Annotated in this window: 110 protein-coding genes, 2 pseudogenes and 1 riboswitch (1 of these 113 cut by a window edge); of the genes and pseudogenes, 69 read left to right on the forward strand and 43 right to left on the reverse strand. The window is 65.8% G+C overall.

Going from position 1 to position 114,253, the window contains the following annotated elements; genetic code table 11:
- The first annotated feature begins 56 nt into the window (after window positions 1-56).
- A complete protein-coding gene (locus MWU77_RS01315) occupies window positions 57-1,106 on the forward strand; it encodes a YeiH family protein (RefSeq protein WP_281499131.1) in 1,050 nt (349 codons plus the stop codon).
- A gap of 62 nt (window positions 1,107-1,168) precedes the next feature.
- A complete protein-coding gene (locus tag MWU77_RS01320) occupies window positions 1,169-2,059 on the forward strand; it encodes an oxidoreductase (protein WP_247272758.1) in 891 nt (296 codons plus the stop codon).
- A gap of 14 nt (window positions 2,060-2,073) precedes the next feature.
- Here the strand turns inward: MWU77_RS01320 and MWU77_RS01325 are convergent, their stop codons facing one another.
- A complete protein-coding gene (locus MWU77_RS01325) occupies window positions 2,074-4,374 on the reverse strand; it encodes an RNA helicase (RefSeq protein ID WP_247272759.1) in 2,301 nt (766 codons plus the stop codon).
- Window positions 4,375-4,504: 130 nt separating this feature from the next.
- Here MWU77_RS01325 and MWU77_RS01330 point away from each other — a divergent pair, with 130 nt between their 5' ends.
- From MWU77_RS01330 to MWU77_RS01355, 6 genes and pseudogenes are all read left to right on the forward strand, one after another.
- Window positions 4,505-6,931, forward strand: coding sequence for an ATP-dependent Clp protease ATP-binding subunit (locus MWU77_RS01330; protein ID WP_247273042.1), 2,427 nt, complete (start codon window positions 4,505-4,507; stop codon window positions 6,929-6,931).
- Window positions 6,932-7,024: 93 nt separating this feature from the next.
- Window positions 7,025-7,906, forward strand: a complete 882-nt coding sequence (locus tag MWU77_RS01335; protein WP_169688360.1) for a glycosyltransferase family 2 protein — start codon at window positions 7,025-7,027, stop codon at window positions 7,904-7,906.
- A gap of 268 nt (window positions 7,907-8,174) precedes the next feature.
- Window positions 8,175-9,357: pseudogene (locus MWU77_RS01340) on the forward strand (acyl-CoA dehydrogenase family protein).
- 396 nt (window positions 9,358-9,753) lie between these two features.
- On the forward strand, window positions 9,754-10,839 hold the full coding sequence (locus MWU77_RS01345; protein WP_169688361.1) for a 3-deoxy-7-phosphoheptulonate synthase: 1,086 nt from the start codon (window positions 9,754-9,756) through the stop codon (window positions 10,837-10,839).
- Window positions 10,840-10,891: 52 nt separating this feature from the next.
- Complete coding sequence (locus MWU77_RS01350) at window positions 10,892-11,707, forward strand: MerR family transcriptional regulator (protein ID WP_247272760.1); 816 nt, start codon at window positions 10,892-10,894, stop codon at window positions 11,705-11,707.
- A complete protein-coding gene (locus MWU77_RS01355) occupies window positions 11,704-12,564 on the forward strand; it encodes a hypothetical protein (RefSeq protein WP_247272761.1) in 861 nt (286 codons plus the stop codon). Before MWU77_RS01350 ends, MWU77_RS01355 begins: the two co-directional genes overlap by 4 nt.
- Here MWU77_RS01355 and thpD read toward each other — a convergent pair.
- On the reverse strand, window positions 12,548-13,435 hold the full coding sequence (gene thpD / locus MWU77_RS01360) for an ectoine hydroxylase (protein ID WP_169688364.1): 888 nt from the start codon (window positions 13,433-13,435) through the stop codon (window positions 12,548-12,550). The genes MWU77_RS01355 and thpD overlap by 17 nt on opposite strands.
- Before the next feature lie 167 nt (window positions 13,436-13,602).
- Between thpD and MWU77_RS01365 the strand changes: the two genes are divergently transcribed.
- Window positions 13,603-14,028: a VOC family protein gene (locus MWU77_RS01365; protein WP_169688365.1), complete on the forward strand. Its 426-nt coding sequence runs from the start codon at window positions 13,603-13,605 to the stop codon at window positions 14,026-14,028.
- A gap of 10 nt (window positions 14,029-14,038) precedes the next feature.
- On the opposite strand, the gene MWU77_RS01370 is transcribed toward MWU77_RS01365, so the two are convergent.
- Entirely contained in the window at window positions 14,039-15,043 is a 1,005-nt protein-coding gene (locus MWU77_RS01370) for an AraC family transcriptional regulator (protein ID WP_169688366.1), read from the reverse strand.
- 2 nt (window positions 15,044-15,045) lie between these two features.
- A complete protein-coding gene (locus MWU77_RS01375) occupies window positions 15,046-16,257 on the reverse strand; it encodes a pyridoxal phosphate-dependent aminotransferase (protein ID WP_169688367.1) in 1,212 nt (403 codons plus the stop codon).
- Window positions 16,258-16,365: 108 nt separating this feature from the next.
- Between MWU77_RS01375 and MWU77_RS01380 the strand changes: the two genes are divergently transcribed.
- A complete protein-coding gene (locus tag MWU77_RS01380) occupies window positions 16,366-16,947 on the forward strand; it encodes a carboxymuconolactone decarboxylase family protein (protein WP_169688368.1) in 582 nt (193 codons plus the stop codon).
- 12 nt (window positions 16,948-16,959) lie between these two features.
- Here the strand turns inward: MWU77_RS01380 and MWU77_RS01385 are convergent, their stop codons facing one another.
- Window positions 16,960-17,883, reverse strand: a complete 924-nt coding sequence (locus MWU77_RS01385) for a sigma-70 family RNA polymerase sigma factor (RefSeq protein ID WP_247272762.1) — start codon at window positions 17,881-17,883, stop codon at window positions 16,960-16,962.
- Between the two features lie 61 nt (window positions 17,884-17,944).
- Here MWU77_RS01385 and MWU77_RS01390 point away from each other — a divergent pair, with 61 nt between their 5' ends.
- The 7 genes from MWU77_RS01390 to MWU77_RS01420 all read left to right on the forward strand — a co-directional run bounded on the left by MWU77_RS01390 (window position 17,945) and on the right by MWU77_RS01420 (window position 24,498).
- Window positions 17,945-18,562: a GyrI-like domain-containing protein gene (locus tag MWU77_RS01390; RefSeq protein ID WP_247272763.1), complete on the forward strand. Its 618-nt coding sequence runs from the start codon at window positions 17,945-17,947 to the stop codon at window positions 18,560-18,562.
- On the forward strand, window positions 18,559-19,050 hold the full coding sequence (locus MWU77_RS01395; protein WP_169688371.1) for an NUDIX domain-containing protein: 492 nt from the start codon (window positions 18,559-18,561) through the stop codon (window positions 19,048-19,050). The genes MWU77_RS01390 and MWU77_RS01395 overlap by 4 nt, the downstream gene beginning before the upstream one ends.
- Before the next feature lie 226 nt (window positions 19,051-19,276).
- The gene (locus MWU77_RS01400) at window positions 19,277-20,368 is read left to right on the forward strand and encodes an ABC transporter substrate-binding protein (RefSeq protein ID WP_247272764.1); all 1,092 of its coding nucleotides are present in this window, start codon (window positions 19,277-19,279) and stop codon (window positions 20,366-20,368) included.
- Entirely contained in the window at window positions 20,365-21,219 is an 855-nt protein-coding gene (locus MWU77_RS01405) for an ABC transporter ATP-binding protein (RefSeq protein ID WP_247272765.1), read from the forward strand. Before MWU77_RS01400 ends, MWU77_RS01405 begins: the two co-directional genes overlap by 4 nt.
- Entirely contained in the window at window positions 21,206-22,078 is an 873-nt protein-coding gene (locus tag MWU77_RS01410; RefSeq protein WP_247272766.1) for an ABC transporter permease, read from the forward strand. Before MWU77_RS01405 ends, MWU77_RS01410 begins: the two co-directional genes overlap by 14 nt.
- A gap of 46 nt (window positions 22,079-22,124) precedes the next feature.
- Window positions 22,125-23,471, forward strand: a complete 1,347-nt coding sequence (locus MWU77_RS01415; RefSeq protein ID WP_247272767.1) for an LLM class flavin-dependent oxidoreductase — start codon at window positions 22,125-22,127, stop codon at window positions 23,469-23,471.
- 40 nt (window positions 23,472-23,511) lie between these two features.
- A complete protein-coding gene (locus tag MWU77_RS01420) occupies window positions 23,512-24,498 on the forward strand; it encodes an LLM class F420-dependent oxidoreductase (RefSeq protein ID WP_247272768.1) in 987 nt (328 codons plus the stop codon).
- A 22-nt stretch (window positions 24,499-24,520) separates the two neighbouring features.
- Here the strand turns inward: MWU77_RS01420 and MWU77_RS01425 are convergent, their stop codons facing one another.
- The 4 genes from MWU77_RS01425 to MWU77_RS01440 form a co-directional block, all read right to left on the reverse strand.
- Window positions 24,521-25,051, reverse strand: a complete 531-nt coding sequence (locus tag MWU77_RS01425) for a GNAT family N-acetyltransferase (protein WP_247272769.1) — start codon at window positions 25,049-25,051, stop codon at window positions 24,521-24,523.
- An 18-nt stretch (window positions 25,052-25,069) separates the two neighbouring features.
- Complete coding sequence (locus tag MWU77_RS01430) at window positions 25,070-25,738, reverse strand: DUF3239 domain-containing protein (protein ID WP_169688377.1); 669 nt, start codon at window positions 25,736-25,738, stop codon at window positions 25,070-25,072.
- A 191-nt stretch (window positions 25,739-25,929) separates the two neighbouring features.
- Entirely contained in the window at window positions 25,930-27,588 is a 1,659-nt protein-coding gene (locus MWU77_RS01435; protein WP_169688378.1) for a DNA repair helicase XPB, read from the reverse strand.
- A 769-nt stretch (window positions 27,589-28,357) separates the two neighbouring features.
- Complete coding sequence (locus tag MWU77_RS01440) at window positions 28,358-30,634, reverse strand: helicase-associated domain-containing protein (RefSeq protein WP_247272770.1); 2,277 nt, start codon at window positions 30,632-30,634, stop codon at window positions 28,358-28,360.
- A 60-nt stretch (window positions 30,635-30,694) separates the two neighbouring features.
- Here MWU77_RS01440 and MWU77_RS01445 point away from each other — a divergent pair, with 60 nt between their 5' ends.
- Window positions 30,695-30,883 (forward strand): hypothetical protein, encoded by a 189-nt coding sequence (locus MWU77_RS01445; RefSeq protein ID WP_132472358.1) that lies wholly within the window; start codon window positions 30,695-30,697, stop codon window positions 30,881-30,883.
- Between the two features lie 101 nt (window positions 30,884-30,984).
- On the opposite strand, the gene MWU77_RS01450 is transcribed toward MWU77_RS01445, so the two are convergent.
- From MWU77_RS01450 to MWU77_RS01460, 3 genes are all read right to left on the reverse strand, one after another.
- Window positions 30,985-31,572, reverse strand: a complete 588-nt coding sequence (locus tag MWU77_RS01450) for a transglycosylase family protein (protein WP_169688381.1) — start codon at window positions 31,570-31,572, stop codon at window positions 30,985-30,987.
- A 9-nt stretch (window positions 31,573-31,581) separates the two neighbouring features.
- Window positions 31,582-31,825: riboswitch (cyclic di-AMP (ydaO/yuaA leader) on the reverse strand.
- Between the two features lie 218 nt (window positions 31,826-32,043).
- Window positions 32,044-32,436 (reverse strand): YccF domain-containing protein, encoded by a 393-nt coding sequence (locus MWU77_RS01455; RefSeq protein ID WP_169688382.1) that lies wholly within the window; start codon window positions 32,434-32,436, stop codon window positions 32,044-32,046.
- Window positions 32,433-32,675 carry a hypothetical protein gene (locus MWU77_RS01460; protein ID WP_169688383.1) on the reverse strand — a complete coding sequence of 81 codons (243 nt, stop codon included), beginning with the start codon at window positions 32,673-32,675 and terminating at the stop codon, window positions 32,433-32,435. The genes MWU77_RS01455 and MWU77_RS01460 overlap by 4 nt, the downstream gene beginning before the upstream one ends.
- Before the next feature lie 152 nt (window positions 32,676-32,827).
- Between MWU77_RS01460 and MWU77_RS24590 the strand changes: the two genes are divergently transcribed.
- Window positions 32,828-33,238 carry a cold-shock protein gene (locus MWU77_RS24590; RefSeq protein WP_308198756.1) on the forward strand — a complete coding sequence of 137 codons (411 nt, stop codon included), beginning with the start codon at window positions 32,828-32,830 and terminating at the stop codon, window positions 33,236-33,238.
- Between the two features lie 99 nt (window positions 33,239-33,337).
- Here MWU77_RS24590 and MWU77_RS01470 read toward each other — a convergent pair whose 3' ends face one another.
- The 3 genes from MWU77_RS01470 to MWU77_RS01480 form a co-directional block, all read right to left on the reverse strand.
- A complete protein-coding gene (locus tag MWU77_RS01470) occupies window positions 33,338-33,832 on the reverse strand; it encodes a DUF2771 domain-containing protein (protein ID WP_240959138.1) in 495 nt (164 codons plus the stop codon).
- Complete coding sequence (locus tag MWU77_RS01475; RefSeq protein ID WP_169688384.1) at window positions 33,829-35,544, reverse strand: MFS transporter; 1,716 nt, start codon at window positions 35,542-35,544, stop codon at window positions 33,829-33,831. Before MWU77_RS01475 ends, MWU77_RS01470 begins: the two co-directional genes overlap by 4 nt.
- 94 nt (window positions 35,545-35,638) lie before the next feature.
- A complete protein-coding gene (locus MWU77_RS01480) occupies window positions 35,639-36,430 on the reverse strand; it encodes a glutaminyl-peptide cyclotransferase (RefSeq protein ID WP_169688385.1) in 792 nt (263 codons plus the stop codon).
- 94 nt (window positions 36,431-36,524) lie between these two features.
- On the opposite strand from MWU77_RS01480, the gene MWU77_RS01485 reads away from it, so the two are divergent.
- The 3 genes from MWU77_RS01485 to MWU77_RS01495 are packed head-to-tail and all read left to right on the forward strand — an operon-like array spanning window position 36,525 to window position 40,702.
- On the forward strand, window positions 36,525-37,376 hold the full coding sequence (locus MWU77_RS01485; protein WP_169688386.1) for a DUF3027 domain-containing protein: 852 nt from the start codon (window positions 36,525-36,527) through the stop codon (window positions 37,374-37,376).
- A gap of 1 nt (window position 37,377) precedes the next feature.
- Entirely contained in the window at window positions 37,378-40,140 is a 2,763-nt protein-coding gene (locus tag MWU77_RS01490; protein ID WP_169688387.1) for an ATP-binding protein, read from the forward strand.
- Window positions 40,141-40,153: 13 nt separating this feature from the next.
- On the forward strand, window positions 40,154-40,702 hold the full coding sequence (locus tag MWU77_RS01495; RefSeq protein WP_169688388.1) for a phosphatase PAP2 family protein: 549 nt from the start codon (window positions 40,154-40,156) through the stop codon (window positions 40,700-40,702).
- 26 nt (window positions 40,703-40,728) lie between these two features.
- On the opposite strand, the gene MWU77_RS01500 is transcribed toward MWU77_RS01495, so the two are convergent.
- Window positions 40,729-40,977, reverse strand: a complete 249-nt coding sequence (locus MWU77_RS01500) for a DUF2530 domain-containing protein (protein WP_169688389.1) — start codon at window positions 40,975-40,977, stop codon at window positions 40,729-40,731.
- An 81-nt stretch (window positions 40,978-41,058) separates the two neighbouring features.
- Here MWU77_RS01500 and MWU77_RS01505 point away from each other — a divergent pair, with 81 nt between their 5' ends.
- The 15 genes from MWU77_RS01505 to MWU77_RS01575 all read left to right on the forward strand — a co-directional run bounded on the left by MWU77_RS01505 (window position 41,059) and on the right by MWU77_RS01575 (window position 55,414).
- Entirely contained in the window at window positions 41,059-42,528 is a 1,470-nt protein-coding gene (locus MWU77_RS01505; RefSeq protein ID WP_169688390.1) for an NCS2 family permease, read from the forward strand.
- A gap of 46 nt (window positions 42,529-42,574) precedes the next feature.
- The gene (locus MWU77_RS01510; RefSeq protein WP_169688391.1) at window positions 42,575-43,006 is read left to right on the forward strand and encodes a MarR family winged helix-turn-helix transcriptional regulator; all 432 of its coding nucleotides are present in this window, start codon (window positions 42,575-42,577) and stop codon (window positions 43,004-43,006) included.
- Between the two features lie 451 nt (window positions 43,007-43,457).
- The gene (locus MWU77_RS01515) at window positions 43,458-44,003 is read left to right on the forward strand and encodes an aromatic-ring-hydroxylating dioxygenase subunit beta (protein ID WP_240959140.1); all 546 of its coding nucleotides are present in this window, start codon (window positions 43,458-43,460) and stop codon (window positions 44,001-44,003) included.
- A gap of 96 nt (window positions 44,004-44,099) precedes the next feature.
- Window positions 44,100-45,485 (forward strand): Rieske 2Fe-2S domain-containing protein, encoded by a 1,386-nt coding sequence (locus MWU77_RS01520; RefSeq protein ID WP_169688393.1) that lies wholly within the window; start codon window positions 44,100-44,102, stop codon window positions 45,483-45,485.
- Window positions 45,482-46,162 (forward strand): isochorismatase family protein, encoded by a 681-nt coding sequence (locus MWU77_RS01525; protein WP_247272771.1) that lies wholly within the window; start codon window positions 45,482-45,484, stop codon window positions 46,160-46,162. The genes MWU77_RS01520 and MWU77_RS01525 overlap by 4 nt, the downstream gene beginning before the upstream one ends.
- Window positions 46,159-47,421, forward strand: coding sequence for an NADH-ubiquinone oxidoreductase-F iron-sulfur binding region domain-containing protein (locus MWU77_RS01530; protein ID WP_247272772.1), 1,263 nt, complete (start codon window positions 46,159-46,161; stop codon window positions 47,419-47,421). The genes MWU77_RS01525 and MWU77_RS01530 overlap by 4 nt, the downstream gene beginning before the upstream one ends.
- A 2-nt stretch (window positions 47,422-47,423) precedes the next feature.
- Complete coding sequence (locus MWU77_RS01535) at window positions 47,424-47,618, forward strand: ferredoxin (protein WP_169688396.1); 195 nt, start codon at window positions 47,424-47,426, stop codon at window positions 47,616-47,618.
- 34 nt (window positions 47,619-47,652) lie between these two features.
- Window positions 47,653-48,426 (forward strand): SDR family oxidoreductase, encoded by a 774-nt coding sequence (locus MWU77_RS01540; RefSeq protein ID WP_247272773.1) that lies wholly within the window; start codon window positions 47,653-47,655, stop codon window positions 48,424-48,426.
- A 75-nt stretch (window positions 48,427-48,501) separates the two neighbouring features.
- Window positions 48,502-49,515 (forward strand): hypothetical protein, encoded by a 1,014-nt coding sequence (locus tag MWU77_RS01545; protein WP_247272774.1) that lies wholly within the window; start codon window positions 48,502-48,504, stop codon window positions 49,513-49,515.
- Between the two features lie 3 nt (window positions 49,516-49,518).
- Window positions 49,519-50,655, forward strand: a complete 1,137-nt coding sequence (locus MWU77_RS01550) for a protocatechuate 3,4-dioxygenase (RefSeq protein WP_247272775.1) — start codon at window positions 49,519-49,521, stop codon at window positions 50,653-50,655.
- Window positions 50,652-51,533, forward strand: coding sequence for a nitrilase-related carbon-nitrogen hydrolase (locus MWU77_RS01555; RefSeq protein WP_247272776.1), 882 nt, complete (start codon window positions 50,652-50,654; stop codon window positions 51,531-51,533). Before MWU77_RS01550 ends, MWU77_RS01555 begins: the two co-directional genes overlap by 4 nt.
- On the forward strand, window positions 51,530-51,781 hold the full coding sequence (locus MWU77_RS01560) for a hypothetical protein (RefSeq protein WP_169688401.1): 252 nt from the start codon (window positions 51,530-51,532) through the stop codon (window positions 51,779-51,781). The genes MWU77_RS01555 and MWU77_RS01560 overlap by 4 nt, the downstream gene beginning before the upstream one ends.
- Before the next feature lie 35 nt (window positions 51,782-51,816).
- A complete protein-coding gene (locus MWU77_RS01565) occupies window positions 51,817-52,629 on the forward strand; it encodes a GntR family transcriptional regulator (protein ID WP_247272777.1) in 813 nt (270 codons plus the stop codon).
- Window positions 52,630-52,657: 28 nt separating this feature from the next.
- Window positions 52,658-53,407 carry an aspartate/glutamate racemase family protein gene (locus MWU77_RS01570; RefSeq protein WP_169688402.1) on the forward strand — a complete coding sequence of 250 codons (750 nt, stop codon included), beginning with the start codon at window positions 52,658-52,660 and terminating at the stop codon, window positions 53,405-53,407.
- A 72-nt stretch (window positions 53,408-53,479) separates the two neighbouring features.
- Window positions 53,480-55,414: an FAD-dependent oxidoreductase gene (locus MWU77_RS01575; protein ID WP_247272778.1), complete on the forward strand. Its 1,935-nt coding sequence runs from the start codon at window positions 53,480-53,482 to the stop codon at window positions 55,412-55,414.
- A 39-nt stretch (window positions 55,415-55,453) separates the two neighbouring features.
- Here MWU77_RS01575 and MWU77_RS01580 read toward each other — a convergent pair whose 3' ends face one another.
- On the reverse strand, window positions 55,454-56,272 hold the full coding sequence (locus tag MWU77_RS01580; RefSeq protein ID WP_169688404.1) for a GntR family transcriptional regulator: 819 nt from the start codon (window positions 56,270-56,272) through the stop codon (window positions 55,454-55,456).
- 217 nt (window positions 56,273-56,489) lie between these two features.
- On the opposite strand from MWU77_RS01580, the gene MWU77_RS01585 reads away from it, so the two are divergent.
- From MWU77_RS01585 to MWU77_RS01600, 4 genes are all read left to right on the forward strand, one after another.
- On the forward strand, window positions 56,490-57,902 hold the full coding sequence (locus tag MWU77_RS01585; protein WP_206039918.1) for a cytosine permease: 1,413 nt from the start codon (window positions 56,490-56,492) through the stop codon (window positions 57,900-57,902).
- 49 nt (window positions 57,903-57,951) lie between these two features.
- Window positions 57,952-58,749, forward strand: coding sequence for an SDR family NAD(P)-dependent oxidoreductase (locus MWU77_RS01590; RefSeq protein ID WP_169688405.1), 798 nt, complete (start codon window positions 57,952-57,954; stop codon window positions 58,747-58,749).
- A gap of 73 nt (window positions 58,750-58,822) precedes the next feature.
- Complete coding sequence (locus tag MWU77_RS01595; protein ID WP_169688406.1) at window positions 58,823-59,629, forward strand: RNA methyltransferase; 807 nt, start codon at window positions 58,823-58,825, stop codon at window positions 59,627-59,629.
- Window positions 59,626-59,898 carry a DUF2537 domain-containing protein gene (locus tag MWU77_RS01600; RefSeq protein WP_169688407.1) on the forward strand — a complete coding sequence of 91 codons (273 nt, stop codon included), beginning with the start codon at window positions 59,626-59,628 and terminating at the stop codon, window positions 59,896-59,898. Before MWU77_RS01595 ends, MWU77_RS01600 begins: the two co-directional genes overlap by 4 nt.
- 12 nt (window positions 59,899-59,910) lie before the next feature.
- On the opposite strand, the gene MWU77_RS01605 is transcribed toward MWU77_RS01600, so the two are convergent.
- From MWU77_RS01605 to MWU77_RS01620, 4 genes are all read right to left on the reverse strand, one after another.
- Window positions 59,911-60,627 (reverse strand): hypothetical protein, encoded by a 717-nt coding sequence (locus MWU77_RS01605; protein WP_169688408.1) that lies wholly within the window; start codon window positions 60,625-60,627, stop codon window positions 59,911-59,913.
- Window positions 60,628-60,651: 24 nt separating this feature from the next.
- Entirely contained in the window at window positions 60,652-61,554 is a 903-nt protein-coding gene (gene sepH, locus MWU77_RS01610) for a septation protein SepH (protein ID WP_247272779.1), read from the reverse strand.
- A 246-nt stretch (window positions 61,555-61,800) separates the two neighbouring features.
- Window positions 61,801-62,922: a phosphoserine transaminase gene (gene serC, locus MWU77_RS01615; protein WP_247272780.1), complete on the reverse strand. Its 1,122-nt coding sequence runs from the start codon at window positions 62,920-62,922 to the stop codon at window positions 61,801-61,803.
- Between the two features lie 66 nt (window positions 62,923-62,988).
- Window positions 62,989-64,116, reverse strand: a complete 1,128-nt coding sequence (locus tag MWU77_RS01620) for a citrate synthase 2 (RefSeq protein WP_169688475.1) — start codon at window positions 64,114-64,116, stop codon at window positions 62,989-62,991.
- Window positions 64,117-64,440: 324 nt separating this feature from the next.
- Here MWU77_RS01620 and pdxH point away from each other — a divergent pair, with 324 nt between their 5' ends.
- Window positions 64,441-65,091 (forward strand): pyridoxamine 5'-phosphate oxidase, encoded by a 651-nt coding sequence (gene pdxH, locus MWU77_RS01625; protein ID WP_169688476.1) that lies wholly within the window; start codon window positions 64,441-64,443, stop codon window positions 65,089-65,091.
- 40 nt (window positions 65,092-65,131) lie between these two features.
- Here pdxH and MWU77_RS01630 read toward each other — a convergent pair whose 3' ends face one another.
- On the reverse strand, window positions 65,132-66,049 hold the full coding sequence (locus tag MWU77_RS01630) for a serine hydrolase (RefSeq protein WP_247272781.1): 918 nt from the start codon (window positions 66,047-66,049) through the stop codon (window positions 65,132-65,134).
- Window positions 66,046-66,921: a LysR family transcriptional regulator gene (locus MWU77_RS01635; RefSeq protein ID WP_247272782.1), complete on the reverse strand. Its 876-nt coding sequence runs from the start codon at window positions 66,919-66,921 to the stop codon at window positions 66,046-66,048. The genes MWU77_RS01630 and MWU77_RS01635 overlap by 4 nt, the downstream gene beginning before the upstream one ends.
- A 164-nt stretch (window positions 66,922-67,085) precedes the next feature.
- Between MWU77_RS01635 and bla the strand changes: the two genes are divergently transcribed.
- The 5 genes and pseudogenes from bla (at window position 67,086) to MWU77_RS01660 (ending at window position 71,382) form a co-directional block, all read left to right on the forward strand.
- A complete protein-coding gene (gene bla / locus MWU77_RS01640; protein ID WP_247272783.1) occupies window positions 67,086-68,048 on the forward strand; it encodes a class A beta-lactamase in 963 nt (320 codons plus the stop codon).
- Window positions 68,049-68,131: 83 nt separating this feature from the next.
- Window positions 68,132-69,085: an aldose 1-epimerase family protein gene (locus MWU77_RS01645; RefSeq protein ID WP_247272784.1), complete on the forward strand. Its 954-nt coding sequence runs from the start codon at window positions 68,132-68,134 to the stop codon at window positions 69,083-69,085.
- A 221-nt stretch (window positions 69,086-69,306) separates the two neighbouring features.
- Entirely contained in the window at window positions 69,307-70,605 is a 1,299-nt protein-coding gene (locus MWU77_RS01650) for a citrate synthase (protein WP_169688412.1), read from the forward strand.
- A 54-nt stretch (window positions 70,606-70,659) separates the two neighbouring features.
- Window positions 70,660-71,007 (forward strand): annotated as a pseudogene (locus MWU77_RS01655) (FKBP-type peptidyl-prolyl cis-trans isomerase); the annotation flags it as partial.
- A 9-nt stretch (window positions 71,008-71,016) separates the two neighbouring features.
- Window positions 71,017-71,382, forward strand: coding sequence for an FKBP-type peptidyl-prolyl cis-trans isomerase (locus tag MWU77_RS01660; RefSeq protein WP_247273043.1), 366 nt, complete (start codon window positions 71,017-71,019; stop codon window positions 71,380-71,382).
- An 86-nt stretch (window positions 71,383-71,468) separates the two neighbouring features.
- Here MWU77_RS01660 and MWU77_RS01665 read toward each other — a convergent pair whose 3' ends face one another.
- On the reverse strand, window positions 71,469-71,774 hold the full coding sequence (locus MWU77_RS01665) for a hypothetical protein (RefSeq protein ID WP_240959144.1): 306 nt from the start codon (window positions 71,772-71,774) through the stop codon (window positions 71,469-71,471).
- Between the two features lie 124 nt (window positions 71,775-71,898).
- Between MWU77_RS01665 and MWU77_RS01670 the strand changes: the two genes are divergently transcribed.
- On the forward strand, window positions 71,899-72,537 hold the full coding sequence (locus tag MWU77_RS01670) for a class I SAM-dependent methyltransferase (RefSeq protein ID WP_247272785.1): 639 nt from the start codon (window positions 71,899-71,901) through the stop codon (window positions 72,535-72,537).
- Between the two features lie 83 nt (window positions 72,538-72,620).
- Here the strand turns inward: MWU77_RS01670 and MWU77_RS01675 are convergent, their stop codons facing one another.
- A complete protein-coding gene (locus MWU77_RS01675; RefSeq protein ID WP_247273044.1) occupies window positions 72,621-73,112 on the reverse strand; it encodes a hypothetical protein in 492 nt (163 codons plus the stop codon).
- A gap of 123 nt (window positions 73,113-73,235) precedes the next feature.
- Here MWU77_RS01675 and MWU77_RS01680 point away from each other — a divergent pair, with 123 nt between their 5' ends.
- Window positions 73,236-75,035, forward strand: coding sequence for an acyl-CoA dehydrogenase (locus MWU77_RS01680; protein WP_247272786.1), 1,800 nt, complete (start codon window positions 73,236-73,238; stop codon window positions 75,033-75,035).
- A gap of 7 nt (window positions 75,036-75,042) precedes the next feature.
- Here MWU77_RS01680 and MWU77_RS01685 read toward each other — a convergent pair whose 3' ends face one another.
- The 6 genes from MWU77_RS01685 to MWU77_RS01710 form a co-directional block, all read right to left on the reverse strand.
- Window positions 75,043-75,531: a hypothetical protein gene (locus MWU77_RS01685; RefSeq protein WP_169688416.1), complete on the reverse strand. Its 489-nt coding sequence runs from the start codon at window positions 75,529-75,531 to the stop codon at window positions 75,043-75,045.
- Between the two features lie 81 nt (window positions 75,532-75,612).
- Window positions 75,613-76,143: a CinA family protein gene (locus MWU77_RS01690; RefSeq protein ID WP_247272787.1), complete on the reverse strand. Its 531-nt coding sequence runs from the start codon at window positions 76,141-76,143 to the stop codon at window positions 75,613-75,615.
- The gene (locus MWU77_RS01695) at window positions 76,140-76,712 is read right to left on the reverse strand and encodes a dihydrofolate reductase family protein (protein WP_169688417.1); all 573 of its coding nucleotides are present in this window, start codon (window positions 76,710-76,712) and stop codon (window positions 76,140-76,142) included. Before MWU77_RS01695 ends, MWU77_RS01690 begins: the two co-directional genes overlap by 4 nt.
- Before the next feature lie 115 nt (window positions 76,713-76,827).
- Window positions 76,828-77,589 (reverse strand): pyrimidine reductase family protein, encoded by a 762-nt coding sequence (locus tag MWU77_RS01700; protein ID WP_247272788.1) that lies wholly within the window; start codon window positions 77,587-77,589, stop codon window positions 76,828-76,830.
- A gap of 38 nt (window positions 77,590-77,627) precedes the next feature.
- The gene (locus MWU77_RS01705) at window positions 77,628-78,134 is read right to left on the reverse strand and encodes a flavin reductase family protein (protein WP_169688419.1); all 507 of its coding nucleotides are present in this window, start codon (window positions 78,132-78,134) and stop codon (window positions 77,628-77,630) included.
- Window positions 78,135-78,234: 100 nt separating this feature from the next.
- On the reverse strand, window positions 78,235-80,127 hold the full coding sequence (locus MWU77_RS01710) for a propionyl-CoA synthetase (protein ID WP_247272789.1): 1,893 nt from the start codon (window positions 80,125-80,127) through the stop codon (window positions 78,235-78,237).
- A gap of 133 nt (window positions 80,128-80,260) precedes the next feature.
- On the opposite strand from MWU77_RS01710, the gene MWU77_RS01715 reads away from it, so the two are divergent.
- The gene (locus tag MWU77_RS01715) at window positions 80,261-80,929 is read left to right on the forward strand and encodes a GPP34 family phosphoprotein (RefSeq protein WP_169688421.1); all 669 of its coding nucleotides are present in this window, start codon (window positions 80,261-80,263) and stop codon (window positions 80,927-80,929) included.
- A gap of 10 nt (window positions 80,930-80,939) precedes the next feature.
- Here MWU77_RS01715 and MWU77_RS01720 read toward each other — a convergent pair whose 3' ends face one another.
- From MWU77_RS01720 to MWU77_RS01750, 7 genes are all read right to left on the reverse strand, one after another.
- Window positions 80,940-82,457, reverse strand: a complete 1,518-nt coding sequence (locus MWU77_RS01720; protein ID WP_247272790.1) for an acetyl-CoA carboxylase carboxyltransferase subunit alpha/beta — start codon at window positions 82,455-82,457, stop codon at window positions 80,940-80,942.
- Window positions 82,458-82,562: 105 nt separating this feature from the next.
- The gene (locus MWU77_RS01725; RefSeq protein ID WP_247272791.1) at window positions 82,563-83,756 is read right to left on the reverse strand and encodes an ABC transporter permease; all 1,194 of its coding nucleotides are present in this window, start codon (window positions 83,754-83,756) and stop codon (window positions 82,563-82,565) included.
- Complete coding sequence (locus MWU77_RS01730; RefSeq protein ID WP_247272792.1) at window positions 83,753-84,643, reverse strand: ABC transporter ATP-binding protein; 891 nt, start codon at window positions 84,641-84,643, stop codon at window positions 83,753-83,755. Before MWU77_RS01730 ends, MWU77_RS01725 begins: the two co-directional genes overlap by 4 nt.
- 4 nt (window positions 84,644-84,647) lie before the next feature.
- Window positions 84,648-85,178: a hypothetical protein gene (locus MWU77_RS01735; protein WP_169688425.1), complete on the reverse strand. Its 531-nt coding sequence runs from the start codon at window positions 85,176-85,178 to the stop codon at window positions 84,648-84,650.
- Window positions 85,179-85,181: 3 nt separating this feature from the next.
- The gene (locus MWU77_RS01740; RefSeq protein ID WP_054806144.1) at window positions 85,182-85,454 is read right to left on the reverse strand and encodes a helix-turn-helix transcriptional regulator; all 273 of its coding nucleotides are present in this window, start codon (window positions 85,452-85,454) and stop codon (window positions 85,182-85,184) included.
- A 136-nt stretch (window positions 85,455-85,590) separates the two neighbouring features.
- Window positions 85,591-85,965 carry an RNA-binding S4 domain-containing protein gene (locus MWU77_RS01745; RefSeq protein WP_169688426.1) on the reverse strand — a complete coding sequence of 125 codons (375 nt, stop codon included), beginning with the start codon at window positions 85,963-85,965 and terminating at the stop codon, window positions 85,591-85,593.
- Complete coding sequence (locus tag MWU77_RS01750; protein WP_247272793.1) at window positions 85,966-87,603, reverse strand: ABC-F family ATP-binding cassette domain-containing protein; 1,638 nt, start codon at window positions 87,601-87,603, stop codon at window positions 85,966-85,968.
- Between the two features lie 55 nt (window positions 87,604-87,658).
- Here MWU77_RS01750 and MWU77_RS01755 point away from each other — a divergent pair, with 55 nt between their 5' ends.
- On the forward strand, window positions 87,659-88,168 hold the full coding sequence (locus MWU77_RS01755; RefSeq protein ID WP_169688428.1) for a pyridoxamine 5'-phosphate oxidase family protein: 510 nt from the start codon (window positions 87,659-87,661) through the stop codon (window positions 88,166-88,168).
- Between the two features lie 4 nt (window positions 88,169-88,172).
- Here the strand turns inward: MWU77_RS01755 and MWU77_RS01760 are convergent, their stop codons facing one another.
- From MWU77_RS01760 to MWU77_RS01775, 4 genes are all read right to left on the reverse strand, one after another.
- On the reverse strand, window positions 88,173-88,817 hold the full coding sequence (locus tag MWU77_RS01760; protein WP_247272794.1) for an FMN-dependent NADH-azoreductase: 645 nt from the start codon (window positions 88,815-88,817) through the stop codon (window positions 88,173-88,175).
- A gap of 37 nt (window positions 88,818-88,854) precedes the next feature.
- On the reverse strand, window positions 88,855-90,189 hold the full coding sequence (locus MWU77_RS01765; RefSeq protein ID WP_247272795.1) for an MFS transporter: 1,335 nt from the start codon (window positions 90,187-90,189) through the stop codon (window positions 88,855-88,857).
- 134 nt (window positions 90,190-90,323) lie between these two features.
- Window positions 90,324-91,418, reverse strand: a complete 1,095-nt coding sequence (locus MWU77_RS01770) for a S1C family serine protease (protein ID WP_169687935.1) — start codon at window positions 91,416-91,418, stop codon at window positions 90,324-90,326.
- Window positions 91,415-92,524, reverse strand: coding sequence for an NAD(P)-binding domain-containing protein (locus tag MWU77_RS01775; protein ID WP_247272796.1), 1,110 nt, complete (start codon window positions 92,522-92,524; stop codon window positions 91,415-91,417). The genes MWU77_RS01770 and MWU77_RS01775 overlap by 4 nt, the downstream gene beginning before the upstream one ends.
- A 170-nt stretch (window positions 92,525-92,694) precedes the next feature.
- On the opposite strand from MWU77_RS01775, the gene MWU77_RS01780 reads away from it, so the two are divergent.
- The 4 genes from MWU77_RS01780 (at window position 92,695) to MWU77_RS01795 (ending at window position 97,574) form a co-directional block, all read left to right on the forward strand.
- Window positions 92,695-93,582, forward strand: a complete 888-nt coding sequence (locus tag MWU77_RS01780; protein WP_169687933.1) for an SPFH domain-containing protein — start codon at window positions 92,695-92,697, stop codon at window positions 93,580-93,582.
- A gap of 11 nt (window positions 93,583-93,593) precedes the next feature.
- Window positions 93,594-93,797 (forward strand): hypothetical protein, encoded by a 204-nt coding sequence (locus tag MWU77_RS01785; RefSeq protein WP_169687932.1) that lies wholly within the window; start codon window positions 93,594-93,596, stop codon window positions 93,795-93,797.
- 91 nt (window positions 93,798-93,888) lie between these two features.
- The gene (locus MWU77_RS01790; RefSeq protein WP_247272797.1) at window positions 93,889-95,622 is read left to right on the forward strand and encodes an ABC transporter ATP-binding protein; all 1,734 of its coding nucleotides are present in this window, start codon (window positions 93,889-93,891) and stop codon (window positions 95,620-95,622) included.
- Window positions 95,619-97,574 (forward strand): ABC transporter ATP-binding protein, encoded by a 1,956-nt coding sequence (locus MWU77_RS01795; RefSeq protein ID WP_374229794.1) that lies wholly within the window; start codon window positions 95,619-95,621, stop codon window positions 97,572-97,574. Before MWU77_RS01790 ends, MWU77_RS01795 begins: the two co-directional genes overlap by 4 nt.
- 47 nt (window positions 97,575-97,621) lie before the next feature.
- Here MWU77_RS01795 and MWU77_RS01800 read toward each other — a convergent pair whose 3' ends face one another.
- Window positions 97,622-98,608, reverse strand: coding sequence for a hypothetical protein (locus tag MWU77_RS01800; protein WP_169687930.1), 987 nt, complete (start codon window positions 98,606-98,608; stop codon window positions 97,622-97,624).
- A gap of 151 nt (window positions 98,609-98,759) precedes the next feature.
- On the opposite strand from MWU77_RS01800, the gene MWU77_RS01805 reads away from it, so the two are divergent.
- The 14 genes from MWU77_RS01805 to MWU77_RS01870 form a co-directional block, all read left to right on the forward strand.
- Window positions 98,760-99,491: an enoyl-CoA hydratase gene (locus tag MWU77_RS01805; protein WP_169688015.1), complete on the forward strand. Its 732-nt coding sequence runs from the start codon at window positions 98,760-98,762 to the stop codon at window positions 99,489-99,491.
- Window positions 99,488-100,606 carry an MBL fold metallo-hydrolase gene (locus MWU77_RS01810; RefSeq protein ID WP_169687929.1) on the forward strand — a complete coding sequence of 373 codons (1,119 nt, stop codon included), beginning with the start codon at window positions 99,488-99,490 and terminating at the stop codon, window positions 100,604-100,606. Before MWU77_RS01805 ends, MWU77_RS01810 begins: the two co-directional genes overlap by 4 nt.
- Window positions 100,607-100,661: 55 nt before the next feature.
- Complete coding sequence (locus MWU77_RS01815; RefSeq protein ID WP_169687928.1) at window positions 100,662-103,139, forward strand: HAD-IC family P-type ATPase; 2,478 nt, start codon at window positions 100,662-100,664, stop codon at window positions 103,137-103,139.
- 94 nt (window positions 103,140-103,233) lie between these two features.
- Window positions 103,234-103,518 (forward strand): antitoxin, encoded by a 285-nt coding sequence (locus MWU77_RS01820; protein ID WP_169687927.1) that lies wholly within the window; start codon window positions 103,234-103,236, stop codon window positions 103,516-103,518.
- Between the two features lie 88 nt (window positions 103,519-103,606).
- Window positions 103,607-103,786 (forward strand): antitoxin, encoded by a 180-nt coding sequence (locus MWU77_RS01825; protein WP_206039891.1) that lies wholly within the window; start codon window positions 103,607-103,609, stop codon window positions 103,784-103,786.
- Between the two features lie 109 nt (window positions 103,787-103,895).
- Window positions 103,896-105,533 carry a Na+/H+ antiporter gene (locus MWU77_RS01830; protein WP_247272798.1) on the forward strand — a complete coding sequence of 546 codons (1,638 nt, stop codon included), beginning with the start codon at window positions 103,896-103,898 and terminating at the stop codon, window positions 105,531-105,533.
- A gap of 48 nt (window positions 105,534-105,581) precedes the next feature.
- Complete coding sequence (locus tag MWU77_RS01835) at window positions 105,582-106,805, forward strand: sensor histidine kinase (RefSeq protein WP_247272799.1); 1,224 nt, start codon at window positions 105,582-105,584, stop codon at window positions 106,803-106,805.
- Between the two features lie 31 nt (window positions 106,806-106,836).
- Window positions 106,837-107,619, forward strand: coding sequence for a LytTR family DNA-binding domain-containing protein (locus MWU77_RS01840; RefSeq protein WP_247272800.1), 783 nt, complete (start codon window positions 106,837-106,839; stop codon window positions 107,617-107,619).
- Window positions 107,620-107,693: 74 nt separating this feature from the next.
- Window positions 107,694-107,999, forward strand: a complete 306-nt coding sequence (locus tag MWU77_RS01845) for a hypothetical protein (protein ID WP_247273046.1) — start codon at window positions 107,694-107,696, stop codon at window positions 107,997-107,999.
- Between the two features lie 11 nt (window positions 108,000-108,010).
- A complete protein-coding gene (locus MWU77_RS01850; protein ID WP_247272801.1) occupies window positions 108,011-109,822 on the forward strand; it encodes a cation acetate symporter in 1,812 nt (603 codons plus the stop codon).
- 125 nt (window positions 109,823-109,947) lie between these two features.
- Window positions 109,948-110,310 carry a DUF485 domain-containing protein gene (locus MWU77_RS01855; RefSeq protein WP_169687920.1) on the forward strand — a complete coding sequence of 121 codons (363 nt, stop codon included), beginning with the start codon at window positions 109,948-109,950 and terminating at the stop codon, window positions 110,308-110,310.
- Window positions 110,307-111,941 carry a cation acetate symporter gene (locus MWU77_RS01860; RefSeq protein ID WP_169687919.1) on the forward strand — a complete coding sequence of 545 codons (1,635 nt, stop codon included), beginning with the start codon at window positions 110,307-110,309 and terminating at the stop codon, window positions 111,939-111,941. The genes MWU77_RS01855 and MWU77_RS01860 overlap by 4 nt, the downstream gene beginning before the upstream one ends.
- A 90-nt stretch (window positions 111,942-112,031) precedes the next feature.
- Window positions 112,032-112,463: an SRPBCC family protein gene (locus tag MWU77_RS01865; protein ID WP_247272802.1), complete on the forward strand. Its 432-nt coding sequence runs from the start codon at window positions 112,032-112,034 to the stop codon at window positions 112,461-112,463.
- A 52-nt stretch (window positions 112,464-112,515) separates the two neighbouring features.
- A protein-coding gene (locus MWU77_RS01870) for an ATP-dependent DNA ligase (protein WP_247272803.1) crosses the window boundary here: on the forward strand, window positions 112,516-114,253 show its 5' portion. The gene runs 548 nt beyond the window's last position; 1,738 of the gene's 2,286 nt are visible here — the first part of the coding sequence; it begins with the start codon at window positions 112,516-112,518; its stop codon lies beyond the right edge, outside the window.

A 114,253-nucleotide genomic window follows, 5' to 3' on the forward strand; every position in this document is an offset into this window, starting at 1 on the left:
TGCCCATGCTCGAGTGGCGTCTATCGGAATGTGCCGATACAGCGCAGAGTCGACCTATGCACACATCCACCGTCAGCGCGCCCCGATCAGAGGCTCCGACCCGAGGCCCGAGCCGGCTGTCGGCGGTGACCGACCTCGTGCCCGGGCTTGCGCTGTGCGCGGCAGCAACGGCGGCAGCGATGGGTATCAACGTGTTTCTCCCGACCGTCAGCCCGCTGCTGATCGCGATCGTTCTCGGCGCGGTCGTTGCGAACGTGGTCGACCTTCCCCAGCGCGTGCGCCCGGGTTTGACGTTCTCGGCCAAGCGCCTGCTGCGTGTGGGCATCGCACTGCTCGGTCTGCAACTACTCCTCGCGGACGTGCTCGGGCTCGGCTGGAAGGTCATCGTCGTGGTGATCGCCGTGGTCGCCCTCGGAATCTCGGGAACGATGTTCGTCGGCGGACTGCTCGGGCTCACGTGGACCCAGCGCATCCTCATCGCGTGTGGCTTCTCGATCTGCGGTGCGGCAGCCGTCGCCGCTGTGGACGGTGTCGTCGACGCGAAAGAGGAAGAGGTGCTCACCGCTGTTGCCCTCGTGGTGATCTTCGGAACGTTGATGATCCCCGCGGTACCGCTCCTGGCGCAGGCTCTCGGCCTGTCCGACGAGGCTGCCGGTGTGTGGGCGGGCGGATCGATCCACGAGGTTGCTCAGGTTGTTGCGGCAGGCGGGGTCATCGGTGGTGCGGCGCTCGGGGTGGCCGCGGTGACGAAGCTGGCTCGGGTACTGATGCTTGCGCCGGTGATTGCGATTCTCGGTGTGCGTCGTCGACTCACCGACTCCGGAGCCGACGCGCACCGTCCTCCGCTCGTGCCGCTGTTCGTTGCAGCGTTTCTCGTGTGCGTTGCGGTGCGAGCAACCGGGCTGGTTCCGGACGTTGCACTGGACGTGGCGTCCTTCGTACAGACCGCGCTGCTCACCGCGGCGATGTTCGCCCTCGGTGCCGGTGTGCATGTGGCGACCATCAAGAAGGTGGGTGCGCGACCCTTCGTCCTTGCCGCGGTCTCGACCGTGTGGGTCGCGTCGATCGCGCTGGCCGGGGTGTTCCTCGCGGGTCTCGGGTCCTGACCGCGGCTCCGGCAGCCCCGATATCTTCTTCCGCACGCTCCGTCACCCGTAGTCTGACCGTCATGGTGGCATGGACTGCGCAGGACATCCCCGATCAGACCGGTCGCACGTTCGTCGTGACGGGCGCGAACAGCGGGCTCGGCGCCGAAACGACACGGGCCTTGGCTGCCGCAGGTGCGCGTGTGGTGCTCGCGTGCCGCGATGTGGAAAAGGGTGAGAAGGTCGCGGGCGAACTCGGTGACCGCGTTCAGGTACGCCGGTTGGACCTCGCGGATCTGGGTTCGGTGCGCGGGTTCGTCGACGCTCTCGTGGAGTCGCACGAGGTGATCGACGTCCTGATCAACAACGCGGGTGTGATGGCAGTTCCGCTGCGACGCACTGCAAATGGCTTCGAAATGCAGATCGGTACCAACCATCTCGGGCATTTCGCGCTCACTGCGTTGCTCCTCGGGCGCGTCACCGACCGGGTGGTGACGGTCAGTAGCGCGATGCACAGGATCGGGCGAATCGATCTCGATGACCTCAACTGGGAGCGCAAGCGATACGACCGCTGGCTCGCGTACGGGCAGTCGAAGCTGGCCAATCTGTTGTTCGCTTACGAACTGCAGCGGCGCCTGACCGATCGCGAGTCACCGGTGCGCTCGTTGGTTGTCCATCCCGGCTACTCGTCGACGAATCTGCAGTTCCGCAGCGAGACCCTCCACGGCAAGCTCATGGAGCTTGCGACGCCGCTCATCGGTCAGTCACCTGCGATGGGCGCGTTGCCGTCGCTGTATGCGGCGACAGTCCCCGACGTCGAACCGGGCGGGTTCTACGGTCCCGGCTCGTTCTTCGAGATGCGCGGGTATCCGAAGCGGGTGCAGTCGAGCGCGCGTTCCAAGGACGAATCCGTTGCGTCGAGGCTGTGGTCGCTCTCGGAGGAACTGTGCGAGGTGGAGTTGCTGTCGGACTGAAGGTGGCAGGCCGTTCACAGCAGCGTCGCAGGAACGGGTGGTAGCGCGCCCCGCGGACACAGCCGGGTCTGGTCGACGAGATCGAGCGTCCGCAGATAGTGGCGGACCAGATCTCCTCCCGAGCGCGCCGAATCGGAGGCCACCTGCAGTGCTGCAGCGAGCCCGTCGCCTCGCGCCCACCGGTGGATCGCCGCCACCGGGGCCGGATCGGGCTCAGGGCTCACCGCAAGGCCGTGTCGTTCCTCGGCTTCGGCGAGTTCGCCCCACAACCGGACCGTCGCGCGCAGTGCTTCGTCGATCGCCGGTGTCGTACGTCCCGCGGATGTCGCCGAGCGTCGGCGGTTCTCGCCGAGCACACTCGACGCAACCGCGGCCAGCTCGGCCGGCTCGAGCCCGGCCCATGCCCCGGTGCGTAGGCATTCGGATACGAGAAGATCGCTTCCGCAATAGATCCGACTGAGCCGCACCCCGTCGTCGGTGACATGGGCATGCCCGCTGATCGGGTCGTATATGACGTGGCCGCGTTCGTCGAGCAGTGCCAGCGTGCGGTCGAATGTGTCGATCAGTCGGCCCGAGACCGCATGAACCTGCGCGAGTAGCAGTTCGGTGTCCGTGTTCAGGGCGCTGCGATGGGCGGCCAGCGTCAAGAGGCGGTCACGGTCGCCACGACGATGACCGGGGTGAGATCGGACCGCACGCGCCAGGACTGTGACGGTGTCGGCCGGAGCGGTCGTGCGGGCAATGGCGAGCCGGTCGCACAGGCTGCGGTACTCGTCGAACCCCTCCGCCTCGGCGAGCTCTGCGTCGAGTGCGGCGAGAGTCGCAGAGTTGACACGGGCGGCCTCGGCGAGCGCGGCGACCGAGTTCTGCGCCTGGAACTGGGCGAACGAGCGACCCAGTAATGCGCGAGCGCCGTCCACACCGAGATCGTCGATGAGATTGACCGCTGTGTTGTATCCGATTCGCAGCGAACTGTGCAGCGGGTAGGTGCGAGTGGAGGCGAGTCCGGCAACCGTTGCGGGGGCGATATCGGGACTCCACAGCACTACGGCGTGCCCCTTGTCGTCGATGCCACGGCGACCGGCGCGTCCGGTCAATTGGGTGTACTCACCGGCCGTCAACCGCACCGGTCCATCGGCCGTCGGTTTGACGAGACGTTCGAGTACGACTGTCCGGGCAGGCATGTTGACGCCCACCGCGAGTGTCTCTGTCGCGAAGACCACCTTCACGAGGTTGCGAGCGAACAGTTCTTCGACGGTGTGCCGGAACGCGGGAACGAGGCCGGCGTGGTGTGCAGCGAAACCACGCTCGAGCCCGTCGATCCAATCGGCGTAACCCAGTGCATCGAGATCGCCCGGGGGCAGCGAGGCAGTGTGCTTCTCCGCGATGGCCCGGATCTCGGACAGGTCGGATCCGTCGGTGAGCCGCACCGACGCGTCGAGGCATTCGGTGACCGCGGCGTCGCACCCGGCGCGGCTGAACCGGAACCAGATGGCAGGCAGGAGCTGTTCGGCTTCCAGGCGTGCGACGATCTCGGGTCGGTCGGCACCTGCGGGTTCGGCCCGGTGACCCCGCCTGCGGCGGCGTCTCCCTCCGGGGGCCGGTGGCGGCGCGGCCTCGACGAGCCGTCGATGCGCGATGTACCGCTCGAGATTGTCATCGACACCGCCGTCGACCGGCGACAGCAGGTCGAACAGGCGACCTCCCGCGAGCATGTGCTGGGTCAGCGGCACCGGTCTGGTCTCCTCGACGACCACGGTTGTGTCGCCGCGGACGCGGGCAATCCAGTCGCCGAACTCCTCGGCATTGCTCACCGTCGCGGACAGGCTTGCGAGACGTACCGTCGCGGGGAGGTGAAGTATCGATTCCTCCCATACTGCGCCGCGCTCGCTGTCGGCGAGATAGTGCACTTCGTCCATGACGACGTGGGTCAGCCCGGTCAGCAGAGGGGAGTGCCCGTGCAGCATGCTCCGCAAGACTTCGGTGGTCATGACCACCACCGGCGCATCGGGATTGTGCGTGATGTCGCCGGTGAGCAGACCGACTCGATGGTCACCGAATCTATGGGTGAAGTCGTGGAACTTCTGATTGCTCAGAGCCTTGATCGGTGTGGTGTAGAAGCACGTTCCGTTCGAGACGAGGGCGAGGTGAGCTGCGAATTCCCCGACGACGGTCTTTCCGGAGCCGGTGGGCGCACAGACCAGCACGTCGCGGTGGTTCTCGAGAGCCTCGCAAGCGCGGATCTGAAATTCGTCGAGGACGAAGTCGAGCTCGGCCGCGAACAGCGTGAGCTGCGGCCCGTACTGCCTATGCACGTGTCCACGCTACGCGGACGCTTCGGGCAACGCGAAGGTGTGGCGCGGATCACTCCACCGTGGGAATTGATCGCGAGGTATGCACGTTAGTTGAGTACGTATGACTCAAGTTCAAGAGAAAGGCTTCGGAATGCCGTCATTCTTCGGGCCTGGTGGCCCCGGCCGCATCGATATTTCGCGCTTCATGAGCCGCGGAACACAGGAGCTCATGGCTGCCGCGGCGCGTTTCGCAGCGGAACGCGGCGACGTGGATCTCGATGTACTGCACGTTCTGCGTGCCATGGCTGAGCAGGACCCGGCCCGGACGGTCATGACCCGCTCCGGTGCTGATCCCGCCGACGTGGTCAAGGCCGTGGAGCAGCGACTCCCGCAAGGCGATCCCGCAAGCGGCGCGATTTCGCCCGCACTCAGTGGCGCGGTGAAGACCGCCCTGCTCGAGGCGCACCAGCTCTCCCGCGCACTCGGATCCACGTACATCGATCCGGAACACCTGTTCTTCACGCTCGCTGCAGACCAGACTCGCGCGGCGGGGCGTCTGCTTGCGTCGCTCGGTGTCACCCCGCAGGCGCTGCAGACCGCGCTCCAGCCGGTGCCTGCTGCGCCTGCCGAGGCGGAGTCGTCGACGCCCACCCTCGACAAATACGGCGTCGACCTCACCGACCGTGCCCGGAACGGCGGTGTGGACCCCGTCATCGGCCGTGCCGACGAGATCGAGCAGACCATCGAGATCCTGTCGCGTCGCACCAAGAACAACCCGGTGCTCGTGGGTGAGGCCGGTGTCGGCAAGACCGCGATCGTCGAGGGGCTGGCCCAGCGCATCGTGGACGGTGACGTTCCGGACACTCTGCGCGACAAGCGCATCGTTCAGCTCGATCTGACTTCGATGGTGGCCGGGACCCGCTATCGTGGCGACTTCGAAGAGCGACTCACTTCGGTCCTCGACGAGATCACCGCGCAGGACGGCGCGCTGATCGTCTTCATCGACGAGCTGCACACCGTCGTCGGAGCCGGCGGTGGCGGCAGTGAGGGCTCCATGGATGCGAGCAACATCCTCAAGCCCAAGCTCGCACGCGGTGAACTGCATGTGGTCGGTGCGACCACGCTCGACGAATACCGCAAGCACATCGAGAAGGATCCGGCGCTCGAACGGCGATTCCAGCCCGTCACCGTGGGCGAGCCGTCGCACGACGATGCCGTCACCATCCTGCACGGACTCCGCGACCGGTACGCAGAATTCCACCGCGTCAGGTACTCGGACGAGGCGATCGAGGCGGCGGTGGAGTTGTCGGTGCGGTATCTGCCCGACCGGCATCTTCCGGACAAGGCCATCGACCTGATCGACCAAGCGGGCGCGCGGCTGACGCTGCGTACGCCGAGGGTCGACACCGAGGCGCTCCGCGAGCAGGTGAGTTCTCTCGAAGCGGAGAAGGATGCCGCCGTTGCAGCCGAACGCTACGAGGAGGCATCGCGGATCCGCGACGAGATCGTGAAGGCGCAGGCCCGGATCGAGTCGGGGTCTGGCGCGAGCGATGACGCCGGGGTTCCCGAGGTGGATGCGGAGCTGATTGCCGAAATCGTCTCCCGTGCAACAGGTATTCCCGTCACTCGGATGACGAGTGGGGAGAAGGACCGGCTGCGGAATCTCGAGAACGAGCTGCACGAGCGCGTCGTCGGCCAGGACGAAGCGGTCCGTGCGGTGGCGCGCGCGGTGCGTCGAAGCCGTTCGGGGATGAGTGACCCGGGCCGGCCGGTGGGTAGCTTCCTCTTCCTCGGGCCGACCGGCGTCGGTAAGACCGAGCTGGCGAAAGCCTTGGCGGAGGTACTGTTCGGAGACGAGCGGTCGATGCTGCGCATCGACATGAGCGAGTTCGGTGAGCGACACACGGTCAGTCGCCTGGTCGGTGCACCACCCGGATACGTCGGGTACGGCGAGGCCGGTCAGCTGACCGAAAAGGTGCGCCGCAACCCGTATTCGGTCGTGCTGCTCGACGAGATCGAGAAGGCGCACCCGGATGTGTTCAATACGCTCCTCCAGGTCCTCGACGACGGTCGCCTGACCGACGGTGAAGGTCGCACGGTCGACTTCAGCAACACCGTGGTGATCATGACCAGCAACCTCGGGTCGGACATCATCTCGAGCCGTGGTGGCGCGCTCGGCTTCACCACCGGTGACGCCGAGGCTGCCGAGAAGCCGTTGCGCGACAGGGTGATGGCTCGATTGCGCGAAGCCATGCGACCGGAATTCCTCAACCGGATCGACGAGATCGTGTTGTTCCGCAAGCTCGACGACGAGCAACTGCGGCGCATCACCGACCTCTTGCTCGAGGACACTCGGAAGAAGCTGGCCGACAAGGGAATCGCACTCGACATCGATGGTGTGGCCGTAGACTGGCTCGCCGACCGTGGGCGTCAACCCGAGTTCGGCGCGCGACCTTTGCGCCGTGCGATCCAGCGTGAGGTCGACGATCGCATCGCCGACCTGCTGCTCGATGACGAACTCGACGAGGGTGGCGCGGTGTCCGTCGCGGTCGAGGACGGCGAATTGGTCGTCAGGTGACCGGAAACAGTTGGTAAAGAACCGCTTCGGCCCGCCTCGGGTGACAACACCTGAGGCGGGCCGAATGCTCTGTGGACGGTAGGATCGAGCGTCATGGTCACCCGATCCGGATTGTCGGTCATCATTCCCGTTCACAATGAAGAGGTGTATATCGGGCCGTGTCTCGACGCTTTGATCGAGCAGCAGGACGACTTTGTCGAAATCATCGTGGTGGACAACAACTGCACGGATTCCACCGTCGATGTGGTGTGGCGTGCGCAGGCGAGATGCCCGAAGATCAAGCTGGTGAGTGAGACGAGGCCTGGTGTTGCATACGCGAGGAATGCCGGATTCGAAGCTGCGCGCGGCGACATCCTCGGGCGGGTCGATGCCGATACGCGTGTCCGTTCGGACTGGGCTCGGGTGGTGTGCGATTATTTCGACAGAGGTGACACCGACGAGGTCGGAGCTGTCAGCGGGCTGAACAACTCGTACGATTCACCGTATCGGCGACTCAAAGGTTGGTACGTCGAGAAGCAGGTCCAGCGCGGAATTTTCGGTGGCGAGCGTCCTTACCGCAATTTGCACGGCGCCAACATGGCAATCCGTCGGTCGGCGTGGGAGCAGGTCTGTGAGGGCGTGAGTGTGGCTCCGGATATCCACGAGGACCTCGACCTGGCACTGTGTCTCGGTGCAGCGGAGATTCCGATCGTCCAGCTCAGCGGCATGCGCGTCGATATCTCTCCCAGGCGGGCGTTGACCCCACCGCGGGAGTTCGGCTCCTACATCGAGTCGGGTGTGAAGACCTTCGAACTGCACGGACGGATGACCTCCGAGATCCGTCGAGCGCTGGCACTGCACGAGAAGTTCCACGTCCTCGTCTATGCCGCCTACCGACCCTACGATCCGGAGCTCGGCCGGTTCTCACTGCGCGCGCTGTTCGGGAAGCCTCGGGCTCGGACGATGCCGGTGAGCGCGGGTGTCGACGCGAAGTAGCGCGTGGAGTCGATGCTCTGTGTCAAGGTGGGTGAATGCGAACCGGCGGGCCCCGCGCTCGAAAGCGACGGGACCCGCCGTAGGCGGGGACCGGGATTCGCTGCAGCCCTCAGCTCTCCGCTCGGTCCTCAACTGGCCCACCGATGAATATAGGTTAGGCAAACCTTATGTGCAAGGGTTCGGTTTTCGACACTCTCGGGCGGGGGCGCCGGGTCGTAGCGGATCGAAATGCATGTGAGCGCACGTGTGTGCCGATAGATTGTCGACCATGACAGCGAACCGGCCGGAGGGGCGGGTGGCGGAGCTGTGCACCCGCATGCGCTCCTTCATCGACGACGAGGTCGTTCCCCTCGAGCCTGTCCTCTCGCGGCATGACGACGAGGCGGTAGCCGCACTCACCCGACTGAAATCCAGCGCGAAAGGTCTCGAGTTGTGGGCGCTCGGGCATCCCGAGGAGATCGGTGGTGCAGGGGTGCCATTCCTCGACTTCGTCTATCTCAACGAGATCATCGGCCGCTCCGAATTCGGTCAACTCGCTGTCGGGTCGGTGTCCATGCAGGACGCGTTGATGCTGCACCGGCACGGCACCGACGAGCAACGCCATCGCTGGATACCCGGCCTGGTCTCGGGAGAGATCCTGCCGTCCGTAGGAATGACCGAACCGGAGGTTGCCGGATCCGATCCCATTCTGGTCCGGACCACCGCCATTCTCGACGGGAACCACTGGATCATCAACGGACACAAGTGGTTCACCACCGGTGCGCGGGAGGCCGGGTATTGCACGGTGTTCGCCCGCACCGAACCCGAGGCGACAGCCTTGCACCGCAGCATCAGCGCGATCATCGTCCCCACCGATACCCCCGGCTTCGAGATAGTCCGGTCCATTCCCACAATGGGACACGACCCCAGCGACCACTACGAGGTTCGCTACACCGACGTGCGGGTGCCTGCCACGAACCTGCTGGGAGCGCGCGGCAACGGGTTCGTCGTCGCGCAGGACAGGCTCGGTCCGGGCCGCATCTTCCATGCCATGCGTTGGCTCGGGCAGGCGCAACGCGCGTTCGAGATGATGTGTGCGCGCCGACGAACGCTTCGCCCACGGTTCACTGCTGTCCGAAAAGGGCGAGATCCAAAGGTATGTGGCCGAATCGGCCGCAGAGATCCAGGCGTCGAGGTTGATGACGCTCGATGCTGCCCGGGTCATGGATTCCGGCGAGGATGCCCGAGTGCAGATCGGGCTCGTCAAGTTCTGGGGAGCCCGAATGCTCCACAACGTCGTCGATCGAGCCATCCAGGTTCACGGCGCCCTCGGGCTGACCGCCGACACGCCGCTCGAAAGGATGTACCGGCAGGCCCGCTACGCGCGGATCTACGACGGACCCGACGAGGTGCATCGGATGTCGACTGCTCGTCGAATCCTTCGCGACGGGGAGAGAGCTCCGTGGAAGTAGCGGGGGGCATCGCCGACGTCCTTTCGACACCCTGGGGAGAGTTCAAGATCCAGGCCTACTGGACGTAGCGACCGTCGGCGGGGTTGAGTGTGCAGTTTTCGTGAAACCGCCCGGCGTGTCGCGACCACAACTGCACACTCGAATCTCCAGACCACACGAACGGAACGGTCGGACCCTGGTGAGGGTGAGGCGACCGTCACACCCCCACGTCAGAACCGTCTGTTACGCTCGTCGGCATGCAGCGCGCATATTTCTGGTTTAGCAGGCCGGCCCTGGGTGGGCCGGTCGGCGTTACCGCGCGCTGACTTCTTCCACCTACGAGCCGGATTACAGACCGGCTCGCTGGAGATTGCAGCTTCCTCGAGGGTCGGCCTGAGAACAGGAACCGAGAACCCGATGAGCACCAAGACCAACAGCATCTCCACCGCGAATCTCGATGATCAGCGCACCGTGCGGATCAGCCCGCTCGCAGCACCGTCCGTCGTGCGTGCCGAGCATGCACCCGACGAGGTTGCTGCCGCGACCGTGCGTTCGGGCCGCGCTGCCACCGTCGACATCCTCAGCGGCACGGATGACCGTCTCGTCGTCATCGTGGGCCCGTGCTCGGTGCACGACCCCGCCGCCGCGATGGACTACGCCCGCAAGCTCGCTGCGAAGGCCGACGAACTGCGCGATGACCTGCACATCGTGATGCGCGTGTACTTCGAGAAGCCCCGCACCACGCTCGGCTGGAAGGGCCTGCTCAACGACCCGCACCTCGACGGCACATACGACATCAACACGGGCCTGCGCATCGGCCGCAAGCTGCTTCTCGATGTTTCGAGCCTCGGTCTGCCCGTCGGCTGCGAGTTCCTCGACCCGATCCTCCCGCAGTACTACGCGGACCTGGTCACCTACGGTGCGATCGGTGCCCGCACCGCCGCCAGCCAGGTGCACCGCCAGCTGTGCAGCGCACTGTCGATGCCGGTCGGAATCAAGAATTCCACCGAAGGTGATGTACAGGTCGCGGTCGATGGCACGCGTGCCGCCGCCGCAAGCCACGTGTTCCCGGGCACTGACCTCGATGGCCAGGCCGCGCTGATCGAAACCGTCGGTAACCCCGACTGCCACGTGATCCTGCGTGGCGGCAGTGCAGGACCGAATTACGATGCCGAGACCGTCGCCGACACGATGGCCCGGTTGCGCAAGTCGGGGCTGCCCGAGCGGGTCGTCATCGATGCGAGCCACGGCAACAGCAGCAAGAACCACGAGAAGCAGGTCGACGTCGTCAACGACATCGCCGACCGCATCGTTGCAGGCGAGAAGGGAATCGTCGGCCTGATGCTGGAGAGCTTCATCGAAGCGGGCCGACAGGACCTGACGCTCGGTCAGGCGGACGAACTCGAATACGGCAAGTCGATCACCGACGCGTGCATCGACTGGGGGACCACCGTCGATCAGCTCGATCGCCTCGCCGAGGCCGTGCGCGCTCGTCGGTCCTAGCAGCTCGCATCGAACTTGACCCCGACGTAACGTCAGGGTTGATGCTGGGGTCATGAGAATCGGCGAACTGGCCTCGGCTGCAGACACGACCGTACGCACGATCCGGCACTACCACCGGCTCGGGTTGCTGCCGGAACCACCGAGGTCCTCCAACGGGTACCGCGTGTACTCGATGGAGGACCTCGTGCGTCTGATGCGGATTCGCTGGCTCGCCGGTGCCGGAGTTCCGCTCGGCACGGTCCCGACGGTGATCGGCACAGCCCGCGACAGCGAGGCCAGCGACGATCTCACTGCGGACCTCGAAGCGCTGATCGCAGACCTCGACGCGCAAGTGCACGCACTCGACGGCAAGAGACGTGCGTTGTCCGCGATGCTCGATGGGCATCGACGCGGCGAAACCCTGTCGCCGCTTCCCGAGCCACTCGTGAAAACCTTCGCCGAGCTCATCGACGGTGAAACCGACCCCCGGACCCGCGAGGTCTTCGAACATGAGCGGGACAGCTTCGAGCTCGTCGCGCTATCCGGGCAAGCCCCACCGGAGTTCCTCGAAGCTGTATCGATGGCCTTGTCCGACCCCGCTCAACGTGAGTCGGTGGTAGCGCTGTACCGCAGGTTCGGCGCGCTCGCCGGGCATCCGCCTTCCGGTGTCGCAGCCGAAATCGACGCGGTTGCCGAGGCGATGGCAGAGTTCCTCACGGCGTTCGGCCAGGATGGCGAGGGTGGCCTCTTCGTGGAATGGGTGGCGGCCGCGGCGACCTACGTGAGGGACGGCGAGTCGATGATGGCCGAAGTACTCCCCGACCCCGCACAGCGGGCGGTGGCGCTCCGGGTCATCGCCCGCGTCGCAGAGGGCGCAGTGCAGTCATGACCGGCCAGTGGTTGAGCAGGCTTCACCGGGCAGCGTTGGTGGTCACGGTGATGGTGGCGGGCATCGACGTGGCCCTCGTTGCACTCGGGATTCTGAGCCCAGGCGCTGCGTTCGTGTTGTGGCTGACGGTCGAGATTCCGCTCGGTCTCGCGGTCGGTGTCCTCACGGCGCTGCGCATCCGATCCCTGCGCCGCGAGAAACTCGGATGGAACGCGATCCTCGACGAGATCACCGGGAAGGTCGCAGCCGACCTCATTCGGTTCGAGGCGCGCGGCTACCGCGCAATATGGCTCTTCCTTCGTCGACGCTACGACAGCGCCGGCCCGGACGTCGTGCCCGTCGGATACACGAAGGGCACGCTGGGCATCCCGATGGCATTTCTCGTCGCCGCTGTCATCGAAACCGTGGTCGTCCACGTACTGGTGCCGTGGCCGCTGATCCGCAACGTCCTGCTCGTGCTCTCGATCTGGGGACTGATCCAGATTCTCGGAATCCTCGCAGGCCGGATCACACACCCGCATCTGCTGACCGATGCGCGGCTGACGATCCGGGCGGGACACCAGGTGATCGCGCAACTGGACCGAGGTGCCGTCGAACGCGTGTTCGAGCGGAGGCGGTGGGAGCACACATCGCCGATCGTCGACGATGACGCGCTCTACCTCCCGGGGCCGGACGGCACCTGCCTCGATCTGGTGCTGAGGCAAGCCGCCGAAGTCACGCTTCCGGCCTTCTTCGAACACAAGCGCACCACCGCCTCGGTATCGCGCTTGTCATTGCAGGTGGACGATCCCGAGGCGGTGGTGGCGCACTTCGGTGCCGTGGGACTCAGGCCGAAGGACTTCAGCGCAGAGGCGTGAAATCCCGGCTGCCGAGATACGACGGACGCGGCTTGCTCGCAGCGAACGGTTCGACCGGTGTGTTCTCGACGCTGTTGAACACCACGAACAGGTTGGAGCGGGGGAGTGGGGTGATGTTCCCGTTGGATCCATGCATGCAGTTCGAGTCGAAAACTGTTGCAGAACCCGCAGATCCGCGGAACGTGGTGATCCCGAACTCGGCGCTCATCCGGGTCAGGGTGTCTTCATCGGGTGATCCCGTCGGCGGGACGTGGGTCACGAGCGACTCTCGATAATAGTCGTCGGGAGTCTCGCCGGCACACGAGACGAACGTCTTGTGTGAGCCCGGCATGATCATCAACCCGCCGTTGTACCCATAATTTTCGGTCAACGCGATCGAGATGCTCAACGCGCGAGGGGTCGGCATGCCGTCCTCCGCGTGCCAGGTCTCGAAGTCCGAGTGCCAATAGAACGGCCCACCACGGAACCCCGGCTTGACATTGAGCCGGGACTGGTGGATGTAGACGTCGGAACCGAGTAATTGTCTTGCGATACCGGCAATTTCAGGACGGCGGATGATCGAATCGACCAGGCCGCTCAGGCGGTGTACATCGAAGATCGAACGTACATCGCCGCCGGCGTGCTCACGGACCACGCGTTCGTCGTTGCCGAGTTCGCGTCCGAGGCGGGAGGTTTCTTCCAAAAGGTTTCCGACATCATTTGCTGCGAGAAGCGCTTCCGCAGTGTGGAATCCGCGTGCTTCGTACGCCTTGACCGTGGTGGAATCCAGCGGGCCGGGATGAGAACCCCAGACGACAGGATCCGTTCGCGCGATTGATTCCGAAATAGTGCGGTTGCGAGTCGGATAGGCATCCTTCACGACCGTGCGCATATTCTCCGAATCACCCTCTCGAGGATAGACGATGGTTCTACCCGACCGTCTCAGAACCGGGTCGGATATGCAACCCGACAAACCGGGCCTGCGCCGGAAAACGCCCTGCTCGTCGCCTCGGGACTCGAACGTCGGACCCTGTCGGACATGCGCAGTAGGGTCGCGACATGGGATACGAATTTCAGGTCACGATCGACTGCAGCAATCCGCATACTCAGGCGCGATGGTGGGCCGAAGCGCTCGAATGGCGTGTCGAACCCAGCGACGAGGATTTCATTCGTGGCCTCGTTGCGGCCGGGCACGCGCAAGAAGAGGACACCGAGATCTTCGACGGCGCACTCGTGTGGCGGGCCGGATCTGCGATCACCGACCCCGACAACCCGCACCGCCCCAGAATGTTGTTCCAGAGGGTCCCGGAGGGAAAGACCGTCAAGAACCGAGCGCATCTGGACATCCGAGCGGGAGACAACCGCGAGGAGATGGCCGAGCGCCTGGTCGCGGCCGGTGCCACGCTGCTGCATCGCGGCAGTCAGGGTCCTTACGTGTGGATCACGATGGCGGACCCGGAAGGCAACGAGTTCTGCCTGTGCTGATGGCTTCTTCTCAGGCGTGCGCGCGATAGGCGCGCGGCGTGTTCCCCGTCCATCGTTTGAACGCGCGGCGGAAGGCGCTCGGCTCGGAGAATCCGAGACGCGCCGACAGGTCGTCCACCGGTTCGCCCCGCCGTAGTCCGGCGATTGCCAGGTCGCACAGTACTTCCTCCCGGAGACGGCCGAGGGACGTACCCTCGTGGCGCAGCAGTCGCCGCAGATGTGGCGGACTCACTGCAAGCATGTCGGCGATCTCGTCGGTGGTTGCGGTGCGGCCCTGGATACCGGACTCGAAGATCCTGCGCACCTGGCTCGAGACGCTCGATTCGTAGTCGCGTTCGGACAACATCAGGTTCGGAGAATCCCGGAGATATGCTTCGAGCGCCTCTTCGGTCCTGACAATCGGCGACCGCATGGCCGAGTTGTCCATTTCGAGCGCCGCGCGTCCCGCATCGAAGGTGACGGGGATGCCGAAGATCGCGTCGTAGCTACGCGCAAGGATCGGATCGGGCTCGGCGTAGGGCAGCGACACCGACACCAGCGGTATCCGGCCCCCGACGAGCCAGGCCGCGAAGCGGTGCAAGAGCATCAGTAGGAAATCGACTGCCACACGGGTCTTTTCCGTCACATGATCGGGAAGGGCAACATCAAGGTAGGTGCTCGTCTCACCGATGGTCAGACTCAATCGAGGGAGTCCCTGCAGGACCCGGTTGACCTCGATCATTCGTGTGAGTGCGTGCACGAGATCAGGACAATGGATCAGTGTCAGTGTCATGATCCGGAACGATCCGCGCGGCACCGATCCTGAGCCGAGTCCGAACAACTCGTCGTCGGTGATCTGCCAGACCGAGCGCGTGAACAGGCTGACCTGCTCGGGAGTGAGTCGCGCGTGCGGCTGCGCGAGCACTGCTCGACTTATCCTGGCTGCGGCGAGCGCCGGAGTGAGGTCGATGCCGTCGGCTGCCGCGACACTCACCGCTCGACCAACGAAGTCGGAGGGAATCGTTGGGGCTGACACTCTTACAGAGCCTTCCCTTCGCGGTGAATGTGCCGGACGCCGTGCAGTCGCTGGGCCGCCTCGGCGAGAACGTCGTCGCGTTTGCAGAAGGCGAAGCGCACCAGATGATTCCATGATGCAGAGTCGTCGGCGAATACGCTCACCGGCACGGCGGCGACGCCGATCTCTCCTGGCAGTGCACGACAGAGCTGCACGCCGTCGCGGAAGCCGAGCGGCGTGATGTCTGCACAGACGAAGTACGTTCCCGCAGAGTCGAGAACATCGAATCCGGCTTCGCTGAGCGAATGCGAGAGAAAGGTTCGCTTACGTTGCAGAGCGTCGCGCATCGATCCGACCCACGATTGTTCGTGCGTCAGCGCGTGCGTGACCGCGGGCTGGAACGGTGCACCGCCGACGAAGGTCATGAATTGTTTGGCGGCGCGGACTCCGTCGATCAGTGCGCGGGGGCCGATTGCCCAGCCGATCTTCCATCCGGTGACGTTGAAGGTCTTCGCGGCGCTCGACACGGTGATCGTGCGCTCGGCCATTCCGGGTAGTGAAGCGAGGGGAGTGTGGCGACGACCGTCGAAGACGAGGTGCTCGTAGACCTCGTCGGACAACACCAGCAGATCACGTTCGCAGGCGAACTCGGCAATCGCTGCCAGGGCGCCGTCGTCGTAGACGGTGCCGGTCGGGTTGTGCGGGGTGTTGACGACCAGCATGCGGGTGCGGTCGGTGACCGCAGCCCTGAGAGCCTCGACGTCGAGGACGAATTCGTTGTCCCAGCGGGTCAACGGCACGGTCCGCCGGGTTGCGCCTGCCAAGGCCACTGCGGCTGCATAAGAGTCGTAGTAGGGCTCGGTGAGCAGCACTTCGTCGCCGGGTTCGACGAGTCCGAGCAGCGCGGCACTGATGGCCTCGGTGGCGCCGACGGTGACCAGCACCTCGGTGTCCGGGTCGTGTTCCAGCCCGTACCGCGCCAACCGGTCGGCAGCGATCGCCGCCCTCAGTTCCGGGATCCCGGAACCGGGCGGGTACTGATTGACGCCTTCCGCGATTGCTCGTCGGGCAACCTCGAGCATCTCCGGCGGCCCGTCGGTGTCGGGGAATCCCTGCCCGAGGTTGATCGCACCGTGCTCGACGGCGAGTGAGGTCATCTCGGCGAAGATCGTGGAGGCGAACGGTCGTAGCCGGGCGACGGTGCGGGCCCGTCCCGAGTTCGACGATTCTGGCATTTCTGCAGGGTAGCCGGTGCATGTATGCCGTGTTTGCCTACCATGTCACATCTCGGTGCGCTGTCTCGTCCAACAAGAGGAGGATGAAAACGACCGAGGAGGCAGATCATGACACGGATACCACCGCTCAACCCCGACCAGGCGGGATTGACGACGAAGGCGATGTACAAGGTCGCAGGCCGCATGTTCGACGAGGTTCCCGAGCCGTTCACCGTGGTGGCCCACCACCCCGGCCTGCTCCGTGCGAGCGGTCTGCACGAAATGCTCGCCGATCGGGCATCGAAGGTGTTGCCGAAGAACGTGCGGGAAATAGCGGTCTACCGCACGGCATGGACTGTGGGCTGCTCGTGGTGCGTCGATTTCGGCACGATGCTGCAGCGGCTCGACGGTCTCGACATCGATCGGCTCGAGCATATCGCCGAGTACGCCACCTCGGACCTGTACAGCGACGACGAGAAGGCTGCGATCGCGTATGCGGACGCGATGACCGGCGATGTGGCGAACGACGTGACCGACGAACAGGTCGCCGACCTCGAGAGGCGGTTCGGTCGTGCGGGCGTTGTGGAATTGACCTACCAGATCGGGCTGGAGAACATGCGCGCCCGCATGAACTCGGCACTGGGCATCCACGACCAGGGCTTCAGCACCGATGCGTGCCGCGTGCCATGGGCCGAGGAGACGACTCGCTGACCGGCTCGGTGCTCACTCCGGCGGGTCGGACGGAAGTCTGACACCGCCGAGTTTTGCCGGGTTCGCCATGTCGTATGCGGCCCAGACGCGTCCGTCGCGCACGGTGATGCCCAGGACACGTCCGGGAAAGCCCTGATGGGTGTCGTCGCCGGCGGACCCGTGGTTGAGAAAGCCGAGTTCGCCGTTGACGAGGGCCGGTTCGAGCGACATGAGCGCCTGCTCGCCGTAGAGGTGGACCAGTCCCAGGAAGAACCGGGCGAACTTGTCGGGGCCGGCGATGACGTTGATCGCGGTGCGGGTGGTGCCGCCCGCGTCGCCGATCATGCGGGCGTCCGGGTGGAGGGCCACGATCACCGTGTCGAGGTTGCCGGTGGCGATGGCTGCAATGAGCTGCTGCACCGCGTGTTCGTGTTCGCGCGCGGATGGGGGCGGCGGGGCGTCGGCGGCGGCACGCCGACCACGCGATGCGAGTTGCCGTGCTGCCGGAACCTCGATGTCGAGAATGCGTGCGACCTCGTCGAACGGGACACCGAACCCGTCGTGCAGCACGAACGCGATCCGTTGTGTGGGTGTGAGGGTATCGAGCACGACAAGTGCGGCCAGGCGGTTGTCCTCATTGCGCACCACCTGCTCGAGCGGGTCGGGTGGCGTCGTGCCCGCGAGGGGCGTGACGATCGGCTCGGGGAGCCACTGCCCCACATACTTCTCGCGGCGCACCGCCGCCGATTTCAGCCTGTCGAGGCAGAGACGACCCACGACGGTCGTCAACCACGCTCGTAGATCGCCGATGCTGTCGGGATCTGTGTTGTCGAGCCGAAACCACGCATCCTGTACGGCGTCCTCGGCGTCCGCCACGCTGCCGGTGAGCCGGTATGCGACCGACAACAGGTGACTGCGGTGTTGCTCGAACGATTCCGCCATCGCAACTGCGCGCATATTCTCGATGCTACGACGGGAGAACGATGCGGGACGAGCGACGGACCTGACGAGGGAACGTATGGACAAGTACGACATGAAACGTGCACACAAGAATCTGTATTCGTCGTCGGCCGGGGACTTTACGGAAGTGGACGTGCCCGAGTTCCGGTATCTTGCGGTCGAGGGGAGTGGCGACCCGAACAGCAGCCGGGCATACGCGGAGGCGGTCGAGGCCTTGTACAGCGTGTCGTACACGATCAAGTTCGCCTCGAAGAAGGAGCTCGGGCGCGATGCCGTTGTGGGGCCGTTGGAGGGGCTGTGGTGGGCCGATGACATGTCGACATTCGTCAGCCGTGACAAGCGGGCATGGAAATGGACGATGCTGATCAACCAGCCGCCGTGGGTCACTGACGAGATGGTCGACTCGGCGAAGGCCGTTGTAGCGAAGAAGAAGGCGCTGGCCTCGTTGCCGCTGCTGCATTCGATGACGTGGACCGAGGGACGATGTGTGCAGATCCTGCACATCGGCGCGTACGACGACGAAGGGCCGACCCTCGAGAGCCTGCATCATCGCGTGCTTCCTGAGAGGGGGCTCACCTACAACGGCAGACATCACGAGATCTACCTGAGTGATCCCCGCCGTACCGCGCCTGGGAGTCTGAAAACCATTCTCAGGCAACCGGTCACCGTCGCATGACTGTCACCAGCACGGGCTTGCTGCTGTATCGCATCGACGAGACCGGTCTCCTCGAGGTGTGGCTTGTGCACCCCGGCGGGCCGTACTGGACCGGTAAGGACGAGGCAGCGTGGTCGGTTCCGAAAGGCGAATACGGAGACGAGGAGGATCCACGCGAGGTCGCTCTGCGTGAATTCGAGGAAGAGTGCGGATTCGCCGCCCCCGACGTTCCGTTGACTCTGCTTGGACGGTACAAGCAGCCCTCCGGGAAAATAGTGAGCGTCTACACCGGGGAGACCGCGACCGAACTGGAGTTCGTGTCCAGCAATATGTTCGACCTCGAGTGGCCGCCCCGGTCGGGAAAGATGCAGCAGTTTCCAGAGGTCGACGATGCGCGGTGGTGGCCGCTGCCCGAGGCCGAGATCAAACTCCACAAAGGCCAGCGCCCGGTTCTCGATGCGCTTCGTGCGCACCTCGACGAACTCGGACGCCGCTATCGCCTCGAATAAATCACGGCAGCGGGAGTTCTGCTGCGCCGCGTTGGAATCACCGTGAGTCGAACCATTGCCGGTGCGGTGCGCGATCGCGATGCTTGCCTGGTTGCCATCGAACAGGAAGGGAATTCGTCGTGCGTAGTTGTCCGTGTTGTCGCTGAAACGTTGTCGCCGAAATCGCAACCGCATTCTCGAAACCGGCGCCCGCACATGCGGGCCGACACAAGGACACTTCGACACGATGTCTCATTCCACGCTGCGCCGACGACTTACCACTGCCGTCGCCGCAGCCGCAGCACTCCTCACTCTGACTTCGCTCACAGCCGCATGCTCCGCCAGCTCCGACGCCTCGGTGACCGCCGACGGCAGGACCGTCCTGCGGTACGAAGGTGCACCCGCTCAGGTCATCTATCCTGAGCTTGCCGAAGCACTCGGCTACTTCGACGACGTCGAGCTCGAATGGATCGGCGACAACGGCAACGGGCCGCAGTCGCTGCAGAATACTGCGACGAACCAGGTCGAATTCGGTGGCGCTTTCAACGGTGCCGTCATCAAGGCACAGGCCGGCGGTTCACCGCTCACCTCCGTCCTCGGCTATTACGGGGCCGACACGCAGAGCTTTCAGGGGTACTACGTGCTCGATGACAGCCCCATCCGGGAGGCGCGCGACCTGATCGGCAAGAAGGTCGGCATGAACACTCTCGGGGCCCACCACGAGTTCCTCGTGCGGGAATGGCTGGCACAGCAAGGATTGACGAACGACGAGATCGCGCAGGTCGAGCTCATCGTGGTGCCTCCGGTCAACACCGAGCAGGCACTGCGTGAAGGGCAGATCGACGTCGGGACGCTCGGGAGTGTGTTCCGCGAGACCGCTGTGGAGCGCGGTGGGCTTCGGCCCCTGTTCACCGACGAAAGCCTTTTCGGTGCATTCACATACGGAACGCTCGCATTCCGTGACGACTTCATCGCGAACAATCGCGACGCCGTCGAGGACTTCGTGCAGGGGACCGCTCGTGCGATCCGCTGGGCGCAGATCACTCCACGCGAGGATGTGGTCGCAAAGTTCGAGGAGATCATCGACACTCGCGGCCGCAACGAGAATACCGATCTCGTGGGGTATTGGAAGAGCACCGGAATCGCGGGGCCGGGCGGTGTGATCACCGATCGCGAAATACAGATCTGGCTGGATTGGCTCACCCGCAACGGCGAGCTCGACGAAGGCGCGCTCGCGGCGTCCGATGTCTATACCAACGAATTCAACCCCTACGCCAACGGCACCTACGACCCGAACAGCGGCCCGAACGGTGAACCCGTCGAGGAGGCAGTGCAGTGACGATTCGGCAGACCGATCCGAAGCTCCGACTGGAGCACGTGACCAAGCAGTTCGCCGTTCGCGGTAGCAGCGACCGGTTCACTGCGATCGACGACATCAGTATCGATCTCGCAGAGGGTGAGTTCCTCGTCCTCGTCGGACCCAGCGGTTGCGGCAAGTCGACGTTGCTCGATCTTCTCGGTGGGCTCAGCGAACCGACCTCCGGTCGCATTCTTCTGGACGGCCGCGAGATCTCCGGCCCCGGACTCGACCGCGGCATCGTCTTCCAGCAATACGCGCTGCTTCCATGGCGAACCGCCCGTTCGAACATCGAATTCGGACTCGAAGCGAAGGGGCTGCAGAAGAAGGAGCGACGAAACCTCGCCGATCGCTATCTCGAACTCGTCGGCCTGCACGGATTCGGCGACCTGTACCCGCACGAACTCTCGGGCGGTATGAAGCAGCGAGTCGCCATAGCTCGCAGTCTCGCATTCGACCCCGAAGTGCTGCTCATGGACGAACCGTTCGCAGCGCTCGACGCACAGACCCGGGAGTCTCTGCAGGACGAACTCCTGAGGATCTGGCGGGAAACCGGTAAGACCATCCTGTTCATCACTCACGGCATCGACGAGGCCGTCTACCTCGGGCAACGCGTCGCGGTTCTGACATCGCGACCGGGGCGGATAAAAACGGTTGTCGACATCGAAATCGACCGTGGCGTAGACGATGTCAGGTCCGGCGACGCGTTCCGCCGCCACCGCCATGACATCTGGAGTGAACTGCACTCCGAGGTGGAGCGCGGTCTGGGCATCGAGACCGCGGCAGTCGTGCCGACCATCACAACGGAGAAGGTGAAGCATGTCCAGCACTAGTGCCACACTGACCAGGCCGGTCGAGTCACCCTCGCCCGCCGTTGAGCTGAAGGCGGACACGCCGAACGTCGCCTCCACCCCGAATGCGCTCGATCGCGTCCGTGCAGTGTCCTGGAGAATCTTCAAGCCGGCCGTCGCCATCGTTGCGTTCTTCGCGCTGTGGGAGATCGCGCCCCGCGTGGGTTTGGTGGACGAGGTGTTCCTTCCTCCGCTCACCACCGTGCTGGAGGCCTTCGGTGAGTTGGTCGTCAACGGTCAACTCGCAGAGCATCTGGGGGCGAGCTTGTCTCGGGCGCTCACCGGATTCGCGATCGCACTCGTGTTCGCGATTCCGCTCGGCGTCGCGATCGGCTGGTACAAACCCGTCGCCGAGACTCTCAATCCCATTCTGGAGATCTTCCGCAACACGGCGGCGCTCGCACTGCTGCCCGTGTTCATCCTGATCCTCGGCATCGGTGAGACCTCCAAGGTCGCGCTGGTGATCTACGCGAGCACCTTCCCGATCCTGCTGAATACGATCTCCGGTGTCCGTACCGTTGATCCTCTCCTGGTGAAAAGTGCTCGTTCGCTGGGTTTTCCACCGCATCGGTTGTTCCAGAAGGTGATCCTTCCCGCCGCGGTACCGACTGTTTTCACCGGTATCCGCATGGCGGCGGCCTCGTCGATCCTGGTCCTCATCGCTGCCGAAATGGTCGGCGCCAAGGCCGGTCTGGGATACCTGATCACCGCTTCTCAGCTCAATTTCCAGATTCCGAACATGTACGCGGGCATCATTGCGATCTCGATCGTCGGACTCGTCTTCAACGGCATCCTGGTCGCCATCGAACGCCGGCTCTCGCGCTGGCGCATCACGCAGTAGGCCCGTTTCTTCCCACCCGTCCTCCCTCGCAATCGGTTAGGTAGTCATGACCCGGTCACCGAAGCACCTCAATCTCAATGCCTTCCTGATGGGCGTAGGCCATCATGAAGCCGCTTGGCGTCACCCGCGCACCGAAGCCCATCGAGTCCTCGATGTGAAGCACTTCCAGGAGCTCGCCCAGATCGCCGAGCGCGGCAAACTCGACTCGGTGTTCTTCGCCGACGGTCTCGCGGTCGGCCCTCGCATCGAGAACAACACGCAGGCGATTTTCGAACCACTCACACTGCTCAGCGCAATGGCTGTGGTGACCGAGAACGTCGGGCTCATCGCCACCGCTTCCACCGGCTACAACGAGCCCTACAACCTCGCTCGGAAGTTTGCGTCGCTCGACCACATCAGCGGTGGTCGAGCCGGCTGGAACATCGTCACCTCGGGTGGTGAGGACGAAGCCCGCAATTTCGGCTACGACGAGACTCCGGACCATGCCGGACGCTACGACCGGGCCTTGGAGTTCGTCGACGTCGCGGTCTCGCTGTGGGACAGCTGGGAGGACGACGCGATCGAACTGGACTCCCGGACAGGTCGTTTCGCAAACGCCGACAAGGTTCATGCGATCGAACACGAGGGTGAACGCTTCCGGGTCCGAGGTCCGCTGAACTCACCGCGCTCGGCGCAGGGCCGTCCTGTCCTGGTACAGGCAGGGTCGTCCGAGAGCGGCAAGAATTTCGCCGCCGAATACGCGGAAGCGGTGTTCACCGCGCAGCGCACACTCGCCGAAGGGCAGGAGTTCTACCGCGATCTGAAGACCCGCGTGATCAAGGCCGGTCGCGACCCGCAGTCCTTGAAGATCCTTCCCGGAATCGTCCCGTTCATCGGAACGACGGAAGACGAGGCGAGAAGACTCGAGCAGGAGTTCACCGACCTCATCTCGCCTGCGTACTCACTGCGCCAGCTCTCACGGATGGTCGGCGTCGATCTCACCGAACACTCGCTGGATGCTCCGCTTCCGCCGCTTCCGCCCATCGACGAAATTCAAGGCAACAAGAGCCGCTACCAGCTGGTCAAGGGCCTTGCCGAGAACGAAGACCTCACCGTGCGACAGCTGATCGCCAAGCTCGGTGGTGGTCGCGGGCACCGCACCTTCGCGGGAACACCCGAGCAGATCGCCGACGAGATCGAGCTCTGGTTCGTCAGCGACGCGGCGGACGGGTTCAACGTGATGCCTCCCTACCTGCCCGGCGGGCTCGAGGACTTCACGACGCTGGTCGTGCCGATCTTGCAGGGGCGAGGCCTGTTCCGCACCGACTACACCGAGACGACGCTGCGCGGGCACTACGGGCTCGACCGCCCGGAAAGTCGGTACGCTGATCGTCGGCACGCAGCGACTGCCTGACCGGGCTGCGCCGCACCGATCATCGGCGGAGGGGACTTTCATGCGCTTCGGATACTTCGTTCCCCAGGGTTGGCGGCTGGACCTCGTGGGTATCGCGCCCGCCGACCAATGGAGGGTCATGCGCGACCTCGCGCAACGAGCCGACAACGGTCCATGGGAATCGATCTGGGTCTACGACCATTTCCACACGGTGCCTGCGCCGTCGGAGGAGGCGACCCATGAGGCCTGGTCGCTGGTGTCGGCGTTCGCGGCGGTGACCGAACGTGTGCGCATCGGACAGATGTGCACGGCAATGGCCTACCGCAACCCGGCGTACCTGGCGAAAGTCGCGGCCACCGCCGACCTCATCTCGGGCGGTCGCATCGAGATGGGGATCGGCGGCGGGTGGTACGAGCACGAGTGGCGCGCCTACGGCTACGGGTTCCCGTCCGCGGGGGAGCGACTCGGTCGCCTCGACGAAGGGGTACAGATCTTCAAGCAGGCGTGGACCGACGGCGTTGCGACGCTCGACGGGAAGTACTACCAGGTCGATGGAGCGATATGTCGCCCTCTTCCGTTGCAGGACGGTGGCATCCCGCTGTGGATCGCAGGGGGAGGCGAGAAGGTCACGTTGAAGATCGCCGCGAAGTACGCGCAATACACCAACTTCGACGGCACACCCGAAGGATTCACGCACAAGTCGGACATCTTGCGTGAGCACTGCGCAGACGTGGGCACCGACTTCGACGCAATCGTGCGTTCGGCGAATTACAACGTCGCGATCGGACGGACCGAGAGCGAGGTCCAGGACCGGCTCGAACAACTTCGGAGCCGACTCGAGCCGATCGTCGGTGTGGACAAGGCCGATGGCGCACTCAACGCATTCCGGGGGATGCCCGCGGTGGGCACTCCCGAGCAGATCGTCGAGAACCTCACAGCGCTGAAGAAGAAGGGTCTCGAGTACGCGATCTTCTACGTCCCCGAGGCCGCATACGACACGTCGGGCCTCGAACTGCTCGAGAAGGAAGTGCTTCCGCACCTGGCGTGATGTCGTTTTCGCGGTATCCGGATCAGATCGGCCAGGTGCCGGCGACCCATACGTCGCGTGGAACACCGCGCTGCACCGTGCCGTGCCGGGCGACTCCTTCGTATTGGAACCCCACCCGCCGCGCGACCGCTGCCGACGGCCGGTTACCGACGAAGGCGCGCCATTCGATCCGCGAGACGCCCATTCCGTCGGTGGCGAAGGCGAAGTCGCACGCGAGCTGCACTGCAGCGGTGGCCAATCCGTGTCGCCGTGTACTGGGGGCGATCCAGTAACCGATTTCCGGCGCCCCCGAACCGCGCTCCAGAAACCCGACCATGCCGCACAACCGACCGTGCAGGCTCGTGCGAATCGCCCAGTCGGGGAAGCCGGCTGCCCATTTCGCGGGCACGATGTCACCGACGAACCGCACCGAATCGGCGCGCGTGTACGGGCTCGGCACGTTCGTCCACGCGGCGATCGCAGAATCCTGGCAGGCTTCCGCGATGGCGTCGATATCTGCCGGACCAGGCGCCGACAGCGTCACGCCGCCATCGGCGAGAACTCGGGTTTCCATATCGGCTCCGGATTACTGTCAGCGCAGCTCCGGCGGGAGGTCCTTGCTCTGAAGCTCCATGCGCCGCTCGTCTGTGGCGTTGACCTCGTCGGCGAGTTTCAGTTTGTTCGCGAGCAAGCGCCATTCGGCGTTGTCGATCGCGCCCGCCGCTGCCGCGAGAACCTTGGGGTCGCGGGTGCCCCATGCGATAGGCATCGGGCTGGCCATCTGCCACACCTGCGATTTGTTGTTCGTCGACCGGTCGGACAGCACGGCGACCGAGGGCACCTGCTCGCCCACACGGACACGGTGCCCGGGAATTGCCTGCACGTCGCGGGTCACCAGCGCGTAGTGGCGAGTGCCTGCTTCCGGCTTGGCAATGTCGATCAGGGCCAGCAACGTCATTCCACGCGCACGTGTCGCGGCCACGACGGCCGGGACCAGCGGGTTGTCATGGTAGAGCTGCTCGATGGTGCCGATCTTGCGGGGTGCCCACAACGCCACCCACAGCGACGTGAGCGCCGCGACCACCAATACTGCGCCCACCACGTACGACCAGGACTCACCGAGATAGAGGAGCCACGCAGCTCCCGCGGCGCACAACAGCGCGACGATGATGCCGGAACGCCGCAGGCTGCGGACCTCGGCGAGCGTCTGGTTCACGCTCTTGGCATGGGGCAGGTCTACGGGGAACTCGAATCGGCGCACCCACCCAGCTTATGGGACGCGGGTGGACCCGAACTCGAGCACGATGCGCACAACGGGACTATCACACTCGAGCGTGACTCAACCCACTCTTGCTCGGGTTGATGTCACAACCGGATGGATCCTCGGTTCCCGAGGCCCGCACCCGCCCCGATCGCGCAGGCCCTGAAAGATTCGCCGCGCAGTCCGCTGACTCAGCCGATCTGCGGCCCCAACAGGTCGTCAGCGTCGGTGATCCGATATGCGTAGCCCTGCTCGGCAAGAAAACGCTGTCGGTGAGCGGCGTACTCGGCATCGAGAGTGTCTCGGGAAACCACCGAGTAGAAGTGCGCCTGCCCTCCGTCCTGCTTCGGGCGCAGCAACCGTCCGAGCCGCTGGGCCTCTTCCTGCCGCGACCCGAACGTGCCCGACACCTGCACCGCGACCGACGCCTCCGGCAGGTCGATCGAGAAGTTCGCGACCTTCGACACGACGAGGACGTCGAGTTCGCCGTTGCGGAAGCGATCGAACAGCGCCTCACGTTCCTTGCTGCGCGTCGAACCCTTGATCACCGGGGCGTCGAGGGCTTCGCCGAGTTCGTCGAGCTGGTCGATGTAGGCGCCGATGACGAGCGCGGGGGAGTTGGGGTGACGGGCGAGGATCGACTTGACCACTGCGTTCTTGGTGCGCGCGGTCGAGCACAGCTTGTAGCGTTCCTCCGGCTCGGCCACCGCGTACGCCATCCGCTCTGCGTCGGTGAGCGTCACGCGCACCTCCACGCAGTCGGCCGGGGCGATCCACCCTTGTGCCTCGATGTCCTTCCACGGCGCGTCGTACCGTTTGGGCCCGATCAGTGAGAACACGTCGCCTTCGCGTCCGTCCTCTCGCACCAGCGTGGCCGTGAGACCGAGACGACGTCGGGACTGCAGGTCGGCGGTCATCCGGAACACCGGTGCCGGAAGAAGATGCACCTCGTCGTAGATCATGAGCCCCCAGTCGCGGGAGTCGAACAACTCGAGGTTGCGGTACTCGCCCTTCGTCTTGCGGGTGATCACCTGGTAGGTAGCGATGGTGACCGGGCGGATCTCCTTCTTCTCGCCCGAATACTCGCCGATCTCTTCCTCGGTGAGCGAGGTGCGGGCGATCAGCTCGCGCTTCCACTGCCGTCCGGCGACGGTGTTCGTCACCAGGATCAATGTGGTGGCACCGGCCTTCGCCATCGCAGCCGCGCCCACCATCGTCTTGCCTGCCCCGCAGGGCAGTACCACGACTCCCGAACCGCCGTCCCAGAACGAGGTCGCGGCCATCTCCTGGTAGTCGCGCAGATGCCACGGATGTGTCTCGAAGTCGAGGTCGATGCTGTGGGCTTCACCGTCGACGTATCCAGCGAGATCTTCGGCAGGCCAGCCGACCTTGAGCAACATCTGCTTGAGGCGGCCACGTTCGCTCGGGTGCACGATCACGGTGTCGTCGTCGATGCGTGCGCCGAGCATGGGAGCGATCTTCTTGTTGCGCATGACCTCGGCGAGCACCGCATTGTCGAAGCTGACGAGTGTCAGTCCGTGGGCGGGATTCTTCACCAGTTGAAGGCGGCCGTATCGGCCCATCGTGTCGACGATGTCGACGAGCAGCGGCTGAGGCACGGCGAAGCGGGAATAGGTGACCAGCGCGTCGACGACCTGCTCGGCATCGTGGCCGGCTGCACGTGCGTTCCACAGGGCCAGCGGGGTGACCCGGTAGGTGTGGACGTGCTCGGGTGCGCGCTCGAGTTCAGCGAAGGGAGCGAGGGCCTGCCGGGCCGCGTTCGCCTGCTCGTGGTCGACCTCGAGCAGCACGGTCTTGTCGGACTGGACGATGAGCGGTCCGTCGGCCACGAAGCCTCCTGGTGAGAGAATGTAGAACTCTTTCATTGTCCAGATGCGGAGGGCGGCGCGCCACCTGCGCGCCGCCCATGCGTCCGGACATCACCAGAGGAACATGATCAGTTCGTCAGCGATCGGCGCACCTCCATCACGCACACGAGCGCCTCCGAAATTCCGGAACGATATCCGGCATCCTTTTCGGAGGAAATCATCACGGAATCCAATTCTCCTTCGAGCCTCTCCTGAATTCTGTCCAGGGCGTGGAGCGTCCGTTTCATTTCGATACCGTCTTCTTATCTCATACCGGTGTTCTGATCACTCCGGCTCGTTCGTCGAGTACGAACACTCGTGCACGGGCCAAAGCGGCCCGATGACCGTTGCTGTGCGCCTCGGTTCCTGCGGATCGTGACGGCAGGTCACGGATCTTTTCGTACAGTGCTTCCAGCACTGCTGTTTCGGTGTTCATGGCGTGCGGTTCTCAATTCCGCTTCCGCTTACGGATGAATTCCCCGTCAGCTGCTGCCTTCTCGCGCTTTTCTGCCCGACGCTCCTTCATGGACTGCGCGGGTTTCTTGAGTGCTTTTCCCTTGTCGGCCATTGTCGCTCCTCATTTCGAGTGGCAATTACTCAACGAGCCACACCATACGTCAAATTCTGGAAAAAGCCAGTTTGCGAAAAACGATTCGATTTCCACGCGTGCATATCCACATCGGGGCGATCTCTCTTGCGGTCGGTGTGACCGTTGCCCGATGTGGCCGGGCGGCTGGGGGAAACGGGAGGTTCAGTCGACCAGCGCTACCGACGAGACGCGATGGAGTACGAAACTGCGCACCGAGCCGGTCGCGGGGTCGAACGCTTCGAGTTGCCCGCCTGCGACGCTGACCGGATCGACGATGCGACGGGTCGCGGTGCCCTGAGCATCGACGTACCCGAGGGTGACACTGCGTTTCGCGTGCACAGCCAGCTGCAACAACGCCATCGTGGCCGCACCTCCGGTGCGGCTTCCGTCTCCGCGCACCGGTTTGCTTGCCGGCGCGGAGGCGGCACGATCGCCCGCACGCAGGGTGCGTACCAGTGTCTCCAGCTGTTCGTCGTTGGGCGGCAGGGGGCCGGCGTATCGGGGACGCGACCGCGGCACGACCAGCCGTGCGCCGCGCGGGCGCAGATCCAGCACCGCACCCGACGCATCCTCGCCCGCCGGTGCGAAGCCGGCCGCTCGCAGCGAGGTGAGTACCTCGGCGAGGGGTGCCTGCGAGATCGCAACGGTCGGGGCGACCGCGCGCAACGCCAACGTCGCCGCGACCGGTGCCGCGAGCACTTCTGCGAGAAGTGCCGGATCGTCGGCGCGCACGAACGACGACGCGATGCCGGCACGCAGACGACCGTGGCGCCGTGCCACGTCGTCGATCAGGTAGGTCAGGGACTGGGGGACGGGTGTGCGCGAATGGGCCGAGAACAGGGCGTGCAGATCACCGGCACCCAGGCCCGCGTCGAGCGCGCGGCGCACACTGCCCTCACTGATCCGGTAGACGGTGGCGGCACCGGCCGATTCGACGTCGGCGACGAGTGCGACCCGCCCGGCCAGTTCTGCGACGAGCGGACCCGGAGCGACGACGGTGAGGTCGGCCTGGACGAGGACGTAGTCGACAGGATCGGGGAGTGCGTTCGCCATCTCCGCCTCGGCGTCGCCGCCGTGGAGCAGCGCCTTGCCCGGTGAGCCGAGGCTGCCGTGAGCGACCAGTGCGAGTGCGGTGGCCTCGCGAATCGTCTCGGACACCGTCTCGTGGCCGAAGTGACCTGCCGACCGCGGCCGCCGCCATGCGGCAATGGCCTGCACCTCGGCGGTGGTCGGCGCGACGTGGTCGGCAAGGACTTCGAGGAGCAGTCTGCGGTCGTAGGCCGCGGTCGGGGAGTTCACCTCCGCGGACAGGGCTGCGATCGGCTTGTCGTTCTGATCCCGGCGCCCGATCAACCAGGGCCGTCGTGGTGCGTCGAGCCACGCGCCGGCGAGCACCGCCCAACGATGCGCGGTGTTCGCGGTGAGCCATCCGTCCGCCGAGGTGGTGGGAGCCCAGTAGTCGTCGATGTCGCCCGATGGGGCGGGGTCGGGATTTCCGCGTGCGATGAGTCCCGCAGCCGCGAGTACCTCGACGAGCAATGCGGTGTGGTCGTCGGTGAGGTCCAGTGCCTTCGCCAGTCGGTGGAGTTCGCGAACCCCGAGGCCACCGGAACGCAGAGCGGGAGCGGGTTGTCGGCCCAGTGCGGTGACCAGGTCCTCGCAGTGACGCAGCAGCTCGAGGGCGGCCCCTGCTGCGGTGCTGTTCGTGTCGGTGGCAGCCTTGGTGCCTGCCTCGACGCTCGGAGCGAGCAGCGATGCCGGATCGAACGGTGCTTCGCCCCGTAGCGCTTGCCCGACCTTGTGAGGAAGTTCGACCGTCTCGTCGTCGATGCGGGTGAGCAACCCGGATGCCAGCAGCCTCTGGACGGGCCGCGTCTCGTCGGAGCCAGGAGCGGCGTCGCGGGTACGCCCGATGGGTGACGTGCGTGCCAGGGTGTCGAGGATTCCGCGCTGCGCGGGGTCGAGTTCGGCGAGGACGACGTCGAGTTCCTCGCGGGTGAACGCGTCCGTCTCGGGGGTGCGCCCGACCCGCCACGGCACCGCTTCCACGGCAGCCGCAACCAGACGCAGACCCTCGGGTGTGTCCCACACCAGCAGGACGGAACGCAGCCGGTCGAGAATCCGATCGACGGCCTTGGCGGTGATCCGTCCCCGCAGATCATCGACGAGAGTTTTCCGGGCCACCGCCTCATCTACGGCCCCGAGACGGGCAAGTGCCTCGATGATTCCGAACTCGGCGGTCGTGAAGTCGTTCGCTGCGCGGAACACCGACGCGCGCTGACGTGCGCGGTTCGCAAGCACGCCCATGGACGCGGGTGGGGGCACCACCAGGTCCGGTCGCGAGCGCAGAAGCTCGACGAGTTCCGTGTCGCGGCGATCGGACAGCCACCGGGCAAGAGAGTCCGATCCGGTGTCGGGGGCGGGCGTGGTGGGTGTCATCCGCTCCAGATTAGGCACCTGGGATGGCCTGAGACGAACTCACCTGCCAAAATGAGCGTCATGGCTGACAAATCGAAGAACCTCTACGTCGATCGCGGATGGCCGGAGTTGGCAGACGGTGACCACGCGGTCACCGAACTGTCGTCGACGCGTTCGGGTCCGCTCTCCCCGTACGGCGAGGACGCCGTGTTCCCGGTCCCGGCGGACGAGCTTCCGTACACGCACCCGCGTACCGTCATCAACCGCTGAGTTCCTCGATATCGAGACTTCCTCGACTGCCGGACTCCCGACAACAAGAACCCCGCACCGATCCGGTGCGGGGTTCTTCAGTTTGTGTCGCTGTGTGCTGCCTACTGGGGCAGAACTGCGCGGACTGCGTCGAGGACGGCCGGGTCGAGCGCGATACCGGCGGCCTGCAGGGCGTCGACACCCTGCTCGAAGCCGTCGATGATGCCCTGGGCCTCGGCGGGCAGCTCCGGAACCTCGGCGAGCTGCGGAACCGCACGGTTCTCGGTGACCGGCGCGGGGGTGGACTGAGCGGGGGCGCTGGGGGCCTCACGCTGAGTCGGAGCGCTGGACAGTCCGAGGCTCGAGGAGCAGGACGGCCATGCGCCCCAGCCCTGGCCCGCGAGGACACGCTCGGCGACGACGATCTGCTGGTCGCGGCTGGCCTGGTTTGCGGTGGGCGCGTATTCCTGGCCGCCGTAGGCGTTCCAGGTGCTCGGCGAGAACTGAAGGCCGCCGTGGTAGCCGTTGCCGGTGGCGATGGCCCAGTTGCCGCCGGACTCGCACTGTGCGAGGCGGTCCCAATCGGAATCGGGTGCTGCCGCGGCGGTGCCGCTGAAGGCGACACCCGTGACGCCGAGGACGGCGCCGGTCAGCGCGAACTTCGCGACGGTCCGGCCGGTGTTGGTGGGCTTGCGATGGCGTCCGCTCATGTCGGTTCCGTTTCCTCTCCGTACGCGCCTACGAGGTCAGCTGTCGGGTTCGGACTGAAGAGGTAGTCCGGCCGTTGCGCTCGTCGAGCGTTCCGGCTTCACCCCAAGGCCTGTCGCGTGAGCGGCGGGCCGGGCCTCCGGGGAAGCGTCCGGCGGGGGCCGGGTGCTTCCGAGGGAGACCGGTTGGGTCCCCCGTTTCCTGTCCCTTTGTGGATCGTTCGTCGGGATAACCGGACTTCCGCGGGACAGGAATTTGGCGCGGCGGGCCCGGGTTGGTCGGACCAGGCGGTTCGACCGAAGACGACGGTAACGGTTCGGGTGGGCGAGTGTCACCAATTGATAACGCGCGACCGGTCGCGCAGTCGAGGCTGTGCTGGGGCGATGCTCGAGAGAACTCGCTGGTAGTCGCGCGAGTAGACCGTCTCTGCCGTTTCGAGCCCGCCTTGTTATCAGCTCGTTATGTGATTAAGGTCACAGGTATGTCGGGCGTGAGTCGACGGAAACGATGTCTTTTCCGAGCGGCATCAGGGAGATCGGGATCATCTTGAGGTTCGCAATCGCGAGCGGAATGCCGATGATCGTGATGGCCATCGCGATCGCCGTCGCGATGTGCCCGAGCGCCAGCCAGATGCCTGCCACCACGATCCAGATCACATTCCCGATCAGGGAACCTGCCCCCGCGGTCGGCTTGTCGACTGTCGTCTTACCGAACGGCCACAGTGCGTACACGCCGATGCGGAAGGCGGCGATACCGAACGGGATGGTGATGATGAGGATGCAGCAGATGATCCCCGCGAGGAAGTACCCGAGCGCCAGCCACAGGCCGCCGAAGATCAGCCAGATGATGTTGAGAACGACCCTCATGAACCGTTACCGCCCTTCGAGCGCCGACCTGACTGCAGCGCGAACGCGATTGCCAACGCGAAGCCCAGCGGCCACGCGAGAGTGAGTAGGAACAGGACGAGACCCGGCTTGCCGTCGGTGACGATCGGTGTCAGGAAGATTGCGACCACTGCCACGATGCCCACCAGGAAGCACGCGATGGCGGCGTTGAGCAGGCCCCGACGGGGTGCACGAGCTGAATCGGAAGAAGAGTTACCCACGTGTCCACGGTAGTCGCCGGCAGTCGGGGGCGGAATGTGCGCCGGGGTACACTGAATGCGTCTGCGCGTCCCGCTCGATGAGTTTGGGGCGCGTTGTTTTGCATGTCCATATCGTGCCCACGGGCACGGCCGTCCAGGAGCAGGTGAGCGCGGTGCCGACCGGCAAGGTGAAATGGTACGACGTCGAGAAGGGCTTCGGCTTCCTGTCTCAGGATGAAGGCGAGGACGTCTATGTTCGCGCGTCGGCGCTCCCCGAGGGTGTCGAGAGCCTCAAAGCGGGCCAGCGCGTCGAATTCGGAATGGCGGTCGGTCGTCGCGGACCGCAGGCGCTCAAGGTCGAATTGCTCGAGAAGCCGTCGCTGCGGCAACAGGCCGGACGGCGCGAGGCACCGGCGCGTGAGCGACGCTCGCCCGACGAACTGCACGGCATGGTCGAGGACATGATCAAGCTTCTCGAAGTCGCGGTCCAGCCCGACCTCCAGCGTGGACGCTACCCGGACCGCAAGGCGGGACAGCGGATCTCCGAGGTCATGCGCGCCATCGCGCGCGAACTCGATCACTGAGCGGACCGCGAGGTCAGAAACGTCGAATGCCGTATCCGATCGAATCGGATACGGCATTCGGTCATCATCGGACCGAGGAGTGACCTCGACCGGGCCGCGTCAGAACGTCTGGACAGCCCACACGGCGTGAGCGATCGGCTCGCCGGCTTCGTCGACCACAGCGGAGGGCAACTGGACTTCCACGCCGAGCAACTGCAGATTCGGATCGCTCGGCACGGTGATCGCGCGCTGCTGTCCCGGCTCGACCATGATGCCGTCGAGGAACGTCTCACCCGTCTGGAGATCGCCGTACACGGCGATCAGACGCCACGGTGCACCCGAGATCTCCGACGGCAGCGACAACTGAAGCGGGAATCCGGCGCGAACGGGGAGTTGCGTGATCGGATTCTCGACGCAGTCCTCGAGATTGATGTTGCAGTGCTGTGTCGGAGGGACCGTGACCGAGTTTCCGTCTCCGAAGGCTGTGATCTCGGGCAGTCGCGGCTCGGCCGAGTCGACGAGTCTCCACACCACCGCGCCGATACCCACGGCGACCACCACCAGGACTACCGCGATCAGCGCGATCGCCTTCTTCGTCCGGGCTTGCAGATTCATCGGCTCCCATTTCGTGTCGGCTGCTCATCCGTGCGCACGCGACGCTCGTCGGCAGGTTCGGTGGAGGCGTGCTCGGGCCTCCTGCCGCCCAGGCCGGGCAGCAACGTCTTTCCACGGTAGGTGAGCAGGGTCTGCGCGAAACCGAGAACCAGCACCACCGTCACGACCGAGAACCCGATCCACAGCTCGGTCGGAAGCAGAACCCCCATGGCGCCCCCCAGCACCCAGCTCAGCTGCAGGACGGTCTCGGACCGGCCGAATCCGGAGGCAATGGACTCCTCGGGCAGATCCTGTTGCAGCGAGGCGTCGAGCGAGACCTTCGCGAGGGCGCTGGCGCAGGCGGCGACCAACGCGGCCAGGGCGGCGGCGAGCACGTTGTCCGTTGCAGCCACGATCGCCGCCACGACGACTGCTGCGGCCGCGCAACGCACAACGATCAGCGCGGGACGCCCCAACGCCATCCGTGCGCCGGTCGCATTCCCAGCGAAATTCCCGATCGCGGCGGCAGCGCCGACGAGGCCGAGCATCGCAGCCTGCATGAGCGGTGATTGTTCGGTGGCGCTCTTCGCCACGAAGGCGATGAACAGGGTGAGGAACCCGGTGAGCACACGGATGGTGCCGTTGCCCCACAACCCGGTGACAACCGTGCGGCCGAGGGGCTGCCTGTTCTTGCCGCCGGGGGAGAGCACCTCGGTCTTGGTGTCGAGCACCTCGGTGCGGGCATCGGACCCGCGGTACGACAATGTCGCGGGTACCTCACCCTCGGTGACCTCGACCCAGGCCGGTATCCGCATGCTCAGGTACGCGCCGAGAACGGTGATCGCGGCACACAGCCACAGTGCGCCCGCCGAATCGAACGCCCACGCTGCTGCACCGGCAATCGCTCCGGCGCCGAGGGTGCCTCCGACCAAGCCGAACACGGTGAGTCGGGAATTGACACGCACCAGGTCTATCTCGGGTGGCAACACGCGCGGGGTGACCGCGGATTTGAGCACCGCGAACGATTTGCTGAGCACCATCATTGCCAGCGCGGCGGGATACAGTGCCCAACTGTCGAAGTTGAAGATCAAGATGACGGCGAGGACGGTCCGCAACCCGAACGACGTCGCCAGCGCCACGCGACGACCGTGCTGAAGCCGATCCAGGAGCGGACCGATCAACGGGGCGATGACGGCGAACGGCGCGATGGTGATGAGCAGATACAACGCGACCTTCGTCTTGTCCTCACCGGTCGCCGCCGAGAAGAACAGCGTGTTCGCCAGCGCCACCGCCATCGCGGCGTCGGCCGCGAAGTTCGCCATGGTCGCGTACATCAGTGCCGTCAGGCCCGACTTGTCGGCGCCGTCGGCGGTTGCGGCCCGACGGAACGTGGCGATTCCCTTGTTGGTGAGCTCGCGGCTTCGGAACGCAGCAACGCGCGTCACGGTGAGTTTGCGGGGCATTCTCGGAGCGCGGGGCCCACTGGTGTCGCCCGCGCGGTCGTCCTTCGCGTCCGCGGAATCCTTCGACTGTCCGGCGCCTCTCCCCACCGCGCGCTTGTCGGTGTCCTCGGGGCGCGAGCGATACGACTCGTCTATCGGATGCAATGGCGGCAACGGTGTGCGGCGCGCAGAGGTGCGGCGCGGCGGCGGATAGTTGCTGTACCCCGGATGCCGAGAGCCCGGGGCACGATCGTCCGCCTTGTCGGCAGGTCGCTCTTCCCGTTCGGTCACTCTTCGATTCTTCACCACCGCGCACGTGTTGTGCAGTCGGGCCGGTTGTCGCGTCGCGCGCAATGCCCGGGCGTGCAGGCCGCGCGTGCCGCACTCACGGGACGAACCGGACTTCGAACAGCGTCGGCCACAACTTGCCTGTCACCAGGAATCGGTCCGTACCGGGGATGTGGGCGATGCCGTTCAAGACATCCACCTCGTCTCGATCGGCTTCGTCGAGTCGGTTGCGCAGGGCAGATGCGTCGATCGCGGCCTCGACCCGCCCGGACTCGGGATCGATCCGCACGATCTCCTCGGTCTTCCACACGTTCGCGTAGACGGCGCCGTCGTCGGTGCATTCGAGTTCGTTCAGGTTCGACACCGCACGGCCGTCGCGATGTACCGTCACCCGTCCCAGTTCGGCAAACGTGTCGCGGTCCCGGAACGTGAGGTCTGCGGAGCCGTCGCTCATCACGAGCCGGACGGGTTGGTCGCACAGACCCCAGCCCTCACCGTCGTAGTCGATCCGTCGCTGCTCCGTCAAAGTGTCGCGGTCGCGGACGAACGCCACACCGTCCTTCCACGTGAGCTGCCACACCGCCGTGTCGGTGACGGTGATGCCTTCCCCGAACATGTCGTCGGGAAGCGGCACCCGGATGCGTTCGGTGGGGGAGTCGAGTGGGCGGGCCGACAGCCATGACGACCCCTCACGCCCGGTGCCCTCGAACAATTCACCGTCGTCCACTTCGAGGCCCTGGGTGAATGCCGCCGGATCGTGTGGATGCTCCGCAACGACCTCGACGCGTAGTCGATCCACGGGTGGCCCGGTTTCGCCGACGACGGTGTCGCTGCATCCCGCGGTCAGGAGGACGAGTGCGAGCACGAAGGGAGCCGGTCGACGTGTCATGGGGTTCATTTTCCCGGTGTTCCCTCCTGCTTCTTCTCAGCAGTCTCATGTCTTCTCGTGGCCGGGCACCATGCCGGGGCAACAGTCCGGCACAATGGTGCCCGTGAGCGTTGCATCTTCTGCCGTTGCCCCCGGAACGGTTCCTTCGGTGGATCCGGCCGTCCGATCGGTGCTCGCGGAGGCCGTCGAGGTCGCTCGGGCTGCCCTGAGCGAGGTCGGAGAGGGCGCGGTCGGCACCTATCTGGGCGTCACCGCCGAGGACGAATGCGCAGCGACCCACCGCTTCGCAGCCGATCTGGTCGGGTATCACGGCTGGCAGTGGGCCGTTGTGGTGGCCGCGGCACCCGAATCCGATCACGTCACCGTCAGTGAACTCGTATTGCTTCCGGGCCCCGAATCGCTGGTTGCGCCCGCATGGGTGCCGTGGAACGAACGCATCCGCCCCGGCGACCTGGGGCCCGGCGACCTGCTGGCCCCTGCGCCGGACGACGAGCGGCTCGTTCCCGGCTACACCGCCTCAGGTGATCCCGACGTCGACGAGACCGCCGGTGAAATCGGGCTCGGCCGCAAACAGGTGATGAGTCGCGAAGGCCGGCTCGCCGCAGCAGAGCGCTGGTTCGACGGTGAATACGGCCCCCGCTCGGAGATGGCGAAGGCCGCACCGTCGACGTGCATGCTGTGTGGGTTCTACCTGCCGCTCGCAGGGTCGCTGCGGGCAGCGTTCGGTGTGTGCGGAAACGAACTCGCCGCCGACGGTCATGTGGTGCACGCCGAATACGGTTGCGGCGCCCACTCCGATACCACCCTGCCCACCGGCGCGGGTTCACCGAAGTTCGACGCGTACGACGACGGAGCGGTGGAGGTCGTCGAACTTCCCGGTGCCGCTGCAGAGCCCACCGACCACCCAGCCGTCACCGAGAACGCACAGTCGGAACAGACCGACTGACGTGCACGCCTCCGACACCGCGGATCCGTTCGGCACCGCGGCGCTGCGCGATGGTCTCGTCACCGCGTGGCAGTCATCGCCGACACGCTTGCGGGAGGACATCGCCACCGAAGCGGATCTCGTCCGCGCCGGATACCGCGACCGGGTTCTGACCGAGCTGGCCCAGAACGCTGCCGACGCTGCAAGTCGTGCCGGTGTCCCGGGCACGCTGCGGGTGTGGCGCGTCGGAACCTGCCTGCATGTCGCCAACACCGGAGCGCCCCTCGACGAGGCCGGTGTCCAGGCACTGACCGCGTTGCGTGCGTCGAGCAAGACCGCTGGTATCGGACGGTTCGGCGTCGGATTCACCGCCGTTCTCGCGATTTCCGACGAGGTGGAGGTGCGGTCGCGCACCGGGGCCATCAGGTTCTCCGCTGCACAGACCCGTGACCTGCTGACCGAACACGGATTGGCCGTGTCCGGCCGCACTGTGCCGACTCTGCGTCTGGTGTGGCCCAGCACGACGGCACCGGTTGAGGGGAGCGACACCGAAGTGGTGCTCGACGTCCGTTCCGGAATCGATGTCGAAACGCTGCTCGGCGACTTCCGCCGCGAGGCGGTCGATCTGTTGCTCGAACTGCCCTCACTGCAGACGATCGTCATCGACGACGCCGAGTTCGTCCGCACCGAACGTGTTCTCGAGTCCGGTCTGCGGGAACTGCGCATCGGCGATCACTGCTGGTGGGAGCATCGTGGCGCTTCGACCCGATGGCTCGTGCCCGTCGTCGACGGTGTGGTCCGGCCGGTCGGCGACGACGTGCTCCGCGCACCCACCCGGTCGGACGAGGAACTGTCGTTGCCCGCCCTTGTCGTCGCCGACATTGCGATGCAGCCCGACCGGCGGCGGGTTCTGCCGGGCGCGCCCGTGGAACAGCTTGCGTCGGGCTACGCAGACTTCGTCGCGGCACTACCCGGTGATCAGCGACTCGCAGTGGTGCCCACACCGGGTTTCGCGCGCAGCGAGGTCGACGGACGCATCCGTGAGGCACTGTTCGACGAGCTGCGTCGCACCCGGTGGTTGCCCGCCGCAGGCGGGGGCGACGATCTCGCGCCCGACCGCGCGACAGCGCTGACCGGACTCGACGACGCTCTTGCCGAGGCACTCGACGAGGTCGTCCCGGGACTGATCTCTCCGGCGTTGTGCTCACCTCGACACGCGGCGGCGCTTGCTGCGCTCGACGTGCACCGCATCGGTCTCGCGCGAGTCGCCGATCTACTTGCCGGGCACTCGCGGGAGCCGGCCTGGTGGAACAGGTTGTACGAGGCGCTGGCGCCCCTGGTCGTCGACGCCGTCGCGGCCGAGGAGCTCGCGGCCCTTCCAGTGCCGCTGTCCGATGGGCGGACCGTGACCGGGCCGCGGACCGTCGTGCTGCACGACCTCGGCTCCGTCGCATTTCCGTGGGTGAGGCTTGTGCACCCCGATGCGGCGCACCCGCTGCTGACCCGGCTCGGCGCGGGTGTCGCGACAGCAGAAGATCTGCTCGGTGATCCGGCGCTCGCCGCAGCCATCGACGAGGTGTACGACGATCCCGACGACCGAGCGGCCGAGGACCTCGCCGCCGTCGTGTTGACACTCGTCGCGAAGGTCCCCGCAGGGGCCGTGCCCCGCGAACTCGGGAGGCTGTTGTTGCCCGGCGCGGATGGTGAACTCGCACCCGCTGACGAACTGCTTCTTCCGGATGCACCTCTCGCGGAAGTTCTCGTCGAGGATTCGCCGTTCGGCACGATCGACGCCGATTACGTCGAGAAATACGGCGCCGCTGCGCTGCGGGCGATCGGCGTCGGATGGGGATTCACCGTGTTGCGCGCCGACCTGCCGACCGGACCCGACCACGACCTGCCCGACGAGGACGTCTGGTGGCAGACGATCGATACCGATCCCGACACGCTGGTAGCGGTGCGCGATCTCGACCTCGTCGACGAGACCCGCTGGGAGCGGGCGCTCTCGCTGCTCGCTGCCGAGCCCGACACCGCGGCGACACTCACCGACCGTGACGGCTACACGGCTTGGTGGCTGCGCACCTACGCCGTCCTGGGCGATCAGCCGCTCGGCCACCTACGGTACGTGGACGACGCGGTCTTCGACGGTCTGCTCGATCCGTGTACGCATCCCGATGCGGGAGCCTTCCGTACCTGCCTGGCCGGAACCCGGGTCGACGATCCTCACCTCGCCGAGATACTCCTCGATCGGCTCGCCGATCCGGGGCGGCGTCCGGACCCCGCCGCTGTCGTGGCTGCGCACACCGCGCTCGCGCAGTCCTACGCCGCGGGCACCGTCGATCTCGACGGCGTGATCCTGCCGGCCGGAGTTCGTAGCCTCGCGGGCTCTGTCGTCGATGCCGCAGATGCTCTCGTGGCCGACCGGCCGTGGTTCGCTTCGGCGATTCCGGCCGATCGGCTGATCGTCGTCGACCACGCTGCCGCGGCCCCGCTCGCCGAGTTTCTCGACATCGCGGCAGCGTCGGCCGTGATGTCCGGCGAACCGACGGGGCCGGGAGAGGCCACGACGTGGCGGCGTGAACCGGATGCGGTGCTCGCCGCGGTGGCGTCGGGCCTTCCGATACCGACGACGCCACTGGTGATACACGAACAGCTCACGGTGCGCTGTACCGGCGCGATCACCGGCGAGCGCGCGGTGCCGTGGTGGGTCGACGTCTCCGGCACCGTCCACTGCACGCGTCTCGGCCTGCCGGCGGCCCTCGCCGGGTTGTCCCGTAAGTCGTGAGCATCGACAGCACGTGAACATCGACGAGGCGACACTCGATTGGGTTGTCGGCATTCGCAGCCCGGAGCTCACAACGGCGCTCACTCTGGTCACCCACGCCGGCGGCGGGATCGCGAACCTGGTGATCGCCACGACTGCGGTGCTGCTGCTCTTACGGACCTCGAGGCCGGCAGACGCGTTACTGGTCGGGGGAGCGGTGGCCACGGCATGGCCTGTTATGACGGCGATCAAGAATCTGGTGGTCCGGGCGCGTCCGGACGAACCCGAACGGCTGCTGCACCTTGCCACGTGGTCGTTTCCATCGGGACACGCGATGATGAGCGCGGTGCTTGCGACGACCCTCGCGGTCGTCGCGATGCGCGTGTGGCCCCGTGGCGATGGCCGGAGAACGGTCGCGATCGTCGGTCTCGGTACCTACACGGTGCTGGTGGGGCTGAGCCGTGTGTACCTCGCGGTGCACTGGTTGACCGACGTCCTCGCCGGGTGGATTCTCGGCTTCGGCTGGGCGTTACTGTGGGTGTGGTTGCTCACGTGGGTGCAGGGCAACCGGCTACGCGGCTAGCTCGTGACGCCGAGGCCTCGGTGGTCTCACTCGAGACCCACCTGCGCACCCCGCCGACCGCGACGCGACGCCGAGCGTTGAACGAGGAACAGTCCAGTTCCCAAGAGCCCCACGATGATTCCGGCGATGCAGACTGGAAGTGCAGCCGACCAGCGCTCGCCGATGATCAGGACCGCGAGCGTGACGACCACCCAGAGCCCCGTTCCGATCGCGAGTGCGGGCCGGGGGTCGGCGATGGCACGGATCCGTCCGGCGATGATTTCTGAATCTCTCACGAATTGCAGATTAGATCCTCATCGCTGCAATAATCTTCACCCGTTGCGACGCACCGTACTCGACGAGCGGAAAAAGTGGACATGGCCGTAGGCACCGATTCCAAGAGATCATCATTCCTGGACACGTACTTCAAGATCACCGAACGAGGTTCGACGGTCTCGCGGGAGGTACGTGGTGGACTCGTCACGTTCTTCGCGATGTCGTACATCGTGGTGCTCAACCCCTTGATTCTCGGCAGCTTCTCCGCTGACGACGCGACCGCGAAGGTCGACGTCCTCGGCAACATCCTGCCGGTCAACCAGGTTGCCGCGGTCACCGCTCTCGTCGCCGGTCTGATGAGCATCGTCTTCGGTGTTGTCGCCAACTATCCGTTCGCGATCGCCGCAGGCCTGGGTATCAACAGCCTGCTCGCCGTGACGATCGCCCCTCAGGTGACATGGCCCGAAGCGATGGGTCTGGTCGTCATCGACGGCATCATCATCGTGGCGCTCGCCCTCACCGGTTTCCGCACAGCGGTGTTCAACGCGATCCCGAAGGAACTCAAGGCGGCGATCGCCGCAGGTATCGGCGCCTTCATCGCCTTCATCGGGATGGTCGACGCCGGTTTCGTGAGGCGCATCCCCGACGCGGCAGGGACCACGGTCCCCGTCGGACTGGGAATCGACGGTTCCATCGCGTCGTGGCCGACCTTCGTTTTCATCGTGGGTGTGCTGCTCATGGGTGTCCTCGTGGTGCGGAAGGTGCGGGGCGGCCTGCTCATCGGCATCGTCGCCACCACGATCCTCGCAATGATCGTCGAGGCCATCGCGGAGGTCGGACCGTCGCAGGGCACCAACCCGAAGGGCTGGAACCTCGGCCTTCCCGCAGCGCCCGATTCCTTCATCGGCCTCCCCGACCTGTCCTTGGTCGGTGACGTCAATCTGTTCGGCGCGTTCACCCGTATCGGCGTGATCGCCGCGTCGTTGCTGGTGTTCACCCTCGTGCTCGCCAACTTCTTCGACGCGATGGGCACCATGACGGGCCTGGGTAAGGAAGGCAACCTCACCGACAAGGACGGCAATCTGCCGGGCATCGGCAAAGCCCTCGTCGTCGAAGGCGCCGGAGCCATCGTCGGTGGCGGAGCCTCCGCATCGTCGAACACCGTGTTCGTCGAGTCCGCGTCGGGCATTGCCGAAGGGGCCCGTACCGGCCTCGCCAACGTCGTAACCGGCCTGATGTTCCTGCTCGCGATGTTCCTGACACCCCTCTACGAGGTTGTGCCGATCGAGGCCGCTGCGCCCGCACTCGTCGTCGTCGGTGCGCTCATGATCGGCCAGGTCCGCGAAATCGACTTCACGAAGTTTGCTGTCGCGCTCCCCGCCTTCCTGACGATCATGGCGATGCCGTTCACCTACTCGATCGCCAACGGCATCGGCGTCGGCTTCATCACCTGGGTCGTCCTCCATGCGGTGAGCGGCAAGGCACGCACTATTCATCCGTTGCTGTGGATCGTGGCGATACTGTTCGGGCTGTACTTCGCCGTGGACCCGCTCACGGAATTGCTCACCTGACACAGCGGCGGGTCGAAGGCCCGATCTGTCCCGTATTGTGCTCGCCATGATCTCGGACACACGGGCACTCGCAGGCGACCTCGCGCTTGCTGTGGTGCGTTTGACGCGGCATCTGCGGGGACAGCGTAGCCATTCCCGAGTCACTCTGACGCAATTGTCGGCCATGCAGACGTTGCGGACGGAAGGTGCGATGACGCCTGGAGTGCTCGCGTCCCGCGAACGGGTTCAGCCGCCGTCGATGACCCGTGTGATCGCCTCGCTGAACGAACTCGGCCTCGTAGATCGCACTCCGCATCCCACCGACGGCAGGCAGATCATCGTCAAGTTGTCTTCTACGGGAGACAGCTTGCTCGCCGATGAGCACCAGGCGCGTGAAGTGTGGCTGACCGAACGTCTCACGAAGCTCGACGACGACGCCATCGCGACCTTGCGCGAGGCGGTCGTCATTCTGACCGAGTTGGTGGCCGAGGACGGCTAGTGTTCTGAGCCCCCGCCGCGACGTCGAGCGCGGCAAACCTCATCACGGTCGCTGCATGCGGTGATCGTGTCATCGCGCCCGATCCGGTCACTACGCAGCATTGTAACGCTGCGTCGCGCAATTGCCGCACAACATCGAAACCCCTGCAGCTCAGAGGGATTCGGATCGATCATCCTGGGGGCTGGTAGAGGGGCCGACGCGGCTCTGCCGCATGGGCTCGCGCGCCTGACCGTCCTCGAGACGCGGTTGCGGCTGCCCTGCACGGAGCGGCGGACCGCGTCGGTGGCGTAGCTCCCCGAGAGGGAATGTTGCGGGGAGGTTCCATTACGGAACCTCCCCGCTTCGTTTGTTTCCGCGTCGTAACGATCGAAATTGGGTCTTGCCAAACTGCGATCCGTGCCACAAACTCAACTGCATCCAAAAATGTATGCAGTTGGAGGGAGGTACAGGTTTGACCACGCAGTCCCTGATCGCGAAGCGCCCGCTCGCGACGTCCGACCCACGCCATGTCGATGTGGTGGACTTCCTGCATTACGAGGCCGAGTTGCTCGACAATCTGGAAGAGCGTCGCTGGCTGAGTGAACTGGTCAGTCGCGACATCGAGTACCAGGTGCCCGTCCGCGAGACCGTGGAGAGGGCTCGGGGTACCGGATTCTCCGCCACGACCTTTCATCTCAAGGAGAATCTCGGCTCGCTCGATTCACGGGTGACCCGAGGTGAGACGAAGTACGCGTGGGCCGAGGATCCGCCATCACGAGTTCGTCACTTCGTCACCAACATTCGCGTTCGACCTCACGAGAGCGCCGACGATCTCATCCGGGTCAAGAGCAACATCCTGATCTACCGGACACGGCAGTCGCAGACAACTCCGCAGATGCTCTCCGGTGAACGCGACGACGTCCTCCGGCGCGAGGGCGGCGAACTCAAGCTTCTGCGCCGCACCGTGTACCTCGACCTCAGTGTCATCGGTACGCACAATCTTTCTCTCTTCTTCTGAGATTCGACCCCGAGAACTCCCCGGGCCCGCCCCAGTCGAATGCGGCTGTGACGACCGCGAGCCCGCTCGCCAAATCCCCCCAGCCAGGAGTGACCTATGAAGCCAGTGGCGACGCAGAGCGCGCTGCCGCCGCGAGTCCAGGAACTGATGGACCGCATCGACACCGGATTGCCCGAAGGCCGGATTCCGTCCGCCATCATGGGCAACCCGGACGTGTATCAGACCGAACTGCGGCGGATCTTCGGCCGCGCCTGGGTGTACATGGCTCACGAATCCGAGATCGAGGCGAACGGCGACTACGTCGTCCGTAAGATCGGCGAGGACTCGTTCGTGGTCACCCGAGATGAAAATGGCTGCATCAACGTACTTTTCGATGCGTGTCGCCACCGTGGTGTGCAGATCTGCCGCGCCGACTCCGGCAACTCGTCACATTTCCGGTGCCCCTACCACGGATGGACGTACTCGTCGGATGGGTCGCTCGTCGGGGCGCCGATGTGGAAGAACGCCTTCGGCAACATGAGCAAGGAGGCCAACGGGCTTGCCCGCGCCGCGCAGGTCGAGTCGTTCCACGGGCTCGTTTTCGCGACACTCGACCCGACGGCGCCGCCTCTGCGGGAGTATCTCGGTGGAATGGCCTGGTACCTCGACCTGGTGTTCGGCCTCGACAAAGACGGCGTCGAAATCCTCGGCAAGCCACAGCGTTTCATCGTGGATGCCAACTGGAAGTCCGGTGCGGACAACTTCTCCGGCGACGACTACCATCTCGGCACCCTGCACAAGTCGGTGTGGTCGATCGGTGCCTTCCCGGTGCCGTTCAGCGAGAACATGATGGGGTACCACATTCAGGCGTCGCCCGGTCATTCGCTGTCGTTCTCCATGGCGGAGTACGCGGACGAGCCGGGGCCGAACTTCTTCGGGTTCCCCGAGTCGCTGGCCGAGCACTTCGACAGCGTCAACATCTCGCCCGAGCAACTCGAGGTGGCTCGGCGGTCACGGGTGTTCGTGGGCAATGTGTTTCCGAACTTCTCGATCCTGGCGTTACCGATGACCGAGGACGGTGCGCATCACGCGCCCACCGGAATCCTCACGATCCGCACGTGGCAGCCGAAGGGGCCGGGTCAGATCGAGATCTGGAACTGGTTCGTCGGCTACAAGAACATGACTGCGGAACAGAAGGAACGCGCGTACCAGGCGGGCCTGGGCACCTTTTCGCTGGGCGGCTCGTTCGAGATGGACGACACCGAACCGTGGCTGAGCGTGACGAAGAATGGTGGCTCGGTGGCTGCGGAGATGCTCGGGTTCGAACTGAACTACGAGATGGGCATGCCAGGAATCGGTATGGCCACACCCGTGTCCGACTGGCCCGGACCGGGAAAGGTCTTCTGGACCAGGTACGAGGAAGGCGTCCAGCGCAATATGTACCAGTTCTACGCCGACATGATGCGCGCAGAGCCGGGTGAGTGGCCGGAGTTCGAATTTTGAGCGCGGGCACGGCCGGGGTGCGGGAACGGTACGCGGCCGGCGGACTTCTCGGGAAGCTCACCCCCGGCAGCACCCCCGCTGTGATCGTCGTCGACCTGCAGTACGGGTTCACCGACCCCGAATTCGCCCCCGGATTCGACCTCGACATCGTGGTGGCGGCGACGAGGTCCCTCGTCGACACAGCACGGGCACACCGGATCCCGGTGTACTTCACCACCATCGCATTTCCCCAGCACGACGGGGCAGCGGCCACGTGGCTGCAGAAGATGCCCGCACTGTCCGGGCTGCGGTCCGGGCACCGGAGCACCGAGATCGACGCCCGCATGGGACGGCACGAGGGTGAGCCCCTGATCGTCAAACAGGCTGCGTCGGCCTTCGCACACACCGCACTCGCCGACCTGCTCGCAGAGGCGGGAATCGATACGGTGTTCGTCGCGGGCGCAACCACTTCGGGATGTGTGCGGGCCACCGTCGTCGACGCCTGCGCCGCAAACCTCCCGGCATTCGTGGTCCGCGAGTGCGTCGGCGACAGGGAGATTCCACCGCACGATGCCTCACTGCTCGACATCGACGCCAAATACGGCGAGGTCGTCACCCTGGAGGCTGCCACGACCATGCTCGCCGCGATCGCCGGAACCACCGAGGTCGCCGAGCCTCACGCAAAGGGGTTGCCATGACACTCGCCATGCCGCAGACGGCCCTGCACCGAGCCCCGGACTTCCGTGCCCCGGCACGTGTCGTGGGCGACACACCGGCACGACTCGCGCTGCCCGCTGCGAACGATCCGGCATGGGAGCTCGCGGACGAACGGGCCCTCGGATTCTTCGGGGCGTCCGTGGAAGGCGACGCCTTCCTCGCCGAACTCGAGGTCTCGGGCTTGCGAGGCCGCGGCGGTGCAGGGTTCCCGGCACACCGCAAGTTCGCCGCGGTCGCCTCCGCACCCGGTGACTGTGTCGTCGTCGCGAACGGACATGAGGGCGAACCGGCGTCGGCGAAGGATCGGTGGCTGCTCACGCATCGCCCGCACCTGGTGCTGGACGGGTTGCTCGTCGCGGCCGCGGTCACCGGCGCATCCGATGCCATCGTGTACGTCTCCGACCCGGAGCTGCGCGAGATCGTCGACCGCGCGGTATCGGAGATCACGGCTGCAGGCCTGGTGCCGGCGGAGGTGACAGTTCGGACGCATCTCGCCGAACACACCTACGTGGCAGGCGAGGAGTCGGCCGTGTGCCGGTCGATCAACGGATTTCCGGCCAAGCCGACCAGCAAACCGCCGCGCCCCTTCGAATCCGGTGTGCGCGGCCTGCCGACGCTGATCAACAACGTCGAGACACTCGCTCATGTCGCGTGGATCCGCCGCCACGGCGCTCAGGCGTTCGCTGCCACCGGATCGGCGTCCTCGACAGGGACCGCGCTGTTCACCCTCACCGGTGCGGTTGCCGAGCCCGGCGTCTACGAGATGTCACTGGGTGAGCCGATATCGGCGCTCATCGCCGCCGGTGGCGGATCGGCCGCCGACACAGCGGGTCTGCTTGTCGGGGGCTGGTTCGGAGGCGTCCTCACCGGCGACCACTCGACCCTGCGATGCTGCTACGACGCGGTGCGCGAGGCGGGCGGCGGATTGGGGTGCGCCGCGGTCACCGTTCTCGACGCCGGCCAGGATGTGGTCGCGCTCGCGGGGGAACTGAGCGCATGGTTCCAGTCGGAGTCCGCGATGCAGTGTGGAGTGTGCGTCAGCGGAACCAACGCGATCGCGCGGGCCTTCAGGCAGGTCCTGCGAGGCGATGCCGCCGCGACACACCACGAGAATCTCATTCGCTGGGGCAGCACACTTTCCGGTCGTGGCGCGTGTTCGTTCATCGACGGCGCAGCGAATCTGGCGCGTACTGCGGGACCCCTGCTCGCCGCGGAGCCACTCGATGGGAAGGAGAGCTGAGGATGCGAATTGCAATCGACGCCACCAGGTGTGACGGATACGGAACCTGCTTCGACGTGTGTCCGTCGGCTTTCGAATCCGATGACTGGGGATACGCAGCCGTACGAGGCGACGGCACCGTCCCGGCTGGGGACGAACCGAAGGCACTGCGTGCGATATCGCTGTGCGCCGAAAACGCTGTCCGCCAGATCGGCTGATCCCGAGCGCTTTCGGAACGAGTAAGGAGATATTGTGTACTTGGGCTTGGAGAACGGCGTCGCATTGGTCACGGCCGCGTCGAGGGGAATCGGACGGGCCACGGCGGAGCGCCTCGCCGGGGAAGGGATGACGGTCGTCGCCACCTCGCGTTCGGCGACCGGGAACACCGAGAAGATAGGGAACGGGCGGATCGAACAGCTCGCCCTCGACCTCGACGACAGCGACGCTACTGCCGGTTTGGTGCAGACTGTGGTCGACCGCTTCGGCCGGCTCGACGTCATGGTGCTCAACACGCCCGGACCGCGCATCCTTCCCGCTCTGAACCTCGGATGGGAAGACTGGCAGCGGGCGCACGACCAGCTGCTGCGTCCGGTGGTCCAGTTGGGCACTGCGGCGTCGCGCGTCATGCGCGAGCAGGGTGCCGGTGCGATCGTCCTGCTGACCTCGACGTGGGTGCGGCAGCCGGCGCTCGGCGGGGTGCTGTCGTCGTCGTACCGGTCGGCTGCATCGGCTTTCGCGAAGACGCTGGCGGCGGAGCTGGCCGGAGACGGGGTCCGTGTGAATCAGGTGATGCCCGGCGCGACCGGAACAGACCGCATGCAGGGCATCGTCGAGATGAAGGCCCGCACCAACGGCACCAGCGTGGATGACGAAATCACCAAGGTGGTCAAGGACATTCCGATGGGGCGCTGGGGCGTCGCCTCGGAGATCGCTGATGCGATCGCCTTCCTCGCGTCTCCTCGCTCCTCCTTCGTGACCGGAACGTCCCTCACGGTCGACGGTGGCGCCGTGCGCGCAGCGCACTGACCACCGCACCATCCACAGCCCCCGGCAGGACAAGCACTGCCGCAGCAGAAGCAACAGCGACAAGGAGCAAACGACATGCCGAATACTTTGACCGAGAACTTCGTCGAGCAGTTCAAGCGATGCAGGGTGACCGCTGACGAGACGGTCGGCATCATCGCCGAACTCGGTCACAAGGACGAGTACGTGGCCGCGGCGGTGGCCGCAGCTCGCCAGCTCGGCGCAGGCGCACTGGTGCTGCACGCGTCCAGCCTGTCGAGCCCGATGCTGCCGCCGTATGAGGCGGACGGACGTGAGGTGGCTCCGTTGCTCGCCGCGGCGGGAGAGTGCGACTTCGTCGTGGATGTGACCGTCGGCGGACTCATCCACTCGGACGTGCGGACCCGCATCACGGGCAACGGCAAGCGGATGCTGTTCGTGGCCGAGCCCAACGACGTCCTCGAGCGGCTCATGGGTGACGACGATCTGCGCCAGACTGTCGAGGCCGGAGGCAGCAGGTTGCGGGCCGGCAGCACCCTGCACGTCACCAGTGCGGCGGGAACGGACCTCACGGCCGACATCTCCGGTGACGGCCTGCCGATCACGCACCAGTGGGGCTACGTCGACGAACCCGGCCGCTGGGATCACTGGCCGTCCGGATTCGTTGCCTGCTTCCCGAACGACCGGACCGCCGAAGGCAAGATCGTCCTGCAACCCGGCGACGCGCTGATCCCGTGGCAGCGGTACGTCCAGGATGTGGTGACGATCAAGGTGGAGAAGGGTTTCATCACCAGGGTCTCCGGATCCGGCACGGACGCCCACGTTCTCAACGACTACTTCGAGGCCTGGCACGACAGCGAGGTGTGGGCACTGAGCCACATGGGGTGGGGTCTGCTTCCCCGCGCCCGGTGGTCGGCCTTCGACGTGTACGACCCCCGAAGCCTGTATGGTCAGGAACTCCGTTCCACTGCAGGAAATTTCATGTGGTCTACCGGATCGAACCGCTTCGCGAACCGGGAGACCCCCGCGCACCTCGACGTCCCGATGCGGGGATGCACCGTGGAGATCGACGGCGTCGCGGTGGTCCGCGACGGCGCACTCGTGGAGGAGTGAGCAATGGACAAGAACGCAATCGAACAGGCGATCCTCGCCATGGCAAAGGACGCCGAGCTGCTCGCCGCCGTCAAGGCGGAACCAGCCCGGGCACCGGAACTGCTCGGCGTCGACCAGGAGTGGGCCGAGACCATCATCAGCGGCAACCGTGATCGGCTGCGCGCGGTGGGCCTGAACGACGGACTCACCATTTTGGTGAGCCGATGGTTCAAGGACGATCTGGGTGACTCGTCGAGCGCCGGCGGATTCGTTGTCGACGAGAGTATTCCCGTTCCTGCCCCGGATCTTCCGCGGAACCTGGTGTTCGCCGGAGGCTGCTCGCATGTGCCGGATCTGCTGGCGCGTCCCGAGATCGACCCGGAGGATGCTGTCGAGCGTCTGCTCGCCGGTTACGAGAAGTTGAAGCGCGACCTGGCAGCCGCCGATCCCGACGTCATCCTCGTATCCGCCGACTGCCACTTCCAGAGCTTCCGAACCGGGCACTTCGTCCTCGGAACGGGTGTACAGCACGGGGGGTCGATGGAGTTCTTCAAGCGACCCGACCTCGACCTGAATCTGACGGGCCACCCCGAGTTCGCGCGGACCCTCGCTGACGCGGTGCGCCTTGCCGGGCAGGAGGTCGAAGAAGCCGATGTCGTCGAACTCGACCACGGCCTGATCGTGCCGCTGCGCCTGCTGCTGCCGCGCCCCGACCTGCCGGTGATTCCGGTGATCACCCAGCCTGCTCGCACCTTCTCCCCGTTCAACGCGCAGCGCTTCGGCGAGGCGATGCGCGCGGCGGTGGAAGAGTCGGGACTGAAGGTCGCGTTCCTCGCCACCGGCGGTCTCTCGCATTGGCTCGACCCCGGACACTTCGGCGGTGTCGACGTCGAATTCGACACGTACATTCTGAAACTGCTCGAGACGGGCCGCGGACTCGACCTGTGTTCCCTCGAGCCGTTCCCGCTCCTCGAACACGGCCAGTACGAAATCATGAACTGGATGATCATGCTCGGGCTGCTCGGGCCCGGTGTGCACGGCGACGTATACACGTACGAGCCCATGGAAGCATCCGGTGGTGGGTGGACCGTCGTCAACATGGACCTGGCTCGGGCCGCAGCAGGCGGGAGCGAGTCGCTCGCGGAAGCCCGTTCGTCATGAGCAGCGTAGTGCGGGTCGGGCTCACGCAGTGGCACGCCACCACCGAGATGGACGCCAACCTGCGGACCGCGGTACGCCTGATCGGCGAGGCCGCCGACCAAGGTGCCACCCTTGTCGTGCTGCCTGAGAACGGGCTGATGCTCGGCTCCAATGTCGAGATGCGGGAAGCGGCTCTGAGCGAGGACGCGACCCTGGTGCTGGAACTGTGCCGCGTCGCCGCAGAGCGACGTGTGGTCGTCGTCCTCGGCGGCATGAAGAACCGCACCGACGACGGAATCTTCAACTCGGCGCTCGTCATCGACCGGGACGGCACGATCGCCGGCCGATACGACAAACTGCACCTGTTCGACGCCACCATCGGAGGCCGCTCCTTCGAGGCGTCCTCGGTGGAACGGCCGGGGGCGGGCCCGGTGCTCCTCGACGTCGACGGCGTGCGTTTCGGGCTCACCATCTGCTACGACGTCCGATTCCCCGAGCTGTCACGGGAACTCGCAGCTGCGGGCGCCCAGGTTCTGCTCTTGCCCGCGGCGTTCGTGCAATCGACCGGTGAGGCGCATTGGCATACCCTGCTGCGCGCCCGCGCCATCGAGAACCTCGCGTACGTGGTGGCGCCGGCGACCGTCCACTCGCCCACACCTGATTACGTCGACGCGTTCCCGACCTATGGGCACGCGCTGGCCGTCTCTCCGTGGGGAGAAGTACTCGCCGACCTCGACGAGTCACCCGCGGCGGTGCAGGTGGTCGAACTCGACCTCGGGCAGGTCGACAAGGCCCGCGCGACACTCCCAGTGCTCGCCGGCCGCCGTGCAGCGGACGTCTACCGAACCCCGCCGCGCATCGTGTCGACGGGCGTACATGCGAAGGAGCCGGTGGTATGAGCGACAAGGCATCGCAGGGATTGCCCGCCGGTGTGGTCCGGGCCGACGAATGGACCGGGCTGGGCAACGAGTTCGCCGGCGTCCAGTTCCGGAAGGTGTGGACTCGCAACGGTGAACGGCTCGAGCTGTACGTACCGCGGACCGGTTCGCGGATCCTGCTCGACCCGATGGCGCTGGAAGTGCTCGCCGATCAGGAGCCGGCGTTCTTCACCGGCCTGATCGCCACCCGACTCGGATCGCACGACTGACCGTGAGCAGCAGGGGGGCGCGCCGGGGAACCACCGTGGACGACACGTACATCGCGATTCGGGAGCGAATCATCGACGGCCACTATCGACCTGGCGTGACGCTGTCACAGGTGCAGCTGGCTTCCGAACTCGATGTCTCGCGAACACCACTGCGGGAAGCTTTTCGTCGGCTCGAGGCGGAGCGGCTCGTCGTCACCGAGGCGAACCGCGGCGTCATCGTCGCGCCACTGGCGCTGTCGGACGTGGAGGACTCCTATGCGGTCCGTCTGCTCGTGGAGCCGGCGCTGATCTCGGCGACCCTCGACCGGGTCGTGGACGCGGACATCGACGCGATGGAATCCGCGCTGGCGGGCATGCGCAGGACTGGTGTCTCACCGCGGGAGTTCCAGCTTGCGCACTGGGAGTACCATCGGGTGATCCTCGGTCGGTGCCCCACCGGGATGCGTGAACTGATCGAGTCGCACCTGACTCGGATCGACCGCCACCAGCGGCTCTACTTCACTCACCCGGAGGCGCTGGAGGACGTCACGGTCACCGACGGGATGTTCCTGGAGGCGGTCCGCGACCGCGACGGCGACCAGGCTCGGCTGCTGCTCGAATTCCACCTGCTCGACGCGGCGCTGGGAATGATCCTCGCCGACGACCCCGACCACGAGTTCGGCTCGCTTCCAGTCGTGCTGGGCGGCATGTCCATCCGACTGCACGACCTGGAATCGCTGCGTACGGGCGGCCGCGCCCACGTCAGCTGGGACCTTGGCGGCTGCCACCGGGTGCCGGTCCTCGAGACGAGCAATCTGAACTCCGGTGCGGCTCACCCGCACGGGCATCACACGATGTTGTCGGCGTAGCCGGCACGACAAGTAGGAAGAGACACACATGAGTGCCAACTATCGCGTGGGCATGATCGTTCCCAGCTCGAACACCACCATGGAGACCGAGATCCCGGCGATGCTCCGTGCCCGTGAGGAGATCCGGCCGGAGGGATTCACCTTCCACTCGTCACGGATGCGTATGCAGCACGTGACCCCGGAGCAGCTCGCCGCTATGGACGCGGACTCGTTGCGGTGCGCCGCCGAACTCGCCGATGCCCGGGTCGATGTCATGGCCTACGCGTGCCTGGTCGCAATCATGTCCCAGGGCCGCGGCTACCACTGCGAATCGGAACCCAAGTTGGCGCGAATCGCCAAGGAGGAGAGCGGCGTCGACATCCCCGTGTTGTCGTCGGCGGGAGCCTTGACCGAGGCCCTGGCGCATCTCGACGTGAAGAACATCGCCGTCGTCACCCCCTACATGAAGCCGCTCACCGCGACAGTGTGCGACTACATCGAGCACCAGGGGTTCAACGTCGTGGACTCGCTCAGCCTCGAGGTGCCCGACAACCTCGCCGTAGGCCGCCTCGACCCGGAGAACCTGCTCGAACATGCCCGCCGTGTCGACACGTCGGGCGCTGATGCCCTCGTGATCAGCGCCTGCGTCCAGATGCCCTCGTTGCCGATCCTGGACCGCTTGCAGCAGCAGTTCGACATCCCCGTGCTGTCCGCCGCCGCCGCGACGACGTGGCGGCTGCTGGGACGACTCGGCCTCGAGCAGGTCGTTCCCCGCGCAGGCGCCCTGTTGGCGCCCTGACATCCCTCGTCACGCGCACATTCTGGTGAGGCTGCACATATCGAAGCCGATCCCCCGCCCCAGGAGGCCCCAGTGAACCACCAAGCGCTGTTCACCCCCGGACAGATCGGACCCGTCGAGGTCCGGAACCGTATCGTGAAGTCGCCGCAGAGCACCGCGACGTCCAACCCCGACGGCACCGTCAGTCAGCGGACCGTGAACCACTACCGGCGCCTGGGTGAGGGCGGTGTCGGGCTCGTCATGGTCGAGTACAGCTACGTCGACGACGACGCCAGCAAGGCCATCCACAATCAGGTCGGCGTCAGCCGCCGCGAGCACGTCCCCGGACTGGGCTGGCTCGCGGACGAGGTGCACTCGACCGGCGCGAAGATCGGGCTGCAGATCGCTCACGGCGGCAGGCAGAAGTTCCTCGGCACCGCCCCCATCAAGTCGGCATCGGATTCGTCGTGGTACGACGTGGAAGCGCAGTACGGTGTCGTTCCCACGCCGATGACTCTCGACGAGATCGACGGCGTCGTACAGGCGTTCGGTGAAGCCGCGGCACGTGTGCACGCCGCCCGCTTCGACCTCGTCGAAGTGCACGCCGGCCACGGCTATCTGATCACCAACTTCCTGTCTCCGCACACCAATTCCCGCACCGACGAGTACGGGGGAAGTTTCGAGAACCGTTCTCGGCTGCTGCTGCGGATCGTTGATTCGATCCGGGTGTCCGTGCCGCGCGAGTTTCCGCTCAGCATCCGGGTCTCGGTCACCGACTACGAGCAGGACGGCATCCCGATCGAGGAGACCGTGCAACTCTGCCGGCTACTCGAGGAACACGGCGTCGACGTCATCCACGCCTCCGGCGGACACCACGCCACGATGGACTGGGAGGTCAGCCCCTGGTATCAAGTGCGCACACCTCACCGCTGGGGTTGGGAGAAGATCAAGGACGCGGTGACCATCCCGGTCGTCGCCTCGGGATCACTGGTCACCCCCGACATCGCCGCGGAGATCGTCGAATCCGGCTCTGCCGACTTCGTCTCCCTCGGCCGGGCGATGCTCGCCGACCCCGACTGGGCCCGCAAGACCCGGGAAGGTCGGGTATTGGAGATCACCCCGTGCATCCGCTGCAACGACGGCTGCCTGCATCGCGGGCTGAACAAAGGCCGCAGCGCCGGATGCAGCGTCAACCCCCACATGGCGGAGGAGGGTCGGTTCCCCGTCGAGGCCTCCGCGATCCGCAAGAACGTCGCCGTGGTGGGCGGGGGCCCTGCGGGTCTGCGCAGCGCCGCGGTGCTTGCGGACCGCGGCCACGACGTGACAGTCTACGAACCGAACCATCTCGGTGGACTGCTCACGCACGCCACGGGATCGACTGTGAAACAGGACCTCTCGGGCCTGGTCGACCACCTCGTCCACGAGGTGCGCCGACGGGAGGTCACCGTCGTTCCGGCCGCCGCCGACGTCGAGGTGCTGACCTCCGCCGGCCACGACACGGTAGTTGTCGCGACCGGTGCGCCACACCGCCGCCCCGGCTTCCCTGTCGACGAGGCTGCCCCGGTGATCCTGGCGAGTTCCGTCCGCGCCGGCACTCCGATCTCCGGCAACGTGGTGGTCGTGGGCGGCGGACTGCAGGGCTGTGAGGCGGCCCTGCGGCTCGCCGAGATGCCCGGCGCCAAGGTGACACTCGTCGAACAGGGCAGTGGGCTGCTGCAAGGCGACGAGGTGTTCACCGACGTCGAGCGACTGCCCCGTCACGTCGACGCCGCCGCGGTGGACGTGCGACTGGACACCCGGGTGGTCGGCGTCGACACGACCGGGGTGCACGTGCAGATCGGCGACGAGAGTGCGGTGATCGCCGCGGACACGGTGGTGCTCGCACTCGGCCGTGTCCCGGCGGACGGCGGCCTCGAATCCGAGCTCCGGGCGGCGGGTCTGGACGTCCGGGTCGTCGGTTCGGCAGTGGCGCCCGGACGAGTGTTCGACGCGATCCACTCCGCGTTCTTCGCGGCGCGGCTCGTCTGACGGTGCCCGCGCCGGCCGGAAGCCCCGGCCGGCGCGGGGTCAGGGGGCCGGTCGCAGAATGAGATTGGAGGTCGCCACCTCCGGAAGGATCGGGTCGTGATCGAGCCAGTAGATCGGGGCCGGACGGTTGATCCGCCCGGCGTCGTCGTGCTCGATGACGATCTCGCGTCCGCGCAGTGCCACGAGCAGAGAGTCGAACTCGTGGTCGGGATCCGCGTCGAGGACCAGTCCGAGCGCGGCGTCGATCAGGTGGAACTCCATGATTCGGCGGGCGGACGGTGCATTGCGGGCCTCGATCGCCGCGAGGAAGTGGCGGTCGGAATGGATGAAATCCTCGGGCGTCCGCTGGTGGGAGAGGTACACGCTCTGGTGCCGGTAGATCATCGTGTGCAGCGAGCGGGTCAGATCGGCGAACGTCTGGGGGTAGCGGGTCAGCGCGACATCGTGGAACCGCTGGTGAGCCTGCTGAAACCTTCGATTGTGGGCGCGGTGGGCTTGCATGTCGTCGAGTGCGACGCGCATCTCGGCGACGTCGTCGTCGGTGAGGTCGTCGATGACGGCTGCGAGTGTCGGGGGTTCGACGAGGATCCGGAGCGCGTAGTTCTGCTCGGTTTCCGAGTTGACGATCGGTGCGACGTGCATTCCGCGGTTGGCGGTTGCGACGAGGAGTCCGTCCGCTTCGAGGCGTTGCAACGCTTCGCGTAGGGGAGTGCGGCTGACGTTGAATTCGGCTGCCAGCTGTTCCTGTGACATCCGTTGTCCCGGTGGATAGGTGCCGGTGATGATGCGATCACGCAGGACGGTGCACAGCTCGTCGACTGTGGTGCCGGAGCGTGTGCGGGCAGTCACCGAAGTCATCGTCTGCTCCTAGCTGTCGAGGGCGGTTCCGCTTTTGCATACAGTTTCGCACCTCCTGTGGTCGGAATGCGTCCCGTGTCCGCCGCACGGCGCGCCACGCGGCGCTCCGAAGATCTGTAACTGGACCGTTACGTGGGGGTCTTCCAATTAACGTGACGCTCCTTACACTGACTCTCTACAACTGTATTCAAATCTGCACACACTTCTGGAGGTGGACATGCCTGCTGTGCCCGTACCCGCATCGTCAACGTGCGATGCCGTCGATGACGGGAATTTCAGCGCGGCCCCCGTACCGCTGACTGCCCGACTCGGCCGCTGGCAGGTCACGATGTCGTACTGGTCGCTGTTGTCCGCCATGGTGTGGCTCTTCTACGGTGCCCTCGCTGCCAGTCTGTACGGCACGAAGAACGCGATCCTCGCGATCGCCCTGTCCACCGTCGTCTACTCGATCGTCAACATTTTCACCGCCCGCCTCGGCGCTCGTTTCGGCCTGAACAGCACCCTCCTCACCAAAACGATCTTCGGCCGCTGGGGCTCGATACTGACCGCGGTGCTCCTCGCTGCGACCACGCTCTACTACGCTCTCTTCGAGTCCAGCACCCTCGCTGTCGCCTTCCAGCTGTACTTCGACGCCGGCGACATCCGCATCTGGTATGCCGTCGTCGTGATCGCGATGATGCCGCTCATGCTCGGCAGCGTGCAATCGTGGATGGGTAAACTCAACGGAATTCTGTTGCCGTTCTATGTGATCGGCCTCGTTTGTGTCCTCATCGCGGCACACGTCAAGTTCGGCGGCAACTCCGACTGGCTCGCCTTCGCCGGTGTCGTCCCTGACGAGGGCCGCTCGCTCCCCGGTTGGCTACTCGGCGCGATCCTCTACATGGGCATCTTCGTCAACATGCCGAACACCATCGACTTCGCGCGATTCTCCAAGCTCGAGGACGAGACTTTCCACGAGCGCGTCACCTTCGGATGGGTCTTCTACGCCGGACTGTTCGTCGTCAACGGGATCGCGGGCATCTACCTCGTGCAGACCGTCCTGCCTACCGAACCCGCCACCGAAGACGGTGTGGTGCGGGCGATCCTGGCCAGCCTCGGATTCCTCGGACTCCTGTTCATCGTCGTCTCCCAGACTCGCGTGAACAGCGTCAACTACTACCTGTCCACCACCAATTTCGAGAGGATCCTCAGCAGCTTCTCCTCGGTACGCCTACCCCGGGTCGTGTGGGTTGGCGGCGTGTCCCTCGCCGTGTTCGCGCTCATGCTGACCGATGTCTTCCACTACCTGCAGACCGCCCTCAACTGGCAGGGCGTTCTCGTCGTCGGCTGGGTCGGCGTCGTCCTCACCCACTTCGCGCTCCACGTCCGCGATCGTCGGCAGGGCCCGGCCGTCGACGATGCCGCCGTGCCCGCAGTCGGCGTCGGACTCGCCGCGTGGATCGTGCCGTCGGTGATCGGCATCGCACTCCTCGAGGTCGACGGTGTACCAACACTACTCGCGCAATCCGCGCAGCTCGTCGTCCTGGCTCTGGCCGTGGTGTCCTACACGGTGATCAGCTGCATTTCTCGCCGCTCCGGCTCGGCCGGCGATCGGACGCGCGCGACCGGCGACCGAGTACCGGTCGCCTGACCACCCACCAACTTCGAACAATCAGCACGATCAGATCAGGAGCGACATTATGGGTGCACTCGACGGCCAGGTCGTCGTCTTTACAGGCGCGGGCGCGGGAATCGGTCGATCAGTGGTGACGCGCTACGTCGCCGAAGGGGCACGAGTCGTCGCGCTGGACCTCTCGGAATCGGTGAAGGAACTGCCCGCCGAACTCGGCGACTCGGTGATCCCGATCGTGGGAAACGTCGTGAACTGGGACGACAACGTCACCGCTGCCCGGGCCGCCCTCGATACATGGGGACGCATCGACGTCTTCGTCGGCAACGCCGGTATCACCGACAATGCCCAGGCCCTCGAGGACATCGACGGCGATCAGCTGTCCGGTGCCTTCGGTGAGCTGTTCGGTGTCAACGTCCTCGCGCCGATGCTCGGTGCGAAGGCATGCCTCGATGCCCTGATCGCCTCCCGCGGCAGCATCATCCTCACCGGATCCTTCGCCAGCACCAATGCCGCAGGCGGCGGCGCCCTCTACACGGCATCCAAGCACGCGGTGCACGGCCTCGTCCGCCAACTCGGCTATGAACTCGCTCCCGATGTCCGTGTCAACGGCATCGCGCCGGGCGTCGCGCCGACGCGCTTGCGGGGCACCGAGTCGTTGGGGCAGCAGATGTCCGATTCGGTACTCGACGGCACCGAGAAGGCGCTGCCGTTGCAGGAGGTAGCGTCGGTGAGCGCCTACGACGGCGTGTTCACAATGTTCGCATCGCGCACCGAGTCGGCCGCGATGACGGGCACCCTCGTGACCGTCGACAGCGGGTTGTCGATTCGCGGAATCGCCCGTCCCGGCGGTCGCGTCAGGGCGTAGCCCGGACATTGTCGGATGAGCTCCGATCGAGTCGGATGCTGCGATCGCGTGTGCGGCTGGGAGAATGGTCGTCGTGGTTCACGTCATCGACATCGACGATCCCGCCGATCCCAGGCTGGACGACTTCCGCGATCTCAACTCCTCGGACAGGCGGCCAGATCTTCCCGGCGGAAAGGGACTGGTGGTCGCCGAGGGCGTGCTGGTCGTCCAGCGCATGCTCGACTCCCGATTCCCGTTGCACGCCATGCTCGGTGTCGATCGTCGTCTGAGTGAACTCGCTGACGACCTGTACGACGTGGATGTGCCGTTCTACAGGACCGACGCGGCGACCATGGCAGAGGTGGTCGGTTTCCATCTCAATCGAGGCGTACTCGGGGTCTCGTATCGGCCCGAACCGCTGGACGTCGTCGAAATGATCGAGAAGGCAACCACCGTTGCGGTACTCGAAGGCGTCAACGATCACGAGAACATCGGATCGATGTTCCGCAATGCCGCAGGGCTCGGTGTCGACGCTGTGCTGTTCGGTAGGAGCTGCGCTGATCCGCTGTACCGGCGCGCGGTGCGCGTGTCGATGGGGCATGTGCTGCGCGTCCCGTTCGCGCAGGTCGAGCAATGGCCCAGCGACCTCGATACGCTGCGTGACCGCGGCTTCCAGTTGATCGCGCTGACCCCGAACCCGGAGGCGATGCCGCTCGCCGAGGCGATGACGGGGGAGAAGGTTGCGTTGCTGCTCGGTGCGGAAGGACCCGGGTTGACCGAGCAGGCGATGGGCGCCGCCGATGTACGTGCCCGGATACCGATGGCGCCGGGGACAGATTCGCTCAATGTTGCGACGGCTGCGGCGATGGCGTTCTACGAACGGGTTCGGATCCCGCGGTGAACACGACCTCCGGGTCCTCACCGACCCCGTGGGCGACGGGGCTACCGCTGTCGGTGTTCGTCTTCGCGATGAGCACGGTCACTCTCATCGCGATCGGCGATGTGCTCGCCGACATTCATCCCGCGGTTGCGGTACTGGTCAATGTCGTCGCCGTCGTGGGAGCCCTCCCGACCTTCCTTCATTGGCGACAGCGAGAGGTGTGGCGGTGGATGGCGTGGGGTATCGCCGCCGCGGTGCCTGTGGCGTGGGGTGTGCTGCTGTTCGGATGAGTGCGGAGTCGACTAGAGGCCCACTGCGCGACGCCACCAGGAGCGCGTGGGCTGTTGCCCGGCCGGTGCGGCAGGCGGTGTGGCTTCCCCTGGCCTGTGCAGGATGAAACTCCAGACGTCGATACCGCTCGGCTCGGGTTCGCCCTCGGTGCGACCGACATACCGGAAGCCGAGCCACGCAGCATTGGCGGCTTCGACGAGGCGCCGGGGGTGGAACGGCAGTGCTTCGGGGTGCGGAACGGAGCCGGCAGGCCACCGCATGGGGTGTTCGCCCGACCAGTACGGACGCTCCCACAGAAATGGGATGCCCTCGTCCTCGTAGAACTCGATGGCACCGGCCCCGAATGCGCGCCGGAGCGTACCGCGCTCCCATGCTGCGAACGAGCCCCACCCACCGGCTGCGTCGGACACGATCAGGTAGGTGTTCTCCGATGCGAGTGTGTGCAGCCAGTTGGCACCCACTGCGGAGGGGCGACGATGGATGAGTTCGCGGCTGCACACCACTGTCACACCGGGGAAGCTGCCGACGAAAACTGTGTTGTCGTCGAACTCCGTATCGTCCGGCCCTTTTCCTGCAGCGACCTGTGCGAGCGTCGCGCGCCCGCCCGCAGTGACGTGCCGATCGGGATGCAAGCGCGTGACCAGAGCATGCGCGATGTCGCGGTTGGGAGTCGAATTACGCAGTACCGCAGCCGGATCCGGGGCGTCGACGTACCAGAGCGTCGACACGACCGCCGCCATCGGCGTCGGCTCTCAGGCGCGTCCGTTGCTTCGGACGCCGAGGAGTACGTCGTCCCAGGACGGAAGTGCGGGCTTACCGCGCTTGTCCTTGCTCGGGTTCGCTACTGCCTTGGCCGATGCGGTAGCGCCGCGTTGGGTGTCGGTGTCGTGCTCGGTGGCGGTCGGCATCGTCCGGCCCGTATCCACGACGGGTAGCTCGTGCTCTTCGGATTCCGGCTGGCGATCGATGACGACTGCGTCGGCCGGTGGGGCGACGAACCGCTCGGTCTCCGACTCCACCGTGTCGTCGATGTCGCGTGACGAGTACACGGGCGTCAGGTATCGCAAGGGGCGACCGCAATCCGGATCGACGAGGTCGGCGGCGATGTCGTCGAGCGCCGAAATGGTGCCGCCGTGTGCATCGGGCTGATAACGCCAGTGCGCCGCATTGGTGGAGCGACCGGCCTGCCACTCGAGCTGAGCGACCCAGTGCCCGTCGTCGTCGCGCCACGCATCCCACGTCGCCTCGTCGAGGTTGTGGCCACGCGAGCGGAATGCCTGTGTGACGATCTCGAGCAGTGTCTGCACGGTGGGACCATCGGGGCGCACCGGATGTCCCTGCTGTGCCATCTCGGCGGCACGGGAACGTTCGAGGAGCACCGGGTAAGCGAATCGCTCGACCTTCGAGGTCGGGATTCCTGCTTCCTCGGCAACCTGTTCGACGGATGCGCCTGCCCGGATGCGGGCCTGGATCTCCCTCGGTCGGAGGGTGCTGGCGGTTTCGATCTGGATCTGTCCCAGTCGGGCGAGATCGCCGCGTGATGCGGCGCGGAGTGTGTCATCGACTGGAATGCGGAACTTGTCCCCCGTTGTGGGATCCGCGAGCACCACATGCTTAGCATCCGGCTCGAGACCCACCACCTTCAGTTCTCGCACACTGACCTCCTCGCGCCGGCTCGCGATCGACTTGCCCGAGATTATCGGAGTTGTCCGCGATCCGGGAGGCGGACACGCCGCGCCACGCCGGGTCGGATCACAGGAATTCGGGTCGGAGGCGTTATCGTACTGAGTTTGCCGATTATGTCTCGATGTGTGGTTGAGAGTTTCGGAAACGGCGCGAGGGCCGGACCCACAGGGTCCGGCCCTCGCCCGATGCTGCGCCGGCTGTCGGAGCCGCGAGGATCAGAGCTGGGAGACGACCCAGTCGATGCTCTTGGTCAGCTGGGTGATGTCTTCGGGGTCGATCGCCGGGAACATTCCGACACGCAGCTGGTTCCGGCCCAGCTTGCGGTACGGCTCTGTGTCGACGATCCCGTTGGCCCGCAAGATCTTCGCGACCTGCGCCGCATCGACGGACTCGACGAAATCGATGGTGCCGACGACCTGCGACCGCAGAGCCGGATCGGTGACGAAAGGCGTGGCGAACTCGGAAGCCTCGGCCCACTCGTACAGACGCGACGACGAATCCTTGGTGCGCGCGACCGTCCAGTCCAGGCCACCGTTGCTGTTCATCCACTCGATCTGATCGGCGAACAGCAGCAGCGTTGCAAGCGCAGGCGTGTTGTAGGTCTGGTCCTTGCTGCTGTTGTCGACGGCGATCGGCAGCGACAGGAACTCCGGCGTGAACCGGCCCGATGCCTTGATCTCGGCGACCCGCTCGAGCGCTGCCGGGCTCATCAGCGCGATCCACAGACCGCCATCGGCCGCGAAGCACTTCTGGGGCGCGAAGTAGTAGACGTCGGTGTCGGCGATGTTCACGGGGAGTCCGCCCGCACCCGACGTGGCGTCGATCGCGATCAGCGAGTTGCCGGACCCCGCGGGACGGGACACCGGCACAGCGACACCCGTGGACGTCTCGTTGTGTGCCCAGCCGATCAGGTCGACCGACGAGTCGGCGACGATTTCGGGAGCCGAACCCGGATCGGCGCTCACAACTACCGGGTCGCCGATGAACGGGTTGTTCTTCGTGACGGTCGCGAACTTCGACGAGAACTCGCCGTACGTGAAGTGCTGCGAGCGTTCGCGGACCAGGCCGAATGCTGCGGCATCCCAGAATGCGGTGGTGCCACCGTTACCGAGGACCACCTCGTAGCCCTCGGGCAGCGAGAAGAGATCGCGCAGCCCCGAGCGGACCCGAGCCACGACGTCCTTGACAGGCTTCTGGCGGTGGCTGGTGCCGAACACCGAAGCGCCGACGTCGACCAGCGACTGCAGCTGCTCGGGGCGGACCTTGGAGGGACCGCAGCCGAAGCGGCCGTCTGCGGGCTTGAGATCGGCGGGAATGATCGGTGAAGCGTCAGCCATCGGAAAGCGTGTCCTAAGCGTCGAGGGACAAGTGCAGGAGTAGTCTAAACCGCCTCGCCCGGCCGATCACCGATGTGTGATCGAATCCCATCCCGCGACGGTGTCGGCTGCGCGGGGGTCGGGGCCGGTGTAGATCGCGGCAGGACGCACCAGCTTGCCGAGTTTCTTCTGCTCGAGAATGTGTGCGCACCAGCCACCGGTACGACCGCACGTGAACATCGCGGGCATCATCGCGGCGGGAACCTCCGCGAAGTCGAGGATGACCGCGGCCCAGAATTCGACGTTCGTTTCGATCGCGCGGTCCGGACGACGTTCACGCAGCTCGGCGAGGGCGGCCTGCTCGAGCGCAGCGGCGGCCTCGTAGCGCGGCGCGTCGAGGCGCTCGGCGGTGGCGCGCAGCACGCGGGCACGAGGGTCTTCTGCACGATAGACACGGTGCCCGAAGCCCATGAGCTTCTCTTTACGGTCGAGGATGCCCTTGACCATGCCGCGCGGATCTCCGGTGCGCTCGGTTTCCTCGATCATCGGCAGCACGCGCGCCGGTGCCCCGCCGTGGAGGGGACCGGACATCGCGCCGACTGCGCCGGACAGCGCGGCCGGGGCGTCGGCGCCGGTCGAGGCGATGACACGGGCAGTGAAGGTGGAGGCGTTCATGCCGTGCTCGGCGGCGGAGACCCAGTAGGCGTCGATGGCTTCGACGTGCTTGGGGTCGGGCTCGCCCTTCCAGCGCACCATGAAGCGTTCGGTGACGGTCTGTGCTTCGTCGACCCGTTTCTGGGGCACGGCAGGCTGGTAGATGCCGCGCGCGGACTGGGCGACGTAGGACAGGGCCATCACCGCGGACCGGGCGAGGTTGTCGCGGGCGGTGTCGTCGTCGATGTCGAGCAGCGGTGAGAAACCCCAGATGGGTGCGAGCATCGCGAGGCCTGCCTGGACGTCGACACGCACGTCACCGGTGTGGATCGGCAGGGGGAACGGTTCGGCGGGGTGCAGTCCGCGCCCGAACTCGCCGTCGACGAGCAGCGCCCACACGTCGCCGAAGGTGACACCCTTGCCGACGAGTTCCTCGATGTCGACGCCGCGGTATCGCAGTGACCCGCCGTCCTTGTCGGGTTCGGCGATGTCGCTGGTGAAGGCGACGACGCCTTCGAGTCCTGCGACGAAATCCTCGGGTACGGACGCGTGTGGTGCCATGACGGTGTGGCTCTCCTCGTTCACGTGCGGCCCGGTCCGGGCGGCACTGCCGGTGGAATGAGTGCGCAGTGTTGTGATCGGCAGCTCATCTCTGTCGTCGAAGAGGACTCTAGTCTCCCAGACCATCTTCGACCTCCGGGAGGTGCTCGCTGTGGATAATCGGCGAATGGCCGACTCGCAGCAGGAAATCAAGGACGTCCGAGAGTCGGATGAGCGACGTCTCGGCTGGGGCGATCGCTCCGAATCCGCCGACCGGCGAGGGGCGGCGATCGCGGAGTAGCGTCCACATCCGTGCAGCACGATCCGCAGAACCCCTTCGCGTCCATGCGCGTGGACTACACCCCCGCGACCCCGGTAACGGCGTCGCCGGAGACCGATCTGACACCGGAAGACCTCGCCGACGGCTGGTTTCCGTTGGCACGACGATGGCTGGCCGACGCGGTGTCCGCAGGTGCCCCGGAACCGAACGCCATCGTTCTCGGCACCGTCGACGAACACGGACATCCCGCGACCCGGACCGTGTTGTGCAAAGGAATCGATGTCGACGGCGTCACCTTCTTCACCAACTACGGATCGGACAAGGCACGTCACCTCGACGCCGTGCCCTACGCGTCCGCCACATTCGTGTGGTTACCGCTGCACCGGCAGATCGGCATCCGAGGCCAGGTCACTCGAATCCCGGCCGAGGAGACGGAAACCTACTGGCGGACTCGGCCGCGCGGGTCGCAGCTGGGTGCGTGGGCGTCACATCAGTCGCAGCCCGTCGCCTCGCGCGCCGACCTTGACCACGCACTCGTCGAGGCAGGCGAGAGGTTCGGTGTCGACGACGACATTCCGAGGCCTCCTTTCTGGGGAGGATTCCGTATTTCTCCGGAGTTCGTCGAGTTCTGGCAGGGCAGGCCCAACAGGATGCACAACCGTGTCCGGTCCCGGCTCGTCGATGGCAGGTGGTACACGCAACGGCTGCAACCGTGATTCGGGTGTAGCTGTTTGTCGCGACCTGCCCCCGGAGGATTCAAGCCGAGGAGAACTCCACACTCGACATGTTCGGTGCCCGCAATTCGGTGACTGCGATCCGTGCGGCCTCGCCGATCGCCGCATCCACCACCGGTAGTGCAGGTTCCGCGCGTGCGGCGCGGGTGAAGACCGCGACCGCTACCGGGTGCTCACCGGGGAACTCGACGACCGCGACCTCGTTGCGGATGATGCCGATCGTGCCGGTTTTACCCGCAATCGATACTCCGCGATAGGGGAAGGCCGCGGCGATGCGGTGCGGCCAGATCTGGTTGCGCATCACGTTCTTGACGAAGGTCGTCTGCTCGGCGGAGAGTGCGTCGCCTGCCCACACAGCGGCGAGCAGCCGCGTCATCTCCTCGGCGGTGGTCGCGCTGGTGAATGCCGGATCGTATGCGGAGACCGACCACGCCGCGTCGCTGTCGGTGAGGGCCTTGAATGCTTCGACGGTGGTGCGGCTGTCGGTCTCCTCGACCAGTCGCCGGTACATATCGGCGGTACCACCGACGATGTTCGTGCGCTCGAGACCGAGCCGGGCGAGCATGTCGTGGACTGCGACGGGGCCGATCTCTCCGAGCAGCACGTCAGCGGCGGCGTTGTCGGAGACCGTCATCATCGACGCGGCGAGATCGCGTCTGCTCATGGTCACCGGATCACGCATGCTCGCGATGCCGGTCGACCCCGGTGTGCACTCGGACGGATCGATCCGCAGTTCGGACGCCGGGTCGATCCTGCCCGCGTCCACCTCGGCGCAGAACGCGAGGAACAGCGGAAGCTTGTAGACCGACGCGAGTACCACCCGCTCATCACCGTGCACCGACAACATGACGTCGTCGGTCGAGCAGCGGCGCGCGTGCAACCAGCCGCTGCACCCGGCGTCGGCGAACACCGCCCGGATCCGATCGGCCGCCGATCTCATTTCGCGCGCTCGCGGAACAGCACGCGATCGATCGCCGCGACGTGCCGGTCGACCTCGGCGCCGTGACGCCACACGATGCGGACGCGCAGCGCGATGGCATCCGGAGCGAGTGTCAGCCATGCGACGCCGGGCACCGAGCCCGGTGGTGCGGTGGATATTCCGAAGTGCCTTCCGGCTGCGACCGCCGCGAGGATTGTCCGGTCGTCGGGGACGGTCGTCGGGTCGACGTCGAGTCCGCGCTCTCGCAGAAGGTCTTGTGTGGCATCGAAACCCGCCGGGTTTCCGGCTCGCGGGTGTGTGGCGAACGACAGGTCGCAGAGCATCGGGAAGCGGGGCCGCTCGGCTCGGGCGCTGCGGTGCCCGGCAGGCACAACCACCCATCGAGGCACCTTCGTCACCGGTCCGGCCTCGACACCGTCGAGTAGTGCGGGGTGTTCGACGACCGCGAGGTCACACATGCCGGAGCGGACAGCCGCGATCAGATCGGTCGCTGCGGCTACCTCGGTCGCGATTGTCACGTCCGGTTCGGTACGCAGCACTGCGGCGCAGGTGGTAATGATCCGATCGGGGAGTGCGGCCGTCGCGCCCCAGCGCACGACACCGCGGGTCCGCGAGACGCGCTCGGCTTCGGCAAGGAACCGTTCGGAGTCGTCGACGAGCAGCCGTGCTCGGGGGAGCAGTGTGGCGCCGGCGGTGGTCAGGACGGCTCCCCGCTGCGTGCGGTGCACAAGGGTGGTGCCGATGTGCTGCTCCAGCCTTCGAAGTCCTTGTGACAGAGGAGGTTGCGTCATGTCGAGGGCGGCTGCAGCGCGACCGAAGTGACCTTCTTCCGCGACGGTGACGAAGAAGCGGAGGTGGCGGATCAGATCCATGACGCCATTCAACCAGTGCCGGCAGCGCTGCCGTTCGATCGGCGGATCGCGGACTCGATGTCCTCATCTTCCAGGTCGTCTACCAGTGGCGATACTTTTTACGACCCGGCTCGGGCTCGTGCGGATATTGGCGGCCCGGATCGCTCGGGTGCTGTGGTGAGGGCATGACACAGCAGCGAACAACATTGTCCCGCAGATGGTTTCTCAACTCCGCACGTGTGGCGGCATCGATCCCCGTCGCTGCAGCATGCGGATCACCGACTGCCGCAACCGTTCCGGAGCAGACACCGGACGGTGGGCCACCCGAGATGCAGGTCCGCCTGACCGCGCTCGACGAGCGCCTCGCCGAGATCGAGAATCGGCATGCCGTGCGTCTCGCGGTGCACGCACATTCACCGGCAAACGGCCGCACCTACACGCACCGCGGCGACGAACGGTTCGCGATGTGCTCGACGTTCAAGGTGTACGCGGCGGCGGGCATCCTGCAACTCGAAGCCGAGGGGCGACTGCGGCTCGACGACACTGTCGCCGTCGAACCGGGCGACATCGTGGTGAACTCGCCGGTGACATCCGAACATCAAGGCAGGGTGATGACCTACGAGCAGCTCTGCGAGGCCGCGCTCACACGCAGCGACAACACGGCCGGCAACCTCCTGCTGCGACGGCTGGGCGGCCCGGACGCGGTGACCGCGTTCGCACGCTCGGTCGGGGACGATGCGACACGCCTCGACCGGTGGGAACCCGAGCTGAACGACGCCGCGCGCGGCGACGAGCGTGACACTACGACTCCTGCCGGATCGGCACGCGGATACCGGGAACTGCTTCTCGGCTCGGCGCTGGACCCGGCGCGCCGACGAATCCTCACGGGATGGATGCGTGCGAGCGTCACGTCAGATACGAGGATGCGTGCAGGTCTCCCGCCGGGCTGGGTGGCCGCAGACAAGTCGGGGGGAGGAAATTTCGCCACGCTGAATGCCGCCGGGGTGGTCTGGTCGCCGGAGGGGGAGCCGTTGGTACTGGTGATTCTCTCGGACACCACCACCGGCGACCGCGATGCTCCGTTCGCGGACGCTTCGATCGTGGACACGACGGCGGCACTCGTCTCGGCGATGAGTGCTGTGCCCTGACGGTTGGCACTCCTGCCGTGACGCCCCGAATCGGCAGGCCGAATCCGCAGTGAAGACGGTGTCCGCCGGGCAGACTGTTGATCATGTCCGAGCCGATCCATCACTCCATCCGGGGCGGCGGATACCGGGCCGAGGTGTCCGGTACCGGTGCTGCGCTGCTCGCACTCGACTACGACGGCAGCTCGGACGCGCCCGAATCGGCTTCTCGAGGGTCGGTGGAGGCATACCGGCTGGTCGAGAGCTCGCCCGGCCACGAACCCCCACTGGGCTACGTCGGAGCTGTGCTCGCCCCGTGGCCCGGCGGCATCCGCGACGGGCACTTCTATTTCGACGGAATCGAGCATCAGCTCGCCCTCACCGATCCGGAGCGAGGTACTGCGGTCAACGGTCTCGCTTGGCATCGGCGATGGGAGGTGACGGCACACACCGACTCGAGGATCCAGCAGACCTTGGAAGTCGGGCTGCACAAAGGCTGGCCGTACCAATTGCGGTTGACGGTCGCGCACGAACTGGGTCCGGACGGACTCACCGTCACACACACGGCGACGAACGTCGGCGGATACCATTCGCCGTTCGGGTTGGGGGTGCGTCCCTACCTGCGGGCCGGTGACACCCCGCTCGACGAATGCACGCTGCAGTTGGCGGCGGGGACGAGGATGCCTCTCGACCGCGCGCGAGGTCTGCCCGATGCATATTCGCAGTCCGTCACGGACACCGAATACGACTTCACCCGGGCGAGGTTGCTGAGGGACGTGCACCTCGATGTTCCCTTCAGTGCCCTCGACGCGGATCTGGACGGTCGAGCCCGGCATCGACTGTGTGGGCCGGACGGCCGGGGTGTCGAACTCTGGACCGGCCAGGGATTCGGATGGCTGCGGGCGACGACGATCGAGGAAGCTGGAACGCGTGCGCTCGCCCTTGCCCCGATGACGTGCCCACCCGATGCGTTCAATCTCGGTATCGATCTGCTCGTCCTGCAGTCCGGGGAACGGTGGAGCGGACGATGGGGTGTGCGGGCCTGCGACTCCCAGGGCTGAGTTCTGCCGCACTTCGCGTACGATCGATGCTGGTGAGCGGCGTGCATCGACGTCCCGTCGGAGATTCGGAAGGTGCTGTCGGGCCGCCCTCGGTGGTAGGTGCGACACACCGTTCGGGGACTTTCGACCGACCCTGCCTCCGCGCTGCGGCCACGGAACCGTTAGGTTCTACGTGAATGTTCGGAAGTTTCTGGTAGGTCTGAGCTTGAGAGGGATCCTTCGTGCCCGCTGAGAATGACACACAGCCCACCCTCAGCTACCCCGGTGGCGAGCACACAATGGCTATCGCCAAGGCGACGGAAGGCAATGACGGCATCGAGCTCGGCAAGCTCCTTGCGGACACGGGGTACACCACCCTCGATCCCGGATTCGTCAACACCGCCTCCACGAAGTCGGCGATCACATACATCGACGGCGAGAAGGGAATCCTGCGCTACCGCGGATACCCCATCGAGCAGCTCGCGGAGAAGTCGACGTTCATCGAGGTCAGCTATCTGCTGATCTACGGCGAGCTGCCGACCACCGAGCAGCTCGACGTCTTCACCGATCAGATTCGCCGGCACACGCTGCTGCACGAGGATCTCAAGCGATTCTTCGACGGTTTCCCGCGCAACGCGCATCCGATGCCCGTCGTCTCCAGCGCTGTCAACGCGCTGTCCGCGTACTACCAGGACGCCCTCGACCCCGACGATCCCGAGCAGGTCGAGCTCTCCACCATCCGTCTGATGGCCAAGCTGCCGACGATTGCGGCCTACGCCTACAAGAAGTCGGTCGGTCAGCCGTTCCTCTACCCCGACAACTCGCTGTCGCTGGTCGAGAACTTCATGCGGATGACGTTCGGATTCCCGGCCGAGCCGTACCAGATCGACCCCGAGGTCGCGCAGGCTCTCGAGATGCTGCTGATCCTGCACGCCGACCACGAGCAGAACTGCTCGACGTCGACGGTGCGTCTGGTCGGTTCCTCGGATGCGAACCTGTTCACGTCGATCTCCGGCGGCATCAATGCACTCTGGGGTCCGCTGCACGGCGGTGCCAACCAGGCCGTGCTGGAGATGCTCGACGAGATCCAGAAGTCCGGTGGCGACGTCACGGAGTTCGTCCGCAAGGTCAAGAACAAGGAAGACGGTGTGAAGCTCATGGGCTTCGGTCACCGCGTCTACCGTAACTACGACCCGCGTGCTGCGATCGTGAAGAAGACCGCGGACAAGATCCTCAACAAGCTCGGCGCCGGCGACGAGCTGCTCGAGATCGCGATGAAGCTCGAGGAAGCCGCGCTCACCGATGATTACTTCATCGAGCGCAAGCTGTACCCGAACGTCGACTTCTACACGGGCCTGATCTACCGGGCGATGGGCTTCCCGGACCGCATGTTCACCGTGCTGTTCGCGCTGGGTCGTCTGCCGGGCTGGATTGCGCACTGGCGCGAGATGCACTCGGATCCGACCCTGAAGATCGGCCGTCCGCGTCAGATCTACACCGGGTACACCGAGCGCGACTACAAGGGACTCGACGCACGCTGACGTGCGATCGACCATGAGTTCGACGATCGACCGTTCGACGAGGGAGCTGGACCTATGACCAAACCGGAGATCGAATTCCAGGAGGGGCCCGCCCCCACCGAGCTGGTGGTCAAGGACATCACCGTCGGAGACGGGGCAGAGGCTGTTGCGGGCGCAATCGTCGATGTCCACTACGTGGGCGTCGAGTACGACACGGGCGAGGAGTTCGACTCGTCGTGGAGCCGCGGTGAATCGATCCGCTTCCCGCTCGCAGGTCTGATCGCCGGTTGGCAGGAAGGCATCCCCGGCATGAAGGTCGGTGGGCGCCGCCAACTGACGATTCCGCCGGAGCTCGCCTACGGTCCGGCAGGGTCGGGGCACCAGTTGTCCGGCAAGACCCTGGTGTTCATCATCGACCTGCTCGGCGTCCAGGTGCCGCCGGAGCCGCCGGTGATCGAGAAGCCCGAAGGTCCGGCTCCCACAGAGCTGGTCATCGAGGACATCGAGGTCGGCGACGGCGCCGAAGCTCAGCCCGGCGCCACCGTCGACGTCCACTACAAGGGTGTCGAGTTCGACACGGGCGAGGAGTTCGACTCGTCGTGGAGCCGCGGCCAGTCGGTGGCGTTCCCGCTCGCGCGTCTGATCCCGGGCTGGCAGCACGGCATCCCCGGCATGAAGGTCGGCGGCCGTCGCAAGCTGACGGTGCCGCCGGAGCTCGCTTACGGTCCGGCGGGGTCGGGGCATCAGCTGTCCGGTAAGACCCTGGTGTTCGTCATCGACCTGATGGGCACCAACTGATCAGCGCAGTCCGCTGATTCCGATCACATTCGCAGGCCGCGCATCCATGGTGATGCGCGGCCTGCGTTTGTTTCGGGTGGCTACGATCAGTAGCCCGAAGTGGCAAGTCCGTTGTCGGTGATGCTGCCCCGGATGGCTCCGGAGTTGCCGACGGTCCTGCCGAAACTCCACTCGCCGTCGTTGCCGCACACGAGGGCACCATTCCGGGTGCCGGGTGAGGCGTACTCCACCTTCACGACGTTGCCGTTGTCGTCCTCGTGCACGATCGGGCAGCCCTTTCCGGGTCCCCCGACCGGATCGACCTTCGGTTCCGCGGAGGCCGTGGCGGCCCCGCCGAGCACAGCTGCGGCGATCATGATGGTGGCGGCGAAAACTTTGTGGTGCTTCGACATTCGATTCTCCTGGGGCGGGGCGTGGTGGCTGATACAAGAGTGCGCCCTCGGCGGTGTTCACCGAACCCACCCCAGGGGTGGGTTCGAGGCACCCGGCTGGGCGCGATATGTGATCATCGACGGTATGGAGAGCGCACACGGCCGGGTTGCTCACACTGTCCGGAAGTCGAGTTCGGTCCGGGAGGCCTACTCGGCGAGATCGCAGGAATATGTGGATCTGTTCGGCACCATGACCTCGACGCACCCTTCCGACCGTGCGCTGGTGGGCAGTTGGGCCACCGCGCTCACGGGCGCTGTACTCGATGCCGGTTGTGGTCCGGGGCAGTGGACGGGCTTTCTGGCCGAGTGCGGACTGGACGTCAGCGGAATCGATCTCGTGTCCGAGTTCCTCGCACAAGCTCGCGACCGGTATCCGGAGCTCACCTTCGATCTCGGCCGATTCGAACAATTGGACGCCATGACAGCATCATTGGGAGGTGTGCTGTCGTGGTATTCGCTGATCCATCACGATCCGGCGGACATCGCGATTCCGCTCACCGAGTTCGCGCGTGTGATCCGGCCCGGTGGAGGATTGCTGGTGGGTTTCTTCGAAGGTCCGGCCGTGGAAGCATTCGATCATGCCGTGACCACGGCGTTTCGATGGCCGGTCGACGAGCTCGGTCGCGAACTCGCCGACGCCGGCTTCGAGGTGATCGAGGCCCACACGCGAACGGCGAGCGGCCATAGACCGCATGGCGCCATCGCCGCACGGCGCCGAGACTGAATCCTCTTGGAAAGACGGTAGTTACAACGACAACGGGTAGATACAGGACCTTGCGGAGGTTGTATCTGTCCGTTGCTCCGTTTCTATGACGGCCAGCTGTTGTACGGCGAGTCGAAGAACGTGGCCAGCCGTTTGTGCCTGTGCGCGAACAGGGCAGCGACGAGGCGGCGCGCGAGCGTGCCTGCGCCCGGAATCCTCGACAGCGGCACGCGCAACTCGAATGTGAGTCGGTCACGGACCCTGGTGCGGTTCGTAGCGAGCCGATCCAGAGTGCGTTCGTGCTCCCAGCGACTCATGAGGAGCATCGTCGACTTCTCGTGGAACCGACGCCCGGGTTCGAGCGCAGCGATGGACAGGTGGTCGTAGTCCACCGGCAGCACGCCGAATAGCAGTAGTGGAACTCGGGCGAGTGGGCGTCCGATGGGGACCGTGTCCTCGGACAGTGTGTGAGCCCACCGGGGCATGCGCATTGCGAGTACCGGTGCGAGCTCGTCGTTGATCCCCTCGGCGCTCGTGACCCGGGCCCACACAACCGTATTCGGTGCATCGACGGCCGACTCGTGCTCGACGACGATCTCGTTGCTCATCGGTTCCGCTTCCTCTCTGAGGAACACTGCCCTTGCTGGACATCATGCATGCTCGTTGGTGTACTTGTTGGCACAGTGTCCCCCGCGAAAGATCCTCCGAAAGGATTGTCCGTGCCCGCTCCCGTCCTGTCCCGTCGCGACCTCGACTTCTTGCTCTACGACTGGCTCGACGTCGAATCCCTGACGTCGCGGGAGCGTTTCGCCGAGCACTCACGAGACACGTTCGACGCCGTCCTCGATCTGAGCGCCGATCTCGCCACCAAGCATTTCGCGACACACAACAAGAAGGCCGACGCCCAGGAGCCGCAGATCGGCGAAGACGGACGCGTCGAGATCATTCCCGAGGTCAAGGCGGCGCTGGATCTGTTTGCCAAAGCCGGGCTGATCGCCGGGGGCTTCGACGAGTCCCTCGGTGGAATGCAGCTCCCGATGACGCTGCTGCGTGCATCGATGGCGTGGTTCCAGGCTGCCAATGCCGGAACCTCGTCGTACCCGTTCCTCACCGCCGCCAATGCGAGCCTTCTCGTCACTCACGGGAGCAGGGAGCAGATCGAGAGGTTCGTCCCGGCGCTGCTCGAGGGCCGGTTCTTCGGCACGATGTGTCTGTCCGAACCGCAGGCGGGATCGTCGCTGGCAGACATCACAACCAAGGCCGTTCCAGTGGACGACGGCACCTACCGGGTCACCGGGACCAAGATGTGGATCTCCGGCGGAGACCACGAGCTGACCGAGAACATCGTCCACCTGGTGCTCGCCAAGATCTCCGGCGGCCCCGCCGGGGTCAAGGGAATCTCGCTGTTCATCGTACCGAAATTCCTGGTGAACGACGACGGCACGCTGGGCGACCGCAACGATATCGCGCTGGTGGGCCTCAACCACAAGATGGGCAACCGTGGCACCACCAACGCATTGCTCAATCTCGGCGAAGGCACCTTCACACCGGGTGGGCAGGCAGGAGCCGTCGGTCATCTTCTCGGCGAACCGCACAAGGGCTTGCAGTACATGTTCCACATGATGAACGAGGCGCGTATCGGTGTCGGCTTCTTGGCGACCTCGCTGGGTTACGCGGGCTACCTCCAGTCGCTGGACTACGCGCGCACCCGCACACAGGGGAGGCCGATCGGGGCGAAAGACCCTGCATCGCCGCAGGTTCCGCTCATCGAGCATCCCGATATCCGGCGGATGCTGCTCGCGCAGAAATCGTACGTCGAAGGTGCTCTCGCCCTGGGACTGTACTGTTCGAAGCTCGTCGACGAACAGAACACCGCCACGAACGACGAAGCACGTGCCGAAGCAGGGCTGCTCCTCGACGTGCTCACACCGATTGCGAAGTCCTGGCCGTCACAGTGGTGCCTCGAGGCCAACAGTCTGGCGATCCAGGTTCTCGGCGGGTACGGCTACACCCGCGAATTCGACGTCGAGCAGTACTATCGCGACAACCGGCTCAACCCCATCCACGAGGGCACGCACGGCATTCAGGGGATGGATCTGCTGGGGCGCAAAGTCGTCATGCAGGGTGGAGCCGGACTGGCGCTGCTAGGTTCGACGATCGAGGCCACCGTGAAGAAGGCGCTCGCAGCCGGCGGCGATGCGGCCGAGTACGCGCAGCTGTTGCGCGCCGCGACCGAGCGTGTCGGCACCACGACGGCGACGCTGTGGGCGACCGGTGACCCTGCCCTGGCGCTGGCGAATTCGACGGTGTATCTCGAAGCGGTGGGTCACGTGGTGGTCGCATGGATATGGCTCGAGCAGGTGCTGGCCGTAGCCGGCCGCGAGGGCGACTTCTTCGACGGAAAACGTGCGGCGGCGAGGTACTTCTATCGTTTCGAGCTCCCGAAGACCGGACCGCAATTCGATCTGCTCGACGGCCTCGACCGTACGACGCTCGACGTCTCACCGGCTGCGTTCTGATACGACTTCACCACTTCATCGTGAGAGTCCCGCCCACCTCCAGGGCGTGCCAGCGGTCGGCGTAGTCGTCGAATCGGCCGACGATGCGCTCGACCAGCGGGGGGACTGCGTCTGCCGTCATAGGCGGTGGCAGTGCCCGCGCGTGGCCGCGTCGGTACTCCCAGACGGGTAGCGTCATTCCCACCAGTTCCTCGGAGCGGATCAGGTCGGCCTTCGATCGGGAATGCGCGTTGTCTCCCTTTGTCTTTCGGCGCCGGTTTGCCTTGGCTCGTGCGGCGGGGTCGGCGGGCCAGAACAGGCCGTTGTCGCCGGAAGCGAGCTGCCCGAACACCCCGTTGGGAATGCCTGCCTCGACTTCGACGAGGAAATGCAGCAGGTCGTGGGGGAGATAGGGATGCCCGCCGGGACCGTTGCGAGGAGCGAGCGCCGCCCCGGTCTCACGGTGTACGGCGATCTCGTAACTCGTGCCCGGGCCTTTCGTGAACATGACACGCATACCGTGCACGGTAGGTGACGGGCACAGTATGCGCACGTGGTTTTCGGCGCCGCTGGGCCGGTGTGAATCGGCCGGTCCGCGTCAGGAAGATATTTCGTCGATCAGCAGCCGCAGCGCGTGACGTACCGTCTGTGCCAGCACGCTTTCCGGGTCTCCGTCGAAATGCTGTTCTTCGGAGCGTGTTCCACGCGGTCCGGTCGTCGCGAAACATACGGTGCCGGGCGGCCGTCCGTCCTGTGGGTCGGGGCCGCCGGCGCCGGTGACGGCGACGACGATGTCGGAGGCGAGTAACCCGGCCGTCGACTCGGCCATCGTGCGCGCTGCCGATTCGCATACCACCGGCCCCTCGGGCACTTCGAGCAATCCGTGTTTGACGGATCGTGAGTAGGCCACGATCGCGCCGCGAAACCATTCGGAGCTTCCCTTTGCTGCTCCGAGTCGTGCCGCCAGTGTGCCCGCCGTGAGAGATTCGGCGCATCCGATGGTGAAATGGCGGCCGGATGCGAGTGTGCCCAGTTCGTCGATCAGTGCATCGGACAGGTCCGTCCCTTCGACGACATCGTCATCGTGGACATCGGGGTCGTTCCCCCGGCGCGCCATGGTCGGCGTCATGCCTTCGTCGTGAAGCGATTGAAGACGACACCGCTGTCGAACACACGACTTTCCGCCAGCTCGAAGAACTGTGGCTCGAAACCGGTTCGGAACAAGGGAATCCCGTTTCCGGTGATGATCGGAGTGACCTCGACTGCGAGTTCGTCGATCTCCGAGAGCAGCTCACCCGCGAGGGTCCCGCCGCCGCACAACCAGATTCCCCTGCCGTCCTGCTTCTTCAGGTCGCGAACGTATTCGAGTGGGTCGGTCGCCACCACGGTTACGGTGTCGTCGGGGGATTGCTGCAGCGTCTTCGAGAAGACGTACTGCTGGAGATGCGGATAGGCGCTGGTGAGGCCGACGCTGAGCGAGGGCTCCCATGTGCGACGACCCATGACCACCGCGTCGAAGTGCTTGCCGGGCGCCGTGACCTCGAGTTGGTCGCGAACGTGCACCGGCAGTGTCTCGGGATACTCCTCGATCCGGTGAAACATGTGATCGCCCTCGGTGGGAAAGAATTCGGTGCCACCGGAGGGGTCGGCGATGAATCCGTCGAGTGTCGTCGCGACGTAATAGGTCAGTGTGCGCACGCAGCCCTCCTCGAATCTGGGTACAGGCCGAGACCTGATCGAACTGCAACGCTAGAACGGGCTCAGCACCGAAGCCAGCACATTCGACCGGTTTCCACCGAAAAGTTGTCATTCGCTAGTCGGTGGCCGTATCGCGGACCCATCGAGTGAGGATCGTGCCGTCGTCGTCGCACACCAGGTGAGTGCGCCGCATCTCGGTGACAGCGGAGGCGGGGGAATGAGCGATACGGTCCGCAGACCCTGCAGCGAGCAGCGGCGCCCAGGTCAGGCACAGGTCGTCGACGACGCCGTCGGCGATCATACGACCGAACAGTCGGGGGCCTCCCTCACACAGGACTCGGTTCCACCCCGCTCGAGCCACGGCGGCGACGATGGCCTCACCGCCGATGTCACCGTCCGCGATGACACGGACGTCCGCGCCGGCGTCAGCGAGTGTGCGACGTTTCTCCTCCGGCACTGCGCCGCTCGTGAACACAACCGGTGGTACGACGGTGTCGGTGAACAACCGCATCCCCGGATCGAGATTGCCCGATGCAGTGACCACCGCAATCGGTGGCACCGCCGACAAACCCGCGGCGGTGCGGCGTTCCCGAAGAGAATCACTCGTCCGTGCACCGCCGTAGTTTTCGGTGCGCGCGGTGCCTGCACCGACGACGATCACGTCGGCGAGTTCGCGGAGCAGCCCGAACACGACCTTGTCCGCCGGTGTCCCGAGCCCGCCCGAACGGCCGTCGACAGCGACCGCGCCGTCGAGAGAGGACACGAAGTTCGTACGCACCCACGGCTCGGTGAGGTCGGGCGGATAGGCGTACAACTCGTGCAGATCGGAGCCGCCGAGGACTTGGCCGGGCACTGTGGGGTCGTCGAGTCGTCGCATGCCGTCGATCAGATCACGGAGGCGGCAGTACCGTCACGTCACGCGCCGTGCCCGGGATCCAAGTGCCGCACGTCGTCGAACATCACTGGGTCGCTCAGATCCGAGCGGAGTTCGCCGCTATCCGGGGCGAGCAAGAATCCGACGTGGTCTCCGAGGTCGACTCTCCCCACGATGGCGCCGGTGAACCACGCGGCCGCGTCGTCGAGGATCGGTAGCCCGTGTGGTCCGTCGCTCCAGTTGCATTGTGCGAATTTGTCGGTGTCGTCGCCGCTTCGTGAACCGAACAGCTCGGCCAATGCCAGCTGCGACCGGTCGAGTATATGGACCGCGAGATGCTCGGCGGCACCCGCTACCCGGAACGTCCGGTTCTTGTCGGACAGGGCCACCAGAAATCTCGGCGGATCGATCGCGACCTGTGTGGCGAAGCCGACCAGACATCCGCTGCGTTCGTTCACTGCCTTTGTGGTGACGATGAACATCGGATAGTCGAGCCGGCCGACGATGGCCGAGAAGCCGTCGGCCGAGCCGTGGTCGTCGGTGGGCATGCACGCATCGTACGTGGCAAGTAGTCCGAGCCGGCCCGGTTTGACTGTCCGTTCATGCGGTACCCGAGAGGCCATGACGGACCATTCGGAGCCGCGTCCGTCAGCCGCCGAGCTGCTCCCTCAGCGCGTCGAGTACGGCGGGGTCCTCGATGGTCGACGGCACGGTGTACTGCTCGTGGTCGGCGATCTGCCGCATGGTCTTTCGCAGGATTTTGCCGGATCGGGTCTTGGGAAGCGCGTCCACGACTGTCACGTCGCGGAATGTGGCAACAGCCCCGATCTGGTCGCGCACCAGCGCCACCAGTTCCTGGCGAAGGGTTTCGTGGTCGATGTCGACACCGGCCTTGAGCACGACGTATCCGGACGGACGCTGACCTTTGAGTTCGTCGCGGATTCCGACGACGGCGCATTCTGCGATCGCCGCATGTGACGCCACTACGGCCTCCATGCTTCCGGTGGACAGACGGTGGCCTGCGACGTTGATGACATCGTCGGAGCGGCCGAGCACGAAGACGTAGCCGTCGTCGTCGATGAAGCCGGAGTCGCCGGTGAGGTAGTAGCCGGGGAACGTGTCGAGATACGACCGGCGGTAGCGGTCGTCATCGTGCCACAACCCGGTGAGGGTGCCGGGTGGCAACGGCAAGCCGACGACGATGTTGCCCTCGGTGCCTGCCTCGACCTGCTTGCCTTCGCCGTCGACGATCTCGACTCGATAACCCGGGACCGGGACGGTGGGGGAGCCGGCCTTGAGTGGCATCGGGTCGAGTCCGCGCAGGTTCGCGGCGATTGCCCAACCGGTCTCGGTCTGCCACCAGTGGTCGACCACCGGACGTCCCAGGACCTTCGTCGCCCATTCGTAGGTATCGGGGTCGAGACGCTCACCGGCCGCGAACAGCGTCTGCATCGAGGAGATGTCGTATTTCTTCAGCTCGTCGGCGTCGGGATCAGCCTTACGCACGGCCCGAACGGCGGTGGGTGCGGTGAACAGAGCCTTGACTCCGTACTCGGCGATGATTCGCCAGAACGCGCCCGCATCGGGGGTACCGACGGGTTTGCCTTCGTACATGACGGTCGTCGCTCCGGCCAGCAGCGGTCCGTACACGATGTACGAATGGCCGACGACCCAGCCGACGTCGGAGGCGGTCCACCAGACATCGCCCGCGGCGATGTCATAGATGTTGCGCATCGACCACGTGAGTGCGACTGCGTGGCCGCCGTTGTCGCGAACGACGCCCTTCGGCTTCCCGGTGGTGCCGGAGGTGTACAGGATGTAGAGCGGATCGGTTGCAGCCACAGCCACCGGTTCGGCCGGGGAGGTGTCCGCGACGAGCGCATCCCAGTCGAACCATGCGGCCGAGGATGCCTTGTAATCGTCTGCGGAACCGGGGATCTGCTCGCGGTCCTTCACGATCACCGTGTGCGGGGGAGTCTGCGACAACTGCAGTGCCTGATCGACCATCGGCAGGTACTCGATGGTGCGTCCCGGCTCGAGTCCGCCGGATGCCGTCACCAGCAGCACCGGTTGCGCATCGTCGATACGGGTGGCGAGTTCCTTGGCAGCGAACCCGCCGAACACCACCGAGTGCACTGCGCCGATACGGGCGCACGCGAGCATCGCGATGGCGGCCTCGGGGATCATCGGCATGTAGATGATGACGCGATCGCCGGCAACTACGCCCTGGTCCCGCAGGACGCCCGCGAACGTGGCCACTTCGCCGAGGAGCTCCGAGTACGTGTAGGTGCGCTTGGCAGGCACCATCGCCGAATCCCAGATCAGAGCGGGCCGGTCGCCGTTACCTGCTCGGACGTGCCGGTCGAGGGCGTTGACGCTCGTATTGAGGGTGCCGTCCGGGAACCACCGGTACGACGGGGCCCGAGTGTCGTCGAGGGCACGGGTCGGGGCGGTGTCCCACTCGACATCCTGCGCGGCCGCGAGCCAGAACGACTCCGGATCCTCCACACTTCGCCGGAACGCGTCCTCGTACGAGCTCATCGGTTCGTGTCCTTCCTCGACATCGACGTGACCGCGACCACCCTATTCGACACCGTCTGCCGGGCGGGACAGGATCGGACGCATCTGCGCCGGATGGTACCGATGGGTCGGTGAACGGCCGTACCGTGTGAGCATGTCTTTGCTTGCGGAGGATCTGCTGCTTCTCGCGCTCGACGACGACTCGGGAAAGGCGATCGTCGACAGCATCACCCTGCCCCGTGCGCTTGCAGGCGCTGTGCTCCTCGAACTGGCACTCGACAATGTCGTTCTCCTCGATGAGAAAGGGGAGAGGGGAAAGAAGGGCCGGGTCGTGGTGGGCAGTGCGGTGACCACTGACCCGATACTGACCGACGCGGTGGCGCGTCTCGACCAGCGCAGGCCGATGAAACCGGCGGCAGCGATCGAGAAGCTGAGCAAGAACATGAGAGACTCCGTGCTCGAACGTGTCGTGGCGAACGGCTGGGTTCGCGAAGAGCGCGGCAAGGTACTCGGGCTGTTCCCGGCTCGTCGTTGGCCCGCGGTCGACGAGAGTCATGAACGGCGGGTACGCAGCGAGCTTCATTCCGTACTGGTCGACGGGACGACACCCTCGCCCCGCTCAGCAGCGCTGATCTCCTTGTTGTCGGCGACGAAACTGACGCCGAAGATCTTCCCCGATGCCGACAAGAAGAGAGTTGCAGAGCGTGCCAAGGACATAGCCGAAGGTCAGTGGGCAGGTCAGGCAGTTCGTCAAGCGGTCGATGCGATCAACACCGCGATCCTCGTTGCCGTCACCGTGCCCGCAGTGGTAGCGAGCAGCTGAGCGCCGCGACTCAGGCGGGCAAGCCCAGAGCCCGGAAGCGGGAGATTCGGCGCTGGTAACGCTCGTCGGCGGGTTCATCTGCAAGAGAGGACAACTCGCACGCTACTGCGGCGCCGACCCGTTTGAGGAACTGGATCGGCTCATCTGCTGCATCCTGCTGCTCAGGTATGACACCGTCGATGATCCCGTTGCGCAACAGATCCCTCGAGCGAATCCCCTGCGCCTCGGCCATCCGAGGAGCGTGGGTGGTGTCGCGGTGGACGATCGCGCTTGCGCCTTCCGGGGGCAGCGGTGCCAGCCAGCCGTGTTGCGCGCACAGCACCCGATCCGCAGGAAGCAACGCGAGAGCGCCGCCTCCGGTGCCCTGGCCGAGCAACACGGACACGGTCGGCGTCGGCAATGTCACCAGATCCGCGAGGCAACGGGCGATCTCTGGCGCAAGCCCACGTTCCTCGGCTTCCTTCGACAACGCCGCACCCAGTGTGTCGATGACGAGGACCAGGGGGAGTTGTAGTTCGTCGGCAAGTCTCATTGCGCGTCGTGCTTCCCGTAGCGCTCCGGGACCCATTGGTGCTGCGGCCGATTGGCCACTGCGGTCCTGTCCGAACAACACGCACGACACACCGCGGAACCGCGCCAGAGACAACATCACCGTGGCATCGGATTCGCCCTCACCGGTACCGGACAAAGGCACCTGAGCTGACGCCGCGTGCCGCAACAGCTGACGGATTCCGGGACGCTCGGGTCTGCGGGTGAGGATCACCGACTGCCAGGCCGGAATATCGGGGATGTCGTCGACATCGGTGAGTGCAGACTCTGCGGAGGTGTCGGGTTGATCGGGTTCGACGAGAACCCGCAGCAGCCGATGCACCACCTGTCGGATGCCCGCGAGCGGGATCACCCCGTCGATCACGCCGCGCCGATGCAGGTTCTCGGCGGTCTGGACTCCTTCGGGGAAGTCCTCCTGGTACAGGGCCTTGTAGACGCGTGGACCGAGGAAGCCGACGAGTGCACCGGGCTCTGCCGCGGTGACGTGACCGAGCGACCCCCAGGACGCGAACACCCCGCCGGTGGTGGGGTTTCTCAGGTACACGAGGTAGCCGAGATGCGCGGCCTTGTGCGCCGCTACCGCAGCCGCGATCTTCACCATCTGCACGAACGCGAGGGTGCCCTCCTGCATGCGGGTTCCGCCCGAGGTGGGTGACGCGAGCAGCGGGAGTCCCTCCGCGGTGGCACGTTCGATCGCGGAGACGATTCGCTCGGACGCAGCTACCCCGATCGACCCTGCGAGGAAAGCGAATTCGCAGGCGATCAGCGCGACCCGGCGTCCGTGTACGGTTCCGACTCCGGTGAGTACCGACTCGTCCACGCCGGACTTCTCTGCGGCGCGCGCGAGTTCGGTGCGGTAGGAGTCGTCGGGCTCGACATCGAGCGGTGGCTCGTCCCACGAGGTGAAGCTACCTTTGTCGAGCACGGCATCGATGAACTGATGTGCAGAGATCCTACTGCCTGCCACGCTGCCTCCCATTCGATCCGGTCACGTGCGACTCTACGACGCGTCCTGGACAGACGAGGGGGCGGTTGTGTGCGAGTTCGACGAGAATCTCGCGCACAACCGCCCCCTCGTTCGGGTTCAGCGACCGAGCGCTTCCTTCCAGGTCACCGTGCGCCCGATGCGCAGGATCGAACGCTGGTAGATTTTCGCAGCCACCAGGCCGAGCAGTGCGGTGACCGCGACCATCAGCACGATGGTGCCCACGATCTGGAACGGCGACGCGACCCCGGCCGCGATGCGCAGGGGCATCAGGATGGCCGAGAACGGCGGGATCCAGCTCAGCACGGTGCTCCATGTGGCCTCGGGATCGTCGATCGACGAGAACGCCGCGAAGAACATCGCCAGAATGATGAACATGAGCGGACCGGAGGTGGAGTTGACGTCCTCCTGCCGCGACACCATCGACCCGGCAGCGGCGTAGAGCACCGCGAAGAATGCGAAGCCGAGTACGAACCAGCCGAGAGTGCCTGCGAACACGCTGATCGCGGTACCGGTGATGGTGAGAGTGTCGGTGGCCAGCGCAGCACCGACGCCCACAACACCGTACGCCGCGAGCTGTAGCAGACCGACGGCGCCGATACCGAGAATCTTGCCCCACAGCAACTGCAGCGGACGCAGTGTCGAGAGCAGCAGTTCGACCACGCGCGACGACTTCTCTTCGACGACACCCATGGCGACGTACATTCCGAACATGAGGATCTGCATGTAGAGCAGGATCACCGCGACGATCGCGAGGATCATGCGTTCACCCTGTTCGGGGTCCGGCGGGTCGATGGCTTCGACCGTGACGGTGGCCTGTGCGGCCGCAGCGGCGATCTCTGCCGGATCGACACCCTGGCCGGTCAGCGCAGCGGACTGTGCTTCCTGCGCAACAGCGGCATCGATCAGGGTCTTCAACGTGGAGTCGATGTCGGATTCGGTGAGGGCGACGACGCTGCCGTCGTCGCCGGGAATCAGGGCGACTTCGAGCTCACCTGCGGCGATTTCGGTGCGTCCGGCGTCGGCGTCCGGAAGTTCGGAGATCTCGAGCGGTGATCCGGTGGCGTCGCCGAGCGCGCCGAGGGTTGTGCTCAGGCTCGACGTTCCGACGATGCCGACGGTGGGCCGCTCCTCGTCACCCCCACCGAAGACGGACATGGCAACGATGCCCGCAACGATCGCGACCAGGATGATCGCGTTGCTGATGAGGAAGCTCTTCTTCTGAACTTGAGTCTGGAACTCGCGACCGGCGACGAGGCCGATGGCGCGCGTGGTGGACAACGGGGCGCTCATGCGGCGACCACCTCTCGGAACAGATCGGTCAGGGACGGCTGGTGCAGGGAGAACTCGTGGACGGGACCTGTTTCGAGCGCGGTCTTGAGGATCTGCTGGTCGTCGACGCCGGACGAGACCGACAGGACGGTCCGGTCACCCGAGTGTTCGACGGTCGTGACACCCGGGAGCCCGTTCGCCCATCCGGTCGGGGCTTGAGGAGCGTGCACCACGAGGCGCGAATCTCCACCGGAGCGCAGTTCGTCCACGGTACCCACGGCGCGCATCTGCCCCTTGGAAATGATGCCGACGCGCTGGCACAGACGCTGCACGAGATCGAGTTGGTGGCTCGAGAAGATGACGGGGACACCCTCATTCGCCTTCTCTACCAGCACGTCGCTCATGACGTCCACGGCGACGGGGTCGAGTCCGGAGAACGGCTCGTCGAGGACGAGAACCTTCGGGTCGTGGACGAGGGCTGCGGCGAGCTGCACTCGCTGCTGGTTGCCGAGCGAGAGCGAATCGACCGTGTCGCCGAGGCGCTCAGCGATTCCCAGTCGCTTCGTCCAGCGCTGCACCGCGTCGGATGCTTCTGTCTTCGACAGACCGTGGAGTTGAGCGAGGTAGGAAAGTTGTTTTCCCACTTTCATCTTCGGGTACAGACCGCGCTCTTCCGGCATATACCCGATGGTGCGGCGCACGTCGAGGTCGACGGGGTTGCCGTCGAGCCGGACTTCGCCGGAGTCGGCGGCAAGCACTCCGAGGATGATGCGCATGGTGGTGGTCTTGCCTGCGCCGTTGCTGCCGACGAAGCCGAACAGTTCGCCGGGGTGGACGTCGAAGCTCGCGCCGTCCAGAGCGACTGTGCTGCCGTAGCGTTTCGAGAGATTGTCGATTGTGAGTGTCACGTTTTCAGTCCTCAGGGTCGTCGTCGGGGCGGTTCCAGGCGAGCAGGACCGCGGGGAGGCATCCGCTGAACAGTATCGATGCGAGCGCGAATCCGCCCGCTGAGTACGCGAGCGATTGATGGTCGAGCGAATCGGTTGCCCCGCCGAACAGAAGTGCGAAAATCGGTATCAGCAGCAGAGTTTGAGCAACCGACAGACCGATGGAACGGGCGCTGTTCCGTTCGGCGATTTCGCGTTCGTCGAGTGCATGGCGCGGTGCGTCCGATTGGCGGCCCGACACGATCTGGAGGCACGTCCAGGTGAGCAGGAACACCAGGGTTGTCGGCAGCCAGGCAAGTGCGGCGGTGATCGAGAAGTACGAGACGATCGCGATGACGAACATGATTGCGAGCAGGGTCATCACGGTGCCTGCGAGAGCGCGTCGACGTTTCTGGGTGCGCCAGTTCGGTAGCCAGTGAGCGGTCAGGGCCTCGTTCTCGAGGAACCGTCGGGTGCGATAGGTCTCGTAGCGGTCGAGCAGTGTTTCGGCGGGCATGTCTCAGGCCTCCTTCCGAGGTTTGTAGAGCTCGGTCGACAAGGGTGTGAACTCCGTGCGGGAGAAGACGGCTTCCACTGGTAGGGAGAACACATCGCAGATGCGGAACGCGAGGTCCAGGCTCGGATAGTGGTTGCCGCGTTCGAGCGCGCCCACTGTCTGCGGGTTCACGTCGATGAGCTCGGCAAGCTGTGCGCGGCTCATGCCACGCTCCGCGCGCAGTACGCGGATGCGGTTGTAGATGGGGAGCGTTTCCCCACGACGTACCGGACTCATAGAACAAAGTGTTGTGAAAACACAACGATTTGTCAACGTGAACATTCAGATAGAACGGATTTCCAACTTTTGATCGCCTCGAAGACCGCACAAACCCGGCGTCGTACACGGGGAGGGTGTCAGGACTGTGAGGGTGTCAGTCCTCGTTGAAGCCGCGAAGCCGGTCCATCTCGCGCCGCTCCTTCTTGGTCGGCCGTCCTGCGCCGCGGTCACGACGTGGAATGGACGCGAGAACCTCCTTCGGCGGCGGGGGAGGGCTGTGATCGATGTACGTCGTGGCCGCGATCGGTGCACCGACCCGCTTGTTCACCAGCTGCGCGACCTCGACGACCTTCTCCATGCCGTGCACACGAACCCGCACCTCGGTGCCGATCGTGACGGGAGTCGACGGCTTCGCCGTGACCCCGTCGACACGTACGTGCCCGCCCCGGCATGCGCTCGCCGCTGCCGAGCGGGTCTTGAACAACCGCACCGACCACGTCCAGCTGTCGACCCGAACACTTCCACCCATTTACAGCAACTCCTCGCTCAGTTCTCCGCCTTCCAGCTTCCACCTGCGCGTCGCGCGGGTGGTCTCCAGCATGCGCCGATCATGGGTCACCAGCAGCAGAGTGCCGTCGAAACTCTCGATGGCCTGCTCGAGCTGTTCGATTGCAGGAAGGTCGAGGTGGTTGGTGGGTTCGTCGAGCACCAGCAGATTCACGCCGCGGGCCTGGAGCAGGGCGAGACCTGCCCGGGTGCGTTCGCCCGGTGACAGCGACGACGCCGGCCGCATCACGTGATGACCTTTGAGCGCGAATTTCGCGAGCAGTGTGCGGACATCGGCATCCGGCCACTCGGGCACGTGTGTGCCGAAGGCTTCGACCAGAGGCTCGTTGCCCTCGAACAGTCCACGCGCCTGGTCGATTTCGCCCACCAGAACCCCGGACCCGAGTGAAGCGCGACCCGCGTCCGGGGTGAGCGTGCCCAGCAGCAGACGCAGCAGAGTCGTCTTTCCCGCACCGTTGGGACCGGTGACGACGATCCGGTCGCCCCACTGCACCTGGGTGCTGACCGGGCCGAGCGTGAACGCGCCCCGAGTCACGACCGCGCCGTCGAGGGACGCAACCATCGTGCCGCTGCGCGGCGCCGCGGCGATGGACATGCGCAGTTCCCATTCCTTACGGGGTTCCTCGACCACCTCGAGGCGCTCGATCCGTCGCTGAGTCTGCCGCGCCTTCGCTGCTTGCTTCTCGGTGGATTCGGCCCGAACCTTCCGTCCGGCCTTGTCGTTGTCCTTCGTTTTGCGTCGGGCATTGCGCACGCCGTGTTCGAGCCAGTTGCGTTGCATCTGCGCGCGATCCTCGAGCGCCGACTTGGTGTCGGCGTACTCGTCGTACTGTTCGCGTGCGTGTCTTCGCGCAACCTCGCGCTCGACGAGATACGCCTCGTAACCCCCGTCGTACACAGAGATCTGTTGCTGCACAGGATCGAGTTCGACGATCCCCGTCACTGTTCGGGCCAGGAACTCCCGATCGTGACTGATGACCATCAGCGCAATCCGGGTGTCGGCGACGAACCGCTCGAGCTGGTCGAGCCCGGCCAGATCCAGATCGTTCGTCGGCTCGTCGAGCAAGAGCACGTCGTAGCGCGACAGCAACAGCGCTGCCAGTCCGGCGCGGGCGGCCTGCCCCCCGGACAGACCCTCCATCGGGGCATCGAGACCCACGTCGAGGCCGAGGTCGGCGACGACCTTCTTGGCTCGTTCCGCGAGATCTGCTCCGCCGAGCGCGAGCCATCGTTCGAGTGCGGGGGTGTAGTCGTCGACGTCGGAGGTGCCCAGCGCTTCGGCTGCGGCATTCATGGTGTTCTCGGCGTCGGCGACGCCGGTGCGGCGTCCCAGGAAACCGAGGATGGTCTCCCCGGGCACCCGCTCGGGTTCTTGCGCGAGGTACCCGACAGTCGCATCGGGCGGGCTCAACGTGACGGAACCGGTGACGTCGGCGCTTCCCGTACCGGCAAGGGTTGTGAGCAGGGTCGACTTGCCTGCGCCGTTTGCGCCTACCAGCCCGATCACGTCGCCGGGCGCGACCGTCAGGTTCAGTCCGTCGAACAAGGTGCGTTCGCCGCGGGATGCCGACAGGTCGCTGATACGTAGGGTTGCGCTCACCTCCCGATTATCGCCGTCGTGATGAGTTCGACGTACGCCGCGGGTCTGTACCGGCATGACCAACGCTGCAGTCACCACCACGATCGACTCCCGTTACGGCGAGCCCGGCGCCGAACCCACGTCGTGGCCTGAGACCGAGGCCCTGTTCGCGTCGGCGCCCTTGTATTGGGTGAGCACCATACATACGACTGGTCGGCCGCATGTCGCACCGCTCGTCGGCGTGTGGCACGACGGCGCTTTCCACCTGACGGTCGGCCCGGGCGAACAGAAAGCGCTCAACCTCGTGCGGGACCCACACATCGCGGTCACCACCGGCTGCAACGAGTGGGATGCCGGCATCGACGTGGTGCTCGAAGGGGAGGCTCACCGCGTCACCGACCACGCGGCACTCACCGCCGTCGCCGCCGCGTACCTCGCCAAATACGACGAAGCCTGGCGCTTCGAGGTCGGCGAGGGAGGTTTCGGTATCGCCGACGAGTTCGCGTGGGTGTTCCGTATTCCACCTCGGAAGGTGCTGGTCTTCGCCAAGAAGCCGCACGGTCAGACGACGCACCGATTCGGGTAGATGGTCAGGAACCCAGCTTCGTCGCGAGTTCACGCACCATGTCCTGCGCGGCAGCGAGGCTCTCCGCGGCTTGCCCGGCGAGCGGTGCCAACGGTGGAATTCTCTCGGTAAGGGTGAGTTCCGCTGTCACGACCGACACCGACATACCGAGCGAGGTGCCCAGCGTTTGCTGGAGCGGCGGGATCACCGAGTCGGTTCCGTCGCCCGGTGTGCCGGGTGCATAGGTGTTGCCGCGACTCGACACGATCACCGCGGGCTTGCCCTTCAGCGGTGCCTCCGGGGTGTCGAACGGCACGGTGCTACCGAGCACGTGGATGTAGTCGATCCACGCCTTGAGCGTCGACGGCATCGACCAGTTGTACATGGGTGCGCCGATCACGACGACGTCGGCGTTCGTGACCTCCTCGATCAGCGCGGCCTGCAACGCTTCGGCCTCGGGATCCGGCCGCTCCGCTCCGGTACGCAACCGCGCTGCGTAGTGCAGCCCGGCGTCGGGCAGGTGGGGCAGCGGCGATCGGTGCAGATCCCGCACGATCACCGTGTGCTCGTCGCCGAGTGAACGCCAGGTGTCGGCGAACAGCGCGGTCAGGCCACGGGAGACCGAGTTATGCAGGTCGGCGGACGAATCGAGGTGCAGCAGCGCAGGCATGGCGTCTCCTGGGTTCCGGCGGTGATGTCGTCGGAGCTTACTGCGCCGTCTGCGGCTGCGTAGCGCCGCCGACGGAGGGGGAGTGTCCGCTCTCCATCTGGACATCCAGCGGATTGGCGATTTCGTCGCGTGGCATCCTCGCCACGACGATCACGACGAGCGCGACGACGATGGGCACCGTACCGGCGAGCACGAATGCAGGGACCAGACCGACTGCGAGTGCAACCGGACCCGCTACCGCCATCGACAGCGGCATGAACACGAGCGAGACGAAGAAGTCCAGACTCGATACCCTGCCCAGCAAATGCGGCGGCACACGCCGCTGCAGCAGCGTCCCCCAGAGCACGGTGGGTGCTTCGAACAGCACTCCGACGGCGAACACGGCTACGACGATCAGCACGATCGAATCGGCGAATCCGACGACGACGAGCGGAATCGACCCGACTCCCCACATCAGCATCATCACCGTCAGATAGCGGCGAGGTAGCCGCGTGGAGGCCATCGTCAGCGCGCCCACGGCGCCTCCCGCGCCGAACGCGGCCAGGACGATCGCGTGGGCGCCCGGCCCGCCGCCGGGGATGTCCTTGACGACGAACGGGATCAGCACCTCGATCGGGCCTGTCAGGACGAGCACGAGCATCGATCCGAACAGGAGCGTGCCGAGTAGCCACGGGGTCCGCGTCATATAGCGAAATCCCTCGACGAGATCCATGGTGGCCGAACGTAGCGGATGGCCGTTCGTGGCCGGTAGATCGCGGCGTACCGGTGTGGGCCGCACCGCGAGCAGGCATAGCGCTCCGGCGACCTCCAACACGACGACCGCGGCCAGCGCCGCGCCCGGCGAGATCGACGCGACCACTGCGCCTGCGAGCGCGGGCCCCGCGGCCTGCATGCACACCGGGCGGAGTAGTCCTTCGATTCCGTTGGCGGCCAGCAGGTCTTGTGGGGGAACGATCGACGGTAGTAGAGCCGAATAGGCCGGGTAGTGGAATCCTTCCGACAGGCCGACAGCGAAGCCTGCGACCGCGAGATGCCAGAACGTCACCCGATCGGTCAGTGCGAGTACCGCGACGATCGCCACGATCGCGGCCCGTGCGAAGAATGCGGCGAGCAGAATCCGTCGCTGCGGTATCCGGTCGGCGAGCACACCGCCGACGAGGCTCGTGAGCACGATGCCGACCGCCGGACCGGTCGCGACCAGCGAGAGCTGGGCGGGTCCGCCGCCGAGCTCTATCACTTGCCACACCAGCGCGATCAGCCACATGCCCGCCGCGAGCATTCCCAGCGACAACGTGAGGACCAGTGCCCGGTACTGCTGCCACCGGAATGGACGAGCCGGCCCGCGAGCCCACCGCGCGGTAGTGTCGTGCACGTTGTTCCTCCGTCCTGCCTTCCGTAGTGTCGGCCGGTCGGACGGGGGTCGGCAACCGAATTTCGTCGTCGAGCGTGCAGTTTTCGTCGCCTCCTCTCGAAGAATGCGACGAGAACTGCATGCTCGATCGGGTATCAGCGGACGGGGCCCGCTTCGAGCGTCAGGTCGGTGGAGCCCGAAACTCCTGCCTCGTCGATCCATTCGACCCGCACCCGATCGCCCGGCCGGTGCCGGCGCAGCGCATCCTCGAGATCGTTGGTGGAGGAGACCGGCGCGCCATCGAAAGCGATTATCACGAAGCCTGTTTCGAGGCCGGCGTGGTAGGCGGGAGAGCCGTACGAGACCCACAGCACCTCGGCGCCCCGGTCGCCACCGTCGGAGCGAGCGGTGGTGACGCTGACGCCGAGCTGCGGGGTGGGGCCCACATGAACGGTCTCGGAACCGACCCCGCTTCGCACCTGCTCCAGTACATCGAGCGCCTCGCTGATCGGCACCGCGTACGCCTCGGAGGGTGCTCCGCTGGTGTCGATCCCGATGGTTTCCGACGGGTCGGGGAAGACCGAACCCGCGGTGTTGACCCCCACGACCACACCGAACTCGTCGACGAGAGGCCCACCGGAATCGCCGGGGCGGATTGCCGCGTCGGTCTGGAGCATGCCGGTGAGCCGGTGGCGCGATCCGTCGGTGGAGTCACGCACCACGACGTTGCGGTCGTGGGCGACGACGGTGCCCGGTGCTGCGACGACGACGCCACCGCCGTCGGCATTGCCGAAGGCGGTGACCAGGGATCCGACTTCGGGTGGCGCGTCGGCGAGGGTAGCGACCGGCAGGTCGTGCGCCGCGCCGAGCTGCAGGACCGCGATGTCTCGGGTGGGGTCGTAGCCGGTGACGACGACGTCGTAGATCAGCCCGGTCGCGGGACTGACTGCGGTGATCTCGGTGGCGCCGCTCACCACGTGATGATTGGTCAGTGTCACGCCGTCGGGGGTGAGGACGATGCCCGTGCCCGCGACGCCGCTCCACCCTCGGCTCGCGTCGATGTTGACCACCACTGATTCGGTCCGGGCGGCGAGCTCGTCGAACGACAGCGGGGGCGGGGGTGGCGGCGCGGGTGCCGCGACGGGTGCGGGAGCCGGTGAGCCGACCTCGACGACGGCGGGTGCGCTCACGAGCAGGCTCGCGGTGGCGACGAACGCCACCAGCAGCGCCGACCCCCCGCGTCCCGTCACGTCGCGTGCGCCTCCGCCTCCAGATGGTCGACGAGTTCGCGAGCCGCTGCGCGCCCCGCACGGTTGGCGCCGATGGTGGACGCCGACGGACCGTAGCCGACCAGGTGGATTCGGGGATCATTCTCGACCTGGGTCGCGAGTCGTCCGGTCAAGGTGATCCCGCCGCCGGGGTTGCGCAGGTCCAGCGGCGCGAGGTGATCGAGAGAGCTGCGAAATCCTGTGCACCACAGGATGACATCGACGTCAAGTTGTGATCCGTCGGGCCACTGGACGCCGGTCTCGGTGATCTCCGAGAATATGGGCTGCCGCTCGAGGACGCCGCGCTGGCGGGCGGCCCGGATCGCCGGGGTCACCGGCAGTCCGGTGACGGAGACGACGGAGCCGGGCGGCATACCTCGTCGCACACGGTCCTCGACCAGTGCGACCGCGGCCCGACCGATTTCTGGGCTGAATTCCTCGGTGCGCCAAGCGGGTTCGCGACGGGTGGTCCAGGTGGTTCTCGTGACGCGGGAGATCTCGTCGAGTAGCTGCACTGCCGAGATGCCTCCGCCGACGACCAGGACGTGTTTGCCGACGAATTCGTCGGCGGAGCGATAGTCCTTGGTGTGCAGCTGACGCCCGCGGAAGCGGGTGGCTCCGGGATACCACGGGACGAAGGGATGTTCCCAGGTTCCGGTGGCGTTGATGATGCCCCGGGCGGTGTAGACGCCGGAGTCGGTTTCGATGCGCAGGTGGTCGCCGCGATCGCAGACCACCGTCACCAGGACCGGGCGGTGCACCGGCAGTTCGAACCGCTCTTCGTAGTCCGCGTAGTACTCCGGCACAGCCGTGGACGCGGGGACGAGGCCGGCGTCGGAACCGACGATGTCCTCGAACGACGACCCGGGTAGATCGTGGACGCCGTTGACGGTGCTCAACGTCAGTGACGGCCATCGGTGCTGCCACGCTCCGCCCGGTCCGTAGGAGCGGTCCAGGACGACGAAGCCGGTTTCGGGGCGGACACCGAATCGACGCAGGTAGTACGCGGACGACAGCCCGGCCTGCCCGGCGCCGATCACGACGACGTCGACGGCCTCCGTGTCGGCCGCGGTGTCCTCCACCGTCATCGAACCCCTCCCGGTCGGCTCTCGTGAGATCAATGATGCCCCGTGGCGCGGGGTCGTGTGCGGCAACTGTGCAGGGGGAAGGGGCGGTGTCCGGAACGTCTGGTTCATGCTCGCGCGCCGGACAATAATGTGATATCACTTTAATATCGTCAAGGTATCGGAGGGAATTCATGGACACAGCGGACACGTTCACAGTCGAACGACCAGGCCGCTCGTCGAACGGATGGGCGGTACTCGTCGCGGGCCTCGTGGTCGGCCTCGTCGCGATCGGACTGATCGTGTGGGGCGCGATCGAGATCAACGTTCCCGTGATCGTCATCGGCGCGGTGGTCTTCGTGGTCGTCGCCGTGTTACTCGCGGGCCTGGTGCTGGTGGAACCCAACGAGGCTCGCGTGCTGCAGCTACTGGGCGGGTCGTATTCGGGAACATTGCGCGAACCCGGTCTGCGATGGATGAACCCACTCAACTCGCGCCGCAAGATCACCACGCGCATCCGCAATCACGAAACGGGCAGGGCGAAGGTCAACGACGCCGACGGCAACCCGATCGAGATCTCCGCCATCATCGTCTGGCAGGTCGAGGACACCGCCCGCGCAGTCTTCGACGTCGACGACTTCGAAGAATTCGTCGCAGTCCAGACCGAAGCCGCCGTTCGTCACATCGCAGGCAGCTACCCGTACGACGGTCCCACCGAGGTGATGTCGCTGCGCCAGAACGCCGACGAGATCACCACCAGGCTGTCGGAGGAGGTCCACGATCGCGTGCAGTCCGCCGGCGTCCGCATCATCGAGACCCGCATCAACCAGCTCGCGTACGCACCCGAGATCGCGCAGGCCATGCTGCGTCGCCAGCAGGCCGGTGCAGTGATCGCCGCGCGCGAACAGATCGTCCAGGGCGCCGTGACGATAGTCGGCAGTGCGCTCGACCGACTCGTCGCCGAGAATACCGTCGAGCTCGACGAGGAACGCAAGGCCACGATGGTCTCCAACCTGCTCGTCGTCCTCTGCGGCGACCAGAATGCACAACCCGTCGTCAACACCGGCTCGCTCTACCAGTAGGAACGACGGGCATGGCCGAACGTAAGAAGGTGCTGTTGCGGCTCGACCCCGCGGTTCACGACGCGCTCGCGCGGTGGGCCTCGGACGAGCTGCGCAGCACCAACGCGCAGATCGAGTTCGTCCTGCGTCGCGCCCTGGCAGACGCGGGACGGATGCCACGCGATGCCGGGCGGATCCGGGGTCCCGGTCGTCCCCGCGCCGACGAAGACGAGTGATTCGATCTCCGCCACGCGAACGTATTCGGGCCGGTGAAATTCTCTGGTCGAATCATGATCGCCCCCGCTAGGGTCGTTGGGTGATGCCGTCATGCTGATCCGCCTGATCGTCACTTACCTGCCGCGATATCGCGTGAACGTCGTGGCGGTGGTGATCCTGCAGTTCGTGGCAACTGTCGCGATGCTCTACCTGCCGACGCTCAATGCCGACATCATCGACAACGGTGTCGCCAAAGGCGACACCGGATACATCCTGCGGATCGGCGGCTGGATGTTCGTGGTGGCATTCGTGCAGCTGGTCTGCATGATGTGCGGGCAGTATTTCGGTGCCCGCGGGGCGCTTGCCGTGGGACGCGACCTCCGCCACGATCTGCTGCACCGGGTGAACACCTTCTCGGCGCGCGAAGTCGGCACGTTCGGTGCGCCGTCGTTGATCACCCGTACCACCAACGATGTACAGCAGGTCCAACTCCTGCTGGTGATGAGTTCGTTCATCCTGGTCACGGCACCCATCATGTGTATCGGCGGGATCGCCATGGGGATTCACGTCGCGGCACCCATGGCGTGGGTACTCGTGGTGGCGGTGCCCATTCTCGGTATCACGATGGCCCTCATCATCCGGGTGATGGTCCCCGGTTTCCGGGTGATGCAGGCCCGGCTGGACAGCGTCAACCGGATCCTGCGCGAACAGATCACGGGGATCCGCGTGGTCCGCGCATTCGTCCGGGAACGGTACGAGGCCGACAGGTTCGAGGTCGCCAACGACGAACTCGCGGACGCGAGCCTGCGAGTCGGACGGATGATGGCGTTGATGTTCCCCGTGGTCATGGGGATCACGAACGTGACGATCGTCGCGATCATCTGGGTCGGCGGGCACGAGATCTCCGACGGCACTGTGGAGATCGGTGCACTGAGCGCGATGATCAGCTACGTCATGCAGATCATGATGTCGGTCATGATGGCGTCGTTCCTCGCAATGATGGCTCCGCGAGCGACCGTGTGCGCGGAACGGATCGGTGAGGTCCTCGCGACCGAGACCTCGGTGGTTCGGCCCGCCGAACCGATCGGCTTCGACGAGGATCCGGCCACCGTGGAGTTCCGCAACGCGCAGTTCCGTTACCCCGGCGCCGACAGTCCGGTTCTGGATGGAATGACCTTCCGCGTCGACCCCGGCACCACCACTGCGGTCATCGGGTCGACGGGTTCGGGCAAGACGACCCTGATCGGATTGGTACCGCGCCTGATCGATGTCACCGACGGCGCGGTCCTGGTCGGCGGTACCGATGTCCGACACCTGGACCCCGGCGTGCTGCGGGCGGAGATCGGGCTGGTGCCGCAACGTGCCTATCTGTTCTCCGGCACCGTCGCCTCCAATGTGCGCTACGGGAAGCCGGACGCCACCGACGACGAGGTCTGGGAGGCACTGCGCATCGCACAGGCCGACGAGTTCGTCCGCGCGATGCCGCAGGGACTGGACACGCCGATCGCCCAGGGCGGCACGACGGTCTCGGGTGGTCAGCGGCAGCGCCTGGCGATCGCGCGGGCCCTCGTCCGCCGGCCGTCGATCTATCTCTTCGACGACGCGTTCTCGGCTCTGGACCTGTCGACCGACGCGCGCCTGAGATCTGCGCTGCGACCCGCGACCACCGCCTCTGCGGTGATCATCGTCGCGCAGCGCGTATCGACGATCATGGACGCCGATCAGATCGTGGTACTCGATCGCGGACGGATCGTCGGATTGGGGCAACACGACGAGCTGCTCGATTCGTGCGAGACCTACTCCGAGATCGTCCGCTCGCAGCTCGCCGTCGAGGAACGGTCGTGACCGGCCCGGGCGGCAGGCAGCCGCTGGGTGCACCGGTGCAGAAGCCCCGATCGTTCGTGCCGTCCATGAAGCGGCTGCTGCACCTGCTCGTCTCGTATCGCGGCTTCATGATCGTGATCCTGACTGCGACCGTCGGATCCGTGATCCTCACGGCGATCGCCCCACGGGTCCTAGGTCACGCCACCGACCTGATCTTCAACGGTGTCATCGGCCGGATGCTTCCCGCCGGTACCACCAAGGAGCAGGCGGTCGCCGACCTCCGGGCACAGGGGCAGGACACATTCGCCGACATGGTCGGCTCGATGGATCTCACCCCCGGGGTCGGCATCGACTTCACCGCCGTCGGACGGGTACTCCTGACGGTTCTCGCCCTCTACCTGGGATCGGCGCTGCTCGCGTGGGTCGGTGCCTATCTGCTCAACATCGTCGTCGTCGGCACGATCAAGCGATTGCGTTCCGATGTGGAGGACAAAGTCCATCGTCTGCCTCTGCACTACTACGACACGACCCCGCGCGGGGATCTGCTCAGCCGCGTCACCAACGACCTGGACAATTTGTCGCAAAGCCTGCAGCAGACCGTCTCCCAGGCGCTGAACTCGGTGCTGACCGTGATCGCGATCCTGATCATGATGCTCTCGATCTCGCCTCTGCTCACGATGATCGCGCTGGTGGCGATCCCGCTGTCCATCGTCGCGACCGTCCTGATCGCTCGGCGATCCAAGCCGCACTTCTCCGCGCAGTGGTCGTCGACCGGCAAACTCAACGCGCAGGTCGAAGAAGCGTTCACCGGACACGAACTGATGTTGGCGTTCGGTCGGCAGCAGGAGGTCGAGGACGAGTTCGACACCCGCAACGACAAGCTCTACAACTCGAGTTGGCGCGCCCAGTTCATCTCCGGACTGGTCCAGCCGACCATCATGTTCCTGGGCAATCTGAACTTCGTCGCGGTGGCAGTCGTCGGCGGACTCCAGGTCGCGTCGGGCTCGATCAGCCTCGGGTCGGTGCAGGCGTTCATCCAGTACTCGCGTCAGTTCACCCAGCCGCTCGCCCAGATCGGCTCGATGGTCAACCTCCTGCAGAGCGGAGTGGCCTCGGCAGAGCGGATCTTCGACATTCTGGACGCAGAGGAACAAAGCACAGATCCGGCCGACCCGCAGACCCCGTCGACGAACAGCGGGCGCATCGACTTCGACGACGTGTCATTCCGCTACGTGCCCGACAAGCCGCTCATCGAGAACCTGTCGCTGGTGGCCGAACCCGGGCACATGGTCGCGATCGTGGGACCGACGGGCGCAGGCAAGACCACCCTCGTCAACCTCATCATGAGGTTCTACGACGTCGACTCGGGAACGATCCGCGTCGACGGTGTGGATTCGCGCCGCATGACCCGCGACGATCTGCGGGAACGCACCGGGATGGTCCTGCAGGATTCCTGGCTGTTCGGCGGCACCATCTACGAGAACATCGCCTACGGTGACCCGACCGCCAGTCGTGAAGAAGTCATCGAGGCGGCCGAGCTGAGCCACGTCGACCACTTCGTGCGGGCCTTGCCGGACGGGTACGACACGATGCTCGACGAAGAAGGCGGCGGCGTCAGTGCCGGAGAGCGACAGCTGATCACGATCGCCCGGGCCTTCCTGGCCAAGCCGGTCGTACTCATTCTCGACGAGGCAACCAGTTCCGTCGACACCCGCACCGAACTGCTGATCCAGCAGGCCATGGCGACGCTACGCACCGACCGGACGAGTTTCGTCATTGCACACCGACTTTCGACGATCCGCGATGCCGACGTCATCGTCGTCATGGAGGACGGACACATCGTCGAACAGGGCAACCACGAGCAGTTGCTCGCAGTCCACGGTGCCTACTACGACCTGTACATCAGTCAGTTCACCGGCCCGGTGGAGACTGTGGACGACGCAGAACGGCCGACGATCGTCGAGCAGGCATGACGAGCGTGGCCGAGCACGACTGATCGAGATCGCTGCCGAGTGATCGGTCAGCGTCGGCTCGGCGCGACCGACAACACCGACTCGGTGGGCAGCCGAGGCGTCGGTGCCGGCCGGCCTTCGGGAGCGGCCGTCCCGATCCGGATCAGCGCCTGCGGACAGCCGCCGCCGGGGATGAGCCCGGCGATGATCTCCCGGCTACCCGGGAGTTCGGTCACATGCGTCAGGGGGCATGTCGCCAAGCTGTGCGCCGTCGCCTCGAGGAGTAGTTCCGAGAGCATCCGACCGGCGGCCAGCCACGCGTGCCGCTCGTCCGACGAGGTGCTGACCAGCAGGACGGTCGACGCATCGATCTCGGTTGCTGTGCTGTCCGGAGTGGTTCTGCTGCCCGCGGGGAAGCGGCGTCCGACGTCGACCCGGCGATGTTGCTCCGTGGTCACCAACGCTTCGGGCGGAATGCCGGTGGTCTCGGTGGTGTGTCCCGCCCACCAATGGAGTTCTTCCTGGTATGCGGTGTCGTAGCGACGGAGCGCGGCACTGCGCGCGGTCGCGTCGGCCAGTATCTCCCGTGCGACGGGAGACAGGACCGTCACCTGCGCGTCACTCGGGTCGACGCACGACACGATGCTCCGCGTCGCGGCTGCGTCCGGGGCTGCGAGCGGTCGACGGTCGGAATAGCGTCGCCTGATTGCCGCTACGAGATCGAAATCGTGCGAGGCCGGTCGGGCGCCGTGCCCGAAACGCACGGTGGCGAGATGATCGGAGTGGGCACCGTCGGGGAGACGCCGGACCTCGGTCGACCATTTCAACGCGGTGAACGCAACCTGCAGGTGATGCAGTGCTGCGCCGCAGCTCAGAACGAGTTGCCTGCCCGAAGGATCGACCGCTCCGAGCATGCGTGATGGGTCGCCGTGCAGATCGAGTGCCCCGGTCTCGTACCGCCAGCGCCAAGGCTGGCTGTTGTGTACCGACGGTGCGCGGCACGCGAGATCCACGGCCATCCGCACCACGTCGGAATCGGGAATCCGGGTGCTCATGACGGCTCCGTATTCGTGCGACAGGTCGGACCTGGTCCCCATTGTTCGCTGTAGGCGTTCCGAGGTCCAGGGACAATGGTCATCGACTTCCTCACCGCGGGTGTGGTGGTGGGATGATGCGGATGCTCGAGTCGAACAGGATGGGGTAGTGATGATCGGAATCAGCCGCGACGGTGCCGTGGTGACGGTGGAACTTCAGCGTGAGGAACGCCGCAACGCGCTCACCACCCAGTTGTGTGTGGAAATCCGCGAGGCCGTGGAGAACGCCGTGGAGGACGACGCGCGGGTGGTCGTGATCACCGGACGCGGTACGTCGTTCTGTGCGGGTGCCGATCTGTCCGGCGATGTGTATGCCGAGGGATTCACCGACAGTCTCGCCGAGCTGCTCCGCACGATCGTGGAGGCACCGCTCCCGGTGGTCGCCGCAGTCAACGGTCCGGCGATCGGAGCGGGCACCCAGCTGGCGCTCGCGTCGGACCTGCGCGTAGTGGCACCCGGCGCGCGATTCGCGGTGCCGGCGGCGAAGCTGGGCATCTCGGTGGACCGGTGGACGGTGCGGCGGCTCGCATCGCTCGTCGGTGGTGGCAGGGCCCGCACGGTGATGCTCGCGTGCGAAGCGATAGAGGCCGACGACGCACTCGCCTACGGTCTCGCCAACAAGATCGGCGATCTGGCGGCAGCTCAGGCGTGGGCGCAGGAGATCGCGAAGCTCGCACCGCTGTCGATGCACGCACACAAACTCTTCCTCAACGACGACGGCACGCGCCGCGACCCCACCGCCGAACAGCAGGCTGCCGCCGCCGCGGCGTGGCTCAGTGAGGACGCGCAGGAAGCACGCCGAGCGCGGGCCGAACGCCGCGACCCGATCTTCCAGGGCCGATGAATCTCGGGCGGGTGGCGTCCTCCGCCGCCGCGGGCGTCGGGCTCGCGTGGCTTGCTCGCGCCGCACGTGGGCTACCCACATCGATCGGTGCGTCGGTGTCCGACATCCGCCCGTATGCGGCCGGTTCGCCGCAGTACCGGGAGGGACGGTTCCACAACACCGAGCCCTCGTCTGCCCTCGATCCCGAGGCCGGCGGTGGGTTCGTCAAGGACCTTCTCGCCCGCGGGTCCCGCGGACGACCGATGGGGGACGTCCCGATCGCCCCGTACGTCGCGCCCGTGGATTCCGGGCCGCTTGCGGTGACGTGGTTCGGGCATTCGAGCGCCTTGGTCGAGATCGACGGATATCGCGTTCTCGCCGACCCGGTGTGGAGCGATCGGGTCTCGCCCTCGTCGACGATCGGCCCGATGCGCCTGCATCGCCCACCGGTCGAACTCGCTGTGCTCCCGCAGATCGACGCGGTGATCATTTCGCACGACCACTACGACCATCTCGATCGCTTCACCGTCGAAACGCTCGCGGCAATACAGCCGCGCGCCAAGTTCCTCGTGCCCGTCGGGGTAGGAGCGCACCTGCGGAAATGGCGGGTGCCCGAAGAGCGCATCGTCGAACTCGACTGGGACGAACACACCCAGATCGACGGACTGACGGTGACGTGCACCGAAGCCCGCCATTTCTCGGGCCGAGGTCTGCAACGCAACATCACGTTGTGGTCGTCGTGGGTGCTCACCGGTCCCGCCCACTCGGTGTTCTTCGGAGGCGACAGCGGATACACCCGCCGATTCGCCGATCTCGGTGAGAAGTACGGGCCGTTCGACCTGACATTGCTCCCCGTCGGGGCGTACGACCTACGGTGGCCCGACATCCACATGAACCCGGAAGAGGCGGTGCGAACCCACCTCGACCTCGGCGGGACCGAGCGCCGCGACAGCCTCCTCGTGCCGGTGCACTGGGGTACGTTCAACCTCGCTTTCCACGCCTGGTCGGAGCCGATCGCGCGCCTCCTGCCCGCCGCGGAGGCCGACGGTGTCGCGACGGCAGTGCCGATGCCGGGACAGCGAGTGGATGTGTCGCGGCATCGGGCGGACGAGCCCTGGTGGACGGCATTGGGGTGATGTGCAGGGGTGGTGTCGCCGATCTGCTGAGTCCTACTGGAATAACCTGTTCTCCATGGCAGCTGACGAGCCCACCACGACGGTCGGGCCAGGCGATACGGTCGTGACCGATCCCGCACACGTCCGGAACGGCCTGACGGCCGATGAGGTCGCCGAGCGCGTTGCGCGGGGAGAGACCAACGATGTCCCGGACAGGGCCTCACGGTCGGTCAAGGACATCGTGCGCGCCAACGTGTTCACGCGCATCAACGCGATCCTCGGTGTGCTCTTCCTGATCGTGCTGTTCACAGGGTCGATCATCGACGGCATGTTCGGCCTGTTGATCATCGCGAACAGCGGGATCGGCATCATCCAGGAGATACGCGCCAAGCGAACCCTCGACAAGCTCGCGATTGTCGGTCAGGCCAAACCGGTTGTCCGGCGGGACGGCATCTCCGCGGAGCTGTCACCGCGCGAAGTGGTACTCGACGACATCATCGAGCTCGGGCCGGGCGACCAGCTCGTGGTCGACGGTGTCGTGGTCGATGCGGCTGCACTCGAACTCGACGAATCGCTGCTCACCGGTGAAGCCGACGCGATCGACAAGGCGCCGGGGTCGACGGTGATGTCGGGCAGTTTCGTGGCGTCGGGCAGCGGTGCGTACCGGGCGACGAAGGTGGGTCGCGACGCCTACGCCGCGCGGCTCGCGGACGAGGCCAGCAAGTTCACGTTGGTGCATTCCGAGCTCAACTCGGGAATCAACAAGATCCTGAAGTTCATCACCTACCTGATGATTCCCGCGGGCCTGCTCATCATCTACAACCAGTTGTTCTCGAGCGGTGAAGCTCTCGGACCGGCGCTCAGCGGCATGGTGGCAGCGCTCGTGCCGATGGTGCCCGAAGGTCTCGTGCTGATGACGTCGATCGCGTTCGCAGTGGGCGTGATCCGGCTCGGCCGCCGACAATGCCTCGTGCAGGAACTTCCCGCGATCGAGGGGCTTGCCCGCGTCGACGTCGTGTGTGCCGACAAGACGGGCACGCTCACCGAGAACGGGATGCGGCTGGCGGACGTCGTCGCCGCGGTCGGGGCCGACCTCGCTACCGCGCGCGAGGCTTTGGCCGCGATTGCCGCCGACGATCCGCGACCGAACGCCAGTGTGCTCGCGATCGCCGAGTCATTCCCGGATGATCCGGGATGGGGGGAATCGACTGCGGTCGCGCCGTTCTCGTCGGCGAAGAAGTGGAGCGGGCAGTCGTACGGCGAGCACGGCAACTGGCTGCTGGGCGCTCCGGACGTGTTGCTCGATCCCTCATCGGATTTCGCGCGGCAGGCCGAGGAGATCGGAGCGAAGGGGCTACGGGTGCTGCTGCTCGCTTCCAGCGACCGTCCCGTCGACGACCCTGAAGCCCCCGGCACGGTGACACCGCAGGCGCTGGTGGTGCTCGAGCAACGGATCCGGCCCGATGCGCAGGACACTCTCGAATATTTCGCCGGCCAGAAGGTCGACGTCAAGGTGATCTCCGGCGACAATGCCGTGTCGGTGGGTGCGGTTGCGTCGTCGCTGGGCCTTCCGGGTGGCGAGAATCCGGTGGACGCCCGGACTTTGCCCGACGACCCGGATGCTCTTGCCGAGACCGTGGGAACGGCAACGACATTCGGACGCGTGCGACCCGATCAGAAACGCGCGATGGTCGGTGCTCTGCAGTCGCGGGGGCACACCGTCGCGATGACCGGTGACGGTGTCAACGACGTCCTGGCGCTCAAGGACGCGGACATCGGTGTCGCCATGGGATCGGGCAGTCCGGCGACCCGTTCGGTGGCGCAGATCGTCCTGCTCGACAACAAGTTCGCCACGCTGCCTTATGTGGTGGGGGAGGGGCGTCGCGTCATCGGCAACATCGAACGCGTCTCGAACCTATTCCTCACCAAGACCGTGTACTCGGTGTTGCTCGCATTCCTGATCGGCATATCGGGGGTGTTCTCCCAACTGTTCGACTTCGAGCCGCTGCCGTATCCGTTCCTGCCGCGCCACGTGACGATCGCGGCCTGGTTCACCATCGGTATCCCGGCATTCCTGTTGTCGCTCGCACCGAACAACGAACGTGCGCGGTCGGGTTTCGTGTCGCGGGTGATGCGACTCGCCATCCCGTCGGGTGTCGTGATCGGTGTGGCCACATTCGTCTGCTACGTGCTCGTCTACGGGGGCCCGGAGCAGACGGAGGAGCAGAAGATTCAAGCCGGGACATCGGCGTTGATCACGCTGATCATGATTGCGCTGTGGGTGCTCGCCGTTGTTGCACGGCCGTACCAGTGGTGGAAGGTTGTGCTGCTCGTGGGGTCGCTGCTCGGATATGTGGTGTTGTTCTCGGTGCCGTTCACGCGCGAATTCTTCGCGCTGGACCCATCGAACATCGCCTACTCGACCATCGCGGTTGCCTGTGGCGCGATCGGGGTGGTGCTCGTCGAGGCCATCTGGTGGATTTCCGGGCGGTTGCACGGCGAGCACCGGCGTCTGTTCGCAGCCCCGGACGACCTGCTCCCGGGAGTACACTGACCGACCACTGTTGCCTGGATTCGTCGATGCATGTTTCGCAAGACCTACCCGGTGGAACTCGTGTCGACGACCGCACCGATGGAAGGAGAGCGGCATGGGTTTCATGGATCAGGTCAAGGGCCTGCTCGGCAAGGGCAAGGATTACGCCGCGCAGAATCCCGACAAGGCCCAGAGCTACATCGACAAGGCAGGCGATGCGATCGACGGGAAGACCGGCGGCAAGTATGCGCAGCACGTCGACAAGGCGCAGGACGCTGCGAAGAAGCATCTCGGCGCCACCGGCAACCCTGCGCCCGGCGCACAATCCGGCCCCGGAGACGATCCGGGCCCGCAGTCCGATCCAGGCCAGGATCCCCAGCCGGGGCCGCATACTCCATAGCCCAGGTCAGCCCGCAGACCCGAGGTCCGTCGGTTGTGCGAGGATTCCTTCGCTCGATACCGAACGAAAGGGACACGCTGTGGGATTCATGGATCAGGTCAAGGGCCTCGTCGACAAGGGCAAGGATCTGGCTGCCGAACACCCCGACAAGGTGAACGAGGCCATCGACAAGGTCGGTGACCTGGCCGACGAGAAGACCGGTGGCAAGTTCGCCGACAAGGTCGACACCGCCCAGGATGCGGCGAAGAAGGGGCTCGGCACAGCCTGAAGGCCTCTGCCCACACACGCCCCGACACCGCGGCGTGTGTGGGGCGCCGTGCTTCGGACCGCCGTGCTTCGGACCCACGCCACAGGGTTCCTGAAGCACAATCGACCAGGTGAGCGGAACCTGGATTCTTCTGGTGGTCGTCGCAGCGATCGCCGTGACCGGATTGGCGAACCGCGGGAACCTGCAGGCACCACTGGTACTGGTCGTGATCGGGGCGCTCGCGTCATTCATCCCGGGCCTACCGCAGCTGGAACTCGAGCCGCACGTTCTCCTCGGAGTCGTCCTCCCGCCGCTGCTGTATTCGGCCGCGGTGCGATTCTCCGTCCCCACCTTCAAACGCAACCTGTCGCATATCCTCCGGCTCGGTATCGGGACGGTCCTCGTCACGGCATTCGCCGTAGCGTTCTTTGCGGAATGGCTCGTCCCGGAGCTGACGTTCGGTGCCGCACTGGTTCTCGGTGCCGTGGTCGCGCCCACCGACGCTGTCAGCGCAGTCGCGGTCGGCCGGAAGCTCGGTCTCCCGAAGCGAGTCATCGCCATCCTCACCGGCGAAGGCCTGGTCAACGATGCCACCGCCCTGACTCTGTTCACGGTCGCTGTCTCCGCGGTGGTAGGGACCCAGGTCTTCGTCGACTCGCCGGTCGTGTTCTTCGGCTACGAAGTCGTCGGTGGTGTCGTGGTCGGGCTCGTGCTTGCTGTGGCCGTGCACTGGGTGCGCGCCCGAATGGACCATCCCTCGCTGGAAACCGCTTTGGGTCTGGCCATTCCGTTCACCGCGTATCTCGTTGCCGAGGAAATCCACGCGTCCGGAGTGCTGGCGGTCGTGGCAGCGGGTCTGTACATGGGGCACCGCTCGACCGATCTGTCGGTCACGACGAGGCTGCAGGAACGATTCGTCTGGGAGAGTCTCGACATCCTCCTCGAGATGTTCGTGTTCGCCTACATGGGATTGCAGCTGAAGTTCGTCCTCGACGAAGTGACCGACAACGGATACGACGTCGTCACGATCCTGTTCTACGCATTCGCGGTACTGGTTGTGGTCATGCTTGTCCGCCCGATCTGGGGATTGCTGAACTGGGGTCGGAGACGAGCCGCCCGGACGGTCGGGTTGGGCAGGCTCGGCCGCGACGCCCTGAGTTTCCGGGAACACATCGTGGTGTCCTGGGCGGGGATGCGCGGCGTGGTGACCCTCGCCGCCGCAGGCGGTATCCCGTTCGTGCTGGCCTCCGGTGACCCGTTCCCGGGCCGCGAGATCATCCATCTCACCGCGATCGTCGTCGCTGTCGGCACACTGTTGATCCAGGGTTCGACGATGCCGGTCTTGATCCGGCGCCTCGATGTCACCGACCCGTACGAGCAGTTGCGCGCCGAGGAACAGCGGGCACTTGCACGATCCATCAGTTCCGATGCAGCGAGAGACAGGCTGCAGGCCCTCGCCGCAGAACTGCCCGATGGAGCGGACGCGGAGAAGGTGCGGCGGATCCTCGAGCGCGTCGAACGATCGATTCGCTCGCGCGTCGATGCCGAGCGCGCCGAGTCCGAGATCGACATCGAACGCAGCCAGGACGCGGGAGCGTTGTTCGACCGGTTCCGCCGCGCCGTGCTGCGCGCGCAACGCACCGCGCTGATCGCTGCGCGCGACGAAGGCTCCCTCGACGACGAGACGCTGCGGGCGGAACTCGAAAGCCTCGACATCGAGGAGGCAGCGGCGGAGGAGCGGATCGATCGGCGTGAGCGGAATGATTGACCGGCACGGTCGTGATCGATCGACGAGCAGACGTCGTAGCGTGAGTTCGTGACCGGAACCGTCCTCCTCGTCGTCGCTGTCTCGGTGTTTCTCGTCGGCTCGGGGATCGCCGCAGTGTGGGCGCGTACGCGCCGGGTCGTCACGACACCCGCCGAGCGTGCGGTACACGCGACACTGCACACCGCGTCGCTCGCTGCGCGACCCTTGCGCAGCGGCCTGGACGCGACGTCGGCTCGAGAAGCGGCGCCGCATCTGCGGCAGCTGCTCGCCGAAGCGCAGGCCGTGGCCCTGTTCGACGCCGACGGCGACCTGCTCGCCTGGGACGGGCCGTTCCAATCGCTGTCCGGGCAGGTGCGGATCGCTGCGAACCGCGCGATCGACGGCGAGCGGCGTGTGCTCGTCGGGCACGCTGCCCTCGAGCGGGGGCCGCAGGATTTCGCCGCACGTGCCGTGGTCGCCCAGCCGCTGGTCGTCGACGATGTCGGTGTCGCGGGTGTGCTCGGTGTCGTCACCACCGCTGATCCGGGGCCTGCGCTGCTCGGTGCCCTCACCGAAGTGGCCCGGTACGCGTGCAGCCAGCTCGAACTCGCCGAACTCGACGCGTCCCGTGCCCGTCTCGATCGCGCCGAGGTGCGTGCCTTGCGGGCGCAGATCAGTCCCCATTTCATCTACAACGCGCTCAATACTGTGGCCTCGTTCGTTCGTACCGATCCCGATCGTGCTCGCGAGCTGCTGCTCGATTTCGCGGATTTCACGCGGTACTCCTTCCGCGCGACCGGCGAGTACACGTCGCTCGCCGACGAGCTGCGCAACATCGACCGCTATCTGACCCTGGAGCGGGCCCGCTTCGGCAATGCACTCGAGGTTCGGCTGCAGGTTGCGCCCGAGGTGCTCAACGTCGCTCTGCCGTTCCTGGCGTTGCAGCCGCTGGTGGAGAACGCGGTGCGGCACGGCATTGCGGGCAAGCCGACACGGACAGGCACCATCACGATCGTGGCGGCCGATGAGGGGACCGACTGCATCATCAGTGTGGAGGACGACGGAGTAGGCATGGAGCCGGAACTGCTGCGCTCGGGGATGCTCGACTCGACCGCCGATGGCAGCGAGGGAAGCGGTGTCAAGGAATCGGCGCACGTCGGTCTCTCCAACGTCGACGACCGGTTGCGTGCGGCGTTCGGCAACGACTACGGCCTGATCGTCGACACTGCACCGGGTGCAGGCACCAAGGTGAGTATGCGGGTGCCGAAATTCCGGGCGGGTATCAGGCCGTGATCGGATTCGTACGTGGCACGATGAGTCTGCTGTGAACGAGACTCCCGACACCATGACTGTGCTCGCCGTCGACGACGAACCGCCCGCGCTCGACGAGCTGGCTTTCCTCCTGCGCGCCCGTCCCGAGATCGGGCGGGTCCACACCGCGGGTGATGCGACCACCGCGCTGCGGCTGCTGCGCGACGGTGGCATCGACGCGGTGTTCCTCGACATCAACATGCCGGGACTGGACGGGCTGGAACTCGCAGGAATCCTGCGGAACTTCGCGACTCCACCGTCGGTGGTGTTCGTGACCGCGCATGACGACCGAGCGGTATCGGCGTTCGACCTGGGCGCCGTGGACTACGTTCTCAAGCCGTTGCGGGAGGAGCGTCTCGTCGAGGCCGTACGTCGTATCGTCGAGCGGCGCCGGCCGGCACTACCGGACGGTTCCGAGGCGGAGTCACGCGACGAGGTGATCCCCGTCGAACTCGGTGGCGTGACCACTCTGGTGCCGCGGTCGTCGGTGCGATGGGTGGAGGCGGACGGTGACTATGCACGCCTGCACACCGACACCGGATCACATCTCGTGCGCATCCCGATCTCGTCGTTGGAGAGCCGCTGGGCGGATGCGGGCTTCCTCCGTGTCCACCGCTCGTACCTGGTGGCGTTGCCGCTGGTGACCGGCATCCGCAGTGCCGGGACGGGACTGGTCGTATGCATGAAGCCGGTCGGTAGTGCTGCCCCGGTCGAATTGCCTGTCAGTCGCCGTCACACCCGTGAACTCAAAGACCGGTTGATCCGAGGCCCGATGCAGTCCTGGACGGCGCGGTGACGGGCCCGTCCGCGCGTCCCCCGGCCGGGCCGCACCGCGAACGTGTCGTGCTCGCGAAGAGGCGCGGCGCGCGCATGGTGCGTACCCGGGTGGAGGTGCAGCAGCAGACCGAAGTGGGCGACGCGATGGTCCGGGGTCTGGTGCGCGCGCAACTCGGGCTCGCGCTGCGGATCGCGGTGGTCCCGGTATGTCTGCTCGGCGCGATTCCGGTGGTGCTCGCTCTGTTTCCCGCGCTGGCCGATCTCACTCTGTGGAAGGTGCGGGTGCCGTGGATCCTGCTGGGTTTCGTGTCGTATCTCCTGCTCCTGGTCTGCGCGTGGCTGTATGTGTTTCTGGCCGAACGCAATGAGCAGGATTTCACCGACCTGACCGACGACTGACGTCTGTATCCATGAACACCTCGGTTCCTGTCCTCACGGTGGTCGGCATCGTTGCCGCCGCGATCGCCACGGTCGCGATCGGGGTCTACGGGGTGCGGATCTCCCGTACCACCTCGGATTTCCTCGTCGCGTCCCGTAGCGTCGGACCCCGCTGGAACGCCGCCGCGATCTCGGGTGAATACCTTTCTGCCGCATCGTTCCTCGGGGTGGCAGGTCTCGTCGCCAAATACGGTACCGATGCCCTGTGGTACCCGGTGGGGTTCACCGCCGGATACCTCGGCCTGCTGTTGTTCGTCGCGGCGCCGCTCCGCCGATCGGGTGCGTACACCGTGCCGGATTTCGCCGAGTTCCGGCTCGGCGAACCCTGGGTGCGGTCGCTGTCGATGATCATCGTGGCGATCATCTGCGTGCTCTACCTGGTACCGCAGTTCCAGGGCGCGGGTCTGACACTGAACATCCTGCTCGGCCTTCCCAGCTGGGTGGGGGCAGCAGTCGTCGGTGTCATCGTGATCGCCAATGTGGTGGGCGGCGGCATGCGGTCGATCACGTTCGTGCAGGCCTTCCAATACTGGCTCAAACTCACCGCGGTGGCGCTTCCCGCGCTGGTCCTGACGATCTACTTCGTAGGGGACGACCGCGGTGTCGACGAACCGATACCGCCCACTGTCACGGAGACCACCACTGTCGACATCACTGTCGACGTCGTCGTGCAGGTCGCCGAGCCGATCCCGGTGACGGCGACCGGCGAGGTGGATTCCCGGCCCGTCGCAGGGCAGATCGTTCTGACCCCCGGCGAACACGAACTCGGCGCGGGCACCGAATTGGTGCTCGAAGCGGGTTCGCCGGTGCCGGTGGTCGCGGGGGCGCCCTCCGACAACGACGCGTGGGCGTCGCCCGGCGCGGGCATCGGTGCAGGCGGCGAACACCACCTGTTCCAGGTGTATTCGCTCATGATCGCCACGTTCCTCGGAACGATGGGACTGCCCCACGTCCTCGTGCGGTTCTATACGAACACGGACGGGCGGGCCGCGCGCATGACGTCGTTCGCTGTGATCGGCCTGCTCGGGTTGTTCTATCTGTTCCCGACGATTCTCGGGGTGTTCGCGCGTCTGTACGTGCCGCAACTGCTCATCACCGGCCGCTCGGATGCCGCTGTGTTGCTCCTGCCCAACTCGGTGCTCTCGGGTTGGGTGGGCCAACTGCTCGCCGCGCTCGTCGCGTCGGGGGCGATTGCGGCATTCCTGTCGACGTCGTCCGGCCTGCTCGTGAGTGTCGCGGGAGTGCTGTCGACCGACGTGCTGCGTGGACGGGTTCGGGACTTCCGGATAGCAGCGGTCCTGGCCGGGATCGTTCCTCTGCTCCTTGCGGTGTCGGTGGTGTCGCTGGATCTGTCCAGGTCGGTGGGGCAGGTGTTCGCCATCGCAGCATCGACGCTGTGTCCGCTGCTGATACTGGGAATCTGGTGGCGTGGGCTGACCGCGATCGGTGCCGCTGCGGGCATGGTCGTCGGGGGTCTCGTGGCGGGCGGGGCGGCTCTGCTCACTGTTCTCGTGCGCTTCGATCCTTCGGTTGCCGGGGGATGGCCGGCGGTGCTGTCCGCCTACCCGGGCGCGGTGAGCGTGCCGCTGGCGTTCGTCGTCATGATCGGGGTGAGCCTCGCGACGAGGAAGAGGGTGCCGGCCGACGTCGGTCGCACGTTCTCTCGGATGCACGTGCCGGAGCGGCTCGGGATGGGCCGCGACCGAGAGCTCGGTGCGTTCGGCGAGCGGGAGCTCGGTGCGTCCGGCGAGCGAGAGCTCGGAGAGCGCCGCTCGTCGCAATGAGACGACCGTTCGGCGCACGTCACGACAGCTTGGCGTACAACCCGCACGTACCTCTATCTGTGTGATCGCCGTCTCATTAGCGTTTGTGTGCACTACACCTCACACGGACGACCAAGGAGTCGGCAGTGACCACAGCACCACTCAGCGAGAGTGACGTACCGGAGCGGCGGGTACCGACGTCGCAGGACTTCGTCGACATGCAGGCGAGTCCGGAGTTCCAGGAGTTGCGTACCCGTTTGCGCCGGTTCGTGTTTCCGGTGACGGTGTTCTTCCTGGCCTGGTACGCCCTGTACGTTCTGCTCGCCACTTACGCGGCGGATTTCATGGCGACGAAGGTGATCGGCAACATCAATCTGGGCCTGATCCTCGGGCTCGGGCAGTTCGTCACGACGTTCATCATCACCGCCGTGTACGTGAAGTTCGCCGGACGTGAACTCGATCCGCGCTCGGCAGCGATCCGCGACGAGCTGGAAGGACCGCAGCAGTGAACGTACTTGCGCAGGGACATACCGATGTCGGTAACCCGCTGCTCAACATCGCAATCTTCGTGGCGTTCGTCGTCGTCACGATGGGCCTGGTCATCAAGGCCAGCCGCACCACGAAGAAGGCCTCGGACTTCTACACCGGTGGCGGTCAGTTCTCCGGTCCCCAGAACGGTTTCGCCATCGCGGGCGACTATCTGTCGGCTGCGTCGTTCCTCGGTATCGCAGGCGCCATCGCCGTCTACGGGTACGACGGCTTCCTGTACTCCATCGGCTTCCTCGTCGCGTGGCTCGTCGCGCTGCTGCTCGTCGCCGAATTGCTCCGCAACACCGGGCGATTCACGATGGCCGACGTTCTGAGTTTCCGGCTCAAGCAGCGACCGGTGCGGATGGCTGCGGCGCTGTCGACGCTCGCGGTGTCACTGTTCTACCTGCTCGCCCAGATGGCCGGTGCCGGTGGACTCGTCGCACTGCTCCTCGACATCCAGGACAAGGCCGGCCAGGCGATCGTCGTCGCTGTCGTCGGGGTGCTCATGATCGTGTACGTGCTCGTCGGTGGCATGAAGGGCACCACGTACGTCCAGATGGTCAAGGCGGTGCTGCTGGTCGCGGGTGCGGGCATCATGTTCGTGCTCGTGCTGCTCGCGGTGCGCGGCAACTTCTCGCAGCTGCTCGCCGACGCTCAGGCCATGGCATCGAACTCTGCGGACGAAGCGGTCGCCGGCCGCGACATCCTCGCGCCGGGTGCGAAGTACGGCATCAGCGGCATGACCCGGATCGACTTCATCTCCCTCGGCATTGCGCTGGTGCTCGGCACTGCGGGTCTGCCGCACGTGCTGATGCGCTTCTACACCGTGCCGACCGCCAAGGAAGCACGACGCTCGGTCACGTGGGCGATCTCGCTCATCGGTGCCTTCTACCTGTTCACCCTGGTGCTCGGCTACGGCGCCGCGAAGATGGTGGGGCCCGACGTCATCCTGAATGCTCCGGGCAAGGAGAACGCTGCGGCTCCGCTGCTCGCGTACGAATTGGGCGGCACCATCTTCCTTGCGGTGATCTCCGCGGTCGCGTTCGCCACGATCCTCGCGGTCGTCGCAGGCCTGGCGATCACGGCATCCGCATCGTTCGCGCACGACATCTACGCGAGCGTGCTCAAGCACGGTAAGGCCACCGAGGACGAGCAGGTGCGGGTCTCGCGCATCACGGTCGTCGTGATCGGTCTGGTCTCGATCGTGCTCGGCATCCTCGCCATGGGGCAGAACATCGCCTTCCTGGTCGCGCTGGCTTTCGCTGTCGCCGCCTCGGCGAACCTGCCGACGCTGCTGTACTCGCTGTTCTGGAAGAAGTTCAACACCACGGGTGCGCTGTTCAGCATCTACGGCGGTCTCATCAGCTGCCTGCTGCTGATCGTGTTCTCCCCGGCAGTGTCCGGCAGCCCGTCGTCGATGTTCCCGAATGCCGACTTCTCGTGGTTCCCGCTGTCCAACCCGGGCATCGTGTCCATCCCGCTCGCCTTCGCTCTCGGTATCGTCGGCACCTACATCGGCCGCAACAAGCCGGAGGATCCGTTCAAGCAGGCAGAGATGGAGGTCCGCTCGCTCACCGGTGTCGGTGTCGAGAAGGCCGTGTCTCACTGACCCCACGCCCACACCCCTGAAGCCGAACGTCACCTTCGGTCAGTTCAACTGACCGAAGGTGACGTTCGGCTGTTCCTCTACGCTGCGGGCATGGCAAAACTCGAAGTCGCGACCGACCTTCCGCTCGATCCTCAGTCCGCGTGGGAGAAGGCATCCGATCTGGACGCATTCGGTGATTGGCTGAGCATCCACGACGGTTGGCGCGGCGAACTTCCCGACACACTCGCAGCCGGTGTGGCACTGCAGTCCGTGGTTTCGGTCAAGGGCATGCGCAACCGGGTGGAGTGGAAAGTCGAGGAACTCGACGCCCCGCACCACGTGGTGCTGCGCGGATCGGGCAAGGGCGGCACGAAGTTCAAGATGCGTCTCGCGGTGACCGGCACGGGGTCGGGATCGCGACTGACGATGAAGATCGAGCTCGGGGGAGCGCCGCTGTTCGGCCCGATCGGGTCGGGTGTGGCGCGTGCGCTGCATGGCGATCTCGACGCCTCACTGCGCAAGTTCGCGGAGTTGTACGGCTGAGTCGTTCGCTCGAAGCAGGATGGACTCGAAATGAGGTTGGCACAATGAGGTGATGCCGACCCGCACGATCGGGGATCGTCGCATCACGCTGACGAACCTCGACAAGGTGCTCTATCCGCGCACCGGCACCACCAAGGGCGAGGTGATCGACTACTACGTCGCCGTCGCCGAAGTCATGCTGCCGCACGTCGTGGATCGCCCCGGCACTCGCAAGCGGTGGCCCAACGGCGTCGCCGAACCGGCGTTCTTCGAGAAGAACCTTGCGCCGCACGCGCCGTCGTGGCTCGACCGTCGCACGGTGCACCACAAGCAACGGTCGGTCACCTATCCGGTGTTCGACTCGGTGGCCGGCATGGCGTGGCTCGGGCAGCAAGCCGCACTCGAATTGCACGTCCCGCAGTGGCGATTCGCCGGATCTGCACCCGGCCCCGCGACCCGGCTCGTGTTCGACCTCGACCCCGGCCCCGGAGCGGGGCTCGCGCAGTGTGCACAGGTCGCACGGCACGTCCGCGACATGGTCGCCGAACTCGGGTGGCAGACCTATCCCGTCACGAGTGGCAGTAAGGGCCTGCACCTGTATGTCCCGCTGGACCGGCAACTCGCGTCAGGTGGGGCATCGACCGTCGCCAGGCAGGTCGCGACGAATCTTGCGACGCTGCACCCGGATCTCGTCACGGCGACCATGGCGAAGGCGGTGCGCGGCGGCAAGGTCTTCGTGGACTGGAGCCAGAACAATGCGGCCAAGACGACGGTCGCGCCGTACTCGCTGCGTGGCCGCGACGAACCGTGGGTGGCTGCGCCGCGGAGCTGGGCCGAACTCGACGACCCGGATCTGCGGCAGCTCACCTTCGACGAAGTGCTCGAGCGGATCGTCGAACACGGTGACCTTCTCGAGGGCTTGGACCCGGCCTCCGGCGACCTCCGGCTCGGCACCGACGACAACACGGCGAACGACGCGCTCGCCGACTACCGGCGTAAACGCAACGCCGCGCGCACTCCCGAGCCGGTCCCGTCCGCGATCACCGCCACTGGCAACGACGACCGGTTCGTCATCCAGGAACACCATGCCCGCCGTCTGCATTACGACCTGCGACTGGAACGAGACGGTGTGCTCGCGTCATGGGCGGTGCCGAAGAACCTGCCGGAAGATGCCGGCCGCAACCATCTCGCTGTCCGGACGGAGGATCATCCACTCGAGTACCTCGATTTCCACGGCACCATACCGTCCGGTGAGTACGGCGCCGGGACGATGACGGTGTGGGACACCGGCACCTACGACACCGAGAAATGGCGCGACGACGAGGTGATCGTGCGGTTGCACGGAGAGAAGGTCGAGGGCCGATATGCGTTCATCCGCACCGAGAAGGACCAATGGCTCGCCCACCGGATGAAGCAACAGTCGGGTTCTGGGCGGATGGAGGAGTTTCCGGTCGGTCTACGTCCGATGCTCGCGACCGCGGGTGACGTGGAAGAGCTCGAGGGTGCGGCGTGGGCGTTCGAAGGGAAATGGGACGGATACCGCGCTGTCGTCGAGGTACGCAACGGAACCGTCCGGGTGCGTGCCCGCTCGGGACGGGATGTGACCGGAGAATTCCCGGCGCTCGGAGAGCTCGGGCACGTGCTGGACGGTCACGCTGCCGTCCTCGACGGAGAGATCGTCGCCGTGGACGCGTCGGGCATCACGAGCTTCGAGCAGTTGCAGCGTGGGGCGAGCGCGGAGTACCGGGTGTTCGACCTCCTGTATCTCGACGGCGTCACGCTCGTGGGTAAGACCTACGACGATCGACGCC

The sequence above is a fragment of the Rhodococcus sp. F64268 genome (assembly GCF_023015605.1).
Classification (GTDB): domain Bacteria; phylum Actinomycetota; class Actinomycetes; order Mycobacteriales; family Mycobacteriaceae; genus Rhodococcus.

Excerpts from the sequence above, each read along its gene's own strand:
- MWU77_RS01725 (WP_247272791.1), bottom strand. The coding sequence starts at position 83,756 with ATGAGCGCCCCGTTGTCCACCACGCGCGCCATCGGCCTCGTCGCCGGT.
- MWU77_RS01670 (WP_247272785.1), top strand. The coding sequence starts at position 71,899 with ATGGAGAGCGCACACGGCCGGGTTGCTCACACTGTCCGGAAGTCGAGT.
- MWU77_RS01455 (WP_169688382.1), bottom strand. The coding sequence starts at position 32,436 with ATGAGGGTCGTTCTCAACATCATCTGGCTGATCTTCGGCGGCCTGTGG.
- MWU77_RS01805 (WP_169688015.1), top strand. The coding sequence starts at position 98,760 with ATGATCGGAATCAGCCGCGACGGTGCCGTGGTGACGGTGGAACTTCAG.
- MWU77_RS01470 (WP_240959138.1), bottom strand. The coding sequence starts at position 33,832 with ATGAATCTGCAAGCCCGGACGAAGAAGGCGATCGCGCTGATCGCGGTA.
- MWU77_RS01345 (WP_169688361.1), top strand. The coding sequence starts at position 9,754 with ATGAGCACCAAGACCAACAGCATCTCCACCGCGAATCTCGATGATCAG.
- MWU77_RS01785 (WP_169687932.1), top strand. The coding sequence starts at position 93,594 with ATGGCCGAACGTAAGAAGGTGCTGTTGCGGCTCGACCCCGCGGTTCAC.
- MWU77_RS01665 (WP_240959144.1), bottom strand. The coding sequence starts at position 71,774 with ATGTCGAAGCACCACAAAGTTTTCGCCGCCACCATCATGATCGCCGCA.
- MWU77_RS01410 (WP_247272766.1), top strand. The coding sequence starts at position 21,206 with ATGTCCAGCACTAGTGCCACACTGACCAGGCCGGTCGAGTCACCCTCG.
- MWU77_RS01425 (WP_247272769.1), bottom strand. The coding sequence starts at position 25,051 with ATGGAAACCCGAGTTCTCGCCGATGGCGGCGTGACGCTGTCGGCGCCT.
- MWU77_RS01690 (WP_247272787.1), bottom strand. The coding sequence starts at position 76,143 with ATGACGCCGACCATGGCGCGCCGGGGGAACGACCCCGATGTCCACGAT.
- MWU77_RS01355 (WP_247272761.1), top strand. The coding sequence starts at position 11,704 with ATGACCGGCCAGTGGTTGAGCAGGCTTCACCGGGCAGCGTTGGTGGTC.
- MWU77_RS01380 (WP_169688368.1), top strand. The coding sequence starts at position 16,366 with ATGACACGGATACCACCGCTCAACCCCGACCAGGCGGGATTGACGACG.
- MWU77_RS01590 (WP_169688405.1), top strand. The coding sequence starts at position 57,952 with ATGGGTGCACTCGACGGCCAGGTCGTCGTCTTTACAGGCGCGGGCGCG.
- MWU77_RS01630 (WP_247272781.1), bottom strand. The coding sequence starts at position 66,049 with ATGAGATCGGCGGCCGATCGGATCCGGGCGGTGTTCGCCGACGCCGGG.
- MWU77_RS01530 (WP_247272772.1), top strand. The coding sequence starts at position 46,159 with ATGACACTCGCCATGCCGCAGACGGCCCTGCACCGAGCCCCGGACTTC.
- MWU77_RS01390 (WP_247272763.1), top strand. The coding sequence starts at position 17,945 with ATGGACAAGTACGACATGAAACGTGCACACAAGAATCTGTATTCGTCG.
- MWU77_RS01820 (WP_169687927.1), top strand. The coding sequence starts at position 103,234 with ATGGGTTTCATGGATCAGGTCAAGGGCCTGCTCGGCAAGGGCAAGGAT.
- pdxH (WP_169688476.1), top strand. The coding sequence starts at position 64,441 with ATGCGCGTGGACTACACCCCCGCGACCCCGGTAACGGCGTCGCCGGAG.
- MWU77_RS01745 (WP_169688426.1), bottom strand. The coding sequence starts at position 85,965 with ATGGGTGGAAGTGTTCGGGTCGACAGCTGGACGTGGTCGGTGCGGTTG.
- MWU77_RS01375 (WP_169688367.1), bottom strand. The coding sequence starts at position 16,257 with ATGCCAGAATCGTCGAACTCGGGACGGGCCCGCACCGTCGCCCGGCTA.
- MWU77_RS01775 (WP_247272796.1), bottom strand. The coding sequence starts at position 92,524 with ATGACGGTGGAGGACACCGCGGCCGACACGGAGGCCGTCGACGTCGTC.
- MWU77_RS01545 (WP_247272774.1), top strand. The coding sequence starts at position 48,502 with ATGCCGAATACTTTGACCGAGAACTTCGTCGAGCAGTTCAAGCGATGC.
- MWU77_RS01790 (WP_247272797.1), top strand. The coding sequence starts at position 93,889 with ATGCTGATCCGCCTGATCGTCACTTACCTGCCGCGATATCGCGTGAAC.
- MWU77_RS01555 (WP_247272776.1), top strand. The coding sequence starts at position 50,652 with ATGAGCAGCGTAGTGCGGGTCGGGCTCACGCAGTGGCACGCCACCACC.
- MWU77_RS01400 (WP_247272764.1), top strand. The coding sequence starts at position 19,277 with ATGTCTCATTCCACGCTGCGCCGACGACTTACCACTGCCGTCGCCGCA.
- MWU77_RS01350 (WP_247272760.1), top strand. The coding sequence starts at position 10,892 with ATGAGAATCGGCGAACTGGCCTCGGCTGCAGACACGACCGTACGCACG.
- MWU77_RS01570 (WP_169688402.1), top strand. The coding sequence starts at position 52,658 with ATGAGTGCCAACTATCGCGTGGGCATGATCGTTCCCAGCTCGAACACC.
- MWU77_RS01760 (WP_247272794.1), bottom strand. The coding sequence starts at position 88,817 with ATGCCTGCGCTGCTGCACCTCGATTCGTCCGCCGACCTGCATAACTCG.
- MWU77_RS01320 (WP_247272758.1), top strand. The coding sequence starts at position 1,169 with ATGGTGGCATGGACTGCGCAGGACATCCCCGATCAGACCGGTCGCACG.
- MWU77_RS01700 (WP_247272788.1), bottom strand. The coding sequence starts at position 77,589 with ATGCGACGACTCGACGACCCCACAGTGCCCGGCCAAGTCCTCGGCGGC.
- MWU77_RS01560 (WP_169688401.1), top strand. The coding sequence starts at position 51,530 with ATGAGCGACAAGGCATCGCAGGGATTGCCCGCCGGTGTGGTCCGGGCC.
- MWU77_RS01635 (WP_247272782.1), bottom strand. The coding sequence starts at position 66,921 with ATGGATCTGATCCGCCACCTCCGCTTCTTCGTCACCGTCGCGGAAGAA.
- MWU77_RS01420 (WP_247272768.1), top strand. The coding sequence starts at position 23,512 with ATGCGCTTCGGATACTTCGTTCCCCAGGGTTGGCGGCTGGACCTCGTG.
- MWU77_RS01485 (WP_169688386.1), top strand. The coding sequence starts at position 36,525 with ATGGTGCCCGTGAGCGTTGCATCTTCTGCCGTTGCCCCCGGAACGGTT.
- MWU77_RS01710 (WP_247272789.1), bottom strand. The coding sequence starts at position 80,127 with ATGAGCTCGTACGAGGACGCGTTCCGGCGAAGTGTGGAGGATCCGGAG.
- MWU77_RS01715 (WP_169688421.1), top strand. The coding sequence starts at position 80,261 with ATGTCTTTGCTTGCGGAGGATCTGCTGCTTCTCGCGCTCGACGACGAC.
- MWU77_RS01535 (WP_169688396.1), top strand. The coding sequence starts at position 47,424 with ATGCGAATTGCAATCGACGCCACCAGGTGTGACGGATACGGAACCTGC.
- MWU77_RS01780 (WP_169687933.1), top strand. The coding sequence starts at position 92,695 with ATGGACACAGCGGACACGTTCACAGTCGAACGACCAGGCCGCTCGTCG.
- MWU77_RS01450 (WP_169688381.1), bottom strand. The coding sequence starts at position 31,572 with ATGAGCGGACGCCATCGCAAGCCCACCAACACCGGCCGGACCGTCGCG.
- MWU77_RS01580 (WP_169688404.1), bottom strand. The coding sequence starts at position 56,272 with ATGACTTCGGTGACTGCCCGCACACGCTCCGGCACCACAGTCGACGAG.
- MWU77_RS01510 (WP_169688391.1), top strand. The coding sequence starts at position 42,575 with ATGATCTCGGACACACGGGCACTCGCAGGCGACCTCGCGCTTGCTGTG.
- MWU77_RS01755 (WP_169688428.1), top strand. The coding sequence starts at position 87,659 with ATGACCAACGCTGCAGTCACCACCACGATCGACTCCCGTTACGGCGAG.
- MWU77_RS01315 (WP_281499131.1), top strand. The coding sequence starts at position 57 with ATGCACACATCCACCGTCAGCGCGCCCCGATCAGAGGCTCCGACCCGA.
- MWU77_RS01800 (WP_169687930.1), bottom strand. The coding sequence starts at position 98,608 with ATGAGCACCCGGATTCCCGATTCCGACGTGGTGCGGATGGCCGTGGAT.
- MWU77_RS01385 (WP_247272762.1), bottom strand. The coding sequence starts at position 17,883 with ATGCGCGCAGTTGCGATGGCGGAATCGTTCGAGCAACACCGCAGTCAC.
- MWU77_RS01415 (WP_247272767.1), top strand. The coding sequence starts at position 22,125 with ATGACCCGGTCACCGAAGCACCTCAATCTCAATGCCTTCCTGATGGGC.
- MWU77_RS01735 (WP_169688425.1), bottom strand. The coding sequence starts at position 85,178 with ATGCCCGCCGAAACACTGCTCGACCGCTACGAGACCTATCGCACCCGA.
- MWU77_RS01440 (WP_247272770.1), bottom strand. The coding sequence starts at position 30,634 with ATGACACCCACCACGCCCGCCCCCGACACCGGATCGGACTCTCTTGCC.
- MWU77_RS01395 (WP_169688371.1), top strand. The coding sequence starts at position 18,559 with ATGACTGTCACCAGCACGGGCTTGCTGCTGTATCGCATCGACGAGACC.
- MWU77_RS01520 (WP_169688393.1), top strand. The coding sequence starts at position 44,100 with ATGAAGCCAGTGGCGACGCAGAGCGCGCTGCCGCCGCGAGTCCAGGAA.
- serC (WP_247272780.1), bottom strand. The coding sequence starts at position 62,922 with ATGGCTGACGCTTCACCGATCATTCCCGCCGATCTCAAGCCCGCAGAC.
- thpD (WP_169688364.1), bottom strand. The coding sequence starts at position 13,435 with ATGCGCACGGTCGTGAAGGATGCCTATCCGACTCGCAACCGCACTATT.
- MWU77_RS01685 (WP_169688416.1), bottom strand. The coding sequence starts at position 75,531 with ATGCGTGTCATGTTCACGAAAGGCCCGGGCACGAGTTACGAGATCGCC.
- MWU77_RS01845 (WP_247273046.1), top strand. The coding sequence starts at position 107,694 with ATGGTGCGTACCCGGGTGGAGGTGCAGCAGCAGACCGAAGTGGGCGAC.
- MWU77_RS01585 (WP_206039918.1), top strand. The coding sequence starts at position 56,490 with ATGCCTGCTGTGCCCGTACCCGCATCGTCAACGTGCGATGCCGTCGAT.
- MWU77_RS01335 (WP_169688360.1), top strand. The coding sequence starts at position 7,025 with ATGGTCACCCGATCCGGATTGTCGGTCATCATTCCCGTTCACAATGAA.
- MWU77_RS01810 (WP_169687929.1), top strand. The coding sequence starts at position 99,488 with ATGAATCTCGGGCGGGTGGCGTCCTCCGCCGCCGCGGGCGTCGGGCTC.
- MWU77_RS01480 (WP_169688385.1), bottom strand. The coding sequence starts at position 36,430 with ATGACACGTCGACCGGCTCCCTTCGTGCTCGCACTCGTCCTCCTGACC.
- MWU77_RS01445 (WP_132472358.1), top strand. The coding sequence starts at position 30,695 with ATGGCTGACAAATCGAAGAACCTCTACGTCGATCGCGGATGGCCGGAG.
- MWU77_RS01330 (WP_247273042.1), top strand. The coding sequence starts at position 4,505 with ATGCCGTCATTCTTCGGGCCTGGTGGCCCCGGCCGCATCGATATTTCG.
- MWU77_RS01850 (WP_247272801.1), top strand. The coding sequence starts at position 108,011 with ATGAACACCTCGGTTCCTGTCCTCACGGTGGTCGGCATCGTTGCCGCC.
- MWU77_RS01705 (WP_169688419.1), bottom strand. The coding sequence starts at position 78,134 with ATGCCCACCGACGACCACGGCTCGGCCGACGGCTTCTCGGCCATCGTC.
- MWU77_RS01620 (WP_169688475.1), bottom strand. The coding sequence starts at position 64,116 with ATGGCACCACACGCGTCCGTACCCGAGGATTTCGTCGCAGGACTCGAA.
- MWU77_RS01645 (WP_247272784.1), top strand. The coding sequence starts at position 68,132 with ATGTCCGAGCCGATCCATCACTCCATCCGGGGCGGCGGATACCGGGCC.
- MWU77_RS01720 (WP_247272790.1), bottom strand. The coding sequence starts at position 82,457 with ATGGGAGGCAGCGTGGCAGGCAGTAGGATCTCTGCACATCAGTTCATC.
- MWU77_RS01815 (WP_169687928.1), top strand. The coding sequence starts at position 100,662 with ATGGCAGCTGACGAGCCCACCACGACGGTCGGGCCAGGCGATACGGTC.
- MWU77_RS01365 (WP_169688365.1), top strand. The coding sequence starts at position 13,603 with ATGGGATACGAATTTCAGGTCACGATCGACTGCAGCAATCCGCATACT.
- MWU77_RS01865 (WP_247272802.1), top strand. The coding sequence starts at position 112,032 with ATGGCAAAACTCGAAGTCGCGACCGACCTTCCGCTCGATCCTCAGTCC.
- MWU77_RS01550 (WP_247272775.1), top strand. The coding sequence starts at position 49,519 with ATGGACAAGAACGCAATCGAACAGGCGATCCTCGCCATGGCAAAGGAC.
- MWU77_RS01825 (WP_206039891.1), top strand. The coding sequence starts at position 103,607 with ATGGATCAGGTCAAGGGCCTCGTCGACAAGGGCAAGGATCTGGCTGCC.
- bla (WP_247272783.1), top strand. The coding sequence starts at position 67,086 with ATGACACAGCAGCGAACAACATTGTCCCGCAGATGGTTTCTCAACTCC.
- MWU77_RS01505 (WP_169688390.1), top strand. The coding sequence starts at position 41,059 with ATGGCCGTAGGCACCGATTCCAAGAGATCATCATTCCTGGACACGTAC.
- MWU77_RS01740 (WP_054806144.1), bottom strand. The coding sequence starts at position 85,454 with ATGAGTCCGGTACGTCGTGGGGAAACGCTCCCCATCTACAACCGCATC.